The 113,145-nt window shown below is 70.8% G+C and carries 91 protein-coding genes, 1 tRNA gene and 2 pseudogenes; 62 read left to right on the top strand and 32 right to left on the bottom strand.

Features of this window, described 5'->3' with window-relative positions; genetic code table 11:
• Positions 1-820: HAD family hydrolase (locus ACWEKM_RS07765; protein WP_451620267.1), on the bottom strand; the 820-nt coding region annotated here is incomplete at its 3' end.
• 582 nt (positions 821-1,402) lie between these two features.
• Between ACWEKM_RS07765 and ssd the strand changes: the two genes are divergently transcribed.
• From ssd to ACWEKM_RS07730, 7 genes and pseudogenes are all read left to right on the top strand, one after another.
• The gene (gene ssd, locus ACWEKM_RS07760; protein WP_451620266.1) at positions 1,403-2,506 is read left to right on the top strand and encodes a septum site-determining protein Ssd; all 1,104 of its coding nucleotides are present in this window, start codon (positions 1,403-1,405) and stop codon (positions 2,504-2,506) included.
• On the top strand, positions 2,503-3,717 hold the full coding sequence (locus ACWEKM_RS07755) for a TadA family conjugal transfer-associated ATPase (protein WP_451620265.1): 1,215 nt from the start codon (positions 2,503-2,505) through the stop codon (positions 3,715-3,717). The genes ssd and ACWEKM_RS07755 overlap by 4 nt, the downstream gene beginning before the upstream one ends.
• Positions 3,701-4,570: a type II secretion system F family protein gene (locus ACWEKM_RS07750; RefSeq protein ID WP_451620264.1), complete on the top strand. Its 870-nt coding sequence runs from the start codon at positions 3,701-3,703 to the stop codon at positions 4,568-4,570. Before ACWEKM_RS07755 ends, ACWEKM_RS07750 begins: the two co-directional genes overlap by 17 nt.
• Complete coding sequence (locus ACWEKM_RS07745; RefSeq protein WP_451620263.1) at positions 4,567-5,382, top strand: type II secretion system F family protein; 816 nt, start codon at positions 4,567-4,569, stop codon at positions 5,380-5,382. The genes ACWEKM_RS07750 and ACWEKM_RS07745 overlap by 4 nt, the downstream gene beginning before the upstream one ends.
• A 171-nt stretch (positions 5,383-5,553) precedes the next feature.
• Entirely contained in the window at positions 5,554-5,754 is a 201-nt protein-coding gene (locus ACWEKM_RS07740; RefSeq protein ID WP_451620262.1) for a DUF4244 domain-containing protein, read from the top strand.
• A gap of 28 nt (positions 5,755-5,782) precedes the next feature.
• Positions 5,783-6,130, top strand: a complete 348-nt coding sequence (locus ACWEKM_RS07735; RefSeq protein WP_451620261.1) for a TadE family type IV pilus minor pilin — start codon at positions 5,783-5,785, stop codon at positions 6,128-6,130.
• 281 nt (positions 6,131-6,411) lie between these two features.
• A pseudogene (locus ACWEKM_RS07730) lies at positions 6,412-6,747 on the top strand (Rv3654c family TadE-like protein); the annotation flags it as partial.
• Here the strand turns inward: ACWEKM_RS07730 and ACWEKM_RS07725 are convergent.
• Positions 6,686-9,394, bottom strand: a complete 2,709-nt coding sequence (locus ACWEKM_RS07725; protein ID WP_451620260.1) for a DEAD/DEAH box helicase — start codon at positions 9,392-9,394, stop codon at positions 6,686-6,688. The pseudogene ACWEKM_RS07730 and the gene ACWEKM_RS07725 overlap by 62 nt on opposite strands.
• Positions 9,395-9,475: 81 nt before the next feature.
• Here ACWEKM_RS07725 and bldG point away from each other — a divergent pair, with 81 nt between their 5' ends.
• The 11 genes from bldG (at position 9,476) to ACWEKM_RS07670 (ending at position 26,880) form a co-directional block, all read left to right on the top strand.
• Positions 9,476-9,817, top strand: a complete 342-nt coding sequence (gene bldG / locus ACWEKM_RS07720) for an anti-sigma factor antagonist BldG (RefSeq protein ID WP_010986038.1) — start codon at positions 9,476-9,478, stop codon at positions 9,815-9,817.
• Positions 9,818-9,976: 159 nt separating this feature from the next.
• On the top strand, positions 9,977-10,414 hold the full coding sequence (locus ACWEKM_RS07715) for an ATP-binding protein (RefSeq protein WP_451620259.1): 438 nt from the start codon (positions 9,977-9,979) through the stop codon (positions 10,412-10,414).
• A gap of 446 nt (positions 10,415-10,860) precedes the next feature.
• The gene (locus tag ACWEKM_RS07710; protein ID WP_451620258.1) at positions 10,861-13,269 is read left to right on the top strand and encodes a sodium-translocating pyrophosphatase; all 2,409 of its coding nucleotides are present in this window, start codon (positions 10,861-10,863) and stop codon (positions 13,267-13,269) included.
• Between the two features lie 211 nt (positions 13,270-13,480).
• A complete protein-coding gene (locus ACWEKM_RS07705) occupies positions 13,481-14,071 on the top strand; it encodes a small secreted protein (protein ID WP_451620257.1) in 591 nt (196 codons plus the stop codon).
• A 96-nt stretch (positions 14,072-14,167) separates the two neighbouring features.
• Positions 14,168-15,697 carry a DUF7059 domain-containing protein gene (locus ACWEKM_RS07700; RefSeq protein WP_451620256.1) on the top strand — a complete coding sequence of 510 codons (1,530 nt, stop codon included), beginning with the start codon at positions 14,168-14,170 and terminating at the stop codon, positions 15,695-15,697.
• 1,024 nt (positions 15,698-16,721) lie between these two features.
• On the top strand, positions 16,722-16,919 hold the full coding sequence (locus ACWEKM_RS07695; RefSeq protein WP_451620255.1) for a hypothetical protein: 198 nt from the start codon (positions 16,722-16,724) through the stop codon (positions 16,917-16,919).
• A gap of 246 nt (positions 16,920-17,165) precedes the next feature.
• On the top strand, positions 17,166-20,024 hold the full coding sequence (topA, locus tag ACWEKM_RS07690) for a type I DNA topoisomerase (RefSeq protein ID WP_451620254.1): 2,859 nt from the start codon (positions 17,166-17,168) through the stop codon (positions 20,022-20,024).
• A gap of 227 nt (positions 20,025-20,251) precedes the next feature.
• Positions 20,252-23,431, top strand: a complete 3,180-nt coding sequence (gene tmk / locus ACWEKM_RS07685; RefSeq protein ID WP_451620253.1) for a dTMP kinase — start codon at positions 20,252-20,254, stop codon at positions 23,429-23,431.
• Between the two features lie 155 nt (positions 23,432-23,586).
• Positions 23,587-24,792: a DNA polymerase III subunit delta' gene (locus tag ACWEKM_RS07680; protein ID WP_451620252.1), complete on the top strand. Its 1,206-nt coding sequence runs from the start codon at positions 23,587-23,589 to the stop codon at positions 24,790-24,792.
• A 314-nt stretch (positions 24,793-25,106) separates the two neighbouring features.
• Positions 25,107-26,696: an alpha/beta hydrolase gene (locus ACWEKM_RS07675; RefSeq protein ID WP_451620251.1), complete on the top strand. Its 1,590-nt coding sequence runs from the start codon at positions 25,107-25,109 to the stop codon at positions 26,694-26,696.
• A gap of 107 nt (positions 26,697-26,803) precedes the next feature.
• Positions 26,804-26,880 (top strand) — tRNA-Thr (locus ACWEKM_RS07670).
• Positions 26,881-27,213: 333 nt separating this feature from the next.
• Here ACWEKM_RS07670 and ACWEKM_RS07665 read toward each other — a convergent pair.
• Entirely contained in the window at positions 27,214-28,407 is a 1,194-nt protein-coding gene (locus ACWEKM_RS07665; RefSeq protein ID WP_451620250.1) for an ISAs1 family transposase, read from the bottom strand.
• Between the two features lie 773 nt (positions 28,408-29,180).
• Here ACWEKM_RS07665 and ACWEKM_RS07660 point away from each other — a divergent pair.
• The 7 genes and pseudogenes from ACWEKM_RS07660 (at position 29,181) to ACWEKM_RS07630 (ending at position 37,967) form a co-directional block, all read left to right on the top strand.
• Positions 29,181-31,262: a hypothetical protein gene (locus ACWEKM_RS07660; protein ID WP_451620249.1), complete on the top strand. Its 2,082-nt coding sequence runs from the start codon at positions 29,181-29,183 to the stop codon at positions 31,260-31,262.
• Entirely contained in the window at positions 31,241-32,707 is a 1,467-nt protein-coding gene (locus ACWEKM_RS07655; protein ID WP_451620272.1) for a LamG domain-containing protein, read from the top strand. The genes ACWEKM_RS07660 and ACWEKM_RS07655 overlap by 22 nt, the downstream gene beginning before the upstream one ends.
• A gap of 135 nt (positions 32,708-32,842) precedes the next feature.
• A pseudogene (locus tag ACWEKM_RS07650) lies at positions 32,843-34,234 on the top strand (RHS repeat-associated core domain-containing protein); the annotation flags it as partial.
• Between the two features lie 577 nt (positions 34,235-34,811).
• Positions 34,812-36,332 carry an RHS repeat-associated core domain-containing protein gene (locus ACWEKM_RS07645; RefSeq protein ID WP_451620248.1) on the top strand — a complete coding sequence of 507 codons (1,521 nt, stop codon included), beginning with the start codon at positions 34,812-34,814 and terminating at the stop codon, positions 36,330-36,332.
• 16 nt (positions 36,333-36,348) lie between these two features.
• On the top strand, positions 36,349-36,990 hold the full coding sequence (locus ACWEKM_RS07640) for a hypothetical protein (RefSeq protein WP_451620247.1): 642 nt from the start codon (positions 36,349-36,351) through the stop codon (positions 36,988-36,990).
• Complete coding sequence (locus ACWEKM_RS07635; protein ID WP_451620246.1) at positions 36,969-37,502, top strand: hypothetical protein; 534 nt, start codon at positions 36,969-36,971, stop codon at positions 37,500-37,502. Before ACWEKM_RS07640 ends, ACWEKM_RS07635 begins: the two co-directional genes overlap by 22 nt.
• A complete protein-coding gene (locus ACWEKM_RS07630; RefSeq protein WP_451620245.1) occupies positions 37,503-37,967 on the top strand; it encodes an SMI1/KNR4 family protein in 465 nt (154 codons plus the stop codon).
• Positions 37,968-39,217: 1,250 nt separating this feature from the next.
• On the opposite strand, the gene ACWEKM_RS07625 is transcribed toward ACWEKM_RS07630, so the two are convergent.
• A complete protein-coding gene (locus ACWEKM_RS07625; RefSeq protein ID WP_451620244.1) occupies positions 39,218-39,517 on the bottom strand; it encodes a hypothetical protein in 300 nt (99 codons plus the stop codon).
• 9 nt (positions 39,518-39,526) lie between these two features.
• Here ACWEKM_RS07625 and ACWEKM_RS07620 point away from each other — a divergent pair, with 9 nt between their 5' ends.
• The 6 genes from ACWEKM_RS07620 (at position 39,527) to ACWEKM_RS07595 (ending at position 47,314) form a co-directional block, all read left to right on the top strand.
• Complete coding sequence (locus ACWEKM_RS07620) at positions 39,527-39,793, top strand: hypothetical protein (RefSeq protein ID WP_451620243.1); 267 nt, start codon at positions 39,527-39,529, stop codon at positions 39,791-39,793.
• 1,253 nt (positions 39,794-41,046) lie between these two features.
• Complete coding sequence (locus ACWEKM_RS07615) at positions 41,047-41,349, top strand: trypco2 family protein (protein ID WP_451620242.1); 303 nt, start codon at positions 41,047-41,049, stop codon at positions 41,347-41,349.
• Entirely contained in the window at positions 41,346-44,249 is a 2,904-nt protein-coding gene (locus tag ACWEKM_RS07610; RefSeq protein WP_451620241.1) for an NACHT domain-containing protein, read from the top strand. Before ACWEKM_RS07615 ends, ACWEKM_RS07610 begins: the two co-directional genes overlap by 4 nt.
• A 49-nt stretch (positions 44,250-44,298) precedes the next feature.
• On the top strand, positions 44,299-45,159 hold the full coding sequence (locus ACWEKM_RS07605) for a DUF6801 domain-containing protein (RefSeq protein WP_451620240.1): 861 nt from the start codon (positions 44,299-44,301) through the stop codon (positions 45,157-45,159).
• Positions 45,160-46,027: 868 nt separating this feature from the next.
• Positions 46,028-46,993 (top strand): hypothetical protein, encoded by a 966-nt coding sequence (locus tag ACWEKM_RS07600; protein WP_451620239.1) that lies wholly within the window; start codon positions 46,028-46,030, stop codon positions 46,991-46,993.
• A gap of 42 nt (positions 46,994-47,035) precedes the next feature.
• The gene (locus ACWEKM_RS07595; protein ID WP_451620238.1) at positions 47,036-47,314 is read left to right on the top strand and encodes a hypothetical protein; all 279 of its coding nucleotides are present in this window, start codon (positions 47,036-47,038) and stop codon (positions 47,312-47,314) included.
• 7 nt (positions 47,315-47,321) lie between these two features.
• Here the strand turns inward: ACWEKM_RS07595 and ACWEKM_RS07590 are convergent, their stop codons facing one another.
• A complete protein-coding gene (locus ACWEKM_RS07590) occupies positions 47,322-48,491 on the bottom strand; it encodes a hypothetical protein (RefSeq protein ID WP_451620237.1) in 1,170 nt (389 codons plus the stop codon).
• A 161-nt stretch (positions 48,492-48,652) separates the two neighbouring features.
• Between ACWEKM_RS07590 and ACWEKM_RS07585 the strand changes: the two genes are divergently transcribed.
• Positions 48,653-50,935 carry a 2OG-Fe(II) oxygenase gene (locus ACWEKM_RS07585; protein ID WP_451620236.1) on the top strand — a complete coding sequence of 761 codons (2,283 nt, stop codon included), beginning with the start codon at positions 48,653-48,655 and terminating at the stop codon, positions 50,933-50,935.
• A 205-nt stretch (positions 50,936-51,140) separates the two neighbouring features.
• On the opposite strand, the gene ACWEKM_RS07580 is transcribed toward ACWEKM_RS07585, so the two are convergent.
• Both ACWEKM_RS07580 and ACWEKM_RS07575 read right to left on the bottom strand, forming a co-directional pair.
• Complete coding sequence (locus ACWEKM_RS07580; protein WP_185012373.1) at positions 51,141-51,560, bottom strand: PIN domain nuclease; 420 nt, start codon at positions 51,558-51,560, stop codon at positions 51,141-51,143.
• Positions 51,560-51,814: a type II toxin-antitoxin system VapB family antitoxin gene (locus ACWEKM_RS07575; RefSeq protein WP_451620235.1), complete on the bottom strand. Its 255-nt coding sequence runs from the start codon at positions 51,812-51,814 to the stop codon at positions 51,560-51,562. The genes ACWEKM_RS07580 and ACWEKM_RS07575 overlap by 1 nt, the downstream gene beginning before the upstream one ends.
• A gap of 958 nt (positions 51,815-52,772) precedes the next feature.
• Here ACWEKM_RS07575 and ACWEKM_RS07570 point away from each other — a divergent pair.
• Positions 52,773-53,018, top strand: a complete 246-nt coding sequence (locus ACWEKM_RS07570; RefSeq protein ID WP_451620234.1) for a hypothetical protein — start codon at positions 52,773-52,775, stop codon at positions 53,016-53,018.
• Here ACWEKM_RS07570 and ACWEKM_RS07565 read toward each other — a convergent pair.
• Positions 53,015-54,268: an HNH endonuclease gene (locus tag ACWEKM_RS07565; RefSeq protein WP_451620233.1), complete on the bottom strand. Its 1,254-nt coding sequence runs from the start codon at positions 54,266-54,268 to the stop codon at positions 53,015-53,017. The genes ACWEKM_RS07570 and ACWEKM_RS07565 overlap by 4 nt on opposite strands.
• Positions 54,269-54,504: 236 nt before the next feature.
• On the opposite strand from ACWEKM_RS07565, the gene ACWEKM_RS07560 reads away from it, so the two are divergent.
• Entirely contained in the window at positions 54,505-55,311 is an 807-nt protein-coding gene (locus ACWEKM_RS07560; protein WP_451620232.1) for a DUF6093 family protein, read from the top strand.
• Positions 55,312-55,700: 389 nt separating this feature from the next.
• On the opposite strand, the gene ACWEKM_RS07555 is transcribed toward ACWEKM_RS07560, so the two are convergent.
• Positions 55,701-56,294 (bottom strand): TetR/AcrR family transcriptional regulator, encoded by a 594-nt coding sequence (locus ACWEKM_RS07555; protein ID WP_451620231.1) that lies wholly within the window; start codon positions 56,292-56,294, stop codon positions 55,701-55,703.
• A 233-nt stretch (positions 56,295-56,527) separates the two neighbouring features.
• On the opposite strand from ACWEKM_RS07555, the gene ACWEKM_RS07550 reads away from it, so the two are divergent.
• The 4 genes from ACWEKM_RS07550 (at position 56,528) to ACWEKM_RS07535 (ending at position 60,955) form a co-directional block, all read left to right on the top strand.
• Positions 56,528-56,734 (top strand): hypothetical protein, encoded by a 207-nt coding sequence (locus ACWEKM_RS07550; protein ID WP_451620230.1) that lies wholly within the window; start codon positions 56,528-56,530, stop codon positions 56,732-56,734.
• 43 nt (positions 56,735-56,777) lie between these two features.
• Positions 56,778-58,667, top strand: coding sequence for a protein kinase domain-containing protein (locus ACWEKM_RS07545; protein ID WP_451620229.1), 1,890 nt, complete (start codon positions 56,778-56,780; stop codon positions 58,665-58,667).
• 91 nt (positions 58,668-58,758) lie between these two features.
• On the top strand, positions 58,759-60,537 hold the full coding sequence (locus ACWEKM_RS07540; RefSeq protein WP_451620228.1) for a protein kinase domain-containing protein: 1,779 nt from the start codon (positions 58,759-58,761) through the stop codon (positions 60,535-60,537).
• A gap of 13 nt (positions 60,538-60,550) precedes the next feature.
• Positions 60,551-60,955, top strand: a complete 405-nt coding sequence (locus tag ACWEKM_RS07535; RefSeq protein ID WP_451620227.1) for a hypothetical protein — start codon at positions 60,551-60,553, stop codon at positions 60,953-60,955.
• Here the strand turns inward: ACWEKM_RS07535 and ACWEKM_RS07530 are convergent.
• Positions 60,939-61,607, bottom strand: coding sequence for a hypothetical protein (locus ACWEKM_RS07530; RefSeq protein WP_451620226.1), 669 nt, complete (start codon positions 61,605-61,607; stop codon positions 60,939-60,941). The two genes, ACWEKM_RS07535 and ACWEKM_RS07530, sit on opposite strands and share 17 nt — an antisense overlap.
• A complete protein-coding gene (locus tag ACWEKM_RS07525) occupies positions 61,604-65,059 on the bottom strand; it encodes a CHAT domain-containing protein (RefSeq protein ID WP_451620225.1) in 3,456 nt (1,151 codons plus the stop codon). The genes ACWEKM_RS07530 and ACWEKM_RS07525 overlap by 4 nt, the downstream gene beginning before the upstream one ends.
• 265 nt (positions 65,060-65,324) lie before the next feature.
• Here ACWEKM_RS07525 and ACWEKM_RS07520 point away from each other — a divergent pair, with 265 nt between their 5' ends.
• Positions 65,325-66,218 (top strand): glycosyltransferase family 2 protein, encoded by an 894-nt coding sequence (locus ACWEKM_RS07520; protein ID WP_451620224.1) that lies wholly within the window; start codon positions 65,325-65,327, stop codon positions 66,216-66,218.
• A gap of 83 nt (positions 66,219-66,301) precedes the next feature.
• Here the strand turns inward: ACWEKM_RS07520 and ACWEKM_RS07515 are convergent, their stop codons facing one another.
• Together ACWEKM_RS07515 and ACWEKM_RS07510 are read right to left on the bottom strand one after the other, a co-directional pair.
• On the bottom strand, positions 66,302-67,984 hold the full coding sequence (locus tag ACWEKM_RS07515) for a bifunctional 3'-5' exonuclease/DNA polymerase (RefSeq protein WP_451620223.1): 1,683 nt from the start codon (positions 67,982-67,984) through the stop codon (positions 66,302-66,304).
• A 94-nt stretch (positions 67,985-68,078) separates the two neighbouring features.
• Positions 68,079-68,825 carry a Clp protease N-terminal domain-containing protein gene (locus tag ACWEKM_RS07510; protein ID WP_451620222.1) on the bottom strand — a complete coding sequence of 249 codons (747 nt, stop codon included), beginning with the start codon at positions 68,823-68,825 and terminating at the stop codon, positions 68,079-68,081.
• A 246-nt stretch (positions 68,826-69,071) separates the two neighbouring features.
• On the opposite strand from ACWEKM_RS07510, the gene ACWEKM_RS07505 reads away from it, so the two are divergent.
• Entirely contained in the window at positions 69,072-70,214 is a 1,143-nt protein-coding gene (locus tag ACWEKM_RS07505) for a DUF2786 domain-containing protein (protein WP_451620221.1), read from the top strand.
• A 427-nt stretch (positions 70,215-70,641) separates the two neighbouring features.
• On the opposite strand, the gene ACWEKM_RS07500 is transcribed toward ACWEKM_RS07505, so the two are convergent.
• The 3 genes from ACWEKM_RS07500 to rpsN form a co-directional block, all read right to left on the bottom strand.
• A complete protein-coding gene (locus ACWEKM_RS07500; RefSeq protein WP_451620220.1) occupies positions 70,642-71,154 on the bottom strand; it encodes a DUF4232 domain-containing protein in 513 nt (170 codons plus the stop codon).
• A gap of 89 nt (positions 71,155-71,243) precedes the next feature.
• On the bottom strand, positions 71,244-71,753 hold the full coding sequence (locus tag ACWEKM_RS07495; protein WP_451620219.1) for a hypothetical protein: 510 nt from the start codon (positions 71,751-71,753) through the stop codon (positions 71,244-71,246).
• Between the two features lie 56 nt (positions 71,754-71,809).
• Positions 71,810-72,115, bottom strand: coding sequence for a 30S ribosomal protein S14 (rpsN, locus tag ACWEKM_RS07490; protein ID WP_451620218.1), 306 nt, complete (start codon positions 72,113-72,115; stop codon positions 71,810-71,812).
• A gap of 33 nt (positions 72,116-72,148) precedes the next feature.
• Here rpsN and ACWEKM_RS07485 point away from each other — a divergent pair, with 33 nt between their 5' ends.
• Together ACWEKM_RS07485 and ACWEKM_RS07480 are read left to right on the top strand one after the other, a co-directional pair.
• Complete coding sequence (locus ACWEKM_RS07485; RefSeq protein WP_451620217.1) at positions 72,149-72,451, top strand: hypothetical protein; 303 nt, start codon at positions 72,149-72,151, stop codon at positions 72,449-72,451.
• Positions 72,452-72,551: 100 nt separating this feature from the next.
• Positions 72,552-72,770 carry a DUF397 domain-containing protein gene (locus ACWEKM_RS07480; RefSeq protein WP_451620271.1) on the top strand — a complete coding sequence of 73 codons (219 nt, stop codon included), beginning with the start codon at positions 72,552-72,554 and terminating at the stop codon, positions 72,768-72,770.
• A gap of 90 nt (positions 72,771-72,860) precedes the next feature.
• Here the strand turns inward: ACWEKM_RS07480 and ACWEKM_RS07475 are convergent, their stop codons facing one another.
• Entirely contained in the window at positions 72,861-73,364 is a 504-nt protein-coding gene (locus ACWEKM_RS07475; RefSeq protein ID WP_451620216.1) for an ATP-binding protein, read from the bottom strand.
• A gap of 334 nt (positions 73,365-73,698) precedes the next feature.
• On the opposite strand from ACWEKM_RS07475, the gene ACWEKM_RS07470 reads away from it, so the two are divergent.
• From ACWEKM_RS07470 to ACWEKM_RS07460, 3 genes are all read left to right on the top strand, one after another.
• Positions 73,699-74,523 carry a helix-turn-helix domain-containing protein gene (locus ACWEKM_RS07470; RefSeq protein WP_451620270.1) on the top strand — a complete coding sequence of 275 codons (825 nt, stop codon included), beginning with the start codon at positions 73,699-73,701 and terminating at the stop codon, positions 74,521-74,523.
• A 207-nt stretch (positions 74,524-74,730) separates the two neighbouring features.
• Positions 74,731-76,191, top strand: coding sequence for an aldehyde dehydrogenase family protein (locus tag ACWEKM_RS07465; protein WP_451620215.1), 1,461 nt, complete (start codon positions 74,731-74,733; stop codon positions 76,189-76,191).
• 95 nt (positions 76,192-76,286) lie between these two features.
• Positions 76,287-77,405: an IS630 family transposase gene (locus ACWEKM_RS07460; RefSeq protein ID WP_451620214.1), complete on the top strand. Its 1,119-nt coding sequence runs from the start codon at positions 76,287-76,289 to the stop codon at positions 77,403-77,405.
• 71 nt (positions 77,406-77,476) lie between these two features.
• On the opposite strand, the gene ACWEKM_RS07455 is transcribed toward ACWEKM_RS07460, so the two are convergent.
• Positions 77,477-77,854 carry a hypothetical protein gene (locus ACWEKM_RS07455; RefSeq protein WP_030825962.1) on the bottom strand — a complete coding sequence of 126 codons (378 nt, stop codon included), beginning with the start codon at positions 77,852-77,854 and terminating at the stop codon, positions 77,477-77,479.
• 336 nt (positions 77,855-78,190) lie between these two features.
• Between ACWEKM_RS07455 and ACWEKM_RS07450 the strand changes: the two genes are divergently transcribed.
• The 3 genes from ACWEKM_RS07450 to ACWEKM_RS07440 all read left to right on the top strand — a co-directional run bounded on the left by ACWEKM_RS07450 (position 78,191) and on the right by ACWEKM_RS07440 (position 80,620).
• Positions 78,191-78,832, top strand: a complete 642-nt coding sequence (locus ACWEKM_RS07450) for a PadR family transcriptional regulator (RefSeq protein WP_451620213.1) — start codon at positions 78,191-78,193, stop codon at positions 78,830-78,832.
• A gap of 73 nt (positions 78,833-78,905) precedes the next feature.
• Entirely contained in the window at positions 78,906-79,871 is a 966-nt protein-coding gene (locus ACWEKM_RS07445) for an ATP-binding cassette domain-containing protein (protein WP_451620212.1), read from the top strand.
• 29 nt (positions 79,872-79,900) lie between these two features.
• Positions 79,901-80,620 (top strand): ABC transporter permease, encoded by a 720-nt coding sequence (locus tag ACWEKM_RS07440; RefSeq protein ID WP_451620269.1) that lies wholly within the window; start codon positions 79,901-79,903, stop codon positions 80,618-80,620.
• A gap of 200 nt (positions 80,621-80,820) precedes the next feature.
• On the opposite strand, the gene ACWEKM_RS07435 is transcribed toward ACWEKM_RS07440, so the two are convergent.
• Both ACWEKM_RS07435 and ACWEKM_RS07430 read right to left on the bottom strand, forming a co-directional pair.
• On the bottom strand, positions 80,821-82,233 hold the full coding sequence (locus ACWEKM_RS07435) for a glutamate decarboxylase (protein ID WP_451620211.1): 1,413 nt from the start codon (positions 82,231-82,233) through the stop codon (positions 80,821-80,823).
• A gap of 38 nt (positions 82,234-82,271) precedes the next feature.
• Complete coding sequence (locus ACWEKM_RS07430) at positions 82,272-83,555, bottom strand: ion channel protein (RefSeq protein ID WP_451620210.1); 1,284 nt, start codon at positions 83,553-83,555, stop codon at positions 82,272-82,274.
• Between the two features lie 110 nt (positions 83,556-83,665).
• Between ACWEKM_RS07430 and ACWEKM_RS07425 the strand changes: the two genes are divergently transcribed.
• The gene (locus ACWEKM_RS07425; RefSeq protein WP_451620209.1) at positions 83,666-84,427 is read left to right on the top strand and encodes a MerR family transcriptional regulator; all 762 of its coding nucleotides are present in this window, start codon (positions 83,666-83,668) and stop codon (positions 84,425-84,427) included.
• 213 nt (positions 84,428-84,640) lie between these two features.
• On the top strand, positions 84,641-85,660 hold the full coding sequence (locus ACWEKM_RS07420) for a VTT domain-containing protein (protein ID WP_451620208.1): 1,020 nt from the start codon (positions 84,641-84,643) through the stop codon (positions 85,658-85,660).
• Positions 85,661-85,712: 52 nt separating this feature from the next.
• Here the strand turns inward: ACWEKM_RS07420 and ACWEKM_RS07415 are convergent, their stop codons facing one another.
• A complete protein-coding gene (locus tag ACWEKM_RS07415; protein ID WP_451620207.1) occupies positions 85,713-87,377 on the bottom strand; it encodes a threonine/serine ThrE exporter family protein in 1,665 nt (554 codons plus the stop codon).
• A gap of 155 nt (positions 87,378-87,532) precedes the next feature.
• The gene (locus ACWEKM_RS07410; protein WP_451620206.1) at positions 87,533-88,024 is read right to left on the bottom strand and encodes an inorganic diphosphatase; all 492 of its coding nucleotides are present in this window, start codon (positions 88,022-88,024) and stop codon (positions 87,533-87,535) included.
• Positions 88,025-88,109: 85 nt separating this feature from the next.
• On the opposite strand from ACWEKM_RS07410, the gene dacB reads away from it, so the two are divergent.
• The 6 genes from dacB (at position 88,110) to folE (ending at position 96,062) form a co-directional block, all read left to right on the top strand.
• Entirely contained in the window at positions 88,110-89,705 is a 1,596-nt protein-coding gene (gene dacB / locus ACWEKM_RS07405; protein WP_451620205.1) for a D-alanyl-D-alanine carboxypeptidase/D-alanyl-D-alanine endopeptidase, read from the top strand.
• A gap of 388 nt (positions 89,706-90,093) precedes the next feature.
• Positions 90,094-91,227 carry a zinc-dependent metalloprotease gene (locus ACWEKM_RS07400; protein WP_451620204.1) on the top strand — a complete coding sequence of 378 codons (1,134 nt, stop codon included), beginning with the start codon at positions 90,094-90,096 and terminating at the stop codon, positions 91,225-91,227.
• A gap of 192 nt (positions 91,228-91,419) precedes the next feature.
• Positions 91,420-92,475 carry a tRNA lysidine(34) synthetase TilS gene (gene tilS / locus ACWEKM_RS07395; protein WP_451620203.1) on the top strand — a complete coding sequence of 352 codons (1,056 nt, stop codon included), beginning with the start codon at positions 91,420-91,422 and terminating at the stop codon, positions 92,473-92,475.
• Positions 92,476-92,538: 63 nt separating this feature from the next.
• Positions 92,539-93,099, top strand: coding sequence for a hypoxanthine phosphoribosyltransferase (hpt, locus tag ACWEKM_RS07390; protein WP_451620202.1), 561 nt, complete (start codon positions 92,539-92,541; stop codon positions 93,097-93,099).
• Positions 93,100-93,286: 187 nt separating this feature from the next.
• The gene (gene ftsH / locus ACWEKM_RS07385) at positions 93,287-95,326 is read left to right on the top strand and encodes an ATP-dependent zinc metalloprotease FtsH (RefSeq protein ID WP_451620201.1); all 2,040 of its coding nucleotides are present in this window, start codon (positions 93,287-93,289) and stop codon (positions 95,324-95,326) included.
• A gap of 130 nt (positions 95,327-95,456) precedes the next feature.
• Positions 95,457-96,062 carry a GTP cyclohydrolase I FolE gene (gene folE, locus ACWEKM_RS07380; protein WP_451620200.1) on the top strand — a complete coding sequence of 202 codons (606 nt, stop codon included), beginning with the start codon at positions 95,457-95,459 and terminating at the stop codon, positions 96,060-96,062.
• Positions 96,063-96,195: 133 nt separating this feature from the next.
• Here the strand turns inward: folE and ACWEKM_RS07375 are convergent, their stop codons facing one another.
• The 6 genes from ACWEKM_RS07375 to ACWEKM_RS07350 form a co-directional block, all read right to left on the bottom strand.
• Positions 96,196-96,684, bottom strand: a complete 489-nt coding sequence (locus tag ACWEKM_RS07375; protein ID WP_451620199.1) for a DUF3180 domain-containing protein — start codon at positions 96,682-96,684, stop codon at positions 96,196-96,198.
• A gap of 83 nt (positions 96,685-96,767) precedes the next feature.
• Positions 96,768-97,379, bottom strand: a complete 612-nt coding sequence (folK, locus tag ACWEKM_RS07370; RefSeq protein WP_451620198.1) for a 2-amino-4-hydroxy-6-hydroxymethyldihydropteridine diphosphokinase — start codon at positions 97,377-97,379, stop codon at positions 96,768-96,770.
• Positions 97,376-97,735 carry a dihydroneopterin aldolase gene (gene folB, locus ACWEKM_RS07365; RefSeq protein WP_451620197.1) on the bottom strand — a complete coding sequence of 120 codons (360 nt, stop codon included), beginning with the start codon at positions 97,733-97,735 and terminating at the stop codon, positions 97,376-97,378. Before folB ends, folK begins: the two co-directional genes overlap by 4 nt.
• A 249-nt stretch (positions 97,736-97,984) precedes the next feature.
• On the bottom strand, positions 97,985-98,560 hold the full coding sequence (locus tag ACWEKM_RS07360; RefSeq protein ID WP_451620196.1) for a nuclear transport factor 2 family protein: 576 nt from the start codon (positions 98,558-98,560) through the stop codon (positions 97,985-97,987).
• Positions 98,557-99,483: a dihydropteroate synthase gene (gene folP / locus ACWEKM_RS07355; protein ID WP_451620195.1), complete on the bottom strand. Its 927-nt coding sequence runs from the start codon at positions 99,481-99,483 to the stop codon at positions 98,557-98,559. The genes ACWEKM_RS07360 and folP overlap by 4 nt, the downstream gene beginning before the upstream one ends.
• Before the next feature lie 143 nt (positions 99,484-99,626).
• On the bottom strand, positions 99,627-101,492 hold the full coding sequence (locus tag ACWEKM_RS07350) for a phosphatidylglycerol lysyltransferase domain-containing protein (protein WP_451620194.1): 1,866 nt from the start codon (positions 101,490-101,492) through the stop codon (positions 99,627-99,629).
• A gap of 226 nt (positions 101,493-101,718) precedes the next feature.
• Here ACWEKM_RS07350 and ACWEKM_RS07345 point away from each other — a divergent pair, with 226 nt between their 5' ends.
• Together ACWEKM_RS07345 and ACWEKM_RS07340 are read left to right on the top strand one after the other, a co-directional pair.
• Positions 101,719-102,843, top strand: a complete 1,125-nt coding sequence (locus ACWEKM_RS07345; RefSeq protein WP_451620193.1) for an alpha/beta hydrolase — start codon at positions 101,719-101,721, stop codon at positions 102,841-102,843.
• A gap of 133 nt (positions 102,844-102,976) precedes the next feature.
• Positions 102,977-104,449 (top strand): hypothetical protein, encoded by a 1,473-nt coding sequence (locus ACWEKM_RS07340; protein ID WP_451620192.1) that lies wholly within the window; start codon positions 102,977-102,979, stop codon positions 104,447-104,449.
• Positions 104,450-104,592: 143 nt separating this feature from the next.
• On the opposite strand, the gene ACWEKM_RS07335 is transcribed toward ACWEKM_RS07340, so the two are convergent.
• Both ACWEKM_RS07335 and ACWEKM_RS07330 read right to left on the bottom strand, forming a co-directional pair.
• Positions 104,593-105,921, bottom strand: a complete 1,329-nt coding sequence (locus ACWEKM_RS07335; RefSeq protein ID WP_451620191.1) for a PH domain-containing protein — start codon at positions 105,919-105,921, stop codon at positions 104,593-104,595.
• A complete protein-coding gene (locus ACWEKM_RS07330; protein WP_451620268.1) occupies positions 105,918-106,340 on the bottom strand; it encodes a PH domain-containing protein in 423 nt (140 codons plus the stop codon). Before ACWEKM_RS07330 ends, ACWEKM_RS07335 begins: the two co-directional genes overlap by 4 nt.
• Positions 106,341-106,539: 199 nt before the next feature.
• On the opposite strand from ACWEKM_RS07330, the gene ACWEKM_RS07325 reads away from it, so the two are divergent.
• On the top strand, positions 106,540-107,691 hold the full coding sequence (locus tag ACWEKM_RS07325; protein ID WP_451620190.1) for an NADH-quinone oxidoreductase subunit D: 1,152 nt from the start codon (positions 106,540-106,542) through the stop codon (positions 107,689-107,691).
• A gap of 52 nt (positions 107,692-107,743) precedes the next feature.
• Here ACWEKM_RS07325 and ACWEKM_RS07320 read toward each other — a convergent pair whose 3' ends face one another.
• Positions 107,744-108,910, bottom strand: a complete 1,167-nt coding sequence (locus tag ACWEKM_RS07320) for an SAM-dependent methyltransferase (RefSeq protein ID WP_451620189.1) — start codon at positions 108,908-108,910, stop codon at positions 107,744-107,746.
• Between the two features lie 118 nt (positions 108,911-109,028).
• Here ACWEKM_RS07320 and ACWEKM_RS07315 point away from each other — a divergent pair, with 118 nt between their 5' ends.
• The 3 genes from ACWEKM_RS07315 (at position 109,029) to ACWEKM_RS07305 (ending at position 111,734) form a co-directional block, all read left to right on the top strand.
• Positions 109,029-110,234, top strand: coding sequence for a sensor histidine kinase (locus ACWEKM_RS07315; protein WP_451620188.1), 1,206 nt, complete (start codon positions 109,029-109,031; stop codon positions 110,232-110,234).
• 148 nt (positions 110,235-110,382) lie between these two features.
• A complete protein-coding gene (locus tag ACWEKM_RS07310) occupies positions 110,383-111,054 on the top strand; it encodes a response regulator (protein WP_451620187.1) in 672 nt (223 codons plus the stop codon).
• 47 nt (positions 111,055-111,101) lie between these two features.
• Positions 111,102-111,734: an AAA family ATPase gene (locus tag ACWEKM_RS07305; protein ID WP_451620186.1), complete on the top strand. Its 633-nt coding sequence runs from the start codon at positions 111,102-111,104 to the stop codon at positions 111,732-111,734.
• Between the two features lie 45 nt (positions 111,735-111,779).
• Here the strand turns inward: ACWEKM_RS07305 and ACWEKM_RS07300 are convergent, their stop codons facing one another.
• Positions 111,780-112,877 (bottom strand): DUF5937 family protein, encoded by a 1,098-nt coding sequence (locus ACWEKM_RS07300; protein WP_451620185.1) that lies wholly within the window; start codon positions 112,875-112,877, stop codon positions 111,780-111,782.
• Positions 112,878-113,145: the final 268 nt, after the last annotated feature.

Here is a 113,145-nt window from a genome sequence, read left to right as displayed (position 1 = left end):
GGCGCCAATCCCTAACACCCCCCCCCCCCCGGGGGGGGCCCCCCGCCGCCCCCCCCGGGCCGCCCGCCACCAGGACCGGACGCGGCGGTGCCGACAACGTGGGCAGCCGCTGCTTGAGCCGGACCGGTCGGTGGAAGTCCAGAATCGGCCACCCGCGGGTGAGCGCCTCGCGGCGCAGCGCCCGGTCCGGGTTCACGGCGTGCGGGTGCCCGACGGCCTGGAGCATCGGCAGGTCGGTCGCCGAATCGCTGTAGGCGTAACACCGGTCGAGGTCGTACCCCTCGGACTCGGCCAGCTCCTTGATCGCCTCGGCCTTGGTGGGGCCGTACGCGTAGTACTCCACTTCTCCGGTGAAGCAGCCGTCGTCGCCCACGACCATGCGGGTGGCCACCACCCGGTCGGCGCCGAGCAGTTCGCCGATCGGCTCGACCACCTCGGCACCCGACGTGGACACGATCACGACGTCACGGCCGGCCATGTGATGCTCCTCGATGAGGGAGGCGGCCTCGTCGTAGATGATCGGGTCGATCAGGTCGTGCAGGGTCTCGGCGACGATCTCCTTGACCTGCTGGACGTTCCAGCCGCGGCACAGGGTCGACAGGTACTCGCGCATACGCTCCATCTGGTCGTGGTCCATGCCGCCTACCAGGAAGACGAACTGCGCGTATGCGGTACGCAGCGCGGCTCTGCGGTTGATCAGTCCGCCTTGGTAGAACGACTTGCTGAAGGTGAGCGTGCTCGACTTCGCAATGACCGTCTTGTCCAGGTCAAAGAAGGCCGCTGTGCGGGGCGAGGAGTGGTTTTCCACGTCCCTGAGCATAGGCGCCCACCATTCGGCGTAAGGTGGGGTGTGTGGGTTTGCCTGAGAGGGCTCTCGGGTACACCATGGAAGTCACGGATCGTTCGCGACCGTGCTAACCCGGTCCGACTCCTCCCCCCCCGAGTCGGCCGTGGGGACGACCCCCGCTCTCCCCCCCGGCGGGGGTCGTCGCATGTCCGGGTGGGTTTTCCTCTTCTTTCAGCGGTCTCGGGGCCGTGGCGGGGCGGCGTAAGCCGCCCTTTCGGCATGCCCATGATCCATTACTAACGGTAGTCACGAGTGTGCGCTGCGGAAGTCGCAGGCCACTCGTGCACAGGTCACTGGTATGGGTGGCGGCGATATTCACAACCGCTGAAGTTGTCCACAGTTTTCGACCAAGATCCACATTATTTCCGGGATCGCTGCACCGTGATTCCAGCGCGCTCCGCCCGCCGCGAGTTCACGGCCGGTTCCGTTTGTCGGCGCGCGTTCGGCCGGTTCGTATCGGCCGTTCATATGAAGGCCGGTTGCCGGTTCTTCACACGTTCGGGAATCGCGGGGCCGCATCGGGCCGCGCGGAGATGCAGCGAAGGGGGAGCACACATGGCCGGAACCGTCACCCACGATCCACCGCCCGCCGCCGGAGGCCGCCCGGGGCAGCCGCTGATTGTCACCGAGGACGCCGAACTCCTCGATGATCTGCTGCGCCTGTGCGCGGCGGCAGGCGCCACACCCGAGGTCCACCACGGGGTGCCGGAGCGCAGAGGCAGCTGGGAGGCGGCGCCGCTGGTCCTGGTCGGTGATGATGCCGCGCGGCGCGTGCGCGGGGCCGCGCGCCGACGCGGAGTGGTGCTGGTCGGCCGGGACCAGGACGACTCCGGAGTCTGGAAGCGGGCCGTCCAGATCGGCGCTGATCACGTTCTGATGCTTCCTGATGGCGAGGGGTGGCTGGTCGACCGCATCGCCGACGTCGCCGAGGGCGTCGGACGGCCCGCGCTCACCGTCGGCGTCATCGGAGGCCGGGGCGGTGCCGGAGCCTCCACGCTCGCGTGCGCGCTCGCTGTCACCTCCGCGCGCGAGGGACTGCGCACCCTGCTCGTGGACGCGGATCCGCTCGGCGGCGGACTTGACGTACTCCTCGGCGGTGAGATGGCCGAAGGACTGCGCTGGCCCGCCTTCGCCGCCTCGCGCGGCCGGGTCGGTGGCGGCGCCCTGGAGGAGTCCCTGCCACGGCTGCACTCCCTCAGCGTGCTCAGCTGGGACCGTGGCGACTGCGTCGCCGTACCACCGCAGGCCGTGCGGGCGGTACTCGCCGCCGCCCGGCGGCGCGGCGGCACGGTCGTCGTCGATCTGCCCAGGCGACTGGACGACGGGGTCGCCGAAGTCCTCGCCCAGCTCGACCTCGCGCTCCTCGTCGTCCCCGCCGAACTGCGCGCAGTCGCGGCGGCCGGACGGGTGGCTTCCGCCGTCGGCATGGTCCTGCGCGACCTGCGGGTCGCGGTACGCGGGCCGTACACGCCCGGATTGGACGACCGTGAGGTGGCCCGCCTGCTCGGCCTCCCACTGGCCGGTGAAGTGCCCGTCGAATCGGGACTGCTGCGCCCGCACCACAGCGGGAAACCGCCTGGTACGGCCGGTCGGGGACCTCTGGCCCGGTTCTGCAAGGACTTCTGGGAGCGCACGCTGGTCGAGGCGGGTGGCACATGAGGGCGATTTCCGGCCTTGAACCGGCGGACGGCGCGCGACTGCTCGACGGTGTGCGGCGCCGACTGGCCGAGAGCGGCGCCGAGCCGACACCCGCGCGCGTGGCGCAGGCGCTGCGCGAACAGGGACGGGTGCTCGGCGACGCCGAAGTCCTCGGCGCGGCTGCCCTGTTGCGCTCCGAACTGGTCGGCAGCGGCCCCTTGGAACCGCTGCTCGCCGACCCGTCGGTCACCGATGTCCTGGTGTCGGCCCCGGACCGGGTGTGGGTGGACCGGGCCGGCGGCCTGGAGCTGACCCCGGTGACCTTTTCGGACGCGGCGGCGGTACGACGCCTCGCGCAGCGGCTGGCCGCCGTGGCCGGACGCCGACTGGACGACGCGCGGCCCTGGGTCGACGCCCGGCTGCCTGATGGAACCCGGCTGCACGCGGTGCTACCCCCGGTCGCCGGCGGCTGCACCTGCCTGTCGCTGCGGGTCGTACGGCCCCGAGCGTTCACCCTCGACGAACTCGTGGCGGCGGGCACGGTGCCGCCCGGCGGGGACCGGATCCTGCGGGCGCTGCTCCGGGCGCGGCTGTCCTTCCTGATCAGCGGCGGGACGGGAAGCGGGAAAACTACCCTGCTCAGCGCCCTGCTCGGGCTGGTCGGGCCCGGCGAGCGGATCGTGCTCGCCGAGGACTCGGCGGAGCTGCGGCCGGACCATCCGCACGTCGTACGGCTGGAGACCAGACCCGCCAACCAGGAGGGCGCGGGCCTGGTCACCCTTGAGGACCTGGTGCGCCAGGCGCTGCGGATGCGCCCGGACCGGCTGGTCGTGGGCGAGGTGCGCGGCCCCGAGGTCGTGCATCTGCTGGCCGCCCTCAACACCGGGCACGAGGGCGGGTGCGGAACCGTCCACGCCAATGCTGCCGCGGACGTCCCGGCCCGGCTGGAGGCCCTGGGCACCGCCGCCGGGCTCGACCGGGCCGCCCTGCACAGTCAGCTGGCGGCCGCGCTGTCGGTGGTGCTGCACCTGGTCCGGGACCGGACCGGACGCCGACGGATCGCCGAAGTGCATGTCCTGGAGCGGGATCCCGCGGGCTTGGTGCGGACGGTTCCGGCACTGCGCTGGAACCCACGGGCATTCGTGCGGGAGCGCGGATGGGAGCGGCTGCGCGGACTGCTCCGTGGTGACGGAAGCGAAGAGAGCTGTGGGGGTGATGAGAGTGATGGGTGAGATGCCGACGGGGGCTGTGGGGTTGTGCGTCGCGGCGGCTGTGTGGCTGCTCGGCGAGCGGCACCGCGGTGCGCGGCGGGCGCGGCTGCTGCTCGCGGGCGGCGGCGCTGTCGGGACGGGGCCACCCTGGTGGGGCCTGGCGACGGGCGAACTGCGGCGCCTGCGTGGCCGGTTGCGGGGCGAATGGTGTGCCCTCGGCATCGGGCTGGTGCTCGCGCTGTTGGGTTCCTCGGTGATTCCGGCCGTCGCGGGGGCGGCCGGGGTGCCCGTGCTGCGCCGGATGCGGTTGGCCAGGGCGGCCCGGCGGGCCCGGGAGCGGCGAGCGGAGACGGTGATCGCCCTGTGCGGGGCGCTCGCCGGGGAGGTGCGCGCCGGACAGCAGCCGGGACAGGCACTGCTGTGCGCCGCGCGTGACTCCGGCGGGCTCGGGGACGCGCAGGCCGCGGTCCTCGCGGCGGCCCGGTTCGGCGGGGACGTATCGGGCGCGCTCGCCGCGGCGGCCCGGCAGCCGGGTGCCGAGGGGCTGCTGGGGCTCGCGGCGTGCTGGCGGGTGGCCGTGGACCAGGGCGCCGGGCTCGCGGCGGGTCTCGACCGGCTCGACGCGGCTCTGCGTGCCGAGCGGGACCAGCGTGCTGATGTGCGCGCCCAGTTGGCGGGCGCCCGGGCGACGGCCGTGATGCTCGCGGCCCTGCCCGTCCTCGGGCTCCTGCTGGGTACGGCCATGGGCGCCGACCCCCTGCGCGTGCTGCTGCACACCGGTGCGGGGCTGGGCTGCCTGGTGATCGGTGCACTGTTCGAGGCCGCCGGGCTGTGGTGGGCGGCGCGGATCGTACGGGGAGCGGAGGCGGCATGAGTGGGGAAGTTGTCCACAGGCTGGGGGTGGCCGCCGGGGCGGCGCTGGCCCTCCACTGGCTGGTACGGCAGCTGGCGGTGCGCCGGCGCGAGCGCCGGGTGCGCGGAAGGCTGGCCGAGTTGTTGACGCCCCGGGCGTCGGCCACACGGGCGCCTGGCTCGCAGAGATCTGGCGGGCGGCCCGCCTTCGAGGTGCGCGCCGTCGTACGGCGGTGGCTGCCGTGGGCCGGTGCGGTGTGCGCTGGTTGGGTGCTGGTCGGCGGGGTCGCTGGGGCCGCGGTGGGGCTGGGCGTGGGCGCGGCGCTGTGGCGGTGGCGGCGTCGGCAGCGGGCCGCGGACCGGGCGGGGGAGGCCGATGCCGCCGAGGTGGCTCGTCAACTGCCGCTCGCGGCGGACCTCCTGGCGGCCTGTATCGCGGCCGGTGCCCGTCCGGCGATCGCCGCCCAGGCCGTCGGCGAGGCTCTCGCGGGGCCCGTGGGGGAAGGGCTCGCCCGGGGTGCGGCGGAGGTGCGGCTGGGCGGCGAACCGGCCGAGGCATGGCGGCGGTTGGCGGTGCTGCCGGGTGCCCGGCCGCTGGCTCGGCTGCTGGAGCGGGCCGACGAGTCCGGGCTGCCCGCCGCGGGTCCCGCCGCCCGGCTTGCCGCGGACGCCCGCGCGCAGTGGGCGCGTACCGCGACGGCGCGGGCCCGCCGGGCGGCCGTCATGGTCACCGCGCCGGTGGGGCTGTGCTTCCTGCCCGCCTTCATCACCGTCGGCGTTGTGCCCGTGGTGATCGGGCTGGCTCAGGGAGTGGTGCGAGGGGGTGGTGGGTGACGAGGTGAGACGACGGTGTGGTGACGGCGACGGCCGATGCCACTGGCAGGTCCTGCCGGACCGGCAGGGCCGGCACGACTGGCAGGGTCGGCACGACTGGCAAGGCCGACAAGGTCGACAAGGTCGACAAAGGTGATAAGGCCGACAAGGCTGAAGGGCAAGGGAGTTGAGATGAACGTGAAGGTCAAGAAGATGTGGGCGCGGCTGCGAGTGACGCGGTCCCGGGACTCGGGGATGGTGACCTCCGAGTACGCGATGGGGATCGTCGCGGCGGTGGGGTTCGCGCTGTTGCTCTACGAGGTGGTGACGAGCGGCCAGGTTCGCGCGGAACTGCAGGCCATCGTGAAGCGAGCTCTCAGTGCGCGGATGTGAGCGGGCGGAGAAGCGCGATGCGGGGTTCGTGACGGCGGAGGCGGCCGTGGTGCTGCCCGTGCTGGTGGCGTTCACGATGGCGCTGGTCTGGGGGCTGTTCGTGGTGGCGGCGCAGATCCAGTGCGTGGACGCGGCCAGGACGGGTGCGCGGGCGGCGGCCCGGCAGGATCCCGCCGACGCGGTCGTGGAGATCACCCGTGCGGCGGCACCGGGTGGGGCGAACGTCACGGTCGCCCGCGAGGGGAACCAGGTGCGCGTCACGGTCGTGGCGAGGCCGTCGTTGCTCGGTGCGCTGCCCCTGGAGGTGCGGGAGGAGGCCGTGGCGGCAGCGGAGGAGACGGTGGGGGCACCGCCGACGGGGGAGGTGAGCCCATGAAGGGCCGCTTGTCGGAGCGCTTCCTGTGCTGCGTCCGAGACCGGTCGCCCGGATGGCGTCGCGGTTGGCCCTCGGGCCGTCTCAACCGGCTCCCCCGGTGGCTTCGGGGCTGGTTCTCAGGCCGTCCTACCGGGCAGCGGCGGGGTCGGTTCTCGGGCTGTCTCCCCGGATGGCCTCGGAGGCGGTTCTCGGGCTGTCTCCCTGGATGGCCCCCGAGGCGGTTCCCGGATCGCTCCGCCGGGTGGGGCTCCGCGAGGTTTTCGGACCAGGGGTCCGCCACCGTGTGGAGTGTCGGGGCGATCGCCGTCCTGTGTGTGGTGTTCGGTGTCGTGCTCGCCCTGGGGCAGGCCGTCGTGGTCCGGCATCGGGCGGCGGGCGGCGCGGATCTCGCGGCACTCGCCGCGGCGGACCACTGGGCCGAGGGCACGGCGGCGGCCTGCGCTCGGGCCGAGCGGGTGGCGGGAGCACAGGGCACGCGGTTGGTGCGGTGCGCGATCGTGGGGGAGATCTCGGACGTCACCGCGGCGGCCGGTGGCGGGCCGTTCGCGGCGGAGATCAGGGCGCGGGCCGGTCCTGCGGGACCGCTTCCGCAGGACCCGCTGCCCGCGCCCCCGTCGTCCTTTGCGCCGACCTTGGCCGAGGTTTTCCACCGGGAACCGGTGTCCGCTCAGGCGCTTCCTCGGCCCCTGGCGTCTCCTCGGACTCCGGCGACCCCTGAGACGCCGACACCCGCACGGACTCCGGCGTCTCCTCGGCTCCCGGCGCCTGTTCCGGCCCCGGAGTCCGTCCGGTCCCCGGCGCCTGCCCAGCCCCCGGCTCCCGCGCAGCACCCCGCAGGAGGGCCGTGAGGAGTCGCACCGCTCCTCTCTTGTGCAAGGGCTCGTTCCCGTTGCCGCACTTGGGGGACTGGACGCAGGACGGGCAGCCGGCCTCGCACTCACACGCGGCGATGGCCTCGCGGGTGGCGGCGAGCCAGTCGCGGGCGGTGTGGAAGGCGCGTTCCGCGAAGCCCGCGCCGCCCGGGTGGCCGTCGTACACGAAGACCGTCGGCAGGAGCGTGTCGGGGTGCAGCGGGACCGAGACGCCCCCGATGTCCCAGCGGTCGCAGGTGGCGAAGAGCGGCAGCATGCCGATCGAGGCGTGCTCGGCGGCGTGCAGGGAGCCGCCGAGGATCTCCGGGTTGATCCGGGCCTCGTCCAGCTGGTCCTCAGTGACCGTCCACCACACCGCGCGCGTCCGCAGCGTACGAGGAGGGAGGTCGAGCTTCGACTCGCCCAGCACTTCACCGGTGATGACACGTCGACGCAGGAAGGAGACGACCTGGTTGGTGACCTCGACGGAGCCGTAGCAGAGCCGGCCCGCGCCCCAGGGGACCTCGATGTCCGTCTCCAGGACGGAGATCGACGTGGTGTCGCGGGCGACCGTCGAGTACGGCGGGTCCGCCTGCTCGACCAGGGCGACCGAGTCCTCCAGGTCGAGCGAGCGCACCAGGTAGGTGCGGCCCTGGTGCAGATGGACCGCGCCCTCGTGCACGGTCGAGTGCGCGGCGCCCGCGTCCACGGTGCCCAGCAGGCGTCCCGTCCCGGTCTCCACGACCTGCACCGGCCTGCCGTCCGCGCCGCGGATGTCGGTCAGCTCGGCGGCCCGCTCCCGGCGCGTCCAGTGCCAGGCCGTGGTCCGTCGGCGCAGCAGCTTCGCGGCTTCCAGCTGCGGCAGCAGCTCCGCGCAGGCGGGGCCGAACAACTCCAGGTCCTCGTCGGTGAGCGGGATCTCCGCGGCGGCCGCGCACAGGTGCGGGGCGAGGACGTAGGGGTTGTCGGGGTCGAGGACCGTGGACTCCACGGGCTGGTCGAACAGGGCCTCGGGGTGGTGCACGAGGAAGGTGTCCAGCGGGTCGTCGCGGGCGACCAGCACCGCCAGAGCGCCTTGGCCGGAGCGTCCGGCGCGGCCCGCCTGCTGCCACAGGGACGCGCGCGTGCCCGGGTATCCGGCGATCACCACGGCGTCCAGCCCGGAGATGTCGACGCCGAGTTCCAGGGCGGTCGTCGCGGCCAGACCCAGCAACTCGCCGGAGTGCAGGGCGCGTTCCAGGGCGCGGCGTTCCTCGGGCAGGTAGCCGCCCCGGTAGGCCGCCACACGCCGGGGCAGGGAGCGGTCGACCTCGGCCAGGCGCTCCTGGGCGATCACCGAGATCAGCTCGGCGCCGCGCCGGGAGCGGACGAAGGCGACCGAGCGCACGCCCTGCACGGTGAGGTCGGTCAGCAGGTCGGCGGTCTCGGCGGTGGCGGTGCGGCGGACGGGCGCGCCCTTCTCGCCGTGCAACTCGGTGAGCGGGGGCTCCCAGAGGGCGAACACGAGTTCCCCTCGGGGTGAGGCATCGTCGGCGACCTCGACGACCGGCAGGCCCGTCAGCCGGCGGGCCGCCACGGAGGGTTCCGCGGCGGTCGCGGAGGCCAGCAGGAAGACGGGGGAGGCGCCGTAGCGGGCGCAGAGGCGGCGCAGTCGGCGCAGCACCTGGGCGACGTGCGAGCCGAAGACCCCCCGGTAGGTGTGGCACTCGTCGACGACGACGTACTTGAGGGACTTCAGGAAGGAGGACCAGCGGGGGTGCGAGGGCAATATGCCCCGGTGCAGCATGTCCGGGTTGGTGAGGACGTAGTTCGCGTACTGGCGGATCCACTCGCGTTCCTCGAACGGCGTGTCGCCGTCGTACACGGCGGGACGCACCGCGCTGCCGAGCGGTTGTGAAAGTTCCTTCACCGATCTGCACTGGTCCGCCGCGAGGGCCTTCGTGGGGGCCAGGTACAGCGTGGTGCTGCCGCGGCCGTTCGGGGCCTCGGAGCCGTCCAGGAGGGCCGACAGGACCGGCACCAGGTACGCAAGTGACTTGCCGGAGGCGGTGCCCGTGGAGACGATCACCGAGTCGCCGTCCAGGGCGTGCTCGGCGGCCAGGGCCTGGTGGGCCCAGGGGTGGTCGATGCCCGCTGCCTGCACGGCCGCGACGACCTCCGCGCGGATCCGGTCGGGCCAGACGGCATGGCGTCCCGCGCGCGGGGGCAGGTGCTCCGTATGGGTGATGCGCGCAGACCGGCTCGGGCCCGAGGCGAGCCGGTGCAGAACCGTGCCCGGGGAGCGGGATGCGGCGTCCGTCGGGGATCGATCGGATCGGTGATTCTTGGCCATCGGCACCGAGTGTGTCACCGGCATGACGGACAATGGGGCCAAGGCGTCGTGCACGCCTGCCGGTAAGTGATTGAATGCCATCGCGGCTGGCGTGCGTCCCGGGGGCCGCAAGACTCTGTGTCCCGAGGGGCGACCGCTCGATAGCAAGGTGCTGGAGGATCCGTGGACCTGTCCCTGTCGACCCGTACCGTCGGCGATCGTACGGTCGTCGAGGTCGGTGGCGAAATCGACGTATATACCGCGCCCAAGCTGCGCGAGCAGCTGGTCGAGCTGGTGAACGACGGGAATTTCCACCTCGTCGTCGACATGGAGGGCGTGGACTTCCTCGACTCCACCGGGCTCGGCGTGCTGGTCGGCGGCCTGAAGCGGGTGCGTGCCCATGAGGGCTCCCTGCGCCTGGTCTGCAACCAGGAGCGCATTCTCAAGATCTTCCGCATCACCGGCCTCACCAAGGTGTTCCCGATCCACACCTCGGTCGAGGAAGCGGTGGCGGCCACCGACTGACCCCGGTCCGTCGACCGGATTCGGGCCGTCGACCGACCCGAGCCGTCGTAGGAGCGCGTCCCGGGCCGATGGGCCCGGGACGAAGAAGTTGATCAGGGGGGTCGGGGCTTTCGGCGGCCCGGCCCCCCGACCGCACGCCCGAAGTTCCGAGGGGGATGCATGGCCACCGTTGAACTCCGCTTCAGCGCGCTGCCCGAGCACGTCCGGACCGCCCGACTGGTGGCGGCAGCGGTGGCGCGCAGGGCCGGGGTGGACGAGGCCGTACTCGACGAGGTCCGGCTCGCCGTGGGCGAGGCATGCTCCCGCGCCGTCGGGCTGCACCAGAGTTCCGGCATCACCGCGCCGGTGAAGGTGGTGCTGATCGAGGAGGAGAAGCAGTTCTCCATCGAGGTCGGTGACGAGGCGCCCCGTTCGGCCCCGGGCGACCGGGCGCCCGGCGGATCCGCCCACGACGCGGAAGCGGAGGCCGAGGAGGACGAGATGGGCCTCGCGGTCATCAGCGGCCTCGTCGACGACGTGGAGGTGACCGCCGGGGAACACGGCGGGCTGATCCGTATGACCTGGCCGACCACGCCGCCGGCGGCCGCGCTCGCCTGAGAGGCGTTCGAGAGACGTCTGAGACGCGTCTGAGAGGCGTTCCGTACCGTCGGCGTCGACACCCTGGCATCAGCCGCGCGATCACGTGCCACCGGCACCCCAGCCGTGCGATCGCGTCGCGTACCACCGACGCCGCCCGTGCCGTACACCCCATCGGCGTCACTCTCCAGGGCCCTGCTGAGCAGGGCCCTTCGTGTTATTGTCCGCCGGGCCGCCCGGAATTCGTGAAGGAATTCACGATCAATCACCCGATAATTTGATCAAGCGTCAATGCGGGCGTCAATGCTTTTGGGGCATTACCGCTTTCGGGTTCCGTGGCGTGGCGTCGATCATTTGCTGAGGAGCGGGCGAAGGCTAATTCCGTTTACCGCGCTCTGTTTTGATCAGGTTCAGGTACCTACAATCCGTCCACATCTTGAGCTCAGCCCAAGCGTCAAGGAGGACGAATGGCGGGGCTTTCTACCCCTCATCAGTTGGGTCAACCCACAACCTTCGCAGCCGCAGTCCTGACCGACAGCAACCGTGTCCTGGTGGCGGTCTTCGTGGCCGTCGCACTGGCCGCGCTCGTGGTAGCCGGGATCCTGGTGCGCCAGGTACTTGCGGCCGGCGAGGGCACCGACAGCATGAAGAAGATCGCGGCGGCGGTCCAGGAAGGCGCCAACGCCTATCTGGCCCGGCAGTTGCGCACGCTCGGCGTATTCGCCGTCATCGTGTTCTTCCTGCTCATGCTGCTGCCCGCGGACGACTGGAATCAGCGTGCCGGACGCTCGGTGTTCTTCCTGATCGGCGCGGCGTTCTCTGCGGCCACCGGCTATATCGGCATGTGGCTGGCCGTACGCAGCAATGTGCGCGTCGCCGCGGCGGCCCGGGAAGCGACACCGGCGCAGGGAGAGCCGGAAAAGGACCTCACCACCGTTTCGCACAAGGCCATGAAGATCGCTTTTCGCACGGGCGGTGTCGTCGGCATGTTCACGGTGGGGCTCGGCCTGCTGGGCGCCTCCTGTGTCGTGCTGGTGTACGCGGCCGACGCGCCGAAGGTGCTGGAGGGCTTCGGCCTCGGCGCCGCCCTGATCGCCATGTTCATGCGTGTCGGTGGCGGCATCTTCACCAAGGCCGCCGACGTCGGCGCCGACCTGGTCGGCAAGGTCGAGCAGGGCATTCCGGAGGACGATCCGCGCAATGCCGCGACCATCGCCGACAATGTGGGCGACAACGTCGGCGACTGCGCGGGCATGGCGGCCGACCTGTTCGAGTCGTACGCCGTGACCCTGGTCGCCGCGCTGATCCTCGGCAAGGCGGCGTTCGGCGACTCCGGGCTCGCCTTCCCGCTGCTGGTGCCGGCCATCGGTGTGATCACCGCCATGATCGGCATCTTCGCGGTCGCCCCGCGCCGGGCCGACCGCAGCGGCATGTCCGCGATCAATCGCGGCTTCTTCATCTCGGCGGTGATCTCGCTCGCCCTCGTGGCAGTGGCGGTCTTCGTCTATCTGCCCGGGAAATACTCGGACCTCAGCGGCGTCACGGACGCGGCGATCAGCGGCAAGGACGGCGATCCACGGATCCTCGCCCTGGTCGCGGTGGCGATCGGCATCCTGCTCGCCGCGGTGATCCAGCAGCTCACCGGCTACTTCACCGAGACCACGCGCCGCCCCGTGCGCGACATCGGCAAGACCTCGCTCACCGGTCCGGCCACCGTCGTGCTCGCAGGCATCTCGATCGGTCTGGAATCGGCCGTCTACACCGCGCTGCTGATCGGTCTCGGCGTCTATGGGGCGTTCCTGCTCGGCGGCACGTCGATCATGCTGGCCCTGTTCGCGGTCGCGCTGGCCGGCACCGGTCTGCTCACCACCGTCGGCGTGATCGTCGCCATGGACACCTTCGGCCCGGTCTCCGACAACGCGCAGGGCATCGCCGAGATGTCCGGTGACGTCGAGGGCGCGGGCGCGCAGGTGCTCACCAACCTGGACGCGGTCGGCAACACCACCAAGGCCATCACCAAGGGCATCGCGATCGCCACCGCGGTCCTCGCGGCCTCGGCACTGTTCGGGTCGTACCGCGACGCGATCACCACTGGGGCGCACGACGTCGGCGCGAAGCTCTCCGGGGCGGGCACGCCGATGACCCTGATGATGGACATCTCGCAGCCCAACAACCTCGTCGGCCTCATCGCGGGCGCCGCGGTCGTCTTCCTCTTCTCCGGGCTCGCCATCAACGCCGTGTCGCGGTCGGCGGGTGCTGTGGTGTTCGAGGTGCGCCGGCAGTTCCGCGAGAAGCCCGGGATCATGGACTTCAGTGAGAAGCCCGAGTACGGCAGGGTCGTCGACATCTGCACCAAGGACGCGCTGCGGGAGCTGGCCACGCCGGGTCTGCTCGCCGTGATGGCGCCCATCTTCATCGGCTTCACGCTCGGCGTCGGCGCGCTCGGCTCCTATCTGGCCGGCGCCATCGGCGCGGGCACGCTGATGGCCGTGTTCCTCGCCAACTCCGGCGGTGCCTGGGACAACGCCAAGAAGCTCGTGGAGGACGGCAACCACGGCGGCAAGGGCAGCGAGGCCCATGCGGCCACGGTGATCGGCGACACGGTCGGCGACCCCTTCAAGGACACCGCGGGGCCTGCGATCAACCCGCTGCTGAAGGTGATGAACCTGGTGTCGCTGCTGATCGCGCCGGCCATCATCAAGTTCTCCTACGGCAGCGACAAGAGCCTCGGCATGCGGATCCTGATCGCGATCCTCGCGCTCGTGGTCATCGTGGGTGCGGTGTACGTCTCCAAGCGGCGTGGCATCGCCGTGGGGGACGACGACGAGAACGCCGAGGGGGTGTCCGAGTCGGCCGATCCCGCGGTGGTTTCGTAGGGGTCCTACCGATTTCGCTCAACGGTCGGGCGGGTGGCGCGCATTGACGTGCCGCCCGCCCGCTTCGTGTCCACGCGCGCCCCTGCACCGTCCTGCACCGTGAGCCTTCTCTCGCTTGGATTCACTTGGAGTAAATGCCCTTAAAAGTGTTCTTAGCGGATGTTCGACGTGGGGGTGTGGGCGGTGTGGCGTGTAGGGTCCGGGGGCCGAGATGGAAGGGACCGATCCGGTGAACAAGAAGCTCGCGGCCGCACTGTCCGGCGGTGCGGTACTGGCGCTGGCGCTGACGGGATGCGGCGGCGACGACACCAACGAAAAGCTGGACGCCTGGGCCAAGCAGGTCTGCGACGCGGTGCAGCCGCAGGCCAAGAAGATCGCGGCCGCGAACACCGCGATCCAGAAGCAGACCTCGGACAACAGCGCGCCGACGGATGTACAGAAGACGGATGCGCAGTCCTTTCAGGACATGTCGGACGCCTATAAGGCGATCGGCGCCGCCGTCGGCTCGGCCGGGGCGCCCGCCGTCGACAACGGTGAGAAGAAGCAGCAGGACGCGGTCAAGGAACTGAACGCCATCTCGGCGCAGTACGCGTCCCTGAAGAAGCAGGTCGACGCGCTGGACACCAAAGATCAGGGGAAGTTCGCCGACGGCCTCAAGGACATCGCGACGGAGCTGTCCAAGCTGAGCAAGACCGGCAACGACGCGCTGAAGAACCTGGAAGAGGGCGATGTCGGCAAGGCGATGGCCAAGCAGGAGACCTGCAAGTCGGCGTCCGCGTCGGCCTCGCAGGCCGCGAGCTGATCCCGGGGCTGCGGCGGGGCTGACTCCGAGAGTGCTTGGGGCGGGGCCGACTCCGGAAGCGCATGGGTACGTGCGCCGCCCGCGTGAGCGGACACAATGGGACACGTGAGTAACGCCACCCTGTCCTCCCCGCCGTCCTCCGACCGCCCCGATGTCACCGCCCGGCTGCGCGAGGCCCTGCTCGACGCCTCCTTCACCGCCGACGGGCTGCTCGAACTGCTCGGCGCCCCGGCCTATGCGGCACTGGCCCGCAGCGAGACCGTGCCCGCGCTCCGGGCGACCCGCGGGGACACACCGCTGGAGACGCTCGTACGCCTGTTCCTGCTCCAGCAGCCCGTCCCGTACGCGCGCGTGGCGGACGTGCTGCCCGTCCCGGAGTGCCTGGAGAGCGGCTGGCTGGTGCGCACGGGTGGCGACGAGGTCGCCGCGACCGTGGATGTACGGCCGTACGGCGGTCCGGGCGGCGAGGACTGGTACATCGTGTCCGACCTCGGGTGCGCGGTCGGCGGAGCCGGCGGCATCGGGAACCGCGACGAGGGGGTCGTGCTCGGCGTCGGCGGCGCCTCCACCACGCTCGCCGGCATCACCGTCCGTACGCCCGTCGCCGCCGCGCTCGACCTCGGCACCGGCTCCGGGATCCAGGCCCTGCACGCCGCACAGCACGCCACGCGCGTGACGGCGACCGACGTCAACCCGCGCGCCCTGCACATCACCGCGCTGACCCTCGCCCTGTCCGGCGCCCCGGCCGCCGACCTGCGCGAGGGTTCGCTGTTCGAGCCGGTCAAGGAGGGGGAGACCTACGACCTGATCGTCTCGAACCCGCCCTTCGTGATCTCGCCTCGCGCTCGGCTTACCTACCGCGACGGCGGAATGGGCGGGGACGATCTGTGCCGCTCGCTCGTTCAGCAATCGGGGGAACGGCTGATCGTGGGCGGGTTCGCGCAGTTCCTCGCCAACTGGCAGCACGTGGAAGGGGAGGACTGGCAGGACAGGATCAGGTCGTGGGTGCCGCGCGGGTGTGACGCGTGGGTCGTGCAGCGTGAGCTACAGGACATCACGCAGTACGCCGAGCTGTGGCTGAGGGATGCTGGCGACCACCGTGGGGACCCCGCCGAGTACCAGGCACGGTACGACGCCTGGCTCGACGAGTTCGAGGCGCGCAAGGTCAAGGCGGTGGGGTTCGGGTGGATCACGCTGCGCAGAACGGCGGCCGTAGCGCCCTCCGTCATCGTGGAGGAATGGCCGCATCCGATCGAACAGCCGCTCGGCGAGGCGGTCCGGGCGCATTTCGCGCGCCTCGATTACCTCCGGGAGCATGACGACGCGGCGCTGCTCGACAGCCACTTCCGGCTCGTCGCCGAGGTCGTCCAGGAGCAGGTCGGCCTGCCCGGCGCCGAGGACCCGGAGCATGTCGTGCTGCGCCAGAACCGCGGGATGCGGCGCGCCACCAAGGTGGACACCGTCGGCGCCGGCTTCGCGGGCGTGTGCGACGGCACGCTGAGCGCGGGCCGCATCCTGGACGCCATCGCCCAGTTGATGGGCGAGGACCCGGTGGTCCTGCGCGATCGCACGCCGACACAGATCCGCCTCCTCGTAGAGCAGGGCTTCCTGGAACCGGCCGGCTGACGGCCCCGCTCCGGCCCTGGCCGGGACACCCTCACGAAGCCCGTGACCAGGCTCGCCTGCGGTGGGCCGGGGGTGGGATGCGCGTTGCGGTGGGGCTTGGGGCGGGGGGTGCGGTGCGGCGCGCTGGGGTGCCGGGTCCCGGTGCGGCGGACCGGTGGACCGGTGCATCGGAGTGCGCCTTGCGTGGAGGTGTTCGGGGACGCGTCGACCGCGGCGTATGACCGGGGACGCGCGCGTGGGTTGCGGCCGGGGTGCGCTCGCGACGGGAGGTGGCTCGGCCATGGCCCACGGTGGCAGGCGACCGCGAGCACGCCTGCGAGGGGCTTGGGTCGGGGCGCGCCTCTTGTGGGGATCGGGCTTGGGCGTACGGATGCGGCCGTGGTGCGACGCGAGCCGGGGCCGATCGGGGGCCGATCCGGGGTGCGAAGCGTTCCATGGCGCCTCCCCGACGGCGCCGTGCGACCGGCGGGTGCGCCTGCTGTGGGTTGGCGGCCCTTGGGGTATGCCCTCTCCCGAGCGGACCGGGCGCCCTGTGTGCCCCGGCCGCCATCGGTGCCCCGGCCCGCTTTCCGCGGCTCGCTGCCATCCATGAACCGTGCGCCCTCCGTGGCCGGGCGTCCGCTGTGACCCGCGTGTGCTCTGAAGTCCGCGCGCCCGCTGCTGCCCGACCGCCACGCCCGCTGCGGCCCGACCGCCCTCCGTGACCCATGCGCGCCCTCCGCGGCCCGTGCACGATCCAACGGCCCGACCGCGCCTCTCCACACCCCATGTGGCCTTCCACGCCCTGACCGCCCTCCACACCCCGGTCGTCATGCGTGCCCCCGCCGTCTGTGACCCATACGTCATTCGTAGCGGGAATCGGCCGGAACGATGTGGGCGGCCGGTTTGGGTGGGTGGGAGTCGGGCGCGTGCTCGAAGGATCGTCGACCGGGCGTTCACCTCGGATTCGTCCGCCCGCCGTCCGCGCGTGCCAGTCTCCCGGCGCTGGGTACGCACGGACGGAAGGAAAGGGGCGCGAGGAATCATGGAGAGCGGACCGGCGATCTTCGCGGGAGTGGTGTTCGCCCTGTTCGGGGGCGCTCTGCTGGCCTGGACCGGCACGCGGCTGCACCGTCGTGAGACGGTCGCCCACGGTGTGAGTCGGGTCGCATCGGCCACCCTCGCCGGCCTCGCTTCGGCGATCGCGCTAGGCCTCGGGACGTACTGCTTCACCCGCATCTGAGGGCGCCACGCCTGCTGTTCCGTGTGTAAGGGGAGCGTCACCCTCCGGGCATGGCCGCCCGGGTCGTCGAACGATCCGGGCGGCAGGAATGGCGGTAGTCGGGTTACCGTTCGAGTGGCCGTTGCGGGCTTTTCCCGTTTGACACGGGGGCGGGATGTACCGTCACACTCCGCAGCGTCACCACCACCCGACCCCGGGACGAAAGACCTGGGGAGGCCCCAGCGTCGACCGGAGAGAAGAGCGAAGTTGTCCCCGACCAGCGAGACCGCACAGGGCGGCCGCCGACTTGTCATCGTCGAGTCGCCTGCCAAGGCGAAGACGATCAAGGGCTATCTCGGCCCCGGCTACGTAGTCGAAGCGAGCGTCGGGCACATCCGCGACCTTCCCAACGGCGCCGCGGAGGTGCCGGACAAATACACCGGCGAGGTGCGCCGCCTCGGGGTGGACGTCGAGCATGACTTCCAGCCCATCTATGTGGTCAATGCCGACAAGAGGGCGCAGGTCAAGAAGCTCAAGGACCTGCTGAAGGACTCCGACGAACTCTTCCTCGCCACCGATGAGGATCGGGAGGGCGAGGCGATCGCCTGGCACCTCCAGGAGGTCCTCAAGCCGAAGATCCCGGTCAAGCGGATGGTCTTCCACGAGATCACCAAGGACGCGATCCGCGCGGCCGTCGCCAACCCGCGCCAGCTCAACCAGAAGCTGGTCGACGCCCAGGAGACCCGCCGCATCCTCGACCGCCTCTACGGCTACGAGGTCTCGCCGGTCCTGTGGAAGAAGGTCATGCCGCGCCTGTCGGCCGGCCGGGTCCAGTCCGTCGCCACCCGGCTGGTGGTCGAGCGGGAACGCGAGCGCATCGCGTTTCGTTCTGCTGAGTACTGGGACCTGACGGGCACCTTCTCCCCCACGGTCGGCTTCGCTCCCGCGGGGGGACCCCCATCCGGCCGCGCGGGGGATCGGTCGGACCCGTCGTCGCTCGTCGCCCGCCTGCAGAGCGTCGACGGCAGGCGGGTCGCACAGGGCCGCGACTTCGACTCCCTGGGACAACTCAAGAGCGCGAACACCCTCCACCTCGACGAGGCGAACGCCCGCGCCCTCGCCGTCGCCCTGGAGAACACCCGCTTCTCGGTCCGGTCCGTCGAGTCCAAGCCGTACCGCCGCTCGCCGTACGCCCCGTTCCGTACGACGACGCTGCAGCAGGAGGCCAGCCGCAAGCTCGGCTTCGGCGCGAAGGCGACCATGCAGATCGCGCAGAAGCTGTACGAGAACGGCTACATCACTTACATGCGTACGGACTCCACGACGCTGAGCGACACCGCGATCAGTGCCGCCCGTGCCCAGGTCACGCAGCTGTACGGCGCCGACTACCTGCCGTCCCAGCCGCGTACGTACGCCGGGAAGGTCAAGAACGCGCAGGAGGCGCACGAGGCGATCCGGCCCTCGGGAGATCGTTTCCGCACGCCCGCCGAGACCGGTCTGACCGGCGACCAGTTCAGGCTCTACGAGCTGATCTGGAAGAGGACGGTCGCCTCCCAGATGAAGGACGCGACCGGTAACAGCGTCACCGTGAAGATCTGTGGCACGGCCGCCGACGGGCGGGACGTCGAGTTCAGCGCGTCCGGCAAGACGATCACCTTCCACGGCTTCCTCAAGGCGTACGTCGAGGGCGCCGACGACCCGAACGCCGAGCTGGACGACCGCGAGCGCCGGCTGCCGCAGGTCGCCGAGGGCGACGCGTTGAGCGCCGAGGAGATCACGGTCGACGGGCACGCCACCAAGCCTCCGGCCCGCTACACCGAGGCCAGCCTGGTCAAGGAGCTGGAAGAGCGCGAGATCGGCCGCCCGTCGACGTATGCGTCGATCATCGGCACGATCCTCGACCGCGGCTACGTCTTCAAGAAGGGCACGGCCCTGGTGCCGTCCTTCCTGTCGTTCGCCGTGGTCAACCTCCTGGAGAAGCACTTCGGGCGGCTCGTCGACTACGACTTCACCGCCAAGATGGAGGACGACCTCGACCGCATCGCGGCCGGCGAGGCCCAGGCCGTGCCGTGGCTCAAGCGCTTCTACTTCGGCGAGGGCACGGCCACGGGCGGCGCCGCCGACGCCGGCAACGGCGACGGGGATCACCTCGGCGGCCTCAAGGAGCTGGTGACCGACCTGGGCGCGATCGACGCGCGCGAGGTGTCGTCGTTCCCCGTCGGCAACGACATCGTGCTGCGGGTCGGCCGCTACGGCCCGTACATCGAGCGTGGCGAGAAGGACACCGAGGAGCACCAGCGCGCCGACATCCCGCAGGACCTGGCGCCCGACGAGCTGGGCGTCGAACTGGCCGAGGAACTCCTCGCCAAGCCGAGCGGCGAGCGCCCTCTGGGCACCGATCCGGAGACCGGGCGTCCGATCGTCGCCAAGGACGGCCGCTACGGCCCGTACGTCACGGAGATCCTCCCCGAGGGCACCCCGAAGACGGGCAAGAACGCCGTCAAGCCGCGCACCGCCTCGCTCTTCAAGTCGATGTCGCTGGACACGGTGACGCTGGCGGACGCGCTGCGCCTGATGTCGCTGCCGCGGGTCGTCGGCACGGACGCGGACGGCGTGGAGATCACCGCGCAGAACGGGCGCTACGGGCCGTATCTGAAGAAGGGCACGGACTCGCGTTCGCTGCAGTCGGAGGACCAGCTCTTCACGATCACGTTGGCGGAGGCGGAGGCGATCTACGCCCAGCCCAAGCAGCGTGGCCGCGCCGCCGCCAAGCCCCCGCTGAAGGAACTCGGCGCGGACCCGGTCAGCGGCAAGCCGGTGGTCGTCAAGGACGGCCGCTTCGGACCGTACGTCACCGACGGGGAGACCAACGCGACCCTGCGCTCCGGCGACAGCGTCGAGACGATCACCCCGGAGCGCGGCTTCGAACTGCTCGCCGAGAAGCGGGCGAAGGGGCCCGCCAAGAAGACGGCGAAGAAGGCGCCCGCGAAGAAGGCCGCCCCGGCGAAGAAGACCGCCGCCAAGAAGACGGCTGCCAAGAAGACGACCGCCGCCGCGAAGAAGACCACGGCCAAGAAGACCACCGCGAAGAAGGCGACGGCTTCGAAGGCGGCTACGGAGGACTGAGGGCCACACCCGGCCGGGGCCGGGCCGCGTCCGGTCGGTCCGGTGGTCGGCCGCTCCATCAGATGTGCAGATTCCGGCAGGTCAGGTGTGCGGTGGCCGACCGGTCCTTCACGCATCGCGCACATCCGGTGCGCAAAGGGCACGCCCAGGCATCACTTCGGTGTCGGGGCGTGCACACGTTCGCACGCCCGCCGCGGGCTGTCAGTGGCTGCCGATAGGCTGAACGCATGACGCGAGCCGAGCAGCCAACGGCCCACAGCACGACCCCCGACGACGCACTCGTGGCGGACTCCCGCGAGCGCGCTGTCCGCGCCCTGCTGCGCCAGCCGGAGCTGAAGCGCCTGTGGAGCGCACAGCTGGTCAGCGGCGTGGGGGACACCCTCGCGCTCCTGGTGCTGGTCGTGCTCGCCCTCCAGACGGCCATCGCCCAGGGCTCGTTCGGCGGCGGCTACCGGGGCGTGGCGTTCGCGGTGGCGGCCGTCTTCGCGGCGCGCATCCTCGCGACGCTGCTCTTCGGCGCCGTCCTCCTCGGCCCGCTCACCTCCCTGACGTCCCAGGAAGGTCCGCTCGACCGCCGCTGGACCATGGTCGGCGCCGACGGTCTGCGGGCCGCGCTGCTGATCGTCGCCCCGCTCTGGATCGACTGGACACCGGACAACGCGCTCGCCGTCATCCTGGTGACGGTGTTCGTCACCGGGGTCGCCGAGCGCTTCTGGGCCGTGTGCCGGGAGAGCGCGGCCCCCGCGCTGCTGCCCGCCCCGCCCCCGGAGGGCGCGACGGTGCGGCCGCTGCCGGACCACATGGACGCCCTGCGTCGCCTTGCGCTGCGTACGAGCTTCGCCGCGGTCCCCCTGGCCGCCGCCGCCCTGGTGGTCGGGGCTCTTCTGAACAACCTGCTCGGCACCGGCGTCGACTGGTTCGACCAGCACCAGGCGGCGCTCGGCTCGTATGTGGCGGCCGGGCTGTTCGCCGCGTCCCTGTCGGTGGTGACCTTCCTGGAGCTGCCCGGCACGCGCACCCCGCGCGCGCGGTCCCCGCTCGAAGGGCTGCGCCGCCCCAGGACCGGGACCGGCGTGGACAAGGGCCGCACCGGCGCGATCCCGCTGCTGGTGCCGGCCTGCGCGGCCGTCGCCGGGGCGATCGCCGCGGCCGTCGCCGTCTCGGTGCTGCACGCCACGGAACTGGGCGGCGGCCCAGTGCTCTACGGCCTGCTGGTGCTCGGGCTGACCGGTGGAGTCGTCGTCGGTATCCGTACGGCCCCCGCCGTCCTGCCGTCGCTCTCGCGCCGCCGGATGCTGGCGCTGGCCATCGCCTTCACCGGTGTGGCCCTGCTCGTCGCCGGGCTTGTCCCGGACGTCACCAGCGTGGTGCTGATTGTCACGCTGGCCGGGGTCGGCGCGGGCGTGGCCGCCAACACCGGGCACGCGCTGCTCGACCAGGAGACCGAGGACTACCGCCGCCCGCGCACCACCGAGCACCTGCACGCCGTCGTCCGGGTCTGTATGGCCCTCGGCGCGCTGGTCGCGCCCGTGGTGGCCGCGCTCATCGGGCCGCACCGCCTGGAAAACGGCAGGTTCGTGTTCGCGCACGGCGGCGCCGCCTTCACACTGATGCTGGTCGGCGCGCTGCTGCTGCCGGTGGCCGCGCTGGTGCTGGCCAAGGTCGACGACCGGGCCGGCGTGCCGCTGCGGCACGACCTGCGCGATGCGCTGCTCGGCGGCGACGACCCCGCGCAGGCACCCGCCGCGAACGGCTTCTTCATCGCCCTGGAGGGTGGCGACGGCGCCGGGAAGTCCACCCAGGCCGAGGCCCTCGCGGAGTGGATCCGGGCCAAGGGACACGAGGTCGTCCTCACCCGCGAGCCCGGAGCCACGCCCATGGGCAAGCGGCTGCGGTCGATCCTGCTGGACGTGTCGTCGGCCGGACTGTCCCACCGCGCGGAGGCGTTGCTGTACGCCGCAGACCGCGCCGAACACGTCGACACGGTCGTGCGGCCCGCGCTGGAGCGGGGCGCCGTCGTCATCTCCGACCGGTACATCGACTCCTCGGTGGCCTACCAAGGGGCGGGCCGCGACCTGTCCCCGACCGAGATCGCGCGGATCAACCGCTGGGCGACCAACGGTCTGGTCCCGCACCTGACCATTCTGCTGGACGTGTCCCCGGAGACCGCCCGCGAGCGGTTCACGGAGGCCCCGGACCGGCTGGAGTCGGAGCCCGCCGAGTTCCACGCGCGTGTGCGGGCCGGTTTCCTGACGTTGGCCGCCTCAGACCCGGGTCGCTACCTGGTCGTGGACGCGGGGCAGGAGCCCGAGGCCGTCACCACCGTCATCCGGCACCGCCTCGACACCGTGCTGCCGCTGTCCGAGGCCGAGATCAGGGCCCAGGAGGAGGCCCGCAAGGCCGCCGAGGAGGAGGCCCGCCGCAAGGCCGAGGAAGAGGCCGCCCGCAAGGCCGAGGAGGAGCGCCTGGAGCGCGAGCGCCAGGAGCAGCTGGCCCGGCTGCGCGCCGAGGAGGCGGAGCGCAAGCAGCGCGAGCTGGAGGAGGCGCAGCAGCGCGAGGCCGAACGGCAGGCGGAGGAGGCCCGGCAGCGGGCCGAGGAGGCCAGACGCCGGGCGGAGGAGGAGCAGCGGCGGCTCCTCGCCGAGGAGAAGGCCCGGGCCGAGGAGGAAGCCCGCCGCAAGGCCGAGGAGGAGCGGCGGCGCAAGCAGGCCGAGGAGGAGGCCAGGCTGCGCGCCGAGGAGGAGGCGCGGCGCCTGGAGAAGCAGCGCAAGGCCGAGGAGGCGTTGCTGCGGGCCGAGACAGCCAGGCGTCAGGCCGCAGAGGCGGCGGCCGCGGCCGATGCGGTGGCCCAGCGGCCCGTGGCACCGCGGCCGACGGCTCCCGGAGTGACGCCCGAGGCCACGACCGTGCAGACGCCGGTGGTGACTCCGGGGGCGGACGAGACGGCGGTGCCGCGTCCGGTGCGCGAGGAGCGGGGCGGCGGCGCTCGCCCCGCGCGGAAGACCGAGTCCGAATCCGAGGTGACGGCGAAGCTGCCGCAGCCGCCGGTCGCGCCGGGGGCCGCCGACGAGACGGCGGTGCTGCCGCCGGTGACTCCGGGCGCGGCGGACGAGACGGCGGTGCTGCCGCCCGTAGCGGCCGATGACCCGGCGGACCGGGTCCCGAGGGACATCTTCCGGGACGAGCGTCCGTCGGCGGCGAGCGGCGGCTCCGAGGACCGTACGCGCGAGATGCCGCAGGTGGACGCCGACGCCAGCAGTGCGGCGCGGCGCCGCCCGCGGCCCGACTGGGCCGAGGAGACACCGCTGGACGACCTGCCGTCGCTGGCGGACGAACTGCTCGGGTCGTACGAGGACGAGGGGTACGACGAGAACCGGGACCGGCGTGGGCGTGGGCGCCGCGGCTGACCGCCTCGGGGTGTCGGCCGCGTGGGCGTGCGCCCTGCCGCGACCGGCCGGCCCGCAGGATGCCGGTCGCCGAAGGCGGTCGGTGACCCGTTGTCAGTGGGCACCCGCACAATGGATTCCGGAACGTGGAACGTGACGGAAGGGCGGCGTGACCCATGACCGTGTGGGACGACCTCGTCGGGCAGGAGAAGGTGAGCGAGCTGCTCGACGCGGCAGCCCGGGACGCCGACGCCCTCGTCACCGCCGCCGCCGCGGACGCGCCGCCGCCGGAGGCGTCCAAGATGACCCACGCGTGGCTGTTCACCGGCCCGCCCGGCGCGGCCCGCGACCGGGCGGCGCGCGCCTTCGCCGCGGCCCTGCAGTGCGTGAGCCCCGACCGCGCCCTCGGCGGCGCCCCCGGCTGCGGCTTCTGCGACGGCTGCCACACGACGTTGGTCGGCACCCACGCGGATGTCTCCACGGTCGCCGCGGTCGGCGCCGAGATCCTCGTCAAGGACATGCGGGACACCGTCCGCAAGTCCTTCACGGCACCCGCGAACGGCCGCTGGCAGGTGATCCTCGTCGAGGACGCCGAGCGGCTGAACGAGAAGTCCGCCAACGCCGTCCTCAAGGCCGTGGAGGAGCCCGCCCCCCGCACGGTCTGGCTGCTGTGCGCGCCCTCCATCGAGGACGTGCTGCCCACCATCCGCTCCCGCTGCCGACACCTCACTCTGCGCACGCCGTCGGTGGCCGCCGTCGTCGACATGCTCGTCCGCCGCGAGGGCATCGAGCCGGACGTGGCCGCCGCGGCGGCCCGCGCCACCCAGGGCCATGTCGACCGGGCCCGCCGCCTGGCCACGGACCCGGCCGCCCGGGAGCGCCGCACCACCGTGCTGAAGCTGCCGCTCCGCCTCGATGAGGTCGGCAACTGCCTCAAGGCGGCCCAGCACCTGGTCGACGCGGCGGCAGAGGACGCCAAACAGCTCGCCGAGGAGATGGACGACAAGGAGACGGAGGAGATGAAGGCGGCGCTGGGCGCGGCCCAGGGGGGACGCCTGCCGCGCGGCACGGCAGGCGTGATGAAGGACCTGGAGGACATGCAGAAGCGCCGCAGAACCCGGACGCAGCGCGACAGCCTCGATGTCGCCCTGGGCGACCTCACCGGCTTCTACCGCGATGTCCTCGCCCTCCAGTTCGGCTCCCGCGTGGCGATGGCCAACACGGACGCCGAGGAGGCGGTGGAGCGGGTGGCGCGCGCCAGTCCGCCGGAGGCGACGCTGCGCCGCATCGAGGCGATCAGCGCGTGCCGGGAGGCCCTGGACCGCAATGTGGCGCCGCTGCTCGCGGTGGAGGCGATGACGATGGCGCTGAGAGCGGGCTGACCCCGGCCGCCGCTCCGGGGGCGCCGCCCCCTCCGCCCGGGGCTCGCGGCCCTTCGCCTGGAGGTTGCGGTCCTCTGTCCGGGGCTCGCGAACCTTCGCCTGGAGGCGCCGCGGTCCTGCGCTTGGGGCGCGCGGCCCTCCGGTCCGGAACTCGCCGTCCCGCCGCCGGGGGCGCGTCCCTCCCCCCCCTCCGGAACTCACCACCCACCCACCCGTCCGGGGCTCAGGCCATCGTGTCGTTGACGCCATCACCCGTAAGAGCCATGAGAACCACGCACCGCGTCCAGATGATCGCCCAGCGTTACGATCGCTTGATGCACATCAGGCGAACCCCCCGCCAGACCAAGGCCACGGCCCGCGCCATGGCCACCGCCCTCACGGCAGCGTCGCTGCTCGTCACCGCGTGTTCCGCCGGCAGTTCGATGACGGCGACCAGCGAAGCGGCGCCGACGGCGCTGGCCCCGCTGTCGAGTTCGACACCAGCCGCGCTCGCGCCGTACTACGGACAGAAGCTCGCTTGGCGCGACTGCGGCGTCGAGGGCTTCCAGTGCGCGACGCTGAAGGCGCCGCTCGACTACGCCAAGCCCGGCGCCGGTGACGTACGGCTCGCCGTCGCCCGCAAGAAGGCCACCGGCAAAGGCGGGCCGCTCGGCTCGCTCCTCGTCAACCCGGGCGGCCCGGGCGGCTCCGCCGTCGGCTACGTCCAGCAGTTCGCCGGCGTCGGCTACCCGGCCGAGGTCCGCGCCCGCTACGACATGGTGGCGATGGATCCGCGTGGCGTCGCCCGCAGCGAGCCCGTCGAGTGCCTGAACGGGCGGCAGATGGACGCGTACACCCAGACGGACATCACGCCCGACGACCGCAGGGAGACGGACACGCTGGTCGCGCAGTACAAGAAGTTCGCGGAGGGCTGCGGGGCCCACTCGCCGCAGCTGTTGCGCCATGTGTCCACGGTGGAGGCCGCCCGGGACATGGACATCCTGCGGGCGGCGCTCGGGGACCGGAAGCTGAACTACGTGGGCGCGTCGTACGGGACCTTCCTCGGGGCGACGTACGCCGGGCTGTTCCCGGGGCGGGCGGGCCGACTCGTCCTGGACGGCGCGATGGACCCGTCGCTGTCCGCGCGGCAGCTGAACCTGGCGCAGACGAAGGGCTTCGAGACCGCGTTCCAGGCGTTCGCGAAGGAGTGCGTCCGGCACGCCGACTGCCCGCTCGGCGGCAAGGGCACGGCCCCGGCCCAGGTCGGCGACCACCTCGCGGCCTTCTTCCGCACCCTGGACGCGCACCCGATCCCGGCCGGCGACGCGGACAGCCGCACGCTCGGCGAGGCCCTCGCCACCACCGGGGTGATCGCCGCGATGTACGACGAGGCGGCCTGGCCGCGGCTGCGCGAGGCGCTCACCTCGGCGATGAAGGAGAACGACGGCGCCGGCCTGCTTGCACTCTCGGACAGCTACTACGAGCGGGACAGCAACGGCCACTACACGAACCTGATGTTCGCCAACGCCGCCGTGAACTGCCTCGACCTCCCGCCCGCCTTCGACACTCCCGAGCAGGTCCGAAGGGACCTCCCGGCCTTCGAGAAGGCGTCCCCCGTCTTCGGCAAGGGCCTTGCCTGGGCCTCCCTGAACTGCGCGTACTGGCCGACGCGGGCCACGGGCGAGCCGCACCGCATCGAGGCCAAGGGCGCGGACCCGATCGTGGTGGTGGGCACCACCCGCGACCCGGCGACGCCGTACCCGTGGGCCGAGTCCCTCGCCCGCCAGCTCTCCTCGGCCCGGCTGCTCACCTACGTCGGCGACGGCCACACCGCCTACGGCCGCGGCAGCGCCTGCATCGACTCCGCGATCAACGCCTACCTGCTGGAAGGAACCCCGCCGACCGACGGAAAGCACTGCTCATAGCCTTGCCGCATGCCCCGGGACGCCCTCTCCGGGGCGTGTGCGAAGCACCCTCGGAAACTGTGTAGACTTGCCGACGTTGCTGATCGCACCATGGGTGTGGACGGCGTGCCGCTTTAGCTCAGATGGCCAGAGCAACGCACTCGTAATGCGTAGGTCTCGGGTTCGAATCCCGAAAGCGGCTCCATGATGAACTCCAGGTCAGGCCTCTGACCTGGAGTTTCTTGCTTTCGTTGACCTTGGAATTCGGGCCAATCGGGCACGTGTGGTCTGCGCATCGCAATGCGTAGGTCTGAGGTTTACAGTCGGTGGCGGCTCTGTTGTGCGGGGCTGTGAGCTGGTCTTTTGTTTCTCGCGGTCGCTCTTCTTCGGGCTGTTCGGATTGGCGCGGTGGCCGTGTGGTGGCCGAGCGTGCAGACCGGCTCCCGGTCAGCCGCGAGATGGGCGGTTCACAGGAGAACGTTGATTGTGGTATCCCGACAATGGGTGCGATTCCGAGGGCGTCACCCGCAGGGCTTGATCAAGTTCCTTGAGTGTCTGGGTTGTTGATGATGCCCAGGATGGCGAGTGCTCGTTCGGGTTCGTGGCGGATGACGCGGGTGGTCTTGGCGATGTTGTCGGCTCCGAGGATCTTCAGGGTGCCGATGGCGAGGTTGCGGATGGTGGCCATGGCGCGGGGTCCGGTGCCGGTGTGAATGGTCGAGGCGTCCTCAGCGAACGTGGCATCTCGGATGTAGTGGGAGGAATTTTCGATTCCCCAGTGCCCGCGAATGGCGGCGAGGTCGGCGGGGCGGGTTTGATGGGCGGCGAGGCTGGTGACCGCGTAGACGTTCTCGCGGGTTTCGGGCCGGACGGTGAGCTTTCGGCGGCGGTGGACCCGGATGGCGAGGTGGGCGTGGGGGAAAGCGATGCCGCCGAGGTTGTCGGCGATAGCGCAGGTCTTGATCGAGCGGGACTCGTGGCGGCCGTGGGCGGTGGCGGAGGCGGTGTGCTGGACCTTGACCGAGGTCCAGGGCAGGGCGGCGAGCTGGGTGTAGGCGGTGGGCTGGTTGGTCTTGATGACGGCGATGTAGTGGGCCTTCTTCGTCTCGACCAGCCAGGTGATGTTGGCCTTCACCGAGTGGAGGGCATCGAAGGTGACGACGGTGCCAGCGAGGTCGAGGGGTGCCAGCAGGGGCTTGAAGTGGCGCACGTCGTTGGTCTTCGCACCGACCTCGACCTGGGCAGTCGTGGCAGTGCGGTCGTGGGTGACCGCCGAGAGCAGGTGCCGGCGCGGCGCCGCCAGGCGGGCTGAGCCCTTGAGGGCCTTGCCGTCCACGGCGACGATCTGCCGCGATCGGGCCTTGGGCATGTCCGCGGACGCGGTGATGCGGTGCCGGTCGGCAAGGTAGGCGCCCACGGCCTGGTCCAGGGCGTCGCCGTCAAGTGCCTGAAGGACGCGTCCGAGAGTGACCGGCTTGGGGCTGCGCCGCCAGCCGAGCAGGTGACGGCGTACTCCGAGGGATGCCGGCAGCGAGTTCGTGGCCCGCTCGCCGAACTCGGCGAGCTCGTCGATGCTCTTCGCGCCGCAGACGGCCGCGCAGGCACACACCAGCAAGATCGCCGTCAGCGAGTACCACCGGCCCCGGCGTGAGCGCGGATCCGGAACCGATTCGAGGTAGGGACGCAGGTCAGCGATCCGGTCCGTATCCAGCGGACCCAGCTTCTCCAGCACGGCTGGGATAGGGGAAGCTGCAACAGCAGGCACGGGACGTCCTCGTGATCATCTGGCTTCGACACCACAATGATCACGAACCCCCGTGCCTGCTCTGCTATCCCCCTACCGGCCTGATCGCCAACCCTCCACGCAATCACGGAACTTGACGGAGCCCTGCGTCACCCGACGATGAATTGTGCTGGGCGACGGCAACGCCACCAGCTTGAGTGCATCGCGCATGACGCCGCGCGGCGAGGCGTCCATGCCGAGTCGTGATCGATTTCGTTCATGTCCTGGGGACCTCTGGAAGGCCGCTGAGGACCTGCACCTCACGTTGGTACGGAGGGCATCGTCGAGGGCGGGCAGTGGTCCGTTGCCGGTGCCCTGGCGGGAGTGTTCCTGCCCGCCGGTGTACAGGTCATCGCCCACTGTTCAGGATTCGTTCCCTATATGTTTCCTTTTGTCTTCCCTTTTATTTCGAGGAATTGATCCTAGGGGTGGGTAATCCGACGATCAATCTTGACTATGGACAGTCAAGGGAATAGAAACTACGTCAGTTGGGGACTTGTGGCTCACGGGGGGCTGTAGTGACACCTGTTCTGGCATCTCGTCAAAGACCTGCGCGCAGAAGATGGTTGACCCTCTTCACCGTCCTCACGGTGGGCATGGGGGCGCTCAACGCGCTTCCGGCTTCCCCCGTTTCCACCGCCGAAGAGCAGTAAACGCAGCCGGAGCTGACCGACGCTCAGAAAGCCGCCCAAGAAGCGGTCGAGAGCGGCGAACGCGTCGAGGTGAAGAGTGAGCGCAGCGAATACGCCACGACCTACGCCAACCCGGACGGCTCCACCTTCTCCCTCAGCCTGTCCACCGTGCCGGTCCGCACGAAGCAGTCCGACGGTTCCTGGGCGGAGCCCGACGCCACGCTGGAGCGCCGCGCCGACGGCACCGTCGGCCCGAAGGCGAGCGCCGCGGACGTGTCCTTCTCCGGCGGGGGTGCCGGCGCCGACCTCGTGACGGTGGCCGAGGGTGACCGTTCCCTGACCGTCGGCTGGCCGGGCACTTTGCCCGAGCCGACCCTCGACGGAGCCTCGGCCGTCTACCCCGAGGTGCTGCCCGGCGTGGACCTCAGGATGACCGCGACCACCGAGGGCTACCGCGAGGTGCTCGTCGTCAAGACGCCCGAGGCCGCAGCGAGCGACAAGCTGAAGAAGCTCGACTTCCCCGTGCGGGTCCAGGGCCTGACCCTGAGCGAGGGCGCGGGCGGCGGTCTCAACGCCCTCGACGACAACGGCAACGCCGTCTTCCGCACACCGACCGCCCGCCAGTGGGACAGCGCGGGCGACGCGGCGACCTCCGGTACGACCGGGGCGTCCAAGGTGTCCGGGGTGTCCACCATGTCGCTGACCGCGGCGGACGAACAGGTCCCGTCCGACGGCGACCACACCCCCGACCCGGCGGCTGGGCCCAGCGACGGGGACGCCTCCGCGGTGCTTCAGGTCACGGCGGACGCCGACTCCATCACCGTCGTACCCGACACAGCCCTGCTGACCGGCGAGGACACCGTCTACCCGCTCTACATCGACCCCGACGTCTCCTGGGGCGAGTCCGAGCGCACCCTGCTCTCCTCCGACGGCGACACCTTCTACAACTTCTCCGGCGGCGACGACGGCGAGGGCGTCGGCTACTGCGGCACCTACGTCACCGGCGGCTACGCCTACTACTGCGGCTCCGGCTACAAGCAGCGCATGTACTTCGAGTTCGCGCCGACCGCGCTGCGCGGCAAGCGGGTCCTCGACGCCACGTTCCGGGTGACCGAGCGTTGGTCGATGTCGTGCACCCATACCACCGTGCAGCTGGTGCGGACCCCGAACATCTCCTCCGCGACCCGGTGGCCGGGCCCGACCAGCAACTGGGACATCATGGGCGACCGCACCGCGTCGGCCGGCCGAGGCACCGCCTGCGACCCGAGCCAGCCGGACGCGCCCATCGAGTTCAACGACGACCCGTCGCAGAGTTACGAGAACCTCACCAACACGGTGAAGGCCTTCGCGGCCGGCGACTTCTCCCGCCTCACCCTGATGCTGAAGGCGTACAACGAGTCGGACCCCAATGGCTGGAAGCGCTTCGACGACGACGCCGTACTCGACGTCGACTACGTGGGCGTCCCGGCCCCGCCCACCAGCCCCGGCGTCCTGTCCGGCGAGATCTCCTCGTGCGAGACGGACGGGAGCGACCCCGATGTCCTGTCGGACCCCACGCCCACGTTCAGCGCGGTCGCCCAGACCCTCGCCGGCGGCGAGTCCGAAGCCAACCTGCGCACTCACTTCTACGTGCAGAAGAAGAACGCCGACAACACCTGGAGCCTGGTCACCGAACCGGTGCGGCCGGTCAGCCCCGGCTACACGGGCGACGGCAAGAAGGTGGAGGTCAGCTCGCCGGTGACACTGGCCGACGGCGGAACGTACCGCATGGCCGTGTTCACCCGCTCCTACTACAACGGCGGCGCCGGCTACCTGGAGTCGCACAGCACGGTGACGACCAAGGGCTGGTGCTACTTCAAGGTCGACACCACCGCTCCCAAGGCCCCGGTGATCACCTTCGGCACCCCGTACTCCGCCTGCACGGCCAACGACTGTCCGCCAGCCGGCGGACCCGGCGTGAAGGGCACCTTCACTTTCGCCCCGGCGTCCGGCGACGCGACCACCGTCGTCGGCTACCGCTACAAGCTGTCCTCCGCCACCTCCTGGTCGCCCACGGTCTCCGGTACGACGGTGGTGCGGAAAATCGCCCCGGACCTGGCCGGCACTCAGGTGCTCCAGGTGCGGGCGCTGGACAACGTGGGCAGCGGACGCTGGGGCGCCACGCGAGCGTAAAGTTCAACGTCCAGGAGAGCCAGGGCGCCACCGGGCGCTGGCACTTCAACGACAGCGCGGTCGGCTCCGGCGAGACCCTCGCCGCCGATGAGGCGACGACCGCCGGCACCCGCCACCCGGCCACCCTCTACACCACCGGCGCCGGCTGGTCCGGCTGGGGCCGCCGCGGCTCCAGCGACCGCTCCCTGTGGCTGAACGACACCTCCGACACCACCCGGCAGTCCGGTTACGCGGCGACCGACTCGGCCGCCGTCAACACCCAGTCCTCGTACACCGTCTCGGCCTGGACCTACCTGACGGACAGCACCGCGTACCGGGCGGTCATGTCCCAGACCGGCACCGACCACTCCGGGTTCGTCCTCTACTACTCGGGCGGAGCCAAGCGGTTCGTCTTCCGCTTCAACTGGTCCGACAGCTCAGGCACCCGGCACTACGTCACCAAGGGGGCCGACCTCGAAGGCCAGCCGCTGAAGGTGTGGACCCACGTGGCCGCCGTCTACGACGCCGACGACAAGACCATCCAGCTCTACGTCAACGGACGCGCCCAGGGCGACCCGGTGGCCGTCCCGGCCGGCGGCGAGAAGCAGACCCCGGACGGGACACTGCAGTTCGGCCGCGGGAGCTACGTCTACGGTGACTACACGCAGTACTGGAAGGGCCGTATCGACGAGGCCGCCGTCTTCCAGACGGCGCTCACACCCGCAGAGGTCGCCACCGAGGCCAGGCTGCTGGACTCCACCAGCAACGCGACGGCCACAGAGATGGTCGCCGCCTGGAACCCGGAGGGGGCGAGCGGCACGTCGCTCGCCGACACCGTCACCGGCTACGGGCGCGCGCTCTCGCTGACCGGAGGCGCCTCCCTGGACGGCGAGGCGATCGTCCTGGACGGCACCGACGACGCGGCCACCACCGCCGGACCGGTCCTCGACGACACCGGCTCCTTCACCGTCACGACCGAGGTCGAACTCGACCAGACCGCCCTGAACGCCAAGGGCACCGGCTTTATCGGCCAGGTTCTCGGCCAGCGCAGCGCCGACGGGTCCGCCTGGGGCCTTTGGTACCAGACGACCGGCATCGAGACCCGTTTCGACGACGACGACAATCCCTACGAAGTCCCGGTCGGTTTCTGGCGGTTCGGCCGCCTGGACGCGGGCGGCACCTTCACCGCCGTCGACTCCGACAGCGCGGCCGTGGTCGGCAGCCGGGTCCGGCTGACCGGCGTGTACGACGCGCAGGCCGGCACCATCGCCCTCTACCTCGACTCCACGCAGAACGACACCGACACCCCGTACACCGCGGTCGTCGGCTCCGGTGAACTCGCCGTCGGCAAGAGCTTCGTGAACAGCGCCTGGGGCCACTACCTGCCCGGCCGGATCTCCGACATCCGGATGTGGGTGGGCGCGGCGGCCGACGGCACCCAGCTCGACACCATGATCGGCGGCTGACGACGCCCGCCTTCCTTCGACTCCATTCCCTCCGTGGCCGCGCCCGCGGCCGTGCCTTGACAGGGGTATGTCGTGAACACCGGTACGAGAGTGGTTCGTTGGCTGCGCGGCAGACGCGCGGAGATCGTGGTGACGCTGGCCGTCGCGCTGGCGACCGGCGCGCTGCCCGCCGTGCAGCCGGCGCAGGCCGCGAGCGGTGGTCTGGGTCGGCCGGACCTGCCCGAGCAGCGGGACAGCGATGTGCGGGCCGTGAACGGGCTGGGCGCGCATAAGGCCCGCACGGCTGTCGCCGCGGCGCGCGCGAAAAACTCCGGGCAGGCCCGCCGCGCCACGGCCGAACAGCACTCGGCCTGGCCGAAGCTGGCCCGGGCGACCGTCACCTTACCCGGCAGCCGCTCGGGCCGCGCGACGACGAAGCCCGGCGGGCTGCCGGTCACGGTCGCCCCGGGCAGCGTGGGCAATGTGGCCGGCGGCGACGCGACGATCCGCGTCCTTGACCGCAAGGCCACCGCGGCGGCCGACGTGAAGGGCGTCCTGCTGACGGCGACGGCCACGGAGCCGGGCCGGGCCCATCTCACGCTGGACTACTCGGGATTCGCGTCGGCGTATGGGGGCGGCTGGTCGGGGCGGCTGGGGCTGGTCCGGCTGCCTGCCTGCGCCTTGACCACCGCCGAGAAGGCCGCCTGCCGTACTCGTATGCCGCTCGTCTCGGACAACGACATCGACGATCAGACCGTCTCGGCGGATGTCGCGCTCGCCCCGGCCTCCTCCGCCACCGTGCTGGCCCTGGCCGCCACCTCCGGCACCTCCAAGTCCGGCGCGGGCGACTACTCGGCGACCTCGCTGTCCTCGTCCTCGACCTGGGAGGCGGGCGGTTCCTCCGGAGCGTTCACCTGGTCGTATCCCCTGTCCACACCCCCCGCGGCGGTCGGCCCCCAGCCCGACCTGGAACTGTCGTACGACTCCGACGGCATCGACGGGCGCACCGCCTCGACCAACAACCAGTCCACCCCGGTCGGTGAGGGCTTCGACCTCACCGCCAGGTCCTATGTCGAGCGGTCCTACGGCAGCTGCGACAAGGACGGTCAGAGCGGCAAGTCGGACCTGTGCTGGAAGTACGACAACGCCTCTCTCGTCCTGGGCGGCAAGTCCAGTGAGCTGGTCAAGGACGACACCACCGGTGTGTGGCGGCTGAAGAACGACGACGGCTCCACCGTCACCCACTCCACCGGCGCCGACAACGGCGACGGCAACGGCGACGGCAACGGCGAGTACTGGACGGTGACGACCGGCGAAGGCACCAAGTACGTCTTCGGCCTGAACAAGCTCACCGGCGCCGGCACCGAACGCACCAACTCCGTGTGGACCGTGCCCGTCTACGGCGACGACTCCGGCGAACCCGGCTACGACCAGGGCTCAGCCTTCGCCGACCGCTCCGCCACCCAGGCCTGGCGCTGGAACCTCGACTACGTCGAGGACCTCAACGGCAACGCCATGACGTACTGGTACACGCCGGAGACCAAACACCAAGGAGCCCGCCGCCGGCGGTCTGGCTGTTGAGCAGATCAACACCGACTACAACGGCGTCGGCCTGCCCACCACCGTCTCCGGCGCCAGCGGCTACGTCCTCGGCACCAGCTATTCGGCACTGGGCGAGACCGAACAGCTGATTCTGGGCACCTCCTCCGCCACCGGCACCAAGAAGGCGTACATCACCAACACCTTCGAGGAGGGCACCGGCCGCCTCAAGCAGTCCGCGGTCACCGACCAGACCCACGGCTACGAGCTCCAGGAGCTCAACTACGCCTACGACGACGCGGGTAACGTCACGTCCGTCCTCGACCCCACCACGCGCGGCGGGACCTCGGCGGCGGACAACCAGTGCTTCGCCTACGACGGACACCAGCGGCTGACCGAGGCCTGGACCCCGAAGACCGCCGACTGCTCGGCCACCGGCCGCACCACCGCCAACCTCGGCGGGGCGAGCTCCTACTGGACGTCGTACGAGTACCAGGACTCCGGTCTGCGGTCCACCGAGACCACCCACGCCACCGGCGGCGACACCAAGAAGACCTACTGCTACGACAGCACCCGTACGCACGCCTTGGCGGCGGTCACCACCGCCACCTCCTGCACCGGCGTCACGCCCGCCTACGTCTACGACACCACCGGAAACACCACCACCCGCCCCGACGGGAGCGCTACCCAGTCCCTCGTCTGGAATGAGGAGGGCGACCTCGGCAAGCTCGTCGAGGGCAGCAGCACCACCGGTTACGTGTACGACGCCGACGGCAGCCTCCTCATCCGCCGCGACACCACGGGCGAGACGATCCTCTACCTCGGCGCCACCGAGGTCCACCTCGACACCAGCACCTCCACCGCCAAGTACTGGGCGCAGCGTTACTACACTGCCGGCGCATCCACCGTCGCCCTGCGCAGCAACGAGTCGGGCACCGACACCCTGACCTGGCTCGCCGCCGACCGGCACGGCACCTCCACCCTGGCGGTCGAGTCGACCACGCAGTCCGTCACCAAGCGCTACAGCACCCCCTTCGGGGGGAACCGCTCCGGCGGCACCGGCACATGGGCGGACGACAAGGGCTTCCTCGGCAAGACATCGGACACCGACACCGGCCTGACCCACCTGGGCGCCCGCGAGTACGACCCGGTCACCGGCCGCTTCATCAGCGTCGACCCGGTTCTCACCACGGATCAGGGCCAGTCCCTCAACGGCTACACCTACGCCAACAACAACCCGGTCACCCAGTCCGACCCCACCGGCCTCGAATCCTGCTACCCCCACTACTGCTCGGGCAGCAACGGCACGTACGGGACGTACAAGCCCGAGAACGACCCGGAGTCCGACCGGTACGACGGGTCGAGCCACGACGGTCCGGCGCCGCCGGTGCCGGCCGCCGCCACCGGTAACAAGACGACCCGGCACGACCAGGCCCGCGACCGGGCCATCAAGGTGATCCAGATGCAGGTCAAGGCGCTGGGCGTGAAGAACTTCAAGATCTTCACCTCGATGCAGGTACCGGGTGCGAGCAAGAAGTGCATGTACCCCGGCAAGAATCCCGGAGCGTCGTGCAGCTACGGAGTGCCGGACATCGTCGGCTACGACCCCAACCACGACATCTACTACGTCTGGGAGGTCAAGTCGGCGGGAGTGGCGTCCAAGGCCGTTCCCGAGGCCCAGTGTTACGTCAACCGGATGCGCGCCGACGGGAAGAACTCGGTGCTGGGCTGGACCATCGGCGGCCCGTACAACGTGGTGAACGGCGACAAGGTGATCGGACCGGAGCCGGGGGCCGTCATCTACGGCAGGCCGAACAACAAGAAGTTCAAGCGAGTGCTGAGCTCCAGCCCGACGGCCGTGGCCCAGCAGCAGTCCCAGCCCGTGCCACAGCCCACACCCGGTCCGGGGCCGGGCCCCTATCCGGGGACCATCGACCAACCCGGACTCGGTATCGTGCCCCAGGCGACGGACGGTGTGAACCAATGGCCGTTGCTGGTACCCATTGTCATCGTGGCAGCGCCGGTGGTCGTCGAGGGCGGCGGCGCGGCGGCGACCGTATCGGTGAGCGCGACCGTCGCCGCCAGTCTCTTCGAACTGGCGGCGTGAGCAGGAAGCGGCGGACATGAATCCCCTGGACACCCTTGTCAAACAGCATGTGGCCCCGGTCATGAAGACGGCTGGCTTCACCAAGAAGGGCAGGACCTTCCGTTTCGCGGCCGGGAACGGCGACCACCTGTTCCTGCAGTTCGAGACCCACGCCGTCGATCCGGGCAGGCACGTCTTCGACGTGACCTTCTCGGTCGTCCCGCTGCCGTACTGGGAATTCGTCAAGCGGCAGCACGTCGACCCGCCGGCCCCCGATGCCAGTGGCGCCCTTGCCACCTGCCCCGTGATCCCGCCGGCCGAGGTCGCCCACGAGCCCGACGAGGAGATGCCGTTCAGGTCCCGGTGGGCTTTCACGGAGCCGCGGACGCGGGATCTGTGCGGGCGGGAACTCGCCCGCGTCCTCGTGGAGGAGGACCTTCCGCGCATGACGCGGCTGCTCGACCGCAAGACCCTCCTGGAGGAGACCCGCACCAACCCGAACGGCGAACTGGTCAGGCTGTGGGGCGCCGCACAGAGCGAGATCGTGCTGCGCATCGACGACGACCCGGTCGCGGACGTGGCCGCGCTGGTCGATAAGGCCGAGGCGGACGGGGTGTTCCCGGGCTTCGTCGCCTGGGCGCGACAGCGACTGCAGCGATGCACAGTCGGAGAGGCCTGACCGTGGGCTTCTGGGGGGCTTATGTCGTGTGCCGCAGCGAGACCCCGCTCGACGACCTCCAAGCCGTCATCGAACGGCACGACGGCATCGACGAACACGAACACCGCCCCGGCGGCTGGCAGATCGGCCGCTACCCAGGCCCGGAACTCGCCAGCGAGGGCCCGGCGATGCTCGTGGAACTGGCCGAGGAGACGGGGGCACCGGCGCTGACCGGCTTCGTGCTGGACAGCGACACAGTCTTCGTCGAGGGGTACTCCAGCACGGGCGGCCACTGGCGGGCCTGCCTCGCGCGCGAGGCCGCCGAGGCCTACTGCGAGGACGACGACGAGGACTTCGACGCCGAGTTCCCCCTCCCGGAGTCGGCCGCACAAGCTGCGGTCACCTGGGCCCGGGAAGCCGGCCTCACCCCCGACTCACCGGGCCTCCTCGCGACGTTCGCGGAGGAGGACAGCGACTTCGCGGAGGAACTGTTCTTCCGGCTGCTGGACCAGCTGGGCGTCGGAGGCGGCTGAGTGACGGGGCTGTCCGCCGATCGACGCGCGTACCCGGAGGGCCCGTTCCGGACGGTGTACGAGCGGCTGGTCGACGAGGGTCTCGTCGACGACCGTGAGTCCCGGGGTCTCTCCGAGGGCGAGCTGGAGGAGATCTCCCGGGACCAGGAGGCGCCGCTGGATCCCGAATACGCCGAGTTCCTGCGGTGCATGGGCGCGGGCTGCGGGCGGACGCTCGCGGGGGAGACCGTCTTTCACCCGGCGGTGCTCGGTATCCGGGCAGGCGCAGAGGCGATGTGCGCGGAGTTCGGCATCGACTGCGACCTGAGCCGCGCCCTGCTCGTCGCCTCCCACCAGGGCTACATCTACTACTACGTCGACCTGGCCGACGGCGCGGTCCACTGCCTCACTGAGGACCCCGCCGGGCCGGTACGCGTGGCCGACTCCTTCAGCGCGTTTCTGTACGACTTCGTGAAGTCGGTCTGAGGGCGCGATGGACGTCACCGTCCGGGCGACGCTCGACGAACGGGCCGAGACGCCGGGTAGGGATTTCGTCGTCCACGGATCCGCAGTTTGCATTCGGGACTGAAAGTGCGGCGCTTCGGCCGGGGAGCCGGGTCGGATCCGGCGGCCTTGGTGCTGGCCATGAGGGGGTGGCTCTCCTGTCGTGCCCTCTGAGGCCAACCCGCCGAAGCAGGGCGTCTCACCCAAGGCCGGCAGAGAGGGTTCCGCGGGATGCGGGATGCCGCGACGGTTCGTTGAGCCACCTGCGAGCTTTCGCCGGCTGGTACCTGGAATCCCGGGGCTGCATTCGCTGCCAAGGCTTGTCACAGACGCCCGTGACCTGTGGAGGTGCGACAGTACATATGAGCCGGTGCCGAAATACAGCACGGATGCCCGGGGTGGCCAGCCGGTGGCCGGACGCCTTTGGACCGTGCAGCATCGGGCGGCACGGGTCAACCTGTTGCACGTGCCCTGATCAGGCACAACGTCACTAAACGGCACGGCGGAACACCACGTAACACGATCCCTCACGGTCTCGTAATGCGTAGGTCTCGGGTTCGAATCCCGAAAGCGGCTCCATGATGAACCCCGGGTCATGTCTTTGACCTGGAGTTCTTCCCCTTCGTTGACCTTGGGATCCGGGCGAATCGGGCACGTGTGGTCTGTGTATCGTAATGCGTAGGTCTCAGGTGTCGCTTCTGTGACGAGAATCCAGCTTTAAGCCTCTGACTGGTCTTTTGAGTTTCGGGGCGGCTGGATCCGCCTAGCATCGCGGGTCTCCGGTGGACAAGCGGTGGACAGCCGTGCAGCGGGGTGCAGTCCTGCTCAGATCCCGACGAGGACGACTGGCTCTTTGGCTCATGGCGGCAGTGCTGTCCGTGGTCCGACGCTCTCGTGAGTATCCGACAAGAGTGGCGGCTTTTGGCTCGGATGCTTGGCGGTGCTTCTGGCCTCGCGCGCCGGACTGACCGTGGCCACGACATATGGTTCTGATCCACTCCCTGAGGCTGTGGGTGATCTCTAGGACCGCACTTCGCAGGTCGCTGAAAAGATCCTCTCGGCGACGCCTGAATTCTGGCTCTGCCAAGATTTCCGTGAAGCCGATCATGCTTCTGTGCGTCGGTGATGCTCCGTCATCGGCGGCGTGATACTCGCCGCGTGTGAGGAGCTGCTGAAGACGGTGCTACCGCACCTGGGCGGGGTGCTCGTGGAGCAAGTGAGCCCCTGGGGGGTTACGCATCGTGGCTCGAACCCGGAGGTCGGATGGTGCCGTGTCCGGACTGCGGAGCGCCGTCCCTGCGGTGGCACAGCGGATACCGGCGCCACCTCGCGGACGGTGCGGTCGGCGGGCGGTTGTGGTGGCCCTTGCGCAGGGCGAACTCCTCGACCCCGAGTACTCGCGGCATGGCAGCGGGCTCGGGCAGGGCCATGACCAGGGCCAGCAGGGTGGTCCGCTCGGCCGGCCAGGGCCACCGCGATGGAACCGGAGGAGAAGCCCCGATGATGACCACCATCTTCGTCGCCGCCCCCATGCCCCGGACGTGGCCGCTGACGCTGGACCAGTTCGCGGCTCGGCTGGGGGAGCGCTGGCCGCAGCCGAGATCTTCGCGCACCACACCCCGGTCTCCGACGAGGACTACCTCGACTTTCAGATGGACCTGGAGGGCATGACCCGTACCGCCAGCTACTACGACCGCAGCAACCTGATCCTCGGCGATGGGGACCCGGAGTTCTGGGCCGACACCATCGTCTGGTTCCTCGGCCTGCTCCCGGCTGACGCCGACCTCGCGTGGTCCCCAGGGGCATAGTGGCGCAAGGTGCCTCCGGCCTCTTCGGTGAGGCGGATTGTGGTGTCGTCGTTGTAGCCGAGCATTCGGGCGACCACCGGGGTCGGGTCCTGGAGACAAGATTGCGGATAGCCGCTGTGCGTCCTCGTTGGGTCGGGAGGCCCAGGTTGCTGTCAATGGCCTTTATTTCCACGGCCGTAGTCACCCGGGTGTGGCCCGGTGCCTGCGGCACTTGCTGATCCAGTAGACGCCGCCCGCGATCAGAGCGCCTGCGATCAGCGGCACGCCGACTACCAAGGGCAGATACATGCTCTGCCGGTGGGGCTCCGGCGGACTGGGGTGGGTGGTGGTGGGAGTGGGAGTGGGAGTGGGGCTGAGGTTGGGCGTTGTCGTGGTGGGGCTGGGATTCGGCGTCGTATTGGCGGGGTTGGGCGTGGGTGATGCAGTGATGGGTTTCGGGCCGGGCGTCGGCGTGGTGGGGTGGGGTGGGGGTTCAGCGGTATGGGGGTGGGGCCGGGCGGCGGCGCTGTGATGGCGAAGGACGCCACGGCGTTTTTCTGCCCGGCTTCCAGCGTGCAGGGCGAGGTGAACGTGTTCGGCCACATAGCAGCGTCGCCTCAACGGCGGTCACCGGCGCCGAAGCATGGACGACGAATTGGTCGGTGGGTACACCGACCGTGACCTGCGGGATTTCCGAGGTGATCGTCATCGCGACCGGGGCGGGGCCGATGAGCGGGAACGTGCAGGAATACCTCGGAGTAACCGAAACCGACGTTGCGACCGATGGCCCGGCGCTGAGAAGTCCAACGAACGCGGCCGCCCCCGCGACGGTCGCTGCTCAGCATGCCCAGGCTGTCGGACGGCCGGTGCCGATATTCTGGCGTAACATCACCTTATCCTTCTGTTACGGCATTTGGACCACCGTATAAAGAGTGGACCCCGTGTCCGCAATGGGGCAGTCACGATTTAGGCCCGGGAACGGGTGCGGATGAGGTGATCCTGAAGCCGCTCGTGGCGGAACTTTCTGTCAGGGGCCTATCGCTGTCCCTGGGCCGACGGATGAAATACGACCATCTTTGATGGGGTCATCAGCGGCGGCAGGGCTGTCCGATCCTGACAGGTCTCACGTCCAAGGTGACGAGGTCGACGCCGCTCGCGTGAAGTTCCTTGGAGAGCTGGGGGTCGCGGCGACCGTGCCGAATCGCTCCGTACTGGCGATTGACAGGGCTAGAGTCGTTGGCGACTGACAACTGGTATCGGTGTAGGGGGCGTGGGTGATCGAGTTAGCCAGTGTGATCAGGGACTTGCGGGAGGAATTGCAGCAGGCGATCGTCGCGGCGGAGGGTGAGACGCTGCGCTTCGAGTTGGGGACGATGGAGCTGGAATTGTCGGTCGCTCTGGAGCGAACCGGGCACGCGGGGGCGAAGGTACGGTTCTGGGTGGTCGAGTCCGGTGCGGACGCGACGATGAACACCACCTCGACGCAACTGGTCAAACTGACTTTGCAGCCGACCCTCCAAGGGTCGCCTGACCGGCCAGCACTCGTCTCCGGCCGCGCTGGCCCGAACGAGCAATGAGCACTGCGGACGGCAGTGCATCGGGGACACCCGGGCCGGACGAGCTCGACGTACGTCGAGTGGTCCAGGTCGTCATCACCCGGCGCGGAGGCGAGGAGTGGCGCGGATCGGGTTACCGCGTGAGCGGGAACGCGGTACTCACAGCCGCGCATGTGGTGCGGGACGCGGTCTCGGTCACGCTGCGCTTTCTCACCGAGGACGGTGACGTAATGGAGTTGTCCGGCGAGCCGGAGCCGCTGTGGGAGGACTCCGACGTCGATGTCGCGGTGCTCAAGATCTCGAACGACCCGGGCGGCAGCGGGCTCTACGCGGCCGAGGTCCCGCCGGTGCGGTACGGCCTCATCACCCAGCCGGTGGATTGCGACGCGCTGGGGTTCCCCAAATTCAAGCTACGCCCCGACAACGCATCGTCGGAAATCAACAGGGCCGCACGGTACCGGGATTCCCACCATGCGCAGGGCAAGACCACGCCGTGGGCGGACCTGCGCAAGGGCACTCTGGAGATCTCCGTGGGCGCTCCGGGGCCTGATCCGGAGGGCCGTTCCCCATGGGAGGGAATGTCGGGAGCCGCGGTGTGGAGCGGTGGGTACCTGATCGGAGTGATCAGCGCGCATCACCTCACCGACGGAGCTGGCAGGCTCACGGCAAGCCGGGTGCAACGCTGGTACAAACACCTCACCCAAGCCCAGATCGATCAACTGGGCGACCTGATCGGCCTGCCGGCCCGCGCCGTCCACCTCACGCGGCTCCCACCGCCGCCGCCACATCCACCGCCGGCTGAGGGCGACCCGGCCGAGGCCCTCGCCGACGAGGTCTCCAAGCAGTGGCGTAGGGAGGAGGAGCAGCGGCGGGTGCACGACCCGTTCCCGCTCCCCGTGCGCTTTCGGTGCACCGACCGGAATGTCTTCGACAACTGGGCCAACATCCGCCGGCTCCCGCGCGGGGCGGCGGCAACGCCCCTCCCGCTGGCCGGCGAACTCGACCAGATCGTAGATGCGTACACCTTCGTCCCATCCCGTCGGCTGGTGGTGCTCGGTGAGGCCGGGTCGGGCAAGTCGATCCTGACCCTGCGCTTCCTCGTCGACTGGCTCGATACCCGTACCCCCGGCGACCTGGTACCAGTGATCTTCGGCCTGGGTTCCTGGGATCCGGCGGCGACTTCGCTGCGCGACTGGATGTGCGCCCAGCTGGTGCGTGACCACCCCTTCCTCGCGGCTCCAGCCACGCGCGGAGGCAATCTGGCCCGCGTCCTTGTCGACACGGGCAAGATCCTGCCCGTTCTCGACGGTTTCGACGAGATCCCCAGCGGCCTGCACGGTATGGCGCTCAAAGCGCTCAACCAGGCCACCACCTTGCCGCTGCTGCTCACCAGCCGCCCCGACGAATACACCGAGGCCGTCAACGGCTCCGAGGATTCCGACGTGCTCACCGCCGCCGCGGTCATCGAGTTGGAGGACCTCACGGTAGACGACTACGCCGACTACCTGATCCGCGCCAGCCGGACGATCAGAGAGGGCGGCGCGGACCGTACGGTATGGGATGCCGTCCTGGCCCGGTTGCGCGAAGGGCCGTACAGCCAGGGCACGGCGAACCTCGCCAAGGTTCTCACCACCCCGCTGATGGTCTCCCTGGCCCGCACCATCTACAGCGACGCTCCCAGACGCGACCCCGAGAAGCTGCTGCACTTCCCCACGCCCGAAGCCCTGCAAGACCATCTCCTGGACGCATTCATCCCTGCCGTCTACAGTGCCGCGCCGCATGACGATCGTGACGCCGACAGTCCCCGTCACCGCCGTCACTGGACGCCCCAACAGGCCCAGCACTGGCTCGGCTACCTCGCCGCACACCTGGAGCAACTCAAGACCCATGACCTCGCCTGGTGGCAACTGGGCGCCACGATGCGCCGTTCCACCCGCATGCTCGTGATCGGGTTCCTCGCAGGGATGGCTCTGGGGGTGCCGACCGGGATCGGGAACCTGCCCGTGGACTTGATCGCGACCACGCGTGGGCTCGGGTTCGCGATCGTGCGGGGGCTTTTGGTCTGGCTCCTGCACGGACTGGTGGCCGGGTTGGTGTTCGCGTTCGTGTACGAGTTCGCGCCCAGAGGGGCGGGGTCCAAGCCGTCGACTCTGCGCATACAGATCTTCGGCGAGACCCGGCGCAATGGTGCCGAGATCGCCCGGAGGTTCATGCTGGGGCTCGTGTTCGGGGTGCCGAGCGCAGTCGTGCTGGTGCTCATGGACAGATTGATCGTCGGACCGCTGGGGTTCGACGACGGAGTCGGCGGCGGCATCAGGGGGGCGTTGCTGTTTCCGGTGGAAATCGGTTTCGGTGCCGGAACCGCGTTTGCCATCATGGCGTGGCTTGAAACCCCTATTGACACCACATCCGCTATCAGCGCCTCGGACCTGTTGAGGACGAACCGCAAGAACGCATTCGTCCATATGCTTGTGTGGTTGCTCGTGCTCGGGGTCCCGGCCGGGATCGCCATGGGCCTCGCGCCCGGGCGACTAGGCGGGTTCGCGCCCGGGCCCGTGCTCGGGCTGCTGGTCGGGCTCGTCTTCGGGATCGAGGGCGCGTTCGCGGGCGGGCTCGGGTACGGGCTGAGTTTCACCGCCTGGGGTCAGTGGGCGGCCCTGTCGCGCATGTGGTTGCCGCTGACCGGGCGTCTGCCCTGGGCAGTGATCGCTTTCCTGGATGACGCCCATGATCGAGGTGTACTGCGCAAGGCCGGTGCGGTCTACCAGTTCCGTCATGCTCGGCTCGAAACCCACCTGGCCCACGTCTACAGGGCGCGCCAGGACATCACCAGCCGCGGAGTTCACTCGGTGGGCAAGCCGGGAACCATGGGAGAGCGGACGAGCGTCGCCATGGACACAGCGATATTCGACAGGCGTTGACCGATGCATATCGCAATTGATCAATCGATCGACTGATTGGGGACAACTCATGGGGTTCGGGAACAGTTCGGGAAGGGCAAGGGCAAGGTTCGCCCTTGGGGTCGTGACGGCAGCAGGAGTTGCGGTCGGAATCGTGGGCGCTCCCGGGGCCGGCACCGCGTCCGCGCGCCCGGCCTCGATCACGCTGAATTACACGTGCAAGGTTTCTGTGGTCAGCCGGACCGTCCCGATGGAGATCCATACGGATGTCCCGGATTCGGTCGCAGTCGGCAAGCCCAGCCCGGAATTAACGTTCGACGCGACGACGACGGCGAGTAAGGAAGACACACATCTGATCCACACACTCCTTGCGGACCTGAAGTCCATTGAGGGAACGGTGGACACGAATGTCGAACTGCGGTCGCAGGAGGGCATCTTCAGAGTCCCTGTACGCTTCCGCATCAACAAGGTCACCATTCCCAACGCCGACCGTGCCTTTGCCGTCACGGCGGCTGGCACCGTCCCCTCTCGCACCTTCCGCAAGCGGGGCACTGTGCGGATCGCCGTCGGCGACCTCAACCTGACGCTCGTCGGGAAGCAGGCGAACGGCAAACCCGTGGGCCGGGTCAACCCGGCATGCAAGCTCGATGCCCACCAGTCGCCCGTCGTAGCATCGTTCGCGATCACAGGGACAGATACGACGACCGGCTCGGCCTCGTCCGGCACTTCGGGCACGGGCGCCACGACCGGCTCGGCCTCCGCCGGGGCGTCGGCTGTGTCGCCATCCCATGCCGACACTACGGTGCAGGGCACCATGGCGACGACTGGCCAGGACACCAAGGGTCTGACTCTGCTGGCCGCCGGCGTTCTCGTCGCGGGCGGTGGCGCCTTCCTCTTCGGCTCGAGGCTGAAGCGCCGCCGCCGTGGGTGACGGCCGTCGTGCGGCCGGGCCCGCACCCTGTCGGCGAGGCCCTGACCGAGTTGCCCGGGCACGAGGAACTGCACACGTTCGCCACCGAGATCGGGGCACCGCAGCCAGCCCGGGCACAGGGGGGAAAGGCGAATCTCCCGCTGACCGGACCCCGAGTCCACTGTGGATTTCCTACAGTAACCTCCGCTCGTAGATCCGACGGGTTTCCAGCGGGACTGGAGCTCAGTTTCAGTCCCGCTGGTGGGCCGACGACAGCCCCTCCGGTGGACAGCCGGTGGACGGACGCCTTTGGACAGTGCATCACGGGGTGACACAGGTCAACCCGTCGCACATCCTCTGATCAGCAAAAGTGTCACTGGATAGCACGACGGGGCACACGCAACACGATCGCTCACGGTCTCGTAATGCGTAGGTCTCGGGTTCGAATCTCGAAAGCGGCTCCATGGTGAACCTCGGGTTAGGCCTCTGAACTGGGGTTTCTTGTTTTCGTTGACCTTGGAATTCGGGCACATCGGACACTTGTGGTCTGCGCATCGCAATGCGTAGGTTCGCTCTCGGTTGCCAGTTTGCCGTGAAAGGGCTCTGACCAGCGAATTTGATGTACTGAGCGCTTCGGGTGCCCATGCGGGCGAATGTGCCGGTGGACGGCCGGTGGACAAGCGTGCGTGACGGTCAGCCAGAACCGCCTCGCCGACCCTGGGGGAGCCGCGGGGTTCCGGTGCCTTGGGAATGGTGGTCGGCGGCGTACGGCTTGTGCTTTTCCGACAGGCTGAGGGAAAACCGGGCTACCGAGGTGCGATGTTCATTGGTGAGGTTTCGCCGCAGCGACGCCCGCAGACGGGACTCCCGTTCGTGGGAGGATCGGCAGGTGGGCCTGAGTGCGGTGGAGGTGGCAGCGTTGGTGGCGGACGAGGCGATGGCGCAGCGCCTGCTGGGTTGGCTGGTGCCCGACGGTGACCCGCTCGTCGCGCTCTCGGCGGCCGAGGTCGAACGGTTCTGCTGGTACGAGCTGCCTCGCAAGTGGCACGCGGACGCCCCTGAGCAGCGGCGGGCTGTCGCCGTCCTGGCCGATCTGCTGGCCGGAGTCGGCCGTGTTCGGGCCGCCGCGGTGTGTGCGAGCGCGACCACAGTTCAGGTACTGGCGGCTTGGCAGCGCTCCGAGGAGGCGGGTTTCGCGGCCTACCACAAGGCCGCGGCCGCCTCGCCCACGACTCCGCCGGACGTTCCCGAGCTGAGCTGGGGGCAGGTCATGGGCGTCCGGGAAGCGCTGGCCCGTGCCAATCTCGAACGTCGGCTGGAGCAGGTTCTGGACGAGGGCGAGCTCGACCCGGACGTGCGTACGTTCGCGGCCGCGCGCCGACGGTTCGTCCAGCACTGGCTCACCACCGTGCAGCCCGGGTTCGAGGGCCGCGCCCCGCTGGAGGCCGTGCGGCGTGAACGGCGCGGGTTGTGGGCCGCGGCGCCCCCGACCGAGCGCCGCGCTCTGCTCGCCGTCGCCTTGCCTGCTCTGGAGGAGCCGGCCGCGGCACCCGTGGACACGGCGGAGCCGCTGCGGTGGCTGCTGGAGCAGATCGGCGGCGGTGTCACCCTGACTCAGGCCGGCTACCTGCCACGGGCGGTGGCGGCTGCCGCGTTCGCCCGCTATTCGCACTGGTACCCGATCGGCAAGGGACCGCGCTCGGAGGCGGACCTGTTCCAGCTGGCCGACCTGCACGAACTCGCACGCACCCACCGGCTGGTGACCAAGCGCCATCGCACGCTCAAGCTCTCGGCGGCCGGGCGCGCCCAGCTGGCGGATCACCAGCTGCGTCAGCATACGGCCGCGCTGGCCTGACTCGGCACCACCGCGGCGGAGCGGCAGGCGGCCGAGTGCGCCTTGGGCGCGCTGTGGGCCGAGCCCCGGCTCCGCGAGGACCTGCGCGATGCCGTCCATCCGGTGCTTGCTGCGGGTTTCGCCCACGATGACGGTACCGCGATGGAGGTGAAGGACACCGAGCGGCTGCTGTGGAGGTTCTGGCACACCGGCCGCGAACTCGGCTACCTCGACGAGCGGGACCGGTCCGTCGACGCCCCGATCTCCCTGTCCACCGCAGGCCGCTTGGCTGCCCTCGCGGCGCTCCGCGTCCTGGCCGAGGGGCCACGCGACCGCATCTGAGCGCGGCTCAGCGGGCTGTCAGACCGGCGTCGGTGAGGCGGCGCATCAGTGAGGGCTTGCCGCGATGCTGTTCGCGCAGGTCATGGAGGCGTCGGGCGAACTCCTCGGGGGTGCCGGCCCGGTCGTGGACCTCGCGGAGATCCTTCAGGAGGGTGACGGCGGTGTCGTAGGGGCCGGGTTGTTTCTTCCCGATCAGGTGGGCGATGTCCTGCCAGGCTTGCTGGGTGTTCTCGGCCAGGCGGTCCAGGTGGCTCTCGCGAGCCCGCTGTTCGGCTCGGCGGGCCTGGGCGCGGGCCTGTTCCTGCTGTCGGGTGTGCTCGGTGCGCACCTCGTGGGCGGCGTCGAGGAGTTCCGCGGCTGAGCGGCGCCGGGCAGCGGTGGACGGTTGGGCTGTGCCGTGGGACGCGGTGCGGTGGCGGGCCAGCAGGGCGGGGCCCGGTTGTGGGGCGGTGCCCAGGGCAGCGTCCAGCAGCAGGGTGTCCTTCTCGTGTGGTGGCAGGGCGCGGATCCAGGCGGCGAGCGCGTCCTTGTCGATCGCCTGGGAAGGGGCGGTACCGCTGGCGCGGGCAGCCGCGGTGAGCAGACGCGGGTCGACGTGAAGGAAGTCCGCCAGGGTCTGTTGCGGGCCGGTGAGGTGGGCGAGGCCGGCAGGTACGGGCGGTTCGAGGGTGGAGGTGTACTCGTCCTCGTCGACGTCCTCCTCCAGCTCCCAGCGGGTGAGTGCGGAGAGCCAGGCCAGATAGAGGGGGCGCAGGTCGCCTGCGGCGAGTTCGGCACGCAAGGTGGTGAACGAGGCGAGGGTGAAGGAGGTCTCGAAGTCCCACTCGCCGCCGTCCTCGGCCTGGTAGGAGAAGTCGAGCAGCAGGTGTCCTTTCCTGGTCCAGCGGGTCAAGGCGTCTTCCGCGCAGTACGGTTCGGCGCTGCGGGCGGGCAGCAGGGCGGTGGGCAGGCGCAGCATCAGGCGCCGTGATCCCCAGTTGGCGAAGTACAGGTGAGCGTCGTACAGCTGCTCCATCAGTTTGCGCTCATCGCCGCGGAAGTCGCCGTAGTGGTACTCGTTGACGAAGTGCGTCGCGCTGATCGTGGCCCGGCTCGACAGCCCCCGCACCTGCACCAGTTCGTCCTTGGTCAACGGCCGGTCGATGGCCTGGAACTCGTAGTACTGGTACTCGCTCACGGCCGTGCAGACTACCGCTGTGCGCTGCGGCTCATATGGCGGGTATGGGCCGGGACCCCTCGTTCGGGGCCCATCCACGGTTACGGTCCTGGCGGTGCCGTCGGGTTCGTAGGATCGAGGCGAGGACGACGGGCCGGCAGGGTTCGGAGGGCAGGCGTGTGATGGTGACACCCAGGGAACGGCTGGCCAGGCTGCTCGGTGGGGCGAAGGCGGCGGGGGCCTTCAGCGCCCGGCTGGAGGCGCCGGTGGCCGGCCTGGGCTTTGAGGTGGCCGGGGTCGGGCCGGTGCGCCTTCCGCTACGGGCGCCACAGGTGAAGCGGCTGATCTCGGAGGCACGGCCGGCGTTGTTCGGGCGGGGCGAACAGACGCTGAGCGACACCAGTGTGCGTGACACCTGGCAGATCCTGCCGGATCAGCTCAGCCTTGCCGGTCCTTCCTGGTCGTCGCTGCTGAGCGGCGCGCTGGAGCATTTCCGGGACGCTCTCGGTCTCCCGTCGGCGACGCGGCTGCGGGCTGAGCCGCACGCGATGCTGGTGTACGGCAAGGGCCAGTTCTTCCTTCCGCACCAGGATTCGGAGAAGGACGACGCGATGGTGGGCACGCTGGTGGTCTCCCTGCCTTCGGCGCACACGGGGGGAGAACTGGTCGTCGAGCATGCTGGGCGGAAGTGCGCCTACCGTGCCTCGAAGACGGATCTGACGCTTGTCGCTTTCTATGCCGACTGCCGGCACCAGGTCACTCCGGTCCGCTCCGGGTACCGGGTGACGCTCACCTTCAACCTGCTTGCTGAGCCGGGGACGTCGGGCGAGGTGTCCGGGCCGCTGGCGGAGCTGGCGCACAGTCTGGGCCGGCACTTCGGCTCGCCGGCCAAGCCGCGTTACGGCACCCGTGAGCTGGAGCCGCCGAACCGGCTCGTGTATCTGCTCGATCACGAGTACACCCAGCGCGGCCTGAGCTGGGAGCGGCTCAAGGGCGCCGACGCGGGGCGTGCCGCTCTGCTGCGCGCTGCCGCCGGGCAGGCCGGGTGCGAGTCGGTGCTGGCCCTGGCCGAGGTGAAGGAGACCTGGGACGCCCATCCCGAGGGGGAGGATCCCTGGGACGACTACGGGTACGACGAGGACGATGAGGAGGAGAGCGGCGATGCGGGCGAGGACGGGGACTACGTCCTGCAGGAGCTGGTCGACGACGAGATCACCCTGGGCTGGTGGACCGGTCCGGACGGCACCGGTGGCGAAGAGATCTCGTTGCGGGTTCACGACTACGAGGTGTGCGCGAGCACCGCGAACGCGGACCTGACGCCCTACGACTCCCAGTACGAGGGCTACATGGGCAACTACGGCAACACGCTGGACCGGTGGTACCGGCGGGCCGCCGTCGTCGTGTGGCCGCGTGAGCGGGCATTCGCGGCACGCGGCGAGGCGGGATCGCGGTGGGCTCTGGAGGAACTGCGCGTCGTCATTGCGCGGGGCGATGTGGACCGGGCGCGCGACCAGGCCCGATCCCTGGCACCGTTCTGGAAGAGCATCTGTCCGCAACCCGACCTGCTGGACAGCGCGTTGCGGGTGGCCGCGGGCCTGGACGCGGCCGAGACCGCGGCGATGCTGCTGGAGCCGTTCCAGGCGGGTGCGCTCGGCCCGGAGCACGCGGACGGACTCGCCGCGGTGGCCGAGCGGTACGGGACCGGGTGGATGCGCCGGGTCGTCGACGCCTGGTTCGCGTCGGAGCACCACCTCCAGTCGATGCGGTACGAGTGGACCGAGCGGTTGCCGGAGCTGTGCGCGAAGCTTCGTGAGCATCGGGCGTCGGCGGTGGCACGGCTGTTGTCCGCCGGGGTCTGGGCCGCGGTGGACAGCGGTCTGCGGCTGTGGACAACGACCGGGCCTGCCGAGACCCGCAGTACGCGGCTGCGGCAGCTGGCCCTGCCACTCGGACGCGTACTCGTGGCGGCCGATGAAGAGCTGCGGGACGGGATCCTCGCAGCGCTGCGCGAGTGCGGGGACACGGTACTGGAGTGCCTGATGCCGCTGCTGCGCCACGCCGCGGAGGCGAGCGCGTCCTCCGTGTGCAGCGCGGCGGGGCTCGACGCGATCGCGCGGCACTGCGCGGACCGGCTTCGCGCGGTGTGCGAGCGGGCGCCACGCGCTGCCGACGACTGGTCGGTGGCATGGTCCGGGTGCGGTTGTGAGCTGTGCCGTGCCCTTGGCGCGTTCCTCGGTTCCCGGTCGCGACAGGTCCTCGAATGGCCGCTGGCGAAGGAGGGGCGACGGCATGTGCACACGAGGATCGACTCGGCCGAGTTGCCGGTGCGCCACCAGACCAGGCGGCAGGGGCGCCCGTACACGCTCGTGCTGACGAAGACCCAGGAGCTGTTCACCCGCGAGCAGACGGTCCGCCGTCAGGCGGCGGCGGACCTGGCATGGCTGATGTCGCTGCGGAACGGATGACCGCGGCCTCCGGCCGGGTGGCCTCGTCGCGCGGATATGCCCCATCGGAACCGGTTCGTCGACCGAGGTGACCGCCAGGGCGTTGCCACCGGCGCGGAAAGTCATCACCGGTGACCGACTTCGCCCCCGAGCTTGACCGTCCGGGCACCGAGCTACCGCAGGAGATGTACCCACCCTGCGAGATTGGGTGGGAGGCTCGACCTGCTCAACGGTCGGCGCTGCCGGGCGGGACGACCCATTCGGTGGGTTGGCCGGTGAGGGAGGCGATCATGTCGAAGTCGCCGTCGTAGTGGAGGACCGTCCGCTGGTGCAGTTCTGCCGTGGCGGCGATCAGCAGGTCGGGGAGGGACAGAGCACGGTGGAAACCCGCGTTGAGGGCGTGGCGCTGGACTTCCAGGGCGCGGGCGAAGGCGCGGTCGTCGGCGTGGAGGTAGTCGAAGGCGTGGAGCCAGGTGCTGATCCGTGTCGCCTCCGAGCTGTCCCGTGCGGAGTGGATCATCTCGTACTCGGTGGGCTGGCACACGGCGAGGAGGTAGCGCTCGTGCAGGGGCTTGAGTACGTCCTTGACGTTCGGCTTCGTCCAGCGGGCGAGGGCGGACTTGTCGATCAGGTAGCGGTCCTGCATCAGGCGGTCCGGCCTCCGTCCCGGTCGCCGTCGCGCTTGAGGGAGCCGTCCGCGTTGCGGGGCCCGGTGTTCTCGACGATCTCACTGAAGTCGAGCTCGCCGGCCTCCATGGCGTCGAAGCCCTCTTGTCGAAGGTGCCTCTTGACGGCGTCTTCCATGGCGAGGCGGACGGCTTTGGCCTTTGTCTTGGTCCCGAAGATGCGCATGGCCTCGGTGACCATGTCTTCATCGAGGTCGATGACGGTTCTGGCCATGTGGAGATCCTCTCGGAGATGCTTCCGCTAGTGAAACGATACCATTCATCGACTGTGGCAGATATCGTTTCGATCGGGGATCCCCCTCGTGGATGGAGGCTGTGGCGTTCATGGCGACATGCCGCGCGGTCACTCCTTGTGGAAGATGGACAGTCGTCCTCATGTCAGGCTTCGCCCCTGTCATGGCTTGCATCAGAAGCGACGGGATGGTGAGAGGCGGCTGGCCAAGCAGCCCCGTCGGTGGACAGCCGGTGGACAGACGCCTTTGGACGGTGCGTCACGGGGTGGCACAAGTCGACCTGGCGCACATGCTCTGATCAGCAAAAACGTCACCGGACAGCATGGCGAGGCACTGCATAACACGAGTGCTCGTGGTCTCGTAATGCGTAGGTCTCGGGTTCGAATCCCGAAAGCGGCTCTTTTGATGGCCCGGGTCAGACGCAGCTGACCTGGGCTTTCTCGCAGGGTGTGAGCAACGCGGAGGCATGCCGGATCGTCGGGATCAACGTCCGGACGGGGAAGCGATGGCGTAATGGCCGCGCCCCGTCCGGCCGGAACGTCGGGGCGCCGTCGATCACAGCGGTGGCGCCTCGGAGACAAGGGCATGGCGCAGCGGATGAAGGACATCCGCCGTCTGCGGAGCGAGCACCCCGGAAGCCCGCAACTTCAGGCCACAGCGTCCGAAGCGGAACGCCAGCTCTGGGTGCCCCGGGCGAACTGGGGGGGCCAGCACCGCCCTTGACCTGGGAGGCGGGCTCGGAGACGAGACGTCGAGCACCTACACGAACGCCAAGGGTCACATGGCCTGCTGAGACGGCCGCGAGGAGACGCTCCGCGCGCTGGTCCGGGCCCAAGATCCTGAGGCCGTCGAACCACCTGTTGTTGAGCGCTTCCGTACGGAGCTGCTCGCTGAGGGACTACGAGCCTTCCGTACGTACAGCAGACTGACGCCCGCGACGTGCTCGCCGTACTGCGTTACGCCTGGCGAGACGAGGAAGTTGGTGCCGACGTGGTGCTGTGGACGGCCACCGACGACGCCGCGCAGATCATCCGGGCTGCCCGGGACATCGAAGAACTGACGCACAAGGTGAGCGTGGCCGTGTGGGACCTCGAACCGAAGGGGACGGGAACACCGAACCCGACGTCGTATAAAGACGGGACGCGTGTTGTGTACCGCACGAGGACGAACCAGCCCGGCGCCTAACTCTTGGCCCCTGGCTCCTGGTTGCTCTGAGTCGGCCTCTCGGCGATGTGCCGCTCCATCGCCACCTTGAGCAGGATGTTGCGGAGTGTCTCGCGGGTGCGCCCGCGCGTCTTTACTGCGTGACAGTTGGGGCAGAGGGCCACCATCTGGCTGGGGTGATCGCGGCCGCCGAGGGCGAGGTCCAGCACGTGGTCCACCTCGAGTATCGGTTGCCTGGCGTCGGTTGTGTCGGCGGGCTGCCCCGTGCAGTTCGGGTTCTCGCAGCGGCCCTTGCTCCGGCTGAGAACCGCCCTGCGGGCGAAGGCCGAGCGGACGGGGTTGCGCACGGTGCGGGTGACCCGCCTCCCCTGGTCCTCGGCCTCCCGGCGCTCGACCAGGCGGCACCAGCGCTCGTACTCGTACCGGGCGGCTGTGACGAGCCATGCCTCCGGCTGATCGTCGGGCCGATCATGGTTCTCCGGTTCACCGATGTCGTCGGTCACCCCGTCGTCGTACAGTCCGACGTCGGTGAGGAGCGGACCGTAGTCGAGGTCCTCGAAGAAGGTGTCCAGGAGTTCGCCGATCACGGCGAGGCGGGTCTCCCCCGAGCGTCGCAGAAGTTCGTACGCTGACTCGGTAAGGCCCCCGAGCGGCTGGTTGTCGGCGAACCAGTTCCGTAGCTGTGCGTCGCCGTGGGCGGGAGGTACCGCGCTCGCGTGGTCGTGCAGTGTCCAGAGGCCGGCGCGGTACAGGGCGGCGACCGGGTAGTCGGGGCGGGGGCGTTCGCCCCGCACGCCGTGCCGCTTCAGGAGTTCGCTGACTGCCGCTTCTGTTTCGGTCCAGGGGACCAGTCGGGGTTCGCCGCGGCGGGCTCGGCCGATGGACCAGAGCAGCGTGATCGGCTGATACAGAGCGGGACGCCCGGACGCGCGGTTCACCTTCAACGCGGCGACTCGGTCGACGAGGCCGACAGGAGTGAGGGCATTTTCCGGGATGTCCTCGATGACGTCGAAGCCGAGTGCCCTCAGAAGTCCTGCGGCGTGCTGCGCGCCGCCCGAGAAGTCCCTTGCCGCCAAAGGCTGCTGGCCCGGAAGGAACCCGTGCGCCGCGCCGACGATCGCCTTGGAGTCGTAGTGCCTGCCTTTGTAGGACAGCAGGTAATGGCGGGCGCGGCGAAAGCCGTGGTGCTTGAGGAACGCATCGCGGCCGAGTCGGTTGCACTCCTCGATCGCCTTCTCGACTTCGGTACGGGTTATGTCCGCCAGCGCCATGGTGCGAATAGTAGAACGTACCTGGCGGTATCACCGCCGCGGTACTCCGGCAGTTGGCGGAGTGGGCTCGTGGCGCTTGATCTGTCCGGCGTGCAGCGGATGGTGGAGGGGTTCCTCGACGACTCCCTGCAGCTGTGGCGTGATGTGCGGGCAGAAGCCGATGACGTACGCGACGAGGAGACCGGCGCGCTCACACCACGGGCGGGATCCGAACTCGTCTGGGAGGACACGGAGCGGTGGTGCTCTCCGGGCTGCCGACCGCCTCGGCGCCGTTGGCCGGTGTCGTGGCGCGGATGCCTTCGGACAGGGCGTACCAGGGCGTGCTGTCGTTGCGTACACCACGCATCCTGGTCGACGATGTTCTCGTGGTCGTGGACTCGGTCCGCGACTCCCAGCTTGTCGGCTGCCGTTTTCGGGTCACGGGGGTGGCTTCCGGTTCCTTCGCCGTGGTGCGGATGGTTCGGTTGGAACTCCTTGAGGGGAGCCCGTCCTCCAAGAGCAGGGGCTACCGGCCCTGGGAAGGCCGCAGAAACGGTCGAGGAGGGATCTCGGAGATGAATGGTGCCGAGGCTGACGCGGAGTGGACGGTCTTCTCGGTGCGGGAGGTCTTCAGCGGAGTGGTCCGCGTCGTCGCCGTCGTCCCCGGCAACCAGGAGAACGTGGCCGTCTGTCCATCCAGTGACGCCGTCCTGGTCCCGCAGATGCACGTGGTGGCGGCCTCCAGCGCCTGGGAGGCCGCCGGGCTGATCGCGTACGGCTCCGATGGATCCGATGGCGTGGAGCCACTCTCGACATCCATGGTGACGTGCCGGGACTGCGCCCGGTTCGAGGGCAGCCCGAGCATGGCACTACGGAACGCCATGGGCCACGACAAGTTCGGCCACCGGCTCTCCAACAACCTCAGCCGAGCCGGCGTCACGTCGATCGCGGAACTCCGTCTCATCAGCGATGGCGCGCTGCTGAGCCTCCGGGACTTCGGTTCTGCGGGGCTGCGACGCGTTCACCTCGCCCGGCTTGGACGCGTGTCGAGCGTTGATCGTTAGGCTCCGCCGATGACGACACCGGTGAATCCGCGCCCCAACGCCCACCCGGACGCCGCCGCCTTCCGTGATCCGGTCGCGCCGGCCGCCTCCCTCGCGTGGATGGGGCCCCTGCCCGGCGAGTTCTCGGGGCCGCCGGCCGACTGGGATGCGGATGTGGCGTGGACGTACCAGGTGACGAGTGTGGGGGAGCGGGCCGATCAGGTGCAGTGGCTCGCCGACCGGGTGTGGCCCGGCCGGCCGGCCGCCGTGCGCCCGGCTGCTTGTGGCTGCTCGCGAGTGGGCGGTGGGCGGGTGCTTTCCTCGCGGTGGACCGGAGACCTGGTCGACGGGGACCGGTGGCCGCCGACTGCCTGGGGTGCGGCGCCCAAGATGTTCGTCCGCGAGTTCCGTCAGGCGCTCACCGAACGCCAGATCCGTTCCGGCAGGAGCGCCGCCGCCTGTTCGAGGTCGAAGTCGTCGATTCCGGACAGCCAGCGGCGGGCGAGGCCGATCACCGGGCCCAGGATCAGGGCCTCGATCAACGGCGGTGGCAGCGGGGCGAGTTCACCGGCGTCGATATACACCTGCGCCCACTGTGCGAGCGGGGAGAGCCGAGCCTCCTGGGCGTCGCGGAGCCCCTTGCCGTCGGCCATGCCCTTGCGGTCGGCGTCGGAGGAGTGGAGGAGTACGGCGGCCTCCCGGTGCTCCTGGACGAAACCCAGGTAGGCGCCGACCATGGCGTGGATGCCGGTCTGTGCGGTGCGGGTGCCCCGCAGGGCACCGGTCATCGCCTCCAGCAGGCGGCCCAGCCAGCGTGTGAGCAGCGCGTTCATCAAGCCGTCGATACTGCCGAAGTGGTGGTAGAGGCTGCCCAGGCTCACCCCGCTTGCCGTGGTGACCGCACCGACGGTCAGCCCCTGGCCGCCCGACTCCGCGTACACGCGCAGTGCGGCGTCCAGCAACTGCTCGACGGTGGCTTCGCCTCGCTGCTGTTTGCGTCTCATTTCTGTAATACTTCTCTAGAACCAGATTCTGGAACAGTGGTTCGTGGCGCCATGCTGATGCCCATCCTCACCTCCAGGAGTTGCCGGTGTCATCGCCCGAGGCCCCCGTTTCGCTCACTCCTCAGCAGGCCGCCTCCGGCACGATCCCGCGTCTGCCGCCGGACGCGCGCGTGCCTCCGTCCGTATACCGTCGGGACGGCGACCTCGTACGGCCATGAGTCGACGACCGTGAGGTGAGCGCCGTACCAAGCCCGTTCATTTGCTCGGCGTCGGATGCGCACGGCAAGGTGATCGAGGCGGTTCTGTTCAGCATGGACATGGGGCAGTGCAACAGCAACTCCCTTACGCGGTACACCTTTTCGTACGAATGCGCCGTCAACGAAGTGGCCGTGAACCACATCGTGTACTGCCTGGTCGGGCTGGGATCCTACGCACGCTGAGATCTGAAATCGGGGAAGTCAGGGAAGTCAGGGGAGAAGCGTTTTGAACGGGGAGAACAACGGGGTCGAGCCGCTGGAGGCCGACGATCCCAGCTGGATCGGTCCGATCCCGCTGCTCGGCCGGCTCGGGGCCGGTGGCATGGGGCGGGTCTACCTCGGAGTGCACGAGGGTCGGTACGCGGCGGTCAAGCAGGTGTTGCCGCTGCTCGCCGAGGATCAGGAGTTTCTGCGGCACTTCGGGCACGAGCTGGACAACCTGTCCCGGCTGCCCGCGGACGCCACCGCTCCGCTGCTCACCAGCGACCGCGACGCCCGGCCGCCATGGCTGGCCACCGCCTATGTGCCGGGGCTGACCCTGGCCGAGGCGGTCGGGCTGCACGGTGGGGGACTGCCCACCGAGTGCCTGTGGCTGCTGCTGCGGGAGGCGGCCTCGGGACTGCGGACGGTGCACGAGCTGGACATGGTGCACCGGGATCTCAAGCCGTCCAACGTCATGCTGACGCTCGACGGCGTCACCCTCATCGACTTCGGGGTCGCGCGTGCCGCCGATCAGAGCCGGTTGACCAAGACCGGGATGGTGGTCGGCACGCCCTCCTATATGTCGCCGGAACAGGCGTCCGGGGCACGTCAGTTGACCAGTGCAACCGATGTGTTCGCGCTCGGTTCGCTGCTCGCCTACGCGGCGGGCGGACGGCCGCCCTTCGGGGACGGGTCGGGGCTGGACCTGCTGTACCGGATCGTGCACGACGAGCCCGATCTGACGGCGGTGCGCGAGGTGGATGCCGAGTTCGCCGATGTCGTCGCCTCCTGCCTGGACAAGGACCCCGAGGGCCGTCCCACGGCGGCGGAGCTGACCGAACTCGCCACCGGACACGGCCCTTTCGCGCCCCCTCTGTGGCCGGCGTCCGTCACCGAGCGGCTCTCGGAGCGGGCCGCCTTCGCGGCGAGCGTGCCGGCGGCCGACGAGCTGCCGGCGCCCGTGCCGACGCTGCCCACCACCGAGCCCGGGAAGCCGGAGGCGCAGGAGCCTGGTGCCGGGACCGGTCCTGGTGCCCGTCCTGCCGCCGGTCCTGGTGCCGGTAGTGGTCCGGAGCGGCGCGAGCGTCGTCGTACCCGGATCCTGTTCGCCGTCGTCCCCGTGGTGGTCGTGGCGGTTGGGACGACGCTGGCCATCCAGCATCTGCCGTACGTGTCCTCGCCGCAGGACGAGGCGCGGGTGACGACGTCCGCCGGTATGCCGACGTCCGCCGCCGCTGTGACGCCCTCCGCGTCGGACGGGAGCCCGTCGGGCACGGCGTCACCCGGAAAGTCACCGTCCTCAACGCCGAGCGAGGGTCATCGGGAGGGCCATCGGGAGGGCGGTGGCAGCGGGAGCGATTCCAGCAGTTCCGATGGTTCCGGCGGCTCCGGTGGTGCCGGTGGTTCCAGCGGCTCCGGTCGTTCCGGCGGTTCCAATGATTCCGGCGGTTCCAGTGGTTCTGGCCGTTCCGGCGGCTCCGACAAGCCCAGTAGTTCTGGCGGCTCCAGCACCTCCGGGAGCGGCTCGGGCCACAGCACGAGCTCCGCCGGAACCGGCACCTCCAGCGGCTACTTCCAGCTCAAGAACGTCGGCTATGGCAAATGTCTGTCCGTGAATTTCGGCGCCGTGTTCGCCACCTGCTCGGACAGCCCGGCGAACAACTGGACCGTCAAGGCCGGTGCGAGCGGCTCCTACAAGCTGTACAACGAGTACAGGGGGCAGTGCCTGAGCGTGAACATCAACCAGCCGTACATGGCCGACTGCGGATCCGGGACCGGCCAGGACTGGCGCACGGGTACCAGCGGCACCCTTGTGAACCAGTACAACAGCATGTGTTTCGACGAGAGTGACACCTGGCCGATCCTCGCGTCCTGCGAGCCGTCGAAATTGACACAGCACTGGTCGAGAATCTGATGGGCCGGAACCTCTGGGCGAACCGTGAACTTCTAGAACAAATTTCTAGAAACGCTGATCGGACAACGCCTCCGACGTCCACACTTCGAGCATGCCCGAAGCTGCTTTGAGAGCGGAGTCCGCGGAGTCCCGGATCGGCCCTTACGTCCTGCTGGGACAGCTGGGCGGCGGGGGCATGGGGGACGTGTACCTCGGTCGTTCGCGGGGTGGTCGGCTGGTGGCCGTGAAGGTCGTACGCCCGCATCTGGCACGGGACCCGGAGTTCCGGCGCCGGTTTGCCGCCGAGGTCGAGGCGGCGCGCAGGGTCGGCGGCTTCTACACCGCCCCCGTGGTCGACGCGGACGCCGGGGCGGAGGTGCCGTGGCTCGCCACGGCGTATGTGCCGGGCCCGTCGTTGCAGGAGGCGGTGGACGCGTACGGCCCGTTGCCCGCCGGCACGGTGACCGCGCTCGGCGCCGGACTCGCCGAGGGCCTCACCGCGATCCACGCGTGCGGGCTGGTCCACCGCGACCTCAAGCCGGGGAACGTGATCCTCGCCGAGGACGGCCCCCGGATCATCGACTTCGGCATCGCCCGCGCCCTGGACGCGGGGACCCGCCTCACCGCGCACGGGGTGATCGGCACCCCGGCGTTCATGTCACCGGAGCAGGCGCGGGGCGCCGAAGTCGGCCCGCCCTCGGACGTGTTCAGTCTGGCGAGCCTGCTGGTGCTGGCCGTCACCGGGCGCGGGCCGTTCGGGGGCGGTTCGACGTTCGCGGTGCTGCAACGCGTCGTACACGAGGATCCGGACCTGACGGACGTACCCGAGTCACTCACCGGTCTGCTGCTGCCGTGCCTGGCCAAGGAACCGGCGCGGCGGCCCACCGCGGCGGAGCTGCTGGACGGGTTCGGGGCGGCGGTGGGGTCGTACGACACGGTCGAGTGCCGCAATCCCGACCGGGTCACCACGATGATCGTCCAACGGGGCGCGCTGGCGGCCACGTTGCTCCTGCCCGAGGAGGGGCACGACGCCCGCAAGGTACTGCTGGCCGACGTGGTGGCCGCGCTGGCCGCGCTGTACGACAAGAGGGCGGGCGCGGACGGGACCGTACCGGTGGTGGTGCCGCCGTTGCCGGGCGCGTTGGCGGGGGTGCCCCGGGTGACGGTGACGCGCTGGTACAAGCGGTGCGGGGAGGAGGTCGGCGCGGGGGAGGGATTGTTCTCGGTGTCCGACGGAAGGGCACGGGCGGTGGTGACCTCGCCGGTGGAGGGGGTACTGCGGGAGGCGGGCCCGGGGGTCGGGGAAGCGGTGGGCGTCGGCGACCTGATGGGTGTGGTGGAGCGACGGACGCGCCCGGAGCCGAGGCCGGAGCCCGCGCAGAAGCCCAAGGCCGGGGCCAAGCCGACGCCCAAGCCTGGGGCGACGCCGAAGCCTGGGGCGACGCCGAAGCCTGGGGCGACGCCGAAGCCTGGGGCGACGCCCAGGGTCAACCCGCCTGTGTCCAAGCCCAAGCCGACGACCAAGCCGACGCCTGGGCCCAAGCCGAAACCCACGCCCCCGCCTACGTCGTCCAAGAAGAACACCAACGACGGGTTCGGCCTCAGTGAGTTGTTCGGCCTCCTCTTCGTCGTCGGCCTGATCCTCTACGGCACCGTCTACACGGGAGACATCTTCAAGGCGAAGGCCGGCGACTGCGTGCGGGTCAGCTCCGACGGCGCATACGTCGAGCCTTGCAACTTTCCCGTGCCGTGGAGCAAGACGTACAAGGTGCTGGAGGTCACTGACCTGGCGTGTTCCCTCGGTACGCCCTGGACCTGGACGAGCGACGACGGGAAACGGTCGATCAGGCTGTGCGTGCAAGAGATCGACCCACTGTCGAGCGACCAGTAGACGCGGCTCAGTCGTGGCCGAGGAATGGGACGAGGACGGGCTGCGAGCCGTACGAGGCGCGCTCCACGGTCAGGACGGCGTGGCGCTGCTCGCCGCGTTGCGTCGTGGTCCTGCGCATGAGGTGCTGCAGCTGGCCGGCGATGGTGTGGCCGGGGCCGCGGCGCTGGGCCTGCCGGGAGCCGCGGAGACGGCGGCCTCGTTTCTCGGCGCACTCCAGGAACGCGGCTTCCCGGGTGATGAGGAGCTGGCGCACCGGTTGCGCGCGGCCGTGGGAGACGCGGCGATCCCCCTTCTGCGCCCGCTCGCGGTCGATCTGGAGATGCTCGCCATGCTGCTGGAGGGCGACCCGGCCGAGTCGGGTGGCCGGATCGATCTGTCCACCGGGGAGTGCTGGCCCGCGTTCACTGGGACAGGATGATGGCCTGGGGTGACGGTGTCAGGCGGGCGCGGTAGCGGCGGAGGCCCCAGCCGCGGTGCTCCAGCTCCGCCGCCACCAGCACCTCCGCCGTGTTCACCCGGTCCGGTACGAGTTCCACCAGCGCGGCCACCGGGTGGTCGCCGAGCAGCGGGACGTGCTTGACGCTGCGGAACTCCCACTGCGGGTCCGGCTGGGACGCGCCGTGGCCCCGGACGATCCACTCCTCCCGGGCCAGGCCGGTGCCCGGCGGCTTCGTCATCCCCACGTCCAGCACGCCCGCCTTGACGGTGAAGCTCAGGCCCGTGCCGGAGTCGGTGACCGGGCGGGTGCGCTCGCCCGGGTCGATCAGTCGCGCGACGGGCCGTGCGGCGGGGTCCGGCGTGGACAGGGCGACCCCCAGGGAGGCATGGCGGAACGCACCCTTGCCCGCCGGTGTCTCCGGGCGGAACGAACACACCATCAGCAGATGCCGGAACGCGCGGTCGGGCGCGGCCCTGACGTACGACAGCCAGGCCGCAGGCACGCCCTCGTGGTCGGCGGGCAGCAGGTCCCAGCCGAAGGTGAGCCGGCCGCGCAGCGGTGCGTCGTCGGCCGGGCTGCCGAGCGTGCGCTCGGGCTCGAGGTCGACCTCGTGCAACCGGATCTCGGTCATTCCCCCGCTCCTTCGCTCCGGCCGTGCAGGTAGCTGAACGATCCCCAGTCACGGTAGTGGGGATGACGGGCACGGGTGGCGAGTTGGGCGTCGCGGAAGGCGGCCTCCGGGCCCCTGCCGTGCGCGATCCGCAGGTGCAGATGGCGGTAGAAGTGCAGGGCCGGCTCCGGGCGCACCGGCCACAGGCATCCGACGACGGCCTGGGCCCCGGCGGTGATCAGCGCCGACGGGATGCCGCGGAGGGTGTCCGCACGGTCGAACCGTCCCAGCGCGGACTCGCACGCAGCGAGCGTGACCAGGCGGACGCCGCGCAGGTCGGCCGCCAGGAAGTCGTGGGCGAAGACCCGGCCGTCGTCGTCGCTGTCCGAGGTGAGGTAGAGGCAGTGCAGCCACGGCGCGTCCCGGTCCAGGGTCCCGTGTACGGCGATGTGGACGACGTCCGCCGTGGACAGTTCGGCGAGCAGCCGGTGCCGGGTGGCCGCGGGCCCGGTGGCGGCCGCCTCGCCGACCGCCTCGGCGATCTGCCGCGCATGGTCCTCCAGTGCCGGTTCGGCGTGCAGACCGTAGGGCACGCCACCGGTGGCGGAGGCCAGCACCGCGGTGCGCCGGGGCCGTACCGGGCCCGCGACGGGTGCCAGGGCTTCGAGACCGGCGATGGTGGTGACCGTCCAGTCGTCGGCGATCATCCGGCCGCCGGTGCGGCACAGGGCGATCGGCAGATAGTGCAGCGCCCCGTGCGGCCAGACCAGGACGCGGTTCTTGCCCTGGGCACGCCACGCCGCCCAGCGGTCGCCGAGACCGAGCGGCAGGCCGCCCGACTCCAGCAGTCGGCCGCCCTCCGGTGTCACGTCGGCGAACAGCGGGTCGCGTTCGACCTCCGCCCGGACCGCCTCGACCAGGTCCGCGACGGGGTGGCGTTCGTCGTTCGCGTCCGCGCCGTCGCCGAGTTGCACGACCAGTTCCCGGCCCTGCCCGGTGACCGCGAGCAGCACGGCCGCCCCGTTCACCGCCGTGGGCAGGAACCAGGTCAGCAGCACGGTCCGCTCGTCCAGCAGGGTGTGGACCTTCGCCCACAGGTGCCGGTCGTCGGTGAACGGCGCCGAGCGGCGGCGCAGTTCCTCGTCGATGAACGACGAGACGCGCCGGCGCAGGTTCCGGGCCAGCTGCGTATCGTCCCGGCCGCCGGGGCGGTGATCGGCGTCGAGCACGTTCAGCAGGTTCGGCGACGCACCGCCGGTGCGGGCCGGCTGCTCCAGGTCACGCAGTCTGCCGAGGAAGTGCTGGATGCGCGGGGGCAGCGTGAGCGGACCGGCGATCCGCCGCCACGCGCCGAGTTGCGAGCCCTTGCCCGCCTGGTGCAGGCCGAGCATCAGTTCCATCGGCAGCGACTCGCTCTCGGCGGCGAGCCGCCAGACCGCTGTGTGCACGAGATCGCGCAGCACCTCGCCGAGTTCGGGCGCGCCGCTCGGATCGAAGTTCGGCAGGTCCACAATGACCGCGTACAGCGCACCTCTGAGGTCGTCTCCGCTGAGGGCGCCCAGCTGCTGCACGAACGGCACCAGGCTCGCCCGGGCGAGTTCCGTGAAGCCGAGCGAGGCATAGCCGAGTGCCGCGTACGTGTAGTAGCCCCAGGGGAACGGGACAGGACCGGGGCCCGGCTCGCCCGCCTCGGCCGCCTGGTGGTGCAGGTCCGCCGTCAGCAGCCGGACCTCCTCGCTGCGGCTGTCGCCCGCCTGCCGCAGGAGGGTGAGCCCCAGTGCCGGCTGCCGCCGGTCGAGGGCGTGCGCGGCCGTGTGCAGCAGTGCCGCCGATCGCTGCGCCGGTGTCCAGGACCGCGGGAACGACACCGGGAGCGGTCGGCTGGGGCCGGGGCAGTCGACGGGGTCGTCGGGGAGTACGTGCAGCCGTGCCTCGGCCAACTGCCTGCGGTGGGCGAAGTCCCACCGGACGTCGAGGTGCTCCGCCCAGCCCAGCACGGTGCGCAGCAGCGGTCGGTCGGCGCGCTCCTTCGCCAGGTTGACGCCCTGGTCGATGACCTTCGCGGTCACGGCGACGCCGTGGGCCGCGACGAAAGCGTCCACGGGCTGCCCTGGCTGCCCCTGCTGCCCTCGCTGCCCGAACACCGCCGTCAGCAGCCCGTCGACGGTCTGCGGCGGAACCTCGTTCACCGTCCTGAGCAGGAAGAGGGCGAGATCCGGGGTCCCGGGGCCGGGGGAGTCGAGGAACGCGGACAGTGCGGCGCGAGCGGCGTCCTGGTGAACTCCCTTCTCGTCGGCGAGGATCTGCGCCAGCAGGGCCAGCAGCCGGGGCCGCTCCGTCCCGCCGACCGGCTCCAGCGCCCGCACCACCAGCCGCCCCGCCTCCGCCACGAGGCGGTGCGACTCGGCTTGGAAGGGCTCCTCGCCGGTGAACCAGGTGCGATACAGGTCCGCGGTCAGACGGGCGGACCACGTGGTCCGCGTTGCGCGGGCGTAGACATCGGCGCCGAGGTCCTCCGGTCCCCGGGTGGCCATGCGCAGCCGTGCGGCCGCCAGCAGCGCGGCCTCCAGGTCGCCGGGGTCGCGCACGCCGTCGAGCAGCCGTGCCGCCACCGCGTCGGACTCCTCGAACACGGCGCGTTCGCACCGGTCCGCCAGCAGCGGGACGGCCGACTCGACGGTGCGGAGCGCCGCGAGACGCCAAGCCGCCTCCGTCCCGCATACGTCGGTGACCTCGGCGACCAGCCGCCAGTAGACGTACATGAACTCGACCAGGCCCCGGTGGTCGAGGAACTCGTCCCGGAACAGCGGGCGCACCAGCGTCTCGGCGGACACGGCGAGCTGCTCGGGCAGGGCCTGCCGCATCCGCTCCATCTCGCGCGCCCGTCGCTTCGCCTCGTCCAGCGACAGGATCCCGTCGCACACGTACTGCGCCAGATCCATCAGCACGCCGACGGGGTCGACCAGGAGGGTGACCGACGGCTCGCGGTCCACCGACGGCTCGCGGTCCGCCTTCTGTCCCGGCTCGCCGAAGCGGACGGGGCCCGCGCACACCATCCCCCGCCGTGTCTCGAAGGCGAGCGCGCCGAGCGGATCGTCCGTGGCGGGCAGTACATGGGAGACGACCAGCAGCACCGAACCGGCCGCGTCCGCCGTCTCCTGCCAGCCCGTCGGCACCTCCAGGTCCAGGTCATGGGCGAAGTGCGCACCGTCGGGGCTGTGGACGGACAGCACGCCCGCGCCGTCCCGCGTGACACACCAGCGGGGATCGACGCGGCGGTCAAAGGGCAGTTCGTCCAAGGAGAGGAGCACCGGGAGGCCCCATGCGTGCGCGCGGGTGAACAGGCTGCCGCCGGCCCCACCGCCGGTGGTGAACGGACTGATGTCCGCCGCGCCGATCGCCAGGCCGGCTTGGCGGACACCGTCCGCCGCCGCGAGGAACACCCATCCGGTGATGTCCCGCGACAGCCGCACCCCGCCGTACCCCCGTGTCGACCGGTCATGAACGGTCCCACACTGGCACAGAACCCGGCCGGGCCTCCCGAGCCCCTGTTGGCGGTGGGGTGGGGTGGTGTGCTCGGGCGGGTCGGTGTGGAGATCGTGATGAAAAGCGGAGCAAAAGGGCGGGAAAGTGAAGCGGGGTCGGGGGGATCGGCGGATCTGAGGCAACATCTTGGTGAACGGTGGGCGCCGCGCGGCCGGGCGCGGCCGCCGCCGTCGGCCGGAAGGGGTGAGGGACGTGGCGGAGCCGAGGATCGCCGTCGCCGTGGTGACCATGGGGAACCGGCCCGCCGAGGTCGACGCCCTGCTGGAGTCCGTGGCCAAGCAGGACCTCGCCCCCGCCCGCATCGTGATCGTCGGAAACGGCTGCCGGCTGCCCGAGTTCGCCGAGCGGCTGTCGCTGCCCGGCGAGGTCACCACCGTCGACGTCGAGGAGAACCTCGGCTGCCCGGGCGGCCGCAATATCGCTCTCGCCCGGCTGCGGGAGTACGGCGACGTCGACGTGGTCGTGGACCTGGACGACGACGGGCTGCTCGTCGACGCCGATGTGCTGCGTCGCGTACGCGATCTGTACGCCGCCGAACCCCGGCTGGGCATCGTCGGCTTCCGCATCGCCGACGAGACGGGACATACCCAGCAGCGGCATGTGCCCCGGGTCGGCAACTCCGATCCGATGCGCGGCGGTTATGTCACCGGCTTCCTCGGCGGCGGGCACGCGCTGAGCATGGCCATGCTGGCCGAGACCGGGGACTGGCCCGCCGAGTTCTTCTTCGCGCACGAGGAGACGGACCTGGCGTGGCGGGCGGCCGACGCCGGCTGGCAGATCCGCTACGCGCCCGAACTGCTGCTGCGGCACCCCAGGACCTCGCCGGCCCGGCACGCCATCTACTACCGGGTGACCGCCCGCAACCGGGTCTGGCTGGTCCGGCGCCGGCTTCCGCTCGTCCTGATCCCGGTCCACCTCGGGGTGTGGACGCTCCTCACGCTCGTCCGCACCCGGTCGGTGGGCGGACTGCGGGCCTGGTCCGGCGGATTCGTCGAAGGGCTGCGGCAGCCGGCCGGCGAGCGTCGGCCCATGCGGTGGCGGACGGTGTGGCGGCTGACCCGGCTGGGCCGCCCGCCCGTCATCTGACCCGGCCTCACCCGCCCGACGGCCGGAGCCTCCGGTCGAGCCACGGCAGCCGCCCGGCGGGGGCGGTCGGCGGGGCCGGTCGGTCACTTGGCGTCCGCATAGCACTCCACCACGGCCGTCGTGAACGGAAACCGCACCGGTGTGTCGCCGAACGTCAGCCGTCCCGCCAGGTCCGCCGCCTCCGCGATCGCCGCGACGACCGCATCGGCCTCCTCCTTCGGGCAGTGCACGATCACCTCGTCGTGCTGGAAGAACACCAGCTCGGCGGCCATGTCCGCGCAGGTTCTGCGGAGCGCCGCGAGCAGCAGCAGGGCCCAGTCGGCCGCGCTGCCCTGAACGACGAAGTTACGGGCGAAGCGGCCTCGGGCACGGGCGTTGGTGGAGGCGTACCCCGGCACCCAGCCCTCGGCGGGCGGCTCGCCCGGGTCCTCCTGGGGGAGACCCGCCTCCTCGGCGGCACCGGCCCCGGCCGCCGGCGGACAGGTCCGCCCCAGCCAGGTCCGCACCAGCCGGCCCTCCTCACCGGCCCGGGCCGCCTCGTCCACGTATGCCACCGCCTGGGGGAAGCGGCGTCTGAGCGCGGCGAGGTTCTTCAGGCCGTCGCCGGACGTCTGGCCGTAGACCGCGCCGAGCACGGCCAGCTTGGCCTGGCCGCGGTCGCCGGAGAAGGCGCGGTCGGAGACCGACTGGTACAGATCGGTCACGCGTCCGGCCACCTCCATCAGACCGGGGTCGCGGGAGATCGCCGCGAGCACGCGCGGTTCCATCTGGTCGGCGTCGGCCACGACGAGCCGCCAGCCGGGGTCGGCGACCACCGCCCGCCGGATCACCTTGGGGATCTGCAGCGCGCCCCCGCCGTTGGTCACCCAGCGTCCGGTGACCGTCCCGCCGGCGAGGAACTCGGGCCGGAACCGGCCTTCCCGCACCCAGTCCTGCAACCAGGTCCAGCCGTGCGCCACCCAGACGCGGTACAGCTTCTTGTACTCCAGCAGCGGTTCGACCGCCGGATGGTCGACGGACTCGATCTCCCAGCGGCGGGTGGACTTCACCTTGATCCCGGCCTGTGCGAAGGCTTTGATCACGTCCGCCGGCAGATCGGGCCGCACCCGTCGGCCGAACGCGGCCGACACCTCGTCCGCCAACTCGGCCAGCCGACGCGGTTCGCCGCCGCCCGCGTACCGCTCGCCGAGCAGGCCGTCCAGCACCTCGCGGTGCACGTCCGCGCGCCAGGGCAGGCCCGCGCGGTTCATTTCGGCGGCCACCAGCATCCCCGCCGACTCGGCCGCCGTCAGCAGCCGCATCCGGTCGGGACGGGCCGCCCTGGTGTGCCGCCGCTGCTGCTCGGCGTAGACCGCGATCAGGTCGTCGAGCGGCAGGCGGGCGCCCTCCGGCTCGAACAGCGGTGACTGTGCGCCGGGTTCGGCCGGGCGCAGCGGCGGATCGGGCGGTACGGGGCTGCCGCGCAGCCGGGCCAGGGCGGCGGCGGCCGAGTGCGGCTCGCCGTACCGCCCCTCGTGGCCCAGCAGGAGTGTTTCGGCGTCCTCGATGTCGTAGCACCTGTCCACTCGCACCCCCGTGGCGAGCAGACGGGGGTAGACCTCGGGGGTCGACCGCCACACCCAGCGCGTCACCTCCGGCCGGTCCCGCACCGCCCCGGCGAGATCGGGCTCCCGCCGCACCGGACCGGCGGACAGCCCGTCAGCACCGAGGGGGGCGACGTCCACGCCACCGTCCTCGGCCGGAGCGAGCACCCACCGGTCGGTCATGTCCACGAGTGTGGCAGCCGGGTCTGACAGTCCGCCCTGACCTGCGATTCCAGTCCCTCGGCCGGGTTCCTTCCGCCCCGGCTGCCCCGCTGCCTCAGTCCTTCTTCTCGTTCTGCTCCTTGCGCCCGCGGATCACTTCCTCCAGCGTCTCGGCGATGTACCGCTCGGTCGCCGGCTTGTCGATGCCGAGGCCGCTGAGCACGCCCTCGCCGTTCTCGTGCTCCAGCAGGGCCAGCAGGATGTGCTCGGTGCCGATGTAGTTGTGGCCGAGGCGCAGGGCCTCGCGGAAGGTGAGTTCCAGGACCTTCTTGGCGTCCGAGCCGTAAGGGACCAGCTCCGGGGCGTCGTCGGCGGCGGGCGGGAGCGCCGCGGTGGCCGCCTCACCGACCGCCTCCAGCGACACGCCCTGCGCGGTGATCGCCTGCGCGGCGATGGCCTCCGGCTCGGAGAGCAGCCCGAGGACGAGGTGCTCGGGCAGACCTTCCGCATTGCCGGACTCCTTGGCCTGGGCGTGGGCGACCATGACCACCTTCCGGGCGCGCGGGGTGTAGCGGTTGAAGCCCTGGTTGGGGTCGAGGTCGATCGACTCCTTCGGTACGAAGCGCTTCTGGGCGGCCTGCCGGGTGACCCCCATGCTCTGGCCGATCTCGGTCCAGGACGCGCCCGAGCGCCGCGCCTGGTCCACGAAGTGCCCGATCAGGTGGTCGGCCACGTCGCCCAGGTGGTCGGCGGCGATCACCGCGTCCTGGAGCTGGTCGAGGGGTTCGGTGTGGACCTTCTTGATGGCGTCGATGAGGTCGTCGAGACGGATGGACCCGCTGGCTGCGCTATTGGTCGTCATGTGTCAACCTTAAGTTGACAGCCTGGAGGTGTCAACCCATGGTTGACACCTCCACCGCCTTCGGCGGCGTCGGGAACAGTGCCGACGGCCCGCGCGCCGCAGTGACGGGCGGGAACGTCGCGAACGGCTGCCGCGAACCGGGGCGGCGCCCGGACCCGCGCCCGAACCGGCGGCCCGGGCGGGAGGGTTGTCCACAGGGTGTGGACGGCGCGGACCGTCGTCGGCGGCGCGTGGCACGATCGACGGGTGAGCAGCAGTACGACCAGCACCGTGGAGCGAGCCTTCCAGGCCGCCCTCTACGACGGCACCGATTCCGGCCTCGACACGGGCGCGTCCCTCCTCGCGGCCGATCCCGCCGCGGACGCCGAACTCGCGCGGCGCGGCGCGGAGTTCGTGGCGACGTCCTGGCGGCGCGGCTGGCAGCCCGCCGATGTCGTCCGGCTGGTGCGGCGCGAGCTGGAGGATGTGCATGTCCTCCTGGCGGCGGCGCTGATCCGCGCGCAGGCGCCGTCCGACGGGCCCCGCGGCCCGCGCTGGGCGGCGCAGCTCGCCGACCTCCCGGCCGCTCCCGCGCGCGGGACGGACCGCTTCTCGCACGCGACCGCCGTGCTGGAGCTGTACCGGTTGCTGCTGCGGCTGCCCACCCTGGAAGCGCCGATGGATCCCCCGAGCGCTCGACCGGGCCCGGGTGGAGAGGCGGCGTCGGACCAGGGACGCCCGGCCGCCCGCATGCTCGGCCGCATCCGCGCGCTGCTCGCCAAGGCGGAGGCGACCGGGTATCCGGAGGAGGCGGAGGCGCTGAGCGCCAAGGCGCAGGAGCTGATGGCCCGGCACAGCATCGACGAGGCTCTGCTGGCGGCACAGGCGCCCGCTCCGGACGCGCCCGGTGCCTGGCGGATCGGGGTCGAGCCGCCGTACGAGCAGGCCAAGGCGGTGCTGCTGGACGCGGTCGCGACCGCGAACCACTGCCGCGCGGTGTGGAACGAGCCGTTCGGCTTCTCCACGGTCATCGGTTTCGCGGCGGACCTGGAGGCGGTCGAGCTGCTCTACACCTCGCTGCTGGTGCAGGCCACGCACGCGATGACCAAGGCGGAGGCGGCGCAGCGGGCGGGCGGACGCAAGCGGACCAAGACCTTCCGGCAGTCGTTCCTCGCGGCCTACGCCCATCGCGTCGGCGACCGCCTCACGGCCGCCGCCGAGACCCAGGCGGGCCCCGAGCTGCTGCCGGTCCTGGCCACCCGGGAGGTCGCCGTGAGCGAGCACATGGAGCGCATGTTCCCGCGGACGACCTCGACCCGCCTGCGCGGGGTCAGCGACGCGGCGGGCTGGACGGAGGGCGCCCGCGCGGCAGAGCGAGCCCAGGTCGCCCCCCGCCCCCGGCTGGAGTGAGCGCGATCTGGGGTCCTGCTCGGCTGGGGTGAGCGGGGTCCGGGGTCCTGTCCCCGGCTGGGGTAGGTGTGATCTGGGGTCCTGTCCCTGGCTGGGGTGAGCGGGGTCCGGGGTCCTGTCCCTGGCTGGGGTAGGTGTGATCTGGGGTCCTGTCCCTGGCTGGGGTGGGTGTGATCTGGGGTCCTGCCCCTGGCTGGGGTGAGCGGGGTCCGGGGTGAGCGGGGTCCGGGGTCGCGTCCCCCGCTGGAGTGAGCGCGCTCCGGGGTCCTGCCCTCGGCTGGAGTGAGCGCGGCCCCGGACCCCGCCCCTGCTGGAGTGAGCGCAACCCCGGGCCCCGCCCCCGGGCCGGAATGGGCCCCGCCCCTGGGCGGAGCGGGCCTCGCCCCTTGGCCGGAATGGGCTCCCCCGACCGGAGCGGGCCCCGGGCTCAGTCGCCGGACTGCTGGAAGGCGCCCACAGAGGCGTCCGGGGTCTTCGGGCCGCCCTTTCCCGCGACGGGTCCGTACGTCCACGGGAAGCTCTTGACGTCCTTGGCATCCGGCAGGCCGACCTCCACCGTCTTCGCCGCCACACTGGTCCCGTCGCCCGCCGCGCCACGCACATAACTGATCGTGAAGGACGCGGAGTCGCCCTTGGCGAGCTCCAGTTTCTGCGCCTTCGCGCCCTTCAACGCGGGGACGGAGACCTTGGCGCCGTCGGCGTCCAGTGCGACGTCGGCGAAGCCGTCCAGGGTGCACGGCGCGCTGTGGTTGGTGACGCTGACGGGTACCTCACCCGTGTCACCGGCGGCCGGGGCCACGCTCGCCGAACCGATCTCGACGGAGACCCCGCCGATGGTGCAGGCCGAGCCGCCCTTGCCGTTCGTGGCGCCGCCGTCGTCGCAGGCGGTCAGGGCAAGGGCGGCGGCGAGGACGGTGACGGTGAGCGGAATGGCGCGCATGTGTGGGGTCCCTGTCGAGGTCGTGACGGTATACCCAGCATCATCGCGCCTGGCGCGCGCACCCGATCGCGCGCCCCTCCTGATCCGGATCAGGAACCGAGGTTCGCCGTGGGCAGCCCCGTCGGCAGCTTGCCGCCCTCGGCCTTGGTGTAGGTCTCCTGGCCCAGCTTGCCGGACCAGGTCACCTTCAGGGTGTCCCCGGCCACGGAGTCGACCATCCCGGACTTCCGGTCGGCGTTACCGTCGGTGCAGGTCAGATGGATCATCTGCATGCCCGACTCCTGGCCGGCGGTCCCGCTGCACACGGCCCCGCCGGTAGCGAAGAGCCCGGCCTGCCCGCCGGTGACCACCAGGGCCACGGCCTTGCCGTCGGACGTCGTGAGCCAGCTGCCCTCCAGGGTGTCGGACGAGCCCGTGGCACCACCGGTGTCCGAGGCGGATGAGGCGGATGAGGTGGGCGAGGGCGCCGCGGACGTGCTCGGACGCGGCGAGGCGTCGTCCTTGGAACCGCCGCCCCCGCCGCACGCGGTCAGCGCGAGCGCGCCCGTCAGCCCCGCGGCCGTGGCCGCGATCCGTACCGTCCTAGTCGCCGAAGTCACTGGAAGCTCCCAAGCTGTAGCCGGCCTGTCGAACGACCGCAGCAAGCTACCAGGACTCACCAGGAGGACTTCCGTACGCCGGGCAGGTGTCCGCGGTGCGCCAGCTCGCGCAGGTTCACCCGGGACAGGCCGAAGGTCCGCAGATAGCCGCGCGGACGGCCGTCCACCTGGTCGCGGTTGCGCACGCGCGTGGCGCTGGCGTCGCGCGGCTGCCCGTGCAGTTCCCGCCGCGCGGCGAGCCGTTGCTCCTCCGTGGCGGACGGCCGCCGGATGATCTCCTTCAGTTCGGCCCGGCGGGCGGCGTACCGGGCGACGGTCCGCCGCCGCTCCTCGTTCTTCGCGATCTTGCTCTTCTTCGCCATCGGGTTCTCCCGTGTTCCTCTGTTCCCCGTCCCGTGGAGGTCGCCGAGCCGGGCCATCCCGCGGACTGGACCATCATCTGGACATTGGAACAGGAAGGGCGCGGCGCGCGTCTGTTCCTAGTGCACAAGGGATTCGATCCGGACGACCTGGCCCAGATGACGGGGGGAAGATCACAAAAGGGGGTTGGCGCATGCATGTCATGCGAAGCCTGGGGCAGACGCTTGAAGGGCTTCGGTAAAGGGGTCGTCAAAGCTGTAACCGGAGGAACACCCCCTGTGCACGTGCATCTGCCCATGCATCTGCACATGAACAAGGTTATGATCCCGATCAGTTGACCACTGCATCAATGGCCACACCAGCCAGTGCACCAGCGGGGAGCAGCCTGTGAACCTCGACGTTGACGGCGTGTACGGAGGGTACGACGTGCACAACGGCATGGCTGCCACGCAGCTGGCCGGAGTGGCCTGGCAGAAGAGCAGGTACAGCAACTCGCAGGGCTCCTGTGTGGAGTTCGCCCGGCTGCCCGGCGGAGAGGTGGCCGTGCGCAACTCCCGCTACCCCGACGGTCCCGCGCTCGTCTACACGCGCGCGGAGATCGAGGCGATGCTGCTCGGAATCAAGGACGGCGAGTTCGACCATCTGATCGCGAGCTGACGCCGGCGCCCGGACGGGTGTCGGCGGCCGCCGCGCGAGGCCGGGGAGACGCGCGTAGACAAGCGGCGTCGGACGGTGCCGTGTGCCGCGTCAAGCGCCCGGCGGGAGCCGGAACAGCGCCCAGACGACCTTGCCGCTGAGGGTGCCCGCGAGCGGGTGCCAGCCCCAGCCGTCGCTGAAGGACTCGACGAGGAACAGTCCGCGCCCCGACTCCGCCGCGTAGTCCTCGGCATAGTCCTCGACGGCGCGGGCGACCGGGGTCTCATGGCTGGGGTCGCGCACCGCGCACACCAGGCGCTCGGTCCAGCGCATCAGTTGCAGCCGCACCGACGCGGACGGGTCGACCCCGCCGTCGCCCGGCAACGCGTGCCGCAGGGCGTTGGTGACGAGTTCCGAGACGACCAGGCATATGTCGTCGAAGCGGTCGCCGACGTCCCACTGGTCGAGGGTGCCACGCGTGAACTGCCGGGCCTCGCGGACCGCTTCGTACCGGGCGGGCAGGGCGCAGGAGGCGGCGCTGGACACGGCCTCGGGGTCCAGTGGCGGAAGGCCCTGCCGTAGCGGCTTGAGCATGGTCGATCCATTCGTCCCCATGCGAGGCACTCCCGGGAATTCGCGGTCGTTGCGATGCAGCGGTGGCGCGGGACCATGGTTTCGGATGCGCACAGCAGATGCAAGGGCAGATGCACGTGCACGAGGCCGAATTGCTCCCTCCCGTACTACTTGTCGGCCATTTTTTCCGCCAACCCCACGCACTTGGCTCACCGGGCCCTTGCTTCTTCCTGCGGTGAGACTTTGGCCTCTTTACCGTTTCCGTAACCGGACGAGTACTGCTCGAAGTGCTTTAGTGGCAGACTTCGGCCCTTGAAGACGGTTGGGGAGGCTGGCGAACGTGAGCGCGGGAGAGCCCGGATCGGTGGTGCGACGCATGCTGCTCGGCTCGCAACTCAGGCGACTGCGTGAGTCTCGCGGCATCACGCGCGAGGCCGCGGGGTACTCGATCCGTGCCTCGGAGTCGAAGATCAGCCGGATGGAGCTGGGCCGGGTGAGCTTCAAGACACGGGATGTGGAAGACCTGTTGACGCTGTACGGCATCACGGACGAGGCGGAACGCGAGTCGCTGCTCGCCCTCGCCCGGGAGGCGAACGTGGCCGGCTGGTGGCACAGCTACTCCGATGTGCTGCCGAACTGGTTCCCCACCTATGTGGGCCTGGAGGGCGCCGCCTCCCACATCAGGGTGTACGAGGTGCAGTTCGTGCACGGCCTGCTGCAGACCGAGGAGTACGCGCGGGCGGTCGTCCGGCGCGGCATGAAGGGCGCGAGCGTCGCCGACGTGGAGCGGCGCGTCGCGCTGCGCCTGGAGCGGCAGAAGCATCTCGTCGCCGAGAACGCGCCCGACTTCCACATCGTCCTGGACGAGGCCGCCCTGCGCCGCCCCTACGGCGACCGGGAGGTGATGCGCGGTCAGCTCCAGCATCTGATCGAGTTCTCCGAGCGGTCCAACGTACGCCTGCAGATCATGCCGTTCGGCTTCGGCGGGCACTCCGGGGAGAGCGGCGCCTTCACCATCCTCAGCTTCCCCGAGTCCGATCTGTCCGATGTGGTCTACCTGGAGCAGCTCACCAGCGCGCTGTATCTGGACAAACGCGAGGACGTCGCCCAGTACGAGCACGCGCTGAAGGAGTTGCAGCAGGACAGCCCGGGGCCGGACGAGAGCCGTGACCTGCTGCGGGGGCTGCTCCAACTGTCCTGACAACCGCCCCTGTCCGCCGGGGCGGAGCTGATCCCAGGGGCATTCGTATCCCCAGGTGACACCCCAACTCACGCTCAACACAAGTACGATGGCGCCTGATCAGCGTGATGAGACCGTGAGCGTGATCAGACCGTGCGGTTGATCGGACCGTGAGGTTGATCGGGTGTCTGGCTGGCTGCTTCGGCAGCAAGGGGATCGAGGGATCACATGTCGTCCTGCTTCACCGACCTGGCCCAGCAGTACATCGACGGTGAGTGGCGCCCGGGCACCGGTTCCTGGGACATCATCGACTTCAACCCGTACGACGGCGAGAAGCTGGCCTCGATCACCATAGCCACCGTCGACCAGGTGGATCAGGCATACCGGGCCGCGGCCCGTGCCCAGCGCCCGTGGGCCGAGACCAACCCCTATGCTCGCCGTGTCCTGTTCGAGCGGGTCCTGCGCCTGGTCGAGGAGCGGGAACAGCAGATCACCGAGGCGATCGTCGCCGAACTGGGCGGCACGCTGCTGAAGGCCCGGTTCGAGATCCACCTCGCCAAGGAGTTCCTGCGGGAGGCGGCGCAGCTGGCGCTGCGCTGCGACGGCAGATTCATGCCGTCGCCGATCGACGGCAAGGAAAACCGGGTCTACCGTGTCCCGGTCGGTGTGGTCGGCATCATCAGCCCCTTCAATTTCCCCTTCCTGCTGTCGATCAAGCCGGTCGCCTCGGCGCTCGCCCTGGGCAACGCCGTCGTCGTCAAACCGCACCAGGACACCCCGATCTGCGGCGGCACACTGCTCGCCCAGCTCTTCGAGGACGCGGGGCTGCCGGCCGGGCTGTTGAACGTGGTGCTCACCGACATCGCCGAGATCGGTGACGCGTTCATCGAGCACCCGGTCCCCAAGGTGATCTCCTTCACCGGCTCCGACAAGGTGGGCCGGCACATCGCCACCGTCTGCGCGGGCCACCTCAAGCGGACGGTGCTGGAACTGAGCGGCAACAGCGCGCTGGTGGTCCTCGACGACGCCGACATCGACTACGCGGTCGACGCGGCCGTCTTCAGCCGGTACGTCGACCAGGGCCAGGTCTGTATGGCCGCCAACCGGGTCCTCGTGGACCGTTCGGTCGCGGACGAGTTCACCGAGAAGTTCGTGGCCAAGGTCAGGACGCTGAAGACGGGCGACCCGAGCGACCCGCAGACGGTCATCGGGCCGGTCATCAACTCCCTCCAGGCGAATGCCATCACGGCCGTCATCGAGCAGGCCGTGACCGAGGGCGCCACCGTCCTGGTGCGCGGCTCGACCACCGACAATCTGGTCGAGCCCTCCGTCCTGACGGACGTACCGATCCGCTCCTCGCTGCTGCGCAAGGAGATTTTCGGCCCTGTCGCCCTGCTCGTCCCGTTCGACGGCGAGGAGGAGGCGGTCCACATCGTCAACGACACCCCGTACGGGCTGAGCGGCGCTGTGCACACGGCCGACACCGAGCGGGGCGTGGCGTTCGCCAAGCGGGTCGACACCGGGATGTTCCACGTGAACGACGGCACGATCCACGACGAGCCGCTGGTGCCGTTCGGCGGCGAGAAGGACTCCGGAATCGGCCGGCTGAACGGCGAGACGACGCTGGACGCGTTCACCACCCTGAAGTGGATCTCGGTACAGCACGGCAGAAGCAGGTTCCCGTTCTAGATGCATATCTAGTGCTGTGACCGCATAGGTTCACCGGGTTGGCGGTCGTGGCGGTTGGATGTGCGGCGACGTCCGATCCGATCGCTGGAGGCCCGGTGGCCGAGCCTGTCCGTGTACGCAGACTGACCCAGGAGGGGCAGAAGCTGCAGCAGATCATGCGCAGGGGCAGCACGAGTTCGGTGCGCTACCGGCGCGCGATGATGCTGCTCGCCTCGGCGGGCGGGAACCGGGTGCCGGTGATCGCCCAGCTGGTCCAGGCCGACGAGGACACCGTGCGCGATGTGATCCACCGCTTCAACGAGATCGTCCTGGCCTGCCTGGACCCTCAGTGGGCGGGAGGCCGTCCCCGCCTACTCAGCCGTGAGGACGAGGACTTCGTCATCCGGACGGCCACCACTCGCCCCACCAGGCTCGGCCAGCCCTTCACCTGCTGGTCGATCCGCAAACTCGCCGCCTGCCTGCGGAAAGTGCACGGCCGCGTCATCCGCATCGGCCGTGAAGCCTTACGGTGCCTGCTCCGGCGCCGCGGCGGCACCTTCCAGCGCACCAAGAGCTGGAAGGAGTCGCCCGACCCTGATCGCGACGTCAAGCTCGACCGGATTGAGCAGGTGCTGGACCGCTTCCCGGACCGGGTCTTCGCCTTCGACGAGTTGGGGCCCCTGGGGATCCGGCCCACCGCGGGTTCCTGCTGGGCGGAACAGGGCAAGCCAGACCGGCTGCCGGCGACCTACCGCCGCACCCACGGCGTCACCTACTTCCACGGCTGCTACTCCGTGGGCGACGACCGCCTGTGGGGCGTCAACCGACGTCGCAAGGGCACCGCCAACACCCTGGCCGCGCTCAAGTCGATCCGTGCCGCCCGACTCGGCGGCGCCCCGATCCACATCATCCTGGACAACCTCTCCGCCCACACCGGCGCGGACATCCGCCGCTGGGCGAAGAAGAACAAGGTCGAGCTGTGCTTCACCCCGACCTACGCTTCCTGGGCCAATCCGATCGAGGCCCACCTCGGCCCGCTGCGGCAGTTCACCCTGGCCAACTCCCACCACCGCAGCCACCCCGCGCAAATCCAGGCACTGCACCGTTACCTGCGCTGGCGCAATACCAACGCCCGCCACCCCGACGTACTTGCCGCCCAACGCAAGGAACGCGCCCGCGTCCGCAGCGAGAAGGGCATCCGCTGGGGCGGACGCCCCCTCAACACCGCAGCCTGACCAACCGCGAACCACAGCCCCCGAGCGCCGAAGGGGGCAAGTTCAGGGCAGGACAGCGACAGAAGGATGACTCAGGATGCGGACGGTTCGATCTCCCCCGCAAAGACGATGACCTGGTCGATGAGGCTCCGCCGCAGATGGACGACGTCCGTTCCCGCGAGGCGGGGACCTCCATCCGGCGTGGTGAAGACCCACTGGTACCGGGCCCACTCGTCAGGCATGTCCACCGCCGAGCAGCGCACCATCGTGCCGGTCCCCGCCGGGTGGCGCCGGATGTCCAGCACGAACCGCTCGACCGCCGCGATTCCTTCGCTGCGGCCCAACGGCCCCCAGAAGACCACGTCTGAGGTCAGAGCCTGGGAGAGCAGGGCAGTCACATAGCTGTCGTCCGAGGCGTTGAACGCGGAGATGAACGTGTCGATCGCGGACCGTGCAATCTCTTCCTGCATGCCCCAGTAATACCAGCCGTTTCACGTGCGCTCGTCCCGCGAGCCGCCTTCCGATCACGGCGAACCATCCCGGTCACAGCACTAGACAGGCCCTGGCGGCGCCGGGGCGTCGGGGCGCGGGGGGCGCGGGGGCGCGGCCCGGTGATGTCCGTGGGCGGCGGCTTGTGCGACTCCCCGGTGATGTTCGTGGGTGGTGCGGCTTGTGCGACTGGGCGGCGATGCCCGTGAGTGGTGTGGCTTTCGCGACTCGGTGGCTTTCACGGGACGGTGGTTTTCGCGGGGCGGCGGCTCGCCCTGGTGCGGGTCGGCCGATCTCCGGGCCATAACCTGGATCGCATGTCAGCGATCCGTCTTCTCGTGCTGGGAGCGGTCCGCCAGCACGGGCGGGCCCACGGGTACCAGGTGCGCAACGATCTGGAGTACTGGGGCGCGCACGAGTGGTCCCACGCCAAGCCCGGCTCGATCTACCACGCCCTGAAGCAGATGGCCAAGCAGGGCCTGCTGCGCGCGCACGAGATCGCGCCGTCCACCGCCGGGGGCCCGCCGCGCACGGAGTACGAGATCACCGAGGCGGGCACCGAGGAGTTCCTCCGGCTGCTGCGCGAGGCGCTGACCGCGTACGACCAGCGAATGGACGTCAAGTCGGCCGCCATCGGCTTCATCGTCGACCTGCCGCGGGCCGAGGCGGTGGCGCTGCTGACGGAGCGGATCCGGCGGATCGAGGAGTGGCGCTCCAGCGTCACCGAGGACTATGTGCCCGAGGACGGCCCCGGGCAGTACGGGCACATCGGCGAGATCATGAACCTCTGGCTCCATACGGCCGACGGGGAGGCCGAGTGGACGCGGGGGCTGATCGAGCGCATCGAGGCGGGCGCGTACACGTTCGCGGGGGAGGGCGCTCCGTTCGTCGGGGTCCTGGTGGAGGGCGAGGAGAACCCGTATGCGACGGGTGAGCCGCATCCGGGAGACGACCGCTAATCAAGTTTGACCAATCGAGTTCGAGGGGTTAGCTTCGAGTGTGTAGTCAAGTTTGACTAGCGAGGGAGTGGCAGTGACCGAAGCGGCGATCAGCGTCGACGCGGCACGCAAGACATACGGCGGCAGACCGGCACTGGACGGGCTCGACCTCACGGTCGCCCGCGGCACGGTGCACGGGGTGCTCGGCCCCAACGGGGCGGGCAAGACGACCCTGGTCCGGATCCTTTCCACCCTGCTCAGGCCGGACGGCGGCCGGATCGAGGTGGCCGGGCACGATGTGCTGACGCAGGCCCGCACGGTGCGCCGCCGGATCGGGCTGCTGGGCCAGCACGCGGCCCTCGACGAGGAGCTGAGCGGCCGCCAGAACCTGGAGATGTTCGGCCGCCTCCACCATCTGGGCGCCCGCCACGCGCGCGTGCGCGCCGGTGAACTCCTGGAGCGCTTCGCCCTCGCCGACACCGGCCGTCGGCCGGTCCGCGCCTACAGCGGCGGCATGCGGCGCCGTCTCGACCTCGCCGCCTCCCTGATCACCGAGCCGGCTGTGCTCTTTCTGGACGAGCCGACCACCGGCCTCGACCCGCGGGGCCGCACCGAGGTGTGGACCTCGGTCCGCTCCCTGGTCGGCGGCGGGACGACGGTCCTGCTCACCACCCAGTACCTGGAGGAGGCCGACCAACTCGCCGACCGTATCTCGGTCGTCGACCACGGCCGGGTCGTCGCCGACGGCACCGCGGATGAGCTGAAGGCGCTGACCGGCGGCGACCGCATCGACGTCGTGCTGCGCGACGCGGATCAACTGGACACGGCGCTCGCCCTGTTGCCGTTGCCTGCCGTCGACGTCACCGTCGACCCCGACCGTCGGCTGCTCAGCGCCCCGGTCACCGACCGGATGGCGGCGCTCTCCGGGGTCGTACGGGCCCTGGAGGCCGCCGGCATCGAGGCGGCGGACATCGCCCTGCGCCGACCGACCCTGGACGAGGTGTTCCTGCACCTGACCGGACGCGAGGACCGTATGGACCGGACGAAGGAGACCGTGTGAACAGCCACGCCCTGGCCGACTCCTGGACCATGACCCGCCGCGAACTCGCCCGCTGGGCACGGCAGCCCGGGCAGGTGCTCGTCGCCCTGCTCTTCCCCGTGATGCTGCTGCTGATGTTCGGCTATCTGGTCGGCGGCGGCCGGGGCGTGCGCGGCGACTACGTCGACTACCTGGTGCCCGGCATGCTCGCGCTCACCATGGCCTTCGGCCTGGAGGGCACGATGCTCGCCGTCACCCAGGACCTCAACAAGGGCGTCATCGATCGGTTCCGCGCCATGCCCATGGCCAACGGGGCGGTGCTGGTGGGCCGTTCGGCCGCCGACATGCTCCAGTCGGCGGCCGGGCTCGTGCTGATGGCCGGGGTGGCCGGTGCGGTGGGCTGGCGGCCGCACGGCGGGCCGGGGCCCTTCCTCGCGGCCGTCGGCCTGCTGCTGTTGTTCCGCTTCGCGATGCTGTGGATCGGCATCTACCTCGCCCTGGTCGCCGGTCGGCCGGAGCTGGTCCAGGCCGTGCAGATCCTCGTCTGGCCGGTCGGCTTCCTGTCCAACGCCTTCGCCACCCCCGACGCCATGCCCGGCTGGCTGGGCACGGCCGTCCAGTGGAACCCGCTCTCGCACACCGCCACCGCCGTACGGGAGTTGCTCGGCGGCCAGGGTGGCGAGGGCGGGCATGTCTGGACCGCGGTGATCTGGCCGCTCGCGCTGCTCGCGGTGTTCTTTCCGGTGGCGGTGCGGCGGTTCACACGGTGACGCTCCGCTGGGTGGGCGGTTGTCTTCGTGTGGGTTCCTTGTTGTTGGTTGTCTGCGGCTGCGTCGTGGCTTGTCGCGCAGTTCCCCGCGCCCCTATGGGGTAGTGGCCCTGGTCGTTGTTGGTTGTCTGCGGCTGTGTTGTGGGTGGTTGCGCAGTTCCCCGCGCCCCTATCGGGGCGTTGGCCCGTTGGGTGTTGGGGTTAGTGGTGGAAGGCGGTGGATGCCTGTTTGTCTTGGGCCAAGGGGTGTGGCTGGCGGCGTAGTTCCGGCAGTAGGTGGGCCAGGTTTTCGAGGAACAGGTCGGCGAGGTCGGTGGAGAAGCCGTTGCGGCAGACGATTCGCAGGACGGACAGGTCCTCTCGGTTCGGCGGGAAGGTGTACGCGGGGACCAGCCAGCCGCCCTCGCGCAGCCGGCGGGAGACGTCGAAGACGTCGAACGACGTCACGTCCGGTGCGGTCGCGAAGGCGAACACCGGCAGCTGGTCGCCCCGGGTCAGCAACCGGAAGTCGCCGAACGCCTCGATGCGTTCGGCGAGTGCGCGCGCCACGTCCCGGGTGGACTGCTGCACGGCCCGGTAGCCCTCGCGGCCCAGCCGCAGGAACGTGTAGTACTGCGCGACCACCTGCGCGCCGGGCCGGGAGAAGTTCAGCGCGAAGGTCGGCATGTCGCCGCCCAGGTAGTTGACCCGGAAGACCAGTTCCTCGGGCAGCGCCTCCTTGTCCCGCCACACCGCCCAGCCGACGCCGGGGTAGACCAGGCCGTACTTGTGCCCCGAGGTGTTGATCGACGCCACCCTGGGGAGGCGGAAGTCCCACACCAGGTCCTCGTCGAGGAACGGCGCGACCATGCCGCCGGACGCGCCGTCCACGTGCACCGGTACGTCCAGGCCGGTGCGCTCCTGGAGGTCGTCCAGGGCCGCGCACAGGTCGGCGATCGGCTCGTACGACCCGTCGAAGGTGGAGCCGAGGATACCGACGACACCGATGGTGTTCTCGTCGCACAGCTCGGCCGCGGCCTGCGGATCGAGGTGGTACCGGTCGCCCTCCATCGGCACCTGGCGGGCCTCGACCTCCCAGAAGTTGCAGAACTTGTCCCAGCAGACCTGGACGTTCACGCCCATGACCAGGTTGGGGCCGGCCCCGCCGGACGGGTAGCGGTCGCGGTTGCGGTGCATCCACCGCCGCTTGAGCGCCATGCCGGCCAGCATGCACGCCTCGCTGGAGCCGGTCGTCGAACAGCCCACGGCGGCCGACGGGTCCGGCGCGTTCCACAGGTCGGCGAGCATCGCCACACAGCGCCGCTCCAGCTCGGCCGTGCGCGGGTACTCATCCTTGTCGATCATGTTCTTGTCCCGGCACTCGGCCATCAGGACGCCCGCCTGCGGCTCCATCCAGGTGGTGACGAACGTGGCCAGGTTCAGCCGGGAGTTGCCGTCCAGCATCAGCTCGTCGTGCACCAGCTGGTACGCGGTCGACGGCGCGAGCGGTTGGTTCGGCAGCCGATGGGTGGGCGGGGCCTCGGTCATGCCGCCGACCGGATTGGCCTCCCCGAAGAACGGGTTGACGGACAGCCGCCGGTGTTCGTGTTTCTGCGGACCCTTGTGCAGTGCCATGGACGTGCCTTCCTGGAGGGTCGGGGGTGGTCAGCCGGTCAGCGCATCGCCGTACCGTCCGCGCGCAACTGCATCTGCGGTCGCCCGGTCACCAGCAGCCAGGCCGGCAGCGAGGCGATGCACAGCAGGGCGAGGACCGCGGGCGACGCCACGAGTATCGCGGCGGTGAACAGACTCACCCAGCCCTGCCGGGTGACGGCCAGGAGCATGCCCAGCACCCCCGCGGACACGCCCACCGCAGGCTGCACGGCGGGCACCAGCGCGTGTGCGCACAGGCCGAGGGCGGCGCCCACGAAGACGGCCGGGAAGATCCGGCCGCCCCGGAACCCCGAGGACGCGGCGACGAGCAGCGCGGCCAGCTTCACCACCGCCAGACCAGCGAACTGCCCGGCCGTCCAGTCCTGGGGATCGCGCGCCAGCTCCGCGACCTCGTCCAGCCCCTTGAACAGCGTCAGTTGGCCGCCCAGGGCGCCCAGCGCCCCGAGGACGACCCCGCCCGCCGGAAGCATCAGCATCGGGTGCCGCAGCCGCCGGAAGGCCCCGTGGACGCACGGGAAGCCGAGCACGGCGCACATGCCCAGCAGTGCGCCCGCCGCCGCGACGACGAGCGCCGCGAGCACGTCGGCCCAGCCGGGGCGGCCGATCGGAGGCAGCCGCAGCTCGAAGCTCGGGTGGGCCACCAGAGTGGTCGTCAGGGCGCCCGCCGCGCCCGCCGCGAGCGGAGCGAAGAGGCTGTCCCACAGCCGTCCCCTGATCGGCCGCCCGGCCAGCGCCTCCGAGAGGACCAGGGCCGCAGCCACCGGCGTGCCGAACAGCGCGCCGATCGTCGCCGACTCCGCGAGCGTCGGCCACAGGCCGCCCGGCAGCCCCGGCGCCAACCGGGCGCCCAGCCACACCGCAAGACCCACGTTCGCGGCGATGATCGGGTTCTCCGGGCCGAGGCTCGGCCCGCCCGCCAGCATCAGCGCGGCCGCCAGCAGCAGGCCGGGCAGCACCGCGGGCGGGAGCGTGGGCGCGTCCAGGCCCAGGGTGGCCGGATCGGGTCCGGCGTGCCCCGGCACCTTCCAGACCACGAGGCCCACGGCGATCCCGGTCGCGGTGAGCACGATGAAGATCCATGCCACGGAGTACCGGCCGATCCCGAGCGCGTCGGGCAGGTCCCCCCAGAGCACGCCCTGAAACTTCTCGGCCGCCACGCTCACCCCGACGAAGAGCAGACTGGCCAGCACGCCCACCACGAGGGCGGGCACGACCAAGGGCAGCAGGGCGCGCGCCGGGGTCGCCGGAGCGGTGGGCGCCTGCCGCGCCGAGTCCTGGGCCACGGGCTCACGATAAACGGACATAAGTGGGCGAACATCCCGAGGGGGACGGGCTTGCACCTCACGTCACGTGAGGGGCCACCGTGGAGCGCGTACCGAGAGAAGGAGCGGAAGTGAGCTACTCCGTGGGACAGGTCGCCGGGTTCGCCGGGGTCACGGTGCGCACCCTGCACCACTACGACGAGATCGGCCTGCTCGTCCCGGGCGGGCGCAGCCACGTGGGCCACCGGCGCTACAGCGACGCCGACCTCGACCGGCTGCAACGGATCCTGTTCTACCGGGAACTCGGCTTTCCGCTCGACGAGGTCACGGTCCTGCTCGACGACCCGGACGCGGACCCGCGCGCGCATCTGCGCCGTCGGCACGCACTGCTGACCGCCCGGATCGAGAAGCTGCAGCGGATGGCCGAGGCCGTGGAGCACGCCATGGAGGCACGCAGAATGGGCATCAACCTCACGCCGAAGGAGCGGTTCGAGGTCTTCGGGGACAAGGATCCCGAGCAGTACGCCGAGGAGGCGCGGGTGCGCTGGGGCGGCACGGAGGCGTACGCCGAGTCGCAGCGTCGCGCCGCCCGCTACACCAAGGAGGACTGGAAGCGGTTGCAGGCCGAGGTCGACGACTGGAGCGAGCGGTACGCGGCCCTGGTGGAGGCGGGCGCGTCCCCGGCCGGCGAGCCGGCCATGGACATGGCCGAGGAGCATCGGCGGCACATCTCCCGGTGGTTCTACGCGTGCCCGTACGAGATGCACCGCTGCCTCGGCGAGATGTACGTCGCCGACGAGCGCTTCAAGGCGTTCTACGACGCGATGCGCCCGGGCCTGGCCGAGCACCTCAAGGAGGCGATCCTGGCCAACGTCGCCCGGCACATCGCATAGAGCCGGGTCGGGGCGGGCGTGGGGAGGGGCATGGACCCGGGAGCAGCGCGGCTCGTGGGGCCGGGGGCGGCGAGGCGCACGGTTCGTTCCGGCGGAGCCGCAGCGCATTCCGGGGCCGGCGGTGGAACCTGGGGCGGTCACCCGGCGTTGATAGCTTTGTGCGGCTGCACCAGGACGCCACCGCCGCCCTCACCCCTTCAGGAGCCCGGAACCGTGACGACGCTTGCCCTCGGCCCGAGCTGGCTGGACCCCAATTATCTGCTGGACACGTACAGCATCTGGGGCCTGCTCCTCATCGTCTTCGCCGAGTCCGGTCTGCTCATCGGCTTCTTCCTGCCGGGTGACTCGCTGCTGTTCACGGCCGGACTGCTGATCACCTCCGGTCAACTGGACTTCCCGCTGTGGGCGGCCATCGCCCTCATCTGCGTCGCCGCGATCCTCGGCGACCAGGCGGGCTACATGTTCGGCAAGAAGGTCGGCCCGAGCCTCTTCAACCGTCCGGACTCCCGTCTCTTCAAGCAGGAGAATGTCACCAAGGCGCACGAGTTCTTCGAGAAGTACGGCCCGAAGTCCCTGGTCCTGGCCCGCTTCGTGCCCATCGTGCGCACGTTCACGCCGATCATCGCCGGTGTCAGCGGCATGAAATACCGCTCGTTCCTGATCTTCAACGTCATCGGTGGTGTCCTGTGGGGCGCGGGCGTCACGCTGCTCGGCTCCTGGCTCGGCAAGATCGACTTCGTGAACCAGCACATCGAGATGATCCTCATCCTGATCGTCCTGGTCTCGGTGGTGCCGATCATCATCGAGTTCCTGCGGGCCCGCTCCAAGAACAAGAGCAACCCGCCCGCCGAGCCCGCCGCGCGGCAGCCCTTCCAGCAGCAGGCCCCGGTCATGGACGACGCCACGACCCGGCTGCGCCGCATCGAGCCGGCCTACGAGCAGCAGGCACAGCGGCCGCAGCAGCAGCCCCAGGACCCGTACGGCAACTGGAACCAGGGCCAGGACAACCGGGGGTACGACAACCAGGGCTACGGCGACCAGGCGTACGGCAACCAGGGCTACGGCGAGCAGGGCTACGGCAACGGGAATTACGGCGAGCAGGGCCACGGTAACCAGGGCCACGGTAACCAGGGTTACGGCGAGCAAGGCCACGGCGACCAGGGCTACGGCAACGGGGGCCACGGTCGGCAGCAGTACCCGTACGACTCCCGCCAGGGCGACTACCGCCCCTGACCGACGCGGCGACCAGGGGGCGGCCCGGGTCGCCGTCCGCGCGAACGGCCGTTCAGAAGCCCCTGGTCCGCTTGGCCGCCCGCCGCTTCCCGGCGGAGCCCACCCGCAGGAACAGCCGCGAGATCTCCGCCCCGAGGTTGACCCCGATCGCGATGGCTATAGCCAGGGACGCGGCCTTCGCCAGCGACACCAGCCCCTTGTCGACCTGGTTCTGCGAGATGGACAGCAGACCGAAGTAGGTGGCCGAACCCGGCAGCAGCGGTCCGATCGCCGCCGTCGTGTAGGGCAGCGCCGACGCGAACCGGTAGCGCGACAGCAGCTGCCCGAACAGGCCCACCAGACCCGCCGCCACCGCCGTGGAAGCGACCGGCGACAGGTTGCCGACAGCCTGCATCGCGCCGTACACCGACCAGGCGACGCCCCCGTTGACGGTGACGGCCAGCACCGTGGAGCGCTCCTGCTGGAGCAGCACGGCGAAGGTCAGCGACAGCAGCATCGCCGCCGCGATCTGCAGCAGCGGCCGCTCCTCGATGTTCATCGCGGCATCCGGGTTGAGCTGGCCGCCCACCTTGACCCCGAAGTACAGGACGATCAGCACGCCCATGACGATGCCGACGTAGAAGTACATGACCTCCAGCAGCCGCGCGGCCGCGGTGATGTAGAAACCCGTCAGACCGTCCTGCACGCCCGCCACCAGCGCCCGTCCGGGCAGCAGCGCGAACAGCCCACCGGTGATCACGGCCGCCGCCCGCACGTCGACGTGTGCCAGGGTGAGCGCCACCCCGATCGCGGCCGGCGGCATCGCGGCCACCGTGAACTGGTAGAACTCCGGCAGCCCGCGCCCCGCGCACAGCCAGGCGAGCCGGTCGCCGAGCATCGCGCCCAGCGCGGCGGCGAAGAACACGATCAGATCGCCGCCGACCAGGACCGAGGCGGCACCGGCCAGCAGCCCGCTCGCCGTGGTCAGCGCCCAGCCCGGGTAGGGGTGCCGGTTGCGGCGGATCTCCGCGAGCCGCCGGTATGCCTCCTCCAGGGAGACATGCGTCTCCGGGTCGGAGAGATCGTCCACGAGCTGGAAGACGGCCGCCAGCCGCGTGTAGTCGGTGCCCCGTCTGCGTACCGTCCGCGAGGCCGTCACCGGGTCGTCCACCAGCGACGGCTGGTGCGAGATCGACAGCAGCGTGAAGGTGACGGTCGGCTCGCACCGGTCGAGCCCGTAGGACCGGCAGACCGCGAACATCGCGCCCTCCACGTCCTCGGCGTTCTCCCCGCCCGCCAGCAGCAGCTCGCCGATGCGCAGGGTCAGGTCGAGCACGCGCGGGACGGCCGGACCGTCCTCCTCCGCCTTGTGCACCGGCTCCGGCGCGGGCCGCTCGGCGACCGGCATACGCAGCATCGTGCGCATCCGGTCCTGCCAGGGCGCGTCCTTGGTCAGGCTGACCGCCGGGACACCGGCCGGCGGCGTGAACACCGGCGAGCCGTGCTGGGCGCTGTAGGCGCTGGGCAGGGTGAACGCCGACCCCTCCGGCCCGGCGCTCGCCGACTGCGGTGCCTCCAGGCCCTCCGGCACGGCGAACTCGGACGTCGTCTCGGACTCGGCACCGCCGGTCCTGGGGACCGCGAGACCCTGGGGGACGGCGAACTCGGACGTGATCTCGGGGTCGTACGTGGTCCTCGCCTCGTCCGAGCGAGGCTTGCGGTCCTCCGCGTCCGTCACTCCTCAACGCTCCCTGAACGACACCTTCCGTCAGGCTCAGTATGCGCATGGACGCACGAACTCAGAATGGGCATGGACACACGAACCAAGAATGGCCATGGACACACGGACGGGCCGCACGCGTGCGCGTACGGCCCGTCCGTGCGGTAGTGGGCTCAGTGACCGCCCTGCTCCTCGAAGCGCTTGTAGGACCGCTCGATCTCCTCCTCGGCGTCCGTACGACCCACCCAGTTGGCACCCTCGACCGACTTGCCGGGCTCCAGGTCCTTGTAGACCTCGAAGAAGTGCTGGATCTCCAGGCGGTCGAACTCGGACACGTGGTGGATGTCGCGCAGATGCTCCACCCGCGGGTCGGTGGCCGGAACGCAGAGCAGCTTGTCGTCGCCGCCCGCCTCGTCCGTCATGCGGAACATGCCGATCGCCCGGCAGCGGATCAGGCAGCCCGGGAACGTCGGCTCGTCCAGGATGACCAGCGCGTCCAACGGGTCGCCGTCCTCGCCGAGGGTGTTCTCGACGAAGCCGTAGTCGGTCGGGTAGGCGGTCGAGGTGAAGAGACGACGGTCCAGGCGGATACGACCGGTCTCGTGATCCACCTCGTACTTGTTCCGCGAACCCTTCGGGATCTCGATCGTGACGTCGAACTCCACCGGTGGCTCCTCCATGATCAGCACATAGTTCTGGTGGTTAAGTGTCCCTCACGCAGGTGTGTGATCGCGAAAGGGGTTGGTGGTCATGCCAGAGCTGAGGTCTTGGCGCGCCGCGAGACCGCACGTGGTGCGGATCGTGAACGCCGTACGACCACGTCTGACAGGGGTCGCGGCGACCGCCCGGCCACGGGTCACGCGGCTCGTACGGGCCGTGAAACCGCAGCTCGCGCGGATCCCCGGGCCCCGGACAGCGCGGACCTGGCAGTACACCGCGGGTGCCGCCACCGCCGGGCTGGCGCTGGCCGCCGGGGTGGTGACCGCCGCTGGCCCCTGGGACGCCAACGGTCAGCGTACGGCCGAGCGGGACCGGGCCGCCGCCCTGGAGCGGGCAGGTGGCGCAGATCACGGCGACGACTCCGGCACGGTCTCCGGGACCCCCCGGCCCGCCCCGAGCGCGGCGCCCGTGCTGACCGGTCTCGGCGGCACCGCGCACGCCGCGGACAGCACGGGCGCCGGGGACGCCGGGAGACCCCTCGCGGACGTCCTCGGGCCGCTCCTGGACGCCCCGGCGCTCGGCGGCTCCCACACGGCCGTGGTGGTCGACACGGCGACCGGTGAACGGCTGTACGGCATCGGCGCCGACAAGGCGCTGACCCCCGCCTCCACCACGAAGATCGCCACGGCGGTCGCCGCGCTCTCCGCCCTCGGCCCCGACCACCGCCTCACCACCCGCGCCGCCCTGGAGCCCGGCACCAAGGAACTCGTCCTGGTCGGCGGCGGCGACCCCACCCTCACCGCCCGGAAGAACCCCGGCGGCTGGGCCGGTCTGCGCACGCTCGCCACCGACACCGCGAAGGCGCTGCGCGCCCGCGGCGTCCACGAGGTCACCCTCGCCTACGACACCAGCCTGTACTCGGGCCCCGACCTGCACCCCATCGGCGTGAACGACAACCTCGCCCGGGTCAGCGCCCTGATGGCCGACGAGGGCCGCGCCGACGCCTCGACGAGCGGCCCGGCGGCGCGGGTGCCCGACCCGGCTGCGGGCGCGGCCCGTACCTTCGCCGACCTCCTCGGGGAGGCCGGCGTCAGGACGAAGGCCCCCCGCCCCGCCAAGGCCACCGGCCGCGCCACCACCCTCGCCTCCGTCGCCTCGCCCCCGCTGTCCGCCCTGGTCGAACGCATGCTGACCAACAGTGACAACGACATCGCCGAGGCCCTGGCCCGGCAGACCGCCGTCGCGACCGGTGGGCCGGCCGGCTTCGACGGCGGCGCCCGGGCCGTCGCCGCCCAACTGACCGAGCTGGGCCTGCCGACGGCCGGATCCGTCTTCCACGACGGCAGCGGCCTGAACCGCGACGACCGGCTGACCGCGAACCTCCTCACCGCCCTCCTGGCGAAGGCCGCCTCGCCGGCCCGCCCCGACCTGCGCCCGGTCCTCACCGGCCTCCCGGTGGCCGGCTTCACCGGCACGCTCAGCGACCGCTACGCGGACGGCGCGGCGGGCGTCGTACGGGCCAAGACGGGCACCCTGACCGGGGTCAACTCACTGGCCGGCACCGTGGTCGACCAGGACGGCCGGCTGTTGGCCTTCGCCTTCCTGGCGTCCGACACGACGAACGCCGTCGAGGCGCAGGCGGCACTGGACGCGACGGCTACGGCGCTGGCGAACGTCCGCGCTTAGCGCTGGGCTGGGGCGGGGTGGCGAGTCTGTCGGCTGTGGCGCCGTCGTGGCCGGTCGCGCCCACGCGGCGGAGCCGCACATCGACACAGCCCCGGGCCCCTTTGGGGGGCTGGTTGTGGGGTGGGCGGGTTTGTGCGGTCTGTCTGGGGTCGGCTTGTCGGCTGCGGCGCCGTCGTGGTTGGTCGCGCAGTTCCCCGCGCCCCTTTGGGGGCTGGTTCTGGGTGGGCGGGTTTGTGCGGGCTGCTTTCCCGCGCCACCTTTGGGGGTTGGTTGTGGTGGTGGCTGGCTTTGTGTGGATTGCTTGGGATCGGGTTTCGCGTGTGACGTCGTTGGTCGCGTGCGCTCGCTTGGCCTGCCCCAAGTCATGACGCTCACGTACCGTTGATGCATGACGAGCATCGGCGGTGCCGCTTCTTCTGGGATGGTCGACTGGAATCTCGCGGTCGCGACCGCGACCCGGCTCGTGCGGCCGGGCCCCGAGGTGAGCCGCGACGAGGCCCGGGCCGTCGTCGCGGAGCTGCGCCGGCACGCGAAGGCATCGGAGGAGCACGTCCGGGGCTTCACCCGGCTGGGGGCCGAGGGCATCCACGACACCCCCGTCCTCGTCGTCGACCGTCCCGGCTGGGTCAGGGCGAACGTCGCCGGGTTCCGGGAGGTCCTCAAACCGCTGCTCGACAAGTTGCAGGAGCGGCGCGGAAGCACCCCGGGCGGCGCGGTCCTCGGCGCCGTCGGCGGCAAGGTCACCGGCGTCGAACTCGGCATGCTGCTGTCCTTCCTGGCCTCCCGCGTCCTCGGCCAGTACGAGACCTTCGCCCCCGACACCCGGGACCTCCCGGCGGGCGAGAACGGCGGCGGCCGGCTGCTGCTGGTCGCGCCGAACATCGTCCACGTGGAGCGCGAACTCGACGTCCAGCCGCACGACTTCCGGCTGTGGGTGTGCCTGCACGAGGAGACCCACCGCACGCAGTTCTCCGCGGTGCCCTGGCTGCGCGACCACCTGGAGGGCGAAATCCAGTCGTTCCTCGCGGAGACCGACGTCGACCCCATGACCGTCCTGGAGCGCATCCGTGAGGCCGCCCAGTCGCTGGCCGGCGGACGCCCCGAGGCGGAGGAGGACGACGGCGGCCGGTCCTTCGTGGAACTCGTGCAGACCCCGGCCCAGCGGGAGATCCTGAGTCGGCTCACCGCCGTGATGTCCCTGCTGGAGGGGCATGCCGACTTCGTGATGGACGGGGTCGGCCCGGACGTCGTGCCGACCGTCGCCGAGATCCGGGAGAAGTTCCAGCAGCGCCGCGCCAAGGGCGCCTCCCGGCTGGACATGGCCCTGCGCAAGCTGCTCGGTCTGGACGCCAAACTCAAGCAGTACCGGGACGGCGAACGCTTCGTGCGAGCCGTCGTCGACGAGGTCGGCATGGACGGCTTCAACCGGGTGTGGACGTCCCCGAACACACTGCCGACCAAGACGGAGATCGCCAAACCGGCGGACTGGATCGCGCGGGTGCACCGCAGGCCGGAGTCGTGAACGGTATGAGGCCGTCGTGAAAGGAATCCGGCCTACGGCAGGCGAACGCCCCTTCAATCACTCGTCCGAGGGACCGTGTGCCATGGGTAGGCGTGCAATGCTCGGGGAACGGCCCGTTTCTGTCACCATCTACACACTCTGAGTGACCGAACTCGGGTTCACCCCCTGAAGACTTCATGAAGGGAACCGGACATGGGTCCCCATCCTGCGGTCGCGGCGATACGCCTGGCGGTTCGCCGCGCCCTCCACGACATCCTCACCGACGACACCCCAGCGATCCCGCAGGCAGCCCCCCGGCGCGCGGGCCCGCACGGCGCCGGGCACATGCGTTCCCCCTCCCCGCTCGTGCTCGTGGCGTGCTCCGGAGGCGCCGACTCCATGGCACTCGCCTCCGCCCTCGCCTTCGAAGCCCCCAGACTCGGCATCCGCGCCGGCGGCGTCACCGTCGACCACGGCCTCCAGCCCGGCTCCGACGCACGCGCCGACGAGGTCGTGCTGCGGCTGTGCGAATTCGGCCTGGAGCCGGTCGAGTCCGTCGCGGTGTGCGTCGGCCGCGCGGGCGGACCCGAAGCAGCCGCCCGCGATGCCCGCTACGCCGCCCTCGACGCCGCCGCCGACCGCCACGGCGCCACCGCGATCCTGCTCGGCCACACCCGCGACGACCAAGCCGAAACCGTCCTGCTCGGCCTCGCCCGGGGGTCCGGCATCCGCTCCCTGTCCGGAATGGCCGCGGTCTCGGGGGCCGGCGGCCGTTACCGGCGTCCCTTCCTCCACCTCGACCGGCAGACCGCCCGCAAAGCCTGCATGGTCCAGTCCCTGCCGGTCTGGGACGACCCGCACAACGCGGATCCCGCGTACACGCGCTCCCGGCTGCGCCACGAGGGCCTGCCCGCCCTGGAGAAGGCGCTCGGCAAGGGCGTCGTCGAAGCCCTCGCCCGTACGGCGCAGCTGTCCCGCGACGACGCGGACGCCCTCGACGCCTGGGCCGTCCAGGCCGCGACCGCCGTGCGCGACGCCACCGGGCTCCTGGAGTGCGCCAAGCTCTACGCGCTGCCGTCCGCCGTGCGCCGCCGTGTGCTGCGTCGTGCCGCCATCGACGCCGGCGCGCCGGCCGGCTCGCTGTTCGCCCGCCACATCGAGGAAGTCGACCGCCTGATCACGGGCTGGCGCGGCCAGGGAGCCATCAACCTCCCGGGCAAGGTCGTCGCCCAGCGGCAGGGTGGCAGACTGGTGATTCGGCAAGGCTGAGTCCCATCCCTTTGCGCGGGGACCGGACGGGCCGGAGCCGTAACTGCGGGACGACCGAAAGTGATGCGGGTGGACGCGAACGACATGGGTGCCGACCTCCAGCAGGTGCTCATCACCAAGGAAGAGATCGACGCGAAGCTGGCCGAACTGGCCGCGAAGATCGACGCGGAGTACGCGGGCAAGGACCTGTTGATCGTCGGTGTCCTCAAGGGCGCGGTGATGGTCATGGCGGACCTCGCCCGGGCACTGTCCACCCCCGTCACCATGGACTGGATGGCCGTGTCCTCCTACGGGGCGGGCACCCAGTCCTCCGGCGTCGTGCGGATCCTCAAGGACCTCGACACCGACATCAAGGGCAAGCACGTCCTCGTCGTCGAGGACATCATCGACTCCGGTCTGACCCTGTCCTGGCTGATCTCCAACCTCGGTTCCCGCGAGCCCGCCACCCTCAAGGTGTGCACGCTGCTGCGCAAGCCCGAGGCCGCCAAGGTCGCCCTCGACGTGGAATGGGTCGGTTTCGACATCCCCAGCGAGTTCGTCGTCGGCTACGGACTCGACTACGCCGAGAAGTACCGCAACCTCCCGTTCGTCGGTACGCTCGCGCCTCACGTCTACGGCGGCTGAGTCCACCCGGGGCCAGGCTCGTAGGACGATCAGGGAACCCCAGCGGGTTTCGCGCCGTTGGAGCATGCAGAGACGGGATTGCCAGCCGTCCGTGCCACTGCGGGCAACAATGCTGGGGTAACGTCAGAAGAACTGTCTTATCAAACTCACTATGGCAGGAGGGACGGGGCGGCACCGCTCCGTATGGATGGACGTGAAGCGATACTTCCGTGGGCCGGTCATGTGGATCGTGCTGGCCGTCCTTGCCGTGGTCGTGTTGATGCAGGTCGTCGGTTCGTCCGGCGGCTACAAGACGGTGGACACCGGCCAGGTCGTGGCAGCGATCAACGACAACAGGGTGCAGTCGGCCAAGCTCACCACCGGTGACGAGCAGAGCATCAAGGTCACGCTGAAGGACGGCCAGAAGGTCGACGGCAGCTCGAAGATCCAGTCGAGCTATATCGGCGACCAGGGCGTGAACATTGCGGGCACGCTGCAGACCAAATACCAGGACAAGCAGATCCCGGACGGCTACACCGTGTCGCCGTCCAAGCAGAACCCGTTCGTCGGCGTCCTGCTCACGCTGCTGCCCTTCGTCCTGATCGTGGTCGTCTTCCTGTTCCTGATGAACCAGATGCAGGGCGGCGGCTCCCGGGTCATGAACTTCGGGAAGTCCAAGGCCAAGCTCATCACCAAGGACACCCCGAAGACGACCTTCGCCGACGTCGCGGGCTCGGACGAGGCCGTCGAGGAACTCCACGAGATCAAGGAGTTCCTCCAGGAGCCGGCCAAGTTCCAGGCCGTCGGCGCCAAGATCCCCAAGGGTGTGCTGCTCTACGGCCCGCCCGGCACCGGTAAGACGCTGCTTGCGCGCGCCGTGGCCGGCGAGGCGGGGGTCCCCTTCTACTCGATCTCCGGCTCCGACTTCGTCGAGATGTTCGTCGGTGTCGGCGCCTCCCGGGTCCGTGACCTGTTCGAGCAGGCCAAGGCCAACGCACCCGCGATCGTCTTCGTCGACGAGATCGACGCGGTCGGCCGGCACCGCGGCGCCGGTCTGGGCGGCGGTCACGACGAGCGCGAGCAGACGCTGAACCAGCTGCTGGTCGAGATGGACGGCTTTGACGTCAAGGGCGGCGTGATCCTCATCGCCGCGACGAACCGCCCGGACATCCTCGACCCCGCCCTGCTGCGCCCCGGCCGCTTCGACCGCCAGATCGCGGTCGACCGCCCGGACATGCAGGGCCGACTGGAGATCCTCAAGGTCCACCAGAAGGGCAAGCCGGTCGCACCGGACGTCGACCTCTCGGCCGTCGCCCGCCGCACCCCCGGCTTCACCGGTGCCGACCTGTCGAACGTGCTGAACGAGGCGGCGCTGCTCACGGCCCGCAGCGACAAGAAGCTGATCGACAACCAGATGCTGGACGAGGCGATCGACCGTGTGGTCGCGGGCCCGCAGAAGCGGACCCGGATCATGTCGGACAAGGAGAAGAAGATCACCGCGTACCACGAGGGCGGACACGCCCTGGTCGCGGCGGCCTCCCCGAACTCCGACCCGGTCCACAAGATCACCATCCTGTCCCGCGGCCGGGCCCTCGGCTACACGATGGTGCTCCCGGACGAGGACAAGTACTCCACGACCCGCAACGAGATGCTGGACCAGCTCGCCTACATGCTGGGCGGTCGCGCGGCCGAAGAACTGGTCTTCCACGACCCGACCACGGGCGCCGCGAACGACATCGAGAAGGCCACCACCACGGCCCGCGCGATGGTCACCCAGTACGGCATGACCGAGCGGCTGGGCGCGATCAAGTTCGGCGGCGACAACACCGAGCCGTTCCTCGGACGTGAGATGGCTCACCAGCGCGACTACTCGGAAGAGGTCGCCGCGCTGGTGGACGAGGAAGTCAAGAAGCTCATCGAGAACGCGCACAACGAGGCGTGGGAGATCCTGGTCGAGAACCGCGACGTCCTCGACAACCTCGTCCTGGCCCTCCTGGAGAAGGAGACCCTGGGCAAGGAGGAGATCGCCGAGGTCTTCGCGTCGATCGTCAAGCGCCCGCCGCGGCCCGCCTGGACCGGCTCCTCGCGGCGTACGCCGTCCACCCGCCCGCCGGTGCTCTCCCCCAAGGAGCTGGCACTGACCAACGGTGCGAACGGCGCGACGCCGGCGATCAGCACGGCCAAGTCGACGGCGGCGGAGTCCGCACCGGTGGCCGAGCCGACCCCGGAGGACCGCCCGGAGAGCTGACCGCTCACAGGTGGTGTGGCCCCGGTGGCCACACCAACCCCGGAATGAATGCCGCGCCCCCCAGGGTTCTAGCCTGGGGGGCGCGGCATTTCCGTATGTCCGCATGTGAGCTACCGGAACGAGGCACCCTATGACCGACCCCGTGACCCTGGACGGCGAGGACACCGTCGGCGAGTTCGATGTGAAGCGCGCCGAGAACGCCGTGCGCGAGCTCCTGATCGCGGTCGGCGAAGACCCGGACCGCGAGGGACTGAGGGAGACACCGGCCCGGGTGGCGCGGGCGTATCGGGAGTTGCTGGCAGGGCTGCGGCAGGAGCCCGAGGATGTGCTGACGACGACGTTCGACCTGGGCCATGACGAGATGGTCCTGGTGAAGGACATCGAGATCGTGTCGCTCTGTGAGCATCATCTGCTGCCCTTTCACGGCGTAGCGCATGTCGGGTACATCCCGGCTGAAAGCGGCAAGATCACCGGGTTGTCGAAGCTGGCCCGCCTCGTGGAGGTGTTCGCCCGTCGTCTCCAGGTGCAGGAACGACTCACCACGCAGATCGCCGACTCCCTCGTGCGGATCCTTGAGGCCCGTGGTGTGATCGTCGTGATCGAGGCCGAGCACATGTGCATGTCCGTGCGCGGCATCCGCAAGCCCGGTGCCAAGACGACGACATCGGCGGTGCGCGGTCAGCTCAGGGACGCCACCACCCGTGCCGAGGCGATGAGCCTGATACTGGCGCGCTGAGGGGGTTGACGCGGCAGGGGGTTGACGCGGCGCCGCAGAAGGAGCGCCCTCTGCGGCGCGGACGCCGACGCGGCACTGTCGAAGACGGGTCGCTGTCGAAGACGGCCGGCTCGCCCGGAAGCCCCGGTAACCGTCAAGCCACCGGTTCCGCGCCCGAGTTGTCGTGGTCGTCGTCCTCCGGGAGCTTGCAGACGCGTTCCAGGAAGAGGGCCGCCGCTATGACGGCGATGCCGGCCAGGACGCAGAAGCCGGCGTAGAAAGCCTGGTCACGGCGGGCGGGGATGTCGAGGATCTCCAGGAGGAAGACGCCCGTGCCGCCGTACATCCCGGCGACGAGTGCGGCGACCAGGGCGCTGGACTGGCCGAAGACGACCGCGCGGGCGGCCATCAGCGGGTCGACGCCCTTGGCGCCCGGACGCCGTTCCCGCTGGGCCTTGAGGCGGGCACGCAGCGACAGCGCCGTGGACAGCAGAACCGCCGCGATCAGGGCGAGGACGATGGGGGCGGCCAGGGGCACGCTGGGCAGCGTGCCCATCGAGTTCCACAGTCGGGCGCCCGCCCAGGACAGCACCCCTGCGACGACGAACACGCCGGCCAGCACCCTGATGCGCAGCTCTTTCACGGTGTGTGTTCAGCTCCCCCGGACTGTGGTCGTGGGCGGCCCAACTCAGTGTGTCCGTCCCATGGTCGTCTCGACCTTAACGACTACTCGGGCAGTCGGAGTTCCAGATCCGTGCGCGCTTCCACGCCGCCGCGGGTGACGGCGCCGAGCAGGTCCGCGACGGCGCCGCGGCCGGGGAGCCGGGCGTCGGGGTCCAGATCGTGCCAGGGCGCCAGCACGAAGGCGCGTTCGTGCGCGCGTGGGTGGGGCAGGGTGAGCTGCGGGTCGTCGGAGACGATGTCGGCGTACGCCACGATGTCCACGTCCAGGGTGCGCGGGCCCCAGTGCTCGTCCCGCACCCGGTGGAACGCCTCCTCGACGGCGTGCGCCCGCTCCAGCAGGGAGGACGGCGGGAGGGTGGTCTTCAGCACCACCACCGCGTTGAAGTACGAGGGCTGGCTGCCGGGCTCGACGCCCCACGGCTGCGTCTCGTACACCGGGGAGACCGCCTTGATGCGGACGCCCGGGGTGTCCTCCAGGGCATCGACGGCGCCCTGGAGGGTCTCCAGCCGGTTCCCGAGGTTGGAGCCGAGGGAGATCACGGCGCGTTTGGGGTTCTGCAGGGTGGTGTCGGCGGCGTCGACCTGCTCGACGACGGAGGCGGGCACCGGCTGTACGGTCGGGTCGCTCGGACCGTGCGTGAAGGATGCGGTCATACTCGGCTCCGGGTGATGGTGACGGTCACGTCGTCGAAGGCAACCGTGATCGGCGCGTCCGGTTTGTGGACGCAGACCTCGATCTCCTCGACCCCTTCGTGCTTCAGGCAGGTCTCCGCGATGCGCTCGGCGAGCGTCTCGATGAGATTCACCGGCTCGCCCTCGATCACGGCCACGACCTCCTCGGCCACGATGCCGTAGTGCACGGTCTTCGCCAGGTCGTCGTCGGCGGCGGCCGGCCGGGTGTCCAGGCCGAGGACGAGGTCGACGACGAAGGTCTGGCCCTCCTCGCGTTCCTTGCGGAACACCCCGTGGTGCCCGCGGGCCTTCAGGCCGCGCAACGCGACACGATCCACGCGAATCACTCCTGCAATCGTCGGCGACGGCCGGTCCGTACCGAGTGCGGGCGGCACCCCGGCCTCACCCGAATCTACCTGCGGGCACTGACAGCACCGGGCCGCGGGGGTGTCGGACCGGCCGGGGACCGGGAGGTTTCATCACGTGTTTCCCTTGGGGAACCCGGCGGCTCATGGGCCGGTAGCCCGACCTACCCGCCGGTTCGTGATTCCGGCCACTTCTCGGTCCCTGCCAAGGCGCCTACCCACTCAGGCCGGTGAGTCGTCGTCCGTGTTCTCGCCGTTCTCGCCGTTCTGGCCATTCTCGCCATTCACGCCGTTCTGGCCGTTCTCTCGGTTCTCGCCGTTGTCCTCGGTTTCGGCCAGAACCGGGGAGGCGTGGTGCGACCAGAGCTTCCAGCCGTCGGATGTGCGCCGGAACACATTCGTGGCGACGACGAGTTGGCCGACCAGAGGGCCCAGCTCCGCGCCGGCCTCGGGGGCGGGACCGCCGCTGAGGATGTTCTCGGTGCACGTGACCAGGGCGGTGTCGCCGGTGACGGAGACATGCACATCGGTGAGGAAGAACTGGATGTAGTCGGTGTTCGCCATGATCAGCGCATACGACCTGAGCACCTCGCCGCGGCCGGTGAGTACCGGCCAGCCCGGGTGCACACAGGAGATCACGCCGGTGTCGGCCGGGTCGTGGTACTCCTCGTCGACGCCCAGGTCGGACGGGGTGAGCCAGAGCGAGGACAGCGTTTCGAAGTCGCCCTGTTCCAGCGCCTCGTAGAAGGCGGTGTTGGCCTGTTCGACCTGTTCGACGTCCGTGTGGGCGGCGCTCACCGGGCGTCCCCGGCGCCGTGCGCGTCGTCCGCGCCCGGCGCGCTGCCCGCCGGATTCTTCGCCGTGCGCGCTCCCTGCACGGCGCGCACCACGCGGACGGAGTCCGCCGTGGCGCGCACCTCGTGGACGCGTACGGCCCAGGCGCCGGCCTGCGCGGCGAGCGCGGAGACGGCGGCCGTGGCGGCGTCGCGCTCCCGGGCGGGCGGCGGCGCCCCGTCCGGGGCGGCCAGGACCCGGCCGAGGAACCGTTTGCGGGAGGCGGCGACGAGCAGTGGGTGGCCCAGGGTGTGCAGGCGGTCGAGGTGGGCGAGGAGGGCGAGATCGTGCTCGGCCTCCTTGGAGAAGCCGAGACCGGGGTCGACGACGATGCGGTCGGCGGCGATGCCGCCCGCCACGAGGGCCTCCACGCGTGCGTGCAGCTCGTCGACGACTTCGGTGACGACATCGTCGTACCTGCCGGGGACGTTGCCGCCCTCCAGGAAGCCGCGCCAGTGCATGACGACGAAGGGGGCGCCCGCCGCGGCCACCACCGGGATCATCGCGGGATCGGCGAGGCCGCCGCTGACGTCGTTGACGAGGGTGGCACCGGCCGCGAGGGACTGTTCGGCGACCGAGGCGCGCATGGTGTCGACGGAGACGGTGACGCCCTCGGCGACGAGGCCGCGCACGACCGGAATGACGCGCCTGAGTTCCTCGGCCTCGTCGACGCGGGTGGCGCCCGGGCGGGTGGACTCGCCGCCGACGTCGATCAGGTCGGCTCCCTCAGTGACCAGGTCGAGGCCGTGTTTGACGGCGACGGTCGTGTCGAAGTAGCGGCCGCCGTCGGAGAAGGAGTCGGGGGTCACGTTCACGACGCCCATGACCGCGCACCGGTCCCATGCCGGAAGCCCTGCCACTCGGCCGCGCCCGCTCTGGTTGCTCATACCTTCAGCGTAGGCCCCGGGCGGGACGGCCCGGGCGGGCGGCCCGAGCGGGCACGGCCGGGCCCGACGGCCGCGGCCCGAACGGTGCCCGAGCGGAGCCCGTGCGGTCGGAGGGCGGGGGGCCGGGCTCGGGCCGGTGCGGGTCAGGCGGCCCGTACGTCGTGCTCGGCGAGGCCGTGGGCGCACGGGCGGGCGGCGGCGGCCGAGCGACGCCGCAGGAAGCGGGGCAGCGGCAGGCCGAGGCTGACGAAGCCCTCCGCCTGCATGGCGGCGAAGCCGATGCGGGGCAGGTCGCCGGAGGCGCGGTAGACGACGAACCGCGGCTCCCAGCGGGGCTGGAACTTGGCGTTGAACTTGTACAGCGACTCGATCTGGAACCAGCGGGAGAGGAAGACCAGCAACCCGCGCCAGGCGCGCAGCACCGGGCCCGCACCGATCTTCTCGCCGCGGGCGAGGGCCGAGCGGAACATCGCGAAGTTGAGCGAGATCCGCGTGATGCCGAACTTCGGCGCCGCCTGGAGCGCGGCGACGATCAGCAGTTCGTTCATGCCCGGGTCGGCCGTGCGGTCGCGGCGCATCAGGTCCAGGGACGCGCCGTCGGCGCCCCAGGGCACGAAGTGCAGGATGGCCTTCAGATCGCCGTACGGGCCCTGGTCCTCGGCCCGGCCGTCGCCCGCCGCGGCCCTGCCCGGTGCGCCGTCCGCCGCCCCGTCGACCCGGTGGGCGGTGGCGATCAGACAGTCGCCGTCGGCCGGGTCGCCGATGCGGCCGAGCGCCATGGAGAAACCGCGCTCGGTGTCGGTGCCGCGCCAGTCCTCCGCGGCCCGCCGGACACGTTCGAGTTCGCCTTCGCCGAGGTCACGGATGCGCCGTACCCGGGTTTCGTAACCGGCTCGTTCGATGCGCTTGACCATTTGCCGGACGTTGCGCATCGCGCGTCCGGCGAGCGAGAAATCCGCGACGTCCACCACCGCCTCGTCGCCGAGTTCGAGCGCGTCCAGGCCCGTCTCCCGGGTCCACACCTCGCCGCCGGTCTCCGAGCAGCCCATCACGGCGGGGGTCCAGGAGTGGGCCCTGGCCTCGTCCATGAAGCGTTCGATGGCGCCCGGCCATGCCTCGACGTCGCCGATCGGGTCGCCGCTGGCGAGCATCACGCCGGAGACGACGCGGTAGGTCACGGCCGCCTTGCCGCTGGGCGAGAACACGACCGCTTTGTCGCGGCGCAGCGCGAAGTGGCCGAGCGAGTCGCGCCCGCCGTGCTTGGCCAGGAGGGCGCGCAGTTGGGCCTCGTCCTCCTCGGTCAGCCGCGCGGCCGGGTGTTCCGGGCGGAACGCGAGGTAGATGGTGGTGATCGCGGTGAGCAGGCCGAGAGCGCCGAGCGAGAAGGCGACCGTCCAGGAGGTGCTGCCCTGGTAGTTCACCGGCCCCTCGAAGCCGAACAGGCCGTACAGGACGTGCGTCAGCCGGTCGGCCACGCTCGGGTCGCCGATCGTCCGCTTCGGGTGGACGCTGACGATGACCAGCCCGAGCGCGAGGGAACCGGCGCCCATGAGGACGAAGTTGGCGAGCGCGCGCCACCGGCTGCGCGGATCGGGCAGCGCCGCGAACTCGCCGCGGTGGCGCAGCAGCGGCAGGAGCAGCGCCAGCGAGATGAGCGCCCCGATGACGGAGTGCCGGTACACGAACTGGGCGACCGCGCCGGCCGGCAGCAGGGCGACCGCGGCCCGCCAGGCCCGACGTTTGCGCCGTCGGAGGCCGTGCGCGAGCAGCAGCAACAGCACGCCGGTGCTGAGCGAGAGCGCGGCGGCGAACGGGCCGAGCGCGCCGGGCAGTACCTCGGCGAGCGCGTGCATACGGCTGTGCCGAAAGCGTGGGAAGACGCCCGCGGCGATGTCCACAAGGCCCACGACGGCACACGCCCGGCCGATCAGGGCGGGGACGGCCTCGGGCCGCGGGCCGCGGAGTATGCGGCGCGCCACGCTTGCTCGACTCGGAACCTTGCCCGACATTTCCCCATCTATCCTGACAGACATCGCATCCCATAGTTCTGCGAGAGACCTTGGATCCGGTGCCGATTCGGGCATCCGGCGACATTGCGCCCTCTAGGACGGTGTCCCGGGGGGAGAGGTTCACTCCCCAGTGAAAAGCCGGTTCAAAGGCCACGGAAAGCCCAGGGCAAGCCCTCGCGAACGCGTCGGCGGCCCATGGGCGGAAAGCGCAGGCAGGAAACAGCCCATGGGTCTCACTAGCGACAAGGTGCTGGCACTGGCGGTCGGGTTCGCCCTGCTGCTGTTCGCCGGCACGGTGTGGGTCTGGCCGCGGCTGGCCCGCACGACCTGGCGGGCCGTCAGCGGCCGGATCACCCTTCTCCTGGCCACCCAGGTGGCGCTGTTCGCCTCCCTGGGCATCGCCGCCAACCAGGCATTCGGCTTCTACGCGGGCTGGGCGGACCTGTTCGGCCAGGAGACCGACCAGGGTGTCGTCGTCGACCACACCGGGCACGGCGCCGACGGCCCGCTCCAGGTGGTCGGCGCCGGGCGGGTGCCAGGGGCGAGCGGATCGCTGCCGCAGGCCGCAGGGGAGGTGCAGCGGGTCGACATCGTGGGGCGTAGGACCCGTATCGCCACCCCTGCGTACGTGTATCTGCCGCCCGAGTACTTCCAGCCGCGCTACCGCACGCGTACGTTCCCGGCGGCCGTCGTCCTCACCGGGTACCCCGGCACGGCGCGCTCCCTGGTGGACAAGCTGCGCTACCCGCGTACCGCGCGGCAACTCGCCGAGGCCGGGCGCATGCAGCCGATGATCCTGGTGATGCTGCGGCCGACGGTGGCGCCGCCGCGCGACACGGAATGCGTGGACGTGCCGGGTGGCCCGCGCACCGAGACGTTCTTCGCCCGCGATCTGCCCGATGCCGTGCTCGCCCACTACCGGGTGGGCGGAAAGCCGGGCAGTTGGGGGATCGTCGGCGATTCCACCGGCGGTTACTGCGCCTTGAAGCTCGCGATGCACCATCCCGATGTGTACGCGGCGGGCGCGGGCCTGTCCCCGTACTACAAGGCGCCGGTCGATCCCACGACCGGCGATCTCTTCCATGGCGACAAGGCCCTGCGCAATCGCGCCGATCTGCGCTGGTTCCTCGATCACGAGGCCGCGCCGGACACCTCACTGCTCGTCAGCAGCAGCAAGATCGGCGAGCGTGACTACAAGGCCACGCTGGAATTCATCAAGCGTGTGGAGGCCACGAACCTGACCCGGATCTCCTCGATCATCCTCGACAGCGGCGGGCACAACTTCAACACCTGGCGGCGCGAGATCCCGGCCACGTTGCAGTGGTTGAGCAGGCGATTGACCGACCACTGAAAACGATCTTGATGAATTCGGCGGAGCGCAGTTCGCCGTTGCCGTTCCCGATGGTGACGGGAAGGCTTCGGTATGGCTGTGTTTTTACGGGCCGGGCAACCACGATTCTCCTACGCGCGGTAAGTTTCTGGCCATGCCACGTGGACGTCACCGCCATTCCCCGCCTTTGCACAGGCTGTTGCCGCCCTCGGCGATCGCCGGCGTCTCCCTCGTCTGCGCGCTGGGTCCCTGGGTGTCCTCCGAACCGATGGTGCTCCGTCTGCTCGCTTCGGTCGCCGCGGCGACCGCGTTCGTGGGCGCGGCCGTGATGCGCCGCTGGGACGCACATGCGGGCAAACAGGTCGCCGACCTCACGCGCGTGCGTGCCGGTGAGGAGTGGCGCCACGAGGAGCGGGTCGCGGAACTGGAGACCGACCTGGAGGAGTCGCGCGAACTGCGCGTCAGGCTGGAGCAGCGGCTGCGCGCCAAGCGGGCCGAACTGGCGGGGCTGCGCAATGAGCACGCCGCGCTGCTGCGGCGCTATGCCACGGCGGAGACCGAGCGTGCCACCGCGCTGGAGGGCCGTCGGCTGCTGGAGGTGGAGGCCGTGCCCTCGCGTGCGCTGCCGCCCGCGCCGGCCGTGGCGCGGCCGGAGGCCGCACGGGCGGATGGCGTACGGGCGGATGTCGCGTCCGGGGCCGGGCGGGCCGACGGCGGCAAGGCGGCCGACGAGCGCGCGGCTCGCGGGGCGTCCGAGGCGACGGCGGGGGACGAGAAGGGCGCGGCGGGCACAGGGACGCCGACGGCTCCCCGGGTGTTCTCCGCCGAGGGGGCCGCGCTGTTCCTACGGGCCCGGGCGGCGCTGTCCCGCTTGGCCGACGGTGGCGAGGCGGCACCCGCGGCGGAATCCGTCGCCGAGGCCGTTGCCGGGTCCGGCCCGGAGTCCGTCGCCGAGGCCGTTGCCGAGACTGTCACCGACGTCGTCGTCGAGGCCGGTCCCGAGTCCGCTGCCACGACAGGCCCCGAGTCCACGCCTGGTTCTGCTGTCGACGCCGCCCCGGAGTCCGCGTCCGCCTTCGCACCGGCCCCGCGGCCGACCTCGGAAGCCGCTCCCAAAGGGCGGCGGCGCGCGGACGGTGTGACGAACGAGGCCGTCGCCGCCGGGGCGCGGCCGAACGGCGGCGCGGAGCAGGCAGGGGAGCCCGCCGCGGAGTCCGTTCCGGAGGACGAGGCGCTGGGGCAGTCCGAGGCGGTCGCCGGGCACGAGCACGCGGCCGCCTCCGACTCCCCGGTGCCGGTCGCGGCCGGCCAGCCCTCGGGGCACTTCGCCGTGCCGACCGCGGTGGCCGTCGTACCGGCCACGCCCGCGCGTCCGTCGGTCGAGGGCGGGTTCGACTTCTTCGGCACCCAGAAGGGCGCGCCGTCGGCCCCCTTGGACGCCGTGCAGAACGAGGACCTGGCCGACGTGGTCGGTCAGGAGGCGCTCGCGCTCCACAAGGCCGAGTCCGAGGGCGGGTTCAAGCCCGCCGACGAGAAGGTGCACAACGCCGGCGAGGTCATCGACCTGACGGCGCACGACGAGACGGAACAGATCGACCTGCCGGGGCTGCGCAGCGCGGCCTCCTGAGCCCGTCGGGCGCGCTCGGGCCGACAGACGAGCACCGTCCGTCGCGCGCGTTTACAGGTCATCCACCGGTCAGTCGGCGCGTTCAGGTCATCCACCGGTCCGCCGGGTGCGTTCGGGGCAACCACCGGTCCGGGAGGGCGTGTTCAGGTCATCCACCGGTCCGGTGGGGCGTCCCTGCGGCCCGTCCGTGACCGCTCGGCCTGGGCGCGCAGCAGCTCCGCCGCCTCCCCGGCGTCCCGCAGACGGGCCGTGACGGTCTTGTCGGCCCCGGTGTCCACATGGACGTTCGCGAGGCGCCACAGGCGCTCCCAGGGGCCCTGTGTGACCCGTACGCTCTGGACCTTGGCGTGCGGCACCAGCGACAGGCTCCGGCGCAGCAGTCCGTGCCGGGCGGCGAACACCGTGTCGGTGACCGCGATGCCATGCCCGCGCCACCACACCGGCAGGCACCGCCCGGCACGCCGCGGCGGGCGCCCCACCGACCGCGGCACGGCCACGCCGGGCAGCACGCGCGCGATGACGGACTCGGCGGTCGCGCGCGGAGCGACCGGCACCAGCACGGAGTTGGACGACCCGGCGACATCCAGTTCCACCCGCACCCAGCCGCGGCGGCGCCACAGCATCGGCTCCACGATCCGCACGGTCTGCACCCGCCCCGGCGGCACCGTCTCGTGCGCGCGGTCGAGCAGCCCGTGGTCGATCCGCAGCCCGTCCGGGGACTCGGCCACCGTCCAGTCGTACTCGGCGACGAACCGGCCCACACTACTCGCGCCCGCCGCACCGAGCAGCGGCAGCCCGGTGGCGAGGACCGTCCACACGCTGTGGGTGGCCAGCCACAGCACGGGCGGCACGACGAGCGCGGCCACCAGGGAGCCCCAGGTGGCGCCCGTCAGCACCAGGGAGACCGCGAGATCCCGCGCGGGCAGCCGCATCAGTTCGCGCGCCGGGGCCTCGCCGACCTCGTGCGCCGTCTCGGGCGCGAAACCGGCGGCACGCGCGAGCAGCTCCGCGCGCAGGGCGCGCGCCTCGTCCTCACCGAGGAAGGCGAGTTCGTCCTTCTTGTCGGCCCCGACGACATCGATCCGCAGCTTGGCGACGCCCGCCACGCGCGCGAGGAGCGGACGCGTGACGTCGACGGCCTGGATCCGCTCCAGCCGGATGTGCGCCGTGCGCCGGAACAACAGGCCGGTACGTATGCGCAGTTCGCTGTCGGTCACCGAGAAACGGGTGAACCACCAGGACAGGAAACCGTAGAGGGCGGCTGCCGGGACCAGCACGGCGAGCCCGGTCAGCAGCCACGCCGTGGTCAGCTTGGTCAGCTGCTCCTGCGCCTGGTTCGGGTCGTGCACCGCCCATCCGGCGAGCACGGCGACCGGCGCCCACGCCCGCCGGAACGGCGTCACGGGATGCAGCCGCCGCTCGGTCACGGGCCGCTCCGTCCGTACGCCGTCCTCGACGCCCGGCGCGGTCACAGGCCGGCCGATCGGGCCTCGCCGAGCTCGGTGAGCCGGTCGCGCAGCCGTTCCGCCTCGGCCGGGTCGAGGCCAGGGATGGTGGCGTCGGTGGCCGCGGCGGCGGTGTGCAGCTGGACGCTGGCCAGCCCGAAGTGCCGCTCCACGGGCCCGGAGGTCACCTCGACGAGCTGCATGCGCCCGTACGGCACGACGGTCTCCTCGCGCCACAGGACGCCGCGGCTGATCAGCAGGTCGTCGGCGCGCTCGGCGTACCGCCAGGAGCGCCAGTTGCGGCCCAGCAGCACCCAGCCCCAGGCCAGCAGGGCGAGCGGCGGCAGCGCGAACGCGGCCCAGGGCGGCCCGGCGAGCAGGCCGGGCAGCAGACCCGCGGCCAGGGCGACCAGTCCCAGCCACACCGACAGCAGCAGTCGGCGCATCCGCAGCAGCCCCGGCGGCAGCCCGGTCCACACCGGATCGGTGCCCGTCGTCCCTGCCGTCCCCGTGGCGGTCCCCGCTGTCCCCGTGGGGGTTCCTGCCGTCCCCGCTGTCCCCGTTCCCGTGGCGCTCCCCGCCGCTCCCGCCTCGCGCGGGCTCCCCGTCTCCATACGGCCAGCCTACGTAGGGGAGACTGGATGCATGACTCCTACGACGGAGACCACGGTCGGGATCGGCGGCGCGGCGGAGAGCACCGACATGGTGCTCAACATCGGCCCTCAGCACCCTTCCACGCACGGCGTGCTGCGGCTGCGGCTCGTGCTGGACGGCGAGCGCATCGTGCACGCGGAACCCGTGATCGGCTATATGCACCGGGGAGCGGAGAAGCTCTTCGAGGCGCGCGACTACCGCCAGATCATCATGCTCGCCAACCGCCACGACTGGCTGTCGGCCTTCTCCAACGAGCTGGGCGTGGTGCTCGCCGTGGAGCGGATGCTCGGCATGGAGGTCCCCACGCGCGCGGTGTGGACGCGCACGCTGCTCGCCGAGCTGAACCGGGTGCTGAACCACCTGATGTTCCTGGGCTCCTATCCGCTGGAACTGGGCGGCATCACCCCGGTCTTCTACGCCTTCCGGGAGCGGGAGGTGCTGCAGAACGTCATGGAGGAGGTCTCCGGCGGGCGCATGCACTACATGTTCAACCGGGTCGGCGGCCTCAAGGAGGACCTGCCGGCCGGATGGACGGCACGCGCGCGTGCCGCCGTCGCCGCGGTGCGCTCGCGCATGGACGTCTTCGACGACCTGGTCCTCGGCAACGAGATCTTCCGCGGGCGCACCCGGGGCGTGGGGACGCTCGCGCCGCAGACCGTGCACGCCTACGGCGTGAGCGGGCCCATCGCGCGGGCGGCCGGCGTCGACTTCGACCTGCGGCGCGACGAGCCGTACCTGGCGTACGGGGAACTGCGGGACACCCTGCGGGTGGTGACCCGGCGGGAGGGCGACTGCCTCGCCCGCTTCGAGTGCCTCCTGGAGCAGACGCACAACGCCCTGGCGCTGGCCGACGCCTGTCTCGACCGGCTGGCGGAGCTGCCGCCCGGCCCGATCAACCAGCGGTTGCCGAAGGTCCTGAAGGCGCCCGAGGGGCACACGTACGCGTGGACCGAGAACCCGCTCGGCATCAACGGCTACTACCTGGTCAGCAAGGGCGAGAAGACCCCGTACCGGCTCAAGCTGCGCTCGGCCTCGTACAACAACATCCAGGCGCTCACCGAGCTGCTCCCGGGCACGTTGGTCGCGGACATGGTGGCGATCCTGGGGTCGTTGTTCTTCGTCGTCGGGGACATCGACAAGTAGCCGACAGCCGGCTCTCCGGCCGGACGGAAGCCGGCGAGCGGCCCGGGGCGTCTCACGCGCGGGCGGGGTCCGGGCCGAGCGGATGGGGGATGCCGACCGGCTGGAGCAGCCAGCCGAAGTCGCCGAGACCGCCGACCGCGGTGAGTTCCGCGGCCTCGCCGGCGCTCGCGAGGGCGCGCAGATATGCCGGGGGGTCCGTGGAGGCGAGCGCGAGCGGGGGACGTGCGCCGACGAGGCCCAGGGCGCGCAGCGCATCGCGTTGTGCGAGCAGACGCGCGGCCGGGAGCGCGTCCGCCGCACGGTGCGCCCCGGCGGCTCCCAGCGCCGGGCGCGCTCCCAGCGCCGCGCACGCGTCCAGGGCGACGTGCGCCGTGATGTCGCACGATCCGTCCGGCACGGGCGCCGTCTCGCGCCCCTCCCGGAACCCGGTCAGCGTCCCGAACGGGGGCCGCGCCCGCGCGGTGTGCGCGTAGTCCACGGCGACCGCGAGCCCCCGCTCGACGCACGCCACGGCGGACGCCCACGCGGTGTCCCTCGGCAGCCCGATCTCGGCGCGCAGCCCCTCCTCGGGCGGCAGCGGCCACCAGCGCGCGAGCCAGGCCGCCTCCGCCACCGCCACCGGCTCCCCGAGCCGCTCGGTGCCGTCCTCCCGTACGAGCAGCAGCCGGGCCACGCCCGCGTGGTCCACCTCGGCGACCTCCAGCGGCACGTTGTCCAGCCACTCGTTGGCGAACAGCAGCCCGGTGATCCCCGCGGGCGGCTCGCTCAGCCAGGTGATCCGCTCGTCGAGCCCCTCGGGGCGGGCGGCGACCTCCACGGCGTACCCGCGGGCGCGTGCGGCCACCTCGGCGGGCAGCGCGGCGAGCACGCCGGTGACCAGTTCGCCCCGCCCGGCGGCCATGTCCACGAAGTCCAGCGTCCCGGGCCGCCCCAGCGCCTCGTCGACCCGGCACAGCAGCCCGGCCACGGCCGCCGCGAACAGCGGTGAGACGTGCACGGATGTACGGAAGTGCCCGGCGGGTCCCTCGGGGCGCCGGTAGAAGCCGCCGGGGCCGTAGAGCGCCGCCTCGGTGGCCGCACGCCAGCCGCGCCACCCGCCCGGCGCGGCGTCCCGCTCCGCGCCGCGCGTACCGCCTGCGGACCTGTCCGTACCGCCTGTGGACCCGCCCGTTCCACCTGCGGATCCGCCCATGGTCCCGCGCGTTGTCCCGTCCGTCACCGCACCAGACTAGGCGCACAGATGATCACGGTCTCCACCTTGCGGAGTATGTGCGTCAGGCGCGGATCGGCCCACCGGCTGACCCCTGCGCACATCACCCTTCCCTACTCTGGGTTACGTGCAGCGCCTCTACGACTTCCTCCGCAGACACCCGACGTGGGTCGACACCCTCTGGGCCGTCGTCCTGTTCGGGCTCTCCTGCGTGAGCGTCACCAGCATCGACGGGGCGCCGGGCCACCACGGATCGGTCGCCTCGGGGCTGGCCCTGTCCGCCGTGCTGTGTGTCGTCATCGCGCTGCGCCGCCGGCTGCCGGAGCCGATGCTGCTCACGGCCGCCGCGACCGGAGTGGCCCAGCTCGCCCTGGACGTCGAGACGACCGTCGCCGACTTCGCCATGCTGGTGATCATCTACACGGTCGCCGCGATCGGCGCGCGCTGGGCCTCCTGGTTCGCGCTGATCACCGGCCTGTGCGCGGCGACCCTGGCGCAGATCCGTTGGCCGGTCGAGGAGGCGAGCTTCGCGGGGCAGATCGCGATGGCGGTCTTCCAGACGGTGCCGTTCGCCCTCGCGTGGGTGCTCGGCGACTCCATGCGCACGCGCCGCGCCTACTTCGCCCAACTGGAGGAGCGGGCCGCCCGCCTGGAGAAGGAGCGGGAGGCGCAGGCCAAGGTCGCGGTCGCCGCCGAGCGCGCCCGGATCGCGCGCGAGCTGCACGACGTCGTCGCGCACAACGTGTCGGTGATGGTGGTGCAGGCCGACGGCGCCGCCTACGTCCTCGACGCCGCGCCCGACCAGGCGAAGAAGGCCCTGGAGACGATCTCCTCCACCGGCCGTCAGGCGCTCGCCGAGATGCGCCGCCTGCTCGGCGTGCTGCGTACCGGCGAGCACAAGGAGGTCGGCGAGTACGTCCCGCAGCCCGATGTGGAGCAGATCGACGAGCTGATCGAGCAGTGCCGCACCTCCGGGCTGCCCGTCGACTTCAAGGTCGAGGGCACCCCGCGCCCGCTGCCCAGCGGCGTCGAGCTGACCGCGTACCGGATCGTGCAGGAGGCCCTGACCAACACCCGCAAGCACGGTGGGCCGAACGCGGGCGCCAGCGTGCGCCTGGTCTACTTCGACGACGGGCTCGGCCTGCTCGTCGAGGACGACGGCAAGGGCGCCCCGCACGAGCTGTACGAGGAGGGCGGCGCCGACGGCGGGGGCCACGGTCTGATCGGCATGCGCGAGCGGGTCGGCATGGTCGGCGGCACCCTCGACGCGGGGCCCCGCCCGGGCGGAGGATTCCGTATCAGCGCCCTGCTCCCGCTCAAACCAGCGCATTGACGCCACCGCACGCCCCGTTGACACCCGCCACGCCCCCACCGTCTCCACAGAAGACCCAAGAGCCGTACAGCCGAAGAGCTGTAGACCGTAGAGCTGTAGAACCGCAGAGCCGTAGACCGAAGAGACGGAAACGGAAGAAGAGGACCCGATGGCGATCCGCGTGATGCTCGTCGACGACCAGGTGCTGCTGCGCACCGGTTTCCGGATGGTGCTTGCCGCCCAGCCGGACATGGAGGTCGTCGCGGAGGCGGGCGACGGCGTCGAGGCCCTCCAGGTGCTGCGCTCCACCGCCGTCGACGTCGTCCTGATGGACGTCCGCATGCCGAAGCTGGACGGCGTGGAGGCCACCCGCCGCATCTGCTCCGAGCCCGACCCGCCGAAGGTGCTGATCCTGACCACCTTCGACCTCGACGAGTACGCCTTCTCCGGGCTGAAGGCGGGCGCCTCCGGCTTCATGCTGAAGGACGTGCCGCCCGCGGAACTGCTGGCCGCCATCCGCTCCGTGCACAGCGGCGACGCCGTCGTCGCCCCCTCCACCACCCGACGCCTCCTCGACCGCTTCGCGCCGATGCTGCCCGCCGCCGGCCGGGAACCGCAGCACAAGGAGCTGGACCGGCTCACGGACCGCGAGCGCGAGGTCATGGTGCTGGTCGCCCAGGGCCTGTCGAACGGCGAGATCGCGGCCCGGCTGGTGCTGTCCGAGGCGACGGTGAAGACCCACGTCGGCCGCATCCTGACCAAGCTGGGGCTGCGGGACCGGGTGCAGGTGGTGGTCCTCGCGTACGAGACGGGTCTGGTCCGGGCCGGCGGACACGGCTGACCCTAGGGCCATCGATAGGGTCTTGGGGCCATCGATAGGGTCTGCGCATGCTCCTGTGGATCAACGGCCCCTTCGGGGGCGGCAAGACACAGACCGCGCACGAGATCCAGCGCCGCCTGACCGGCAGTGTGATCTGCGACCCCGAGCACCCCGGCTTCGGGCTGCGTCGCATGCTCCCGCCCGAACTGCGCGGAGACTTCCAGGACTTGGCCGCCTGGCGGCAGGGTGTCGTCGAGGTGCTCGATCTCGCCCTGGCCAAGCAGGACGGCGTGGTGATCGCGCCCATGACGGTCACCGACTCCGGCCACTTCGCCGAGACCGTCGGCCGGCTGCGCGAACTCGGCCATGACGTACAGCACTTCACGCTCCTCGCCGAGCGCGAGACAGTGCTGAAGCGGCTGCGTGAGCGGGGCCTCGGGCAGCTGGTGAAGCTCGCCAGCGGCAAGAAGGCGGTTCCGCGCCGGGAGAGCTGGGCCGTCCAGCAGCTCGACCACTGCCTGGAGCGGCTGCGCGAGCCGGAGTTCGCCGAACATCTGTGGACCGACCACTCCACGGTGCCCAAGACGGCGGACCGGATCGCGGTGCTGGCCGGGCTGACGCTGCGGCCCAACACCGACGGCGCGCTGCGCACCCGGATCAGACAGGCCGGCGTCGGCCTGCGGCACATCCGCCTCGACTGACCGCCCGCGCACGCCCCGACCAGCCGCCGCGGCAGTTCCCCATAGCTAGCGCAGCAGCCCCTCCAGGAGGTCGCCGCCCAGCCGGGCGACGACCGTCACGTCCAACTGGTGCAGCACATAGCGGCCACGGCGGCGGGTGGTGACCAGGCCCGCCTTCTTCAGCACGCCGAGGTGCCGGGACACCTCGGGCGCGGTCAGGCCGTGCACCTGGGCCAGCTCGCTCGTGGTGTACGCGCTGCGCGCCAGATGGCGGCATATCCGCATGCGGACCGGGTGGGACAGCGCGGTCATCCGCAGCGTGAGCTGCTCCACCGACGGGGGCGAGGCCGGCTCGGGGGAGGCGACCGGGTAGTGCAGCGCGGGCTGCCAGCCGTAGCGGTGCAGCACGCTCAGATGCGGCCGGCCCAGGTTCGTCGGTATCAGGAGCAGACCGCCCGCGCTGGCCGTGCGGCCCTCGGTGAGCTTGTCCACGGTGATCAGCGCGGCGGACTCGTCCAGCGTCACGGCCGGGGAGACAGCGGTCAGCGCCTCGGCCAGCCCCTTGTGCCGCAGCAACTCGCCCTTGTGCCGGGCGTCCGCCCTCAGTTGGTGGCGCAGCCGGTCCCAGGTCTCGGCGAAGAAGGCGTCGTCGCAGTCCTCCAGGAAGCGCCGCAGCCAGGCCCGTACGCCCGGTGGGTCGTCCAGCAGCCGCTGGGCGAAACTCACCTGTTGCGGTCCGCGCGAGGCGGCGGCCTCCAGCGCACGGCGGCGCACGACGGCGTTCGACAGGATGTCCGGGGCCCGGGTGTCGTAGGTGGGCGTGCAGGTGAAGTCCAGGGCCGCGTCCACGAAGTCCTCGTCCGCGAGCTTGTCCAGCAGGTCCAGGTCCTCGGCGAGGGTGGCGCCCGGGACCGCGCCGGAAAGGCCCGCGAACGGCATGAACAGGTCCGAGAACGTCGTCCGCCACAGGAAGTCCGCCTCGCACATCCGGTCGGCGAGGTGCGCGTCCAGCCGGGCGGTCACATCGGCCACCCAGCCGCGCAGGCCCGGGTGGTGCCCGGGCTCCGACAGCGCGTGCAGCGCCATGCCCAGCTCGGCCAGGGGTGAGGGCACGACGACGACCCGCTCCGGCCGCAGCCCCGCGATGTCGATGCGCACACTCATGTCCCCCATGGTGCACGCAGGCACTGACATCGATGCTGATACTCGGGTTCCGGTACTCGGGTTCCGGTGGTCGTGGCCCAGCCACTGACCGGCGCCCTGCCCGGTTGTCTTCCCGCTGTTCTGTCCGGCCGCCGGGACCTGTTCTCGATCGGGGCGGCGGGGGCGGCCGGTGGAGGCTCATCAACTTCATTAAGTATCCCTAGTGTTGTGCATGTATATTTGCGTGCATGGAGTTGCTGCGCATGTCCAAGGCTGCGAAGCGTCTCGG

The organism is Streptomyces sp. NPDC004752 (genome assembly GCF_053601275.1).
This window is presented reverse-complemented; position numbering and strand designations above follow the sequence as displayed.

What these genes read in the sequence shown, in the direction of transcription:
- ACWEKM_RS07330 (WP_451620268.1), bottom strand. Translation starts at nt 106,340, where the DNA reads ATGCGCCGACTGCTGCTGTCGGTGTGGCTGGGACTGGTCGCCCTGGCC.
- ftsH (WP_451620201.1), top strand. Translation starts at nt 93,287, where the DNA reads ATGGACGTGAAGCGATACTTCCGTGGGCCGGTCATGTGGATCGTGCTG.
- ACWEKM_RS07555 (WP_451620231.1), bottom strand. Translation starts at nt 56,294, where the DNA reads ATGAGACGCAAACAGCAGCGAGGCGAAGCCACCGTCGAGCAGTTGCTG.
- ACWEKM_RS07640 (WP_451620247.1), top strand. Translation starts at nt 36,349, where the DNA reads ATGAATCCCCTGGACACCCTTGTCAAACAGCATGTGGCCCCGGTCATG.
- ACWEKM_RS07625 (WP_451620244.1), bottom strand. Translation starts at nt 39,517, where the DNA reads ATGGGGGCGGCGACGAAGATGGTGGTCATCATCGGGGCTTCTCCTCCG.
- folE (WP_451620200.1), top strand. Translation starts at nt 95,457, where the DNA reads ATGACCGACCCCGTGACCCTGGACGGCGAGGACACCGTCGGCGAGTTC.
- ACWEKM_RS07540 (WP_451620228.1), top strand. Translation starts at nt 58,759, where the DNA reads ATGCCCGAAGCTGCTTTGAGAGCGGAGTCCGCGGAGTCCCGGATCGGC.
- ACWEKM_RS07575 (WP_451620235.1), bottom strand. Translation starts at nt 51,814, where the DNA reads ATGGCCAGAACCGTCATCGACCTCGATGAAGACATGGTCACCGAGGCC.
- ACWEKM_RS07565 (WP_451620233.1), bottom strand. Translation starts at nt 54,268, where the DNA reads ATGGCGCTGGCGGACATAACCCGTACCGAAGTCGAGAAGGCGATCGAG.
- ACWEKM_RS07705 (WP_451620257.1), top strand. Translation starts at nt 13,481, where the DNA reads ATGGAAGGGACCGATCCGGTGAACAAGAAGCTCGCGGCCGCACTGTCC.
- ACWEKM_RS07710 (WP_451620258.1), top strand. Translation starts at nt 10,861, where the DNA reads ATGGCGGGGCTTTCTACCCCTCATCAGTTGGGTCAACCCACAACCTTC.
- ACWEKM_RS07475 (WP_451620216.1), bottom strand. Translation starts at nt 73,364, where the DNA reads ATGGGGACGAATGGATCGACCATGCTCAAGCCGCTACGGCAGGGCCTT.
- ACWEKM_RS07725 (WP_451620260.1), bottom strand. Translation starts at nt 9,394, where the DNA reads ATGGCATTCAATCACTTACCGGCAGGCGTGCACGACGCCTTGGCCCCA.
- ACWEKM_RS07675 (WP_451620251.1), top strand. Translation starts at nt 25,107, where the DNA reads ATGCACATCAGGCGAACCCCCCGCCAGACCAAGGCCACGGCCCGCGCC.
- ACWEKM_RS07510 (WP_451620222.1), bottom strand. Translation starts at nt 68,825, where the DNA reads ATGACGACCAATAGCGCAGCCAGCGGGTCCATCCGTCTCGACGACCTC.
- ACWEKM_RS07465 (WP_451620215.1), top strand. Translation starts at nt 74,731, where the DNA reads ATGTCGTCCTGCTTCACCGACCTGGCCCAGCAGTACATCGACGGTGAG.
- ssd (WP_451620266.1), top strand. Translation starts at nt 1,403, where the DNA reads ATGGCCGGAACCGTCACCCACGATCCACCGCCCGCCGCCGGAGGCCGC.
- ACWEKM_RS07580 (WP_185012373.1), bottom strand. Translation starts at nt 51,560, where the DNA reads ATGCAGGACCGCTACCTGATCGACAAGTCCGCCCTCGCCCGCTGGACG.
- dacB (WP_451620205.1), top strand. Translation starts at nt 88,110, where the DNA reads ATGCCAGAGCTGAGGTCTTGGCGCGCCGCGAGACCGCACGTGGTGCGG.
- ACWEKM_RS07750 (WP_451620264.1), top strand. Translation starts at nt 3,701, where the DNA reads ATGAGAGTGATGGGTGAGATGCCGACGGGGGCTGTGGGGTTGTGCGTC.
- ACWEKM_RS07440 (WP_451620269.1), top strand. Translation starts at nt 79,901, where the DNA reads ATGACCCGCCGCGAACTCGCCCGCTGGGCACGGCAGCCCGGGCAGGTG.
- tmk (WP_451620253.1), top strand. Translation starts at nt 20,252, where the DNA reads ATGACGCGAGCCGAGCAGCCAACGGCCCACAGCACGACCCCCGACGAC.
- ACWEKM_RS07345 (WP_451620193.1), top strand. Translation starts at nt 101,719, where the DNA reads ATGGGTCTCACTAGCGACAAGGTGCTGGCACTGGCGGTCGGGTTCGCC.
- ACWEKM_RS07695 (WP_451620255.1), top strand. Translation starts at nt 16,722, where the DNA reads ATGGAGAGCGGACCGGCGATCTTCGCGGGAGTGGTGTTCGCCCTGTTC.
- ACWEKM_RS07470 (WP_451620270.1), top strand. Translation starts at nt 73,699, where the DNA reads ATGCTGCTCGGCTCGCAACTCAGGCGACTGCGTGAGTCTCGCGGCATC.
- ACWEKM_RS07740 (WP_451620262.1), top strand. Translation starts at nt 5,554, where the DNA reads ATGAACGTGAAGGTCAAGAAGATGTGGGCGCGGCTGCGAGTGACGCGG.
- ACWEKM_RS07745 (WP_451620263.1), top strand. Translation starts at nt 4,567, where the DNA reads ATGAGTGGGGAAGTTGTCCACAGGCTGGGGGTGGCCGCCGGGGCGGCG.
- ACWEKM_RS07480 (WP_451620271.1), top strand. Translation starts at nt 72,552, where the DNA reads ATGGCTGCCACGCAGCTGGCCGGAGTGGCCTGGCAGAAGAGCAGGTAC.
- ACWEKM_RS07450 (WP_451620213.1), top strand. Translation starts at nt 78,191, where the DNA reads ATGTCAGCGATCCGTCTTCTCGTGCTGGGAGCGGTCCGCCAGCACGGG.
- ACWEKM_RS07500 (WP_451620220.1), bottom strand. Translation starts at nt 71,154, where the DNA reads ATGCGCGCCATTCCGCTCACCGTCACCGTCCTCGCCGCCGCCCTTGCC.
- ACWEKM_RS07635 (WP_451620246.1), top strand. Translation starts at nt 36,969, where the DNA reads ATGCACAGTCGGAGAGGCCTGACCGTGGGCTTCTGGGGGGCTTATGTC.
- ACWEKM_RS07340 (WP_451620192.1), top strand. Translation starts at nt 102,977, where the DNA reads ATGCCACGTGGACGTCACCGCCATTCCCCGCCTTTGCACAGGCTGTTG.
- ACWEKM_RS07530 (WP_451620226.1), bottom strand. Translation starts at nt 61,607, where the DNA reads ATGACCGAGATCCGGTTGCACGAGGTCGACCTCGAGCCCGAGCGCACG.
- tilS (WP_451620203.1), top strand. Translation starts at nt 91,420, where the DNA reads ATGGGTCCCCATCCTGCGGTCGCGGCGATACGCCTGGCGGTTCGCCGC.
- ACWEKM_RS07400 (WP_451620204.1), top strand. Translation starts at nt 90,094, where the DNA reads ATGACGAGCATCGGCGGTGCCGCTTCTTCTGGGATGGTCGACTGGAAT.
- ACWEKM_RS07455 (WP_030825962.1), bottom strand. Translation starts at nt 77,854, where the DNA reads ATGCAGGAAGAGATTGCACGGTCCGCGATCGACACGTTCATCTCCGCG.
- folK (WP_451620198.1), bottom strand. Translation starts at nt 97,379, where the DNA reads ATGACCGCATCCTTCACGCACGGTCCGAGCGACCCGACCGTACAGCCG.
- ACWEKM_RS07585 (WP_451620236.1), top strand. Translation starts at nt 48,653, where the DNA reads ATGGTGACACCCAGGGAACGGCTGGCCAGGCTGCTCGGTGGGGCGAAG.
- ACWEKM_RS07610 (WP_451620241.1), top strand. Translation starts at nt 41,346, where the DNA reads ATGAGCACTGCGGACGGCAGTGCATCGGGGACACCCGGGCCGGACGAG.
- ACWEKM_RS07435 (WP_451620211.1), bottom strand. Translation starts at nt 82,233, where the DNA reads ATGGCACTGCACAAGGGTCCGCAGAAACACGAACACCGGCGGCTGTCC.
- ACWEKM_RS07715 (WP_451620259.1), top strand. Translation starts at nt 9,977, where the DNA reads ATGGCCACCGTTGAACTCCGCTTCAGCGCGCTGCCCGAGCACGTCCGG.
- ACWEKM_RS07305 (WP_451620186.1), top strand. Translation starts at nt 111,102, where the DNA reads ATGCTCCTGTGGATCAACGGCCCCTTCGGGGGCGGCAAGACACAGACC.
- folP (WP_451620195.1), bottom strand. Translation starts at nt 99,483, where the DNA reads ATGAGCAACCAGAGCGGGCGCGGCCGAGTGGCAGGGCTTCCGGCATGG.
- ACWEKM_RS07755 (WP_451620265.1), top strand. Translation starts at nt 2,503, where the DNA reads ATGAGGGCGATTTCCGGCCTTGAACCGGCGGACGGCGCGCGACTGCTC.
- ACWEKM_RS07350 (WP_451620194.1), bottom strand. Translation starts at nt 101,492, where the DNA reads ATGTCGGGCAAGGTTCCGAGTCGAGCAAGCGTGGCGCGCCGCATACTC.
- rpsN (WP_451620218.1), bottom strand. Translation starts at nt 72,115, where the DNA reads ATGGCGAAGAAGAGCAAGATCGCGAAGAACGAGGAGCGGCGGCGGACC.
- ACWEKM_RS07680 (WP_451620252.1), top strand. Translation starts at nt 23,587, where the DNA reads ATGACCGTGTGGGACGACCTCGTCGGGCAGGAGAAGGTGAGCGAGCTG.
- ACWEKM_RS07310 (WP_451620187.1), top strand. Translation starts at nt 110,383, where the DNA reads ATGGCGATCCGCGTGATGCTCGTCGACGACCAGGTGCTGCTGCGCACC.
- ACWEKM_RS07515 (WP_451620223.1), bottom strand. Translation starts at nt 67,984, where the DNA reads ATGACCGACCGGTGGGTGCTCGCTCCGGCCGAGGACGGTGGCGTGGAC.
- ACWEKM_RS07700 (WP_451620256.1), top strand. Translation starts at nt 14,168, where the DNA reads ATGGGACACGTGAGTAACGCCACCCTGTCCTCCCCGCCGTCCTCCGAC.
- ACWEKM_RS07605 (WP_451620240.1), top strand. Translation starts at nt 44,299, where the DNA reads ATGGGGTTCGGGAACAGTTCGGGAAGGGCAAGGGCAAGGTTCGCCCTT.
- hpt (WP_451620202.1), top strand. Translation starts at nt 92,539, where the DNA reads ATGCGGGTGGACGCGAACGACATGGGTGCCGACCTCCAGCAGGTGCTC.
- ACWEKM_RS07300 (WP_451620185.1), bottom strand. Translation starts at nt 112,877, where the DNA reads ATGAGTGTGCGCATCGACATCGCGGGGCTGCGGCCGGAGCGGGTCGTC.
- ACWEKM_RS07325 (WP_451620190.1), top strand. Translation starts at nt 106,540, where the DNA reads ATGACTCCTACGACGGAGACCACGGTCGGGATCGGCGGCGCGGCGGAG.